We start from the raw sequence: 115,343 nt of genomic DNA, 5'->3' as shown, positions 1-115,343 counted from the left end.
GTTGTTGCGGCGCGACATTTTGGTGCGGATGTAGCGCTCGTAGTGACCCAAATCCAGATCGGTTTCTGCGCCGTCTTCGGTGACGAAAACTTCCCCATGCTGAATCGGGCTCATGGTGCCCGGATCCACGTTGATGTACGGGTCCAGTTTCATGATGGTAACGTTGAGGCCACGGGCTTCAAGAATAGCCGCCAGAGAGGCTGCGGCAATGCCTTTACCCAGAGAGGATACGACCCCGCCGGTCACAAAAATATAATTAGTTGTCATGCTGAACCTGAGAGTTTAGGTTTAAAGACGATGGAAGAACCAAGACGGGAAAGTAGTATACCCGAACCTCTCCTGACCTACAAACGATCGTTTTACTGTCCATCATCTCTGTCACCATCAAGGGTTCATCAGGGTTTACTCTATCGGCCTGCCAGAGCCTGTCTTTTTAAAACAATGAGTTAGCACAGAAAAATTTATTTTTCCGCCCTTTCGAGACAATAAAACGCCTTAGATTTCAGTTTGTTGGCGTTTTGCTGTCGGTAAGTCACGGTTCAGCAAACTATGACTCCGAGCTTAACCGTTTCAGCTTAGGTGAACCTTGTCGCCGATCAAGATTAAGCTACTGCGACAATCCTAGGACACCCGAGCGGCAGATTAGTTTTCCTGGCGCTTAACCTGCTGCCACGCCTCTTCCATCTGCTCCAGCGTTGCTTCGCCCATCTGCAGCCCACGCCGTTGGATAATCTCTTCCACCTGACGGAAACGGCGCTCGAACTTGCGGTTGGCTGCCTGCAACGCATTTTCTGCCTTATGGCCAAGATGGCGCGATAAATTCACCGTGGCGAACAGCAGATCGCCGATTTCCTCTTCCAGTTTCTGTTCGTCGACTACCGCCTGCTGCGCTTCATGCATCACTTCGTCAATCTCTTCGTACACCTTGTCCAGCACCGGGCCCAACGTATGCCAGTCAAAACCGACCGAAGCGCAGCGTTTCTGAATCTTGTGCGCTTTCATCAGCGCTGGCAGCGCCTGAGGAATGTCATCCAGCGCAGAATGCAGCGCTTTCTCTGCACGCTCACCGGCCTTCAACTGCTCCCAGCGGGCCGCAACGGCCTCGCTGTCCGCGGCATCGGCTTCCCCGAAAATGTGCGGATGACGGCGTTCCAGCTTGTCGCTGATGGCGTTACACACCTCGTCGAAGTCAAACAGCCCCTGCTCCTGGCCCATCTGGGCGTAGAACACCACCTGGAACAGCAGGTCCCCCAGTTCGTCACGCAGATCGCCGTAGTCCTGACGTTCGATAGCGTCCAGTACCTCGTAGGTTTCTTCCAACGTGTAAGGGGCGATGGTGGCGAAGGTTTGTTTGCGGTCCCATGGGCAACCGACCTGCGGATCGCGCAGCGTTTTCATGATGTTCAGCAAGCGGTGCAGTGGAGAAGATTGGGTCATAAGAAAGTCTCTGACAAAAGAATCGGCGCCGGTCATTAATGTAGCGGCGCAGCGTGCTGCGCCGGGGTCAATCGGGGCGAATAGGTTCGCCCACTACGATAACTGAAGCCACGGAGCCTGGCCAACAATGATGTGGCCCGAAAGACGCAGCTGATTTAGCTGCCGTGCAGGCGTTTGGCGTCTATCACGTCCGGCAGTTGATTGAGCTTGGCTAACACCCGGCCCAGTACCTGTTGGTTGTAGATTTCAATGTCCATATCGATGGTTGCCAGCTGTTTTTTGGTGTCGCTGCGGCTGGCGACGCCCAGCACGTTGACCTTTTCGTTGGCCAAAATGGTGGTGATGTCACGCAGCAGGCCGCTGCGATCGTTGGCCATCACGCGCACCACCAGCGAGTAACCGCTGGAATAGCTTTCGCCCCACACCGCATCCACGATACGTTCCGGCGCGTGCGATTGCAGATCCACCAGTTGGTCACAGTCCGCACGGTGAATGGAGATGCCGCGCCCCTGGGTGATAAAACCGATAATATCGTCGCCCGGGATCGGCTGGCAGCAACGGGCAATGTGGTGCATCAGGTTGCCTACCCCTTCCACCACCACCCGGCCGTTGTCCTTGCTGCGGGTTGCCGGCGGCGCTTTCTGCTGCACCAACTGCCGCAGCGCTTCGCGATCCTGCTCTTCGGCGCTCGGTTTGTTGAACTTGCCCTGCAGGAAATTCACCATCTGATTCAGGCGAATATCACCGCCGCCAATCGCCGCCAGTATTTCATCCAGCGAATTCATGTTGTAACGCGGGATCAGCAGCTTCTCGGCCTCTTTCAGGCTGATACCGAGGTGTTCCAGCTCGCTGTCCAGCATCTGGCGACCGGCAAGGATATTTTTATCGCGATCCTGCTTGCGGAACCAGTTGTGGATCTTGGAGCGTCCACGGCTGGTGGTGATATAACCGAGGTTCGGGTTCAGCCAGTCGCGGCTTGGGTTCGGCTGCTTCTGGGTGATGATTTCAATCTGGTCTCCCATCCGCAGCTGGTAGGTAAAGGGCACGATGCGGCCGCCAATTTTGGCACCGATGCAACGGTGGCCGACGTCGCTGTGAATATGGTAAGCGAAGTCGAGCGGCGTAGAGCCGGCTGGCAGATCCACCACGTCGCCTTTCGGGGTGAATACATAAACCCGATCGTCGAACACCTGGCTGCGAACCTCGTCGAGCATCTCGCCGGAGTCCGCCATCTCTTCCTGCCAGGCGATCAGTTTGCGCAGCCAGGCGATACGTTCCTCGTAGCCTGAGCGAACCGTCGCAACCGCACCCTCTTTGTATTTCCAGTGCGCGGCGACACCCAGTTCTGCATCTTCATGCATCTGCCGGGTGCGGATCTGAATTTCCAGCGTTTTCCCGCGCGGCCCCAGTACTACGGTGTGGATCGACTGATAACCGTTGGGTTTCGGGTTGGCGACGTAGTCGTCGAACTCATCCGGCAGATGGCGGAAGTGGGTATGCACAATCCCCAGCGCGGCATAGCAGTCCTGCAAGCGTTCGACCACCACGCGTACCGCGCGCACGTCAAACAGCTCATCAAACGCCAACGCCTTCTTCTGCATCTTGCGCCAGATGCTGTAAATGTGTTTTGGACGACCGTAGATGTCCGCCTTGACGCCTTCATCGACCATCGCATTACGCAGCGAGGCGACGAAATCGTCAATAAACTGTTCGCGATCGATGCGGCGTTCGTGCAGCAGCTTGGCGATACGCTTGTACTCGTCCGGATGCAGGTAGCGGAAGCAGAAATCTTCCAGCTCCCATTTGAGCTGCCCGATACCCAGACGGTTAGCCAGCGGCGCATAGATATTCGAACACTCTTTTGCCGCCAGCACGCGCTCGTCTTCCGGCGCATCTTTCACTTCGCGCAGGTGAGCGATACGCTCCGCCAGCTTGATGACCACGCAGCGGAAATCCTCCACCATCGCCAACAGCATGCGGCGCACGTTGTCGACCTGTTCGGAGGCCATCGAATCGTTTTGAGTGGCTTTCAGTTGGCGGATGGCGTCCATATCGCGTACGCCATGCACCAGATAGGTAATGCCCTTGCCGAACTCTTCGGTCAGGGTTTCTTCCTGCACGATGCCGGCGTCCACCAGCGGGAACAGCAGCGCGGCGCGCATGCTGTCGTTATCCATGCTCAGAGTAGAGAGGATCTCGACCATTTCCAGCCCGCGCCACAGCAACAGCGGCGCATTAGGATGGTTCTGGGTCTGCTGCTCACAGTAACGCCAGGTTGCGGCTAATCGCTCACATGACTGCGGGTTAGGTAGCCCCAAGCTGGCAATCCACTCGTCGAGAGCAAATTCACCAGCCGTGTTCAGATGTGCACTTCTTACCGCAACCATACCCTCTCCCTACTTTGCAGCGACCTCTGGCGCAGAACCGTTAATAAACAGCGCCATTGACTCAAGATGCCCCGTATGCGGAAACATATCCAACATCCGCACACGTGCAAGACGATAACCGGCGCTCAGCAGCACTTTGCTGTCGCGTGCCAGCGTGGTCGGGTTACAGGAAACATAAACCACCCGCTCTGGCGCCAGTTTAACAATATGTGACATCACTCCGGCCGCGCCCGCACGGGCAGGGTCCAGCATCACTTTATCAAATCCTTGTGCTGCCCAAGGTTGTTGCTCAACGTCCTCTTCCAGATTTTCATGGAAGAAGCTGGCGTTATTCAGCCTATTCTTATGTGCATTATATTGCCCATTCGCTACCAGTGTGGCAACACCTTCTATGCCTACCACCGCAGCGGCGCGTCGCGCCAACGGCAGGGTAAAATTGCCCATACCGCAGAACAGATCCAATACCCGATCATTGGGTTGAATACTGAGCCATTCAAGGGCCTGGGCCACCATTTGCTGATTTACGTGGTCATTTACCTGAATAAAGTCACGCGGACTGAAGTCTAAGCGTAGCCCGTCGACCTGATAATACGGCGTTTCACCGCACAGTTTTTCGAGGCTATCGCTGTCCGGCGCCAAATAAATGGTTACGTTTTTTGTCCGCGCAAAAGCCTGCAAGGCCTGGCGGTCATCCTCTTTCAAGGCGTCGAGATGGCGCAGAACCAGTACCGGGCCATTATCTGCCAGCACCAGTTCGACATGCCCGAGTCGTCTGGCGACCTGCAATGCGCTCAGGCAAGATCGCAACGGCGTCAGTAATTGTTCCAGTTCAGGATGCAGCACCGGGCATTGCGTCACCGGCACCAGATCGCTGGACGCCGCCTGGCGAAAGCCCATCACCAGACGCTGCTGTTTGGGCTGCCACAACAGCCCGAGACGGGCGCGACGGCGATAGCCGTATTGTGGACCCGCGATCACCGGCTCCTGCTGCGGCGTAACGCCGGTTTCGCGAGCGATCATTCGCACCAGGGCCGCCGCCTTGCTCTGCTGCTGCAGGCTTTCATCCGCGTGTTGCTGCTGGCAACCGCCGCACACGCCAAAGTGTGGGCAGCGCGGTTCGACACGTTGCGGGCTGCGGCTGAGCAGGCGCTTTAACCTGCCTTTGGCAAACTTGTTTTTTTCTTCCGTGAGTTGGACTTCCGCCTGCTCGCCCGGCAATACCCCGGGGACGAAAATCGCTTTGCCGTTGTGGTGCGCCACGCCCTGACCAAAGGGATCGAGGTTGTCTACCGTCAGTGTTAGCACGGGAGAATTTTGCCGGGTCGTCACGCGACGTTTCGGAGAGTAGAATTGCGCCATATTTGTCGATTGAGTGCTGGTTCATTTAAAGTAGAGATTGTCCGGCAATTCTCCCACATTGGAAACCCATGACCAAATACAGCCTGCGGGCGCGCATGATGATCCTGATTCTGGCCCCAACGCTGTTGATTGGTCTGTTGCTCAGCACTTTCTTCGTAGTGCATCGCTACAATGAATTGCAAGAACAACTGGTTGACGCCGGCGCCAGCATTATCGAACCGTTGGCAGTGGCCAGCGAGTACGGCATGACGTTCCGCAGCCGCGAGTCGGTCAGGCAGTTGGTCAGTCTGTTACACCGCCGTCATTCAGATATTGTGCGTTCAATTACGGTATTTGATGCGCAGAATAATCTGTTTGTCACCTCCAATTACCATCACAACTTTACCCAATTGCAGTTGCCGAAGGGGGTTCCGATCCCCACGGATCTGATGCTGACCCGGCGCGGTGACTCGCTGATCCTGCGCACCCCGATCCTGGCGGAGAGCCAGTACCCGGACCAGGCTGCCAGCAGCGATCTCCAGCAGGACAACCGCCTGGGTTATGTGGCAATCGAGCTGGATCTGCAGTCGGTTCGCCTGCAGCAATACAAAGAGGTCTTCGTTTCCACCCTGCTGCTGCTGTTGTGCATGTGTATCGCCATTCTGTTCGCTTACCGTCTGATGCGCGACGTCACCGGCCCGATCCGCAATATGGTCAATACCGTCGATCGCATCCGCCGCGGTCAGCTCGACAGCCGCGTCGAAGGCTTTATGCTGGGCGAACTGCATATGCTGAAGAACGGCATCAACTCAATGGCGATGTCGCTCACGGCCTACCATGAAGAGATGCAGCAGAACATCGATCAGGCGACCTCCGACCTGCGCGAAACCCTGGAGCAAATGGAGATCCAGAACGTCGAGCTGGATCTGGCGAAAAAACGCGCCCAGGAAGCGGCCCGCATCAAATCCGAATTCCTGGCGAACATGTCGCACGAGCTGCGTACTCCGCTCAACGGCGTGATTGGCTTTACCCGTCAGATGCTGAAAACCGAAATGAGCGTCACCCAAACCGACTACCTGCAAACCATCGAGCGCTCGGCCAACAACTTGCTGACCATCATCAACGACGTGCTGGACTTCTCCAAACTGGAGGCCGGCAAGCTGGTGCTGGAGCATATTCCGTTCTCGCTGCGTGAAACCCTCGACGAGGTCATTGTGCTGTTGGCACCGAGCGCCCACGAAAAAGGGCTGGAGCTGACGCTGGACGTGCACAACGACGTTCCAGAGCAGGTGATCGGCGATTCGCTGCGGCTACAGCAGATCATTACCAACCTGCTGGGCAACGCAATCAAGTTTACCGAAACCGGCAACATCGATATCCGTGTCGAACTGCGCGGCCTGCAAGACCGCCAGATTGAGCTGGAAGTACAAATCCACGACACCGGCATCGGCATCTCCGAACGACAACAGTCACAGCTGTTCCAGGCGTTTCGTCAGGCGGACGCCAGTATTTCACGCCGTCACGGCGGCACCGGCCTGGGGCTGGTGATCACCCAGAAGCTGGTGAAAGAAATGGGCGGCGATATCTGCTTCCACAGCCAGTTGAATCGCGGCTCGACCTTCTGGTTCCACATCACGCTCGATCTGCACGAAGGCATGCTGTCGCTGCCGCCAAGCCTGCCGGATCTGCAAGGCAAGACGTTGGGGTATATCGAAGCCAACCCGATGGCAGCACAGGCGACGCTCAATATGCTGAACGTCACCCAACTGGTGATTACCCATTCACCTACGCTGGCCCAACTGCCGAAGAAACATTACGATTTCCTGCTGGTGGGTGTGCCAATCCCCTTCCGCGACAATATGGCCCAGCACGAAAGCAAGCTGCTGGCGGCTTTGAAAGTCGCCGACCGGGTGATTCTGGCGCTGCCTTGCCAGTCGCAAATCAACGCCGAAATGCTTAAACAACAGGGCGCCGCCGGTTGCCTGATCAAGCCAATCACCAGTAATCGCCTGTTCCCGCTGCTGCGCATGGAAACGCCGCCGCGCATCACTGCGCTGCCGGAACGTAAACGCCTGCCGCTAACGGTGATGGCGGTTGACGATAATCCGGCCAACCTGAAACTGATCGGCACCCTGCTGGCCGAACAGGTGGAAAAGACCCTGCTGTGTGAAAGCGGAGAAGAAGCGCTGCTGCTGGCGCGCGATAACGTGCTGGATTTGATCCTGATGGATATCCAGATGCCCAATATTGACGGTATTCGAACCAGCGAGCTGATCCGCCAACTGCCGCACCACAATTCAACGCCGATCGTCGCCGTCACCGCCCATGCGGTCAGCGGCGAACGCGAACATTTGCTGCAGGCAGGCATGGACGACTATCTGGCCAAACCGATTGACGAAGCCATGCTGACCCGCGTGTTGGCCCGCTATCACAGCGGCGAACCCGACCCGGTAACGCCGGCACCCGTTTCCGTTAATGAACCGCCGTTGTCGCTCGACTGGGCCCTGGCGCTGCGTCAGGCGGCCAACAAGCCCGATCTGGCCCGTGACCTATTGCAGATGCTGCTCGACTTCCTGCCACAGGTTAGCGAACGCGTGCAAGCGATGCTCGACGGCACGCCGGACGCCGACATTCTGGATTTGATCCACAAACTGCACGGCAGTTGCAGCTACAGCGGCGTACCGCGTCTGAAACAGCTGTGTTTCTACATTGAACAGCAGCTGCGTCGGGGTGTAAGCAGCGATGATTTGGAGCCGGAATGGCTGGAGCTGCTAGATGAGATTGAGCTGGTCTGCCAAGCCGCGCGCGCTCATTTGGCCTGAAGTAACAGGCAATAAAAAGGCACGCCGTAGCGTGCCTTTTTGGTAAAAACCTGTGGGTCATTACTGCATCAACAGGTACAGGCTGGTGTCGCCACGCAGGATATTCAGCGCCAGCACCGAAGGTTTGCTGTCGAGGATCTTGCGCAGTTCACCCAGGTTCTGGATCGGCTGTTGGTTAACGCCCAGGATCACGTCACCTTTTTTCAGCCCAATACGGGCGGCAGCGCTGCCGGCTTTAACGCTATCTACCTTCACGCCTTTCTGGTTGCCGACCTGGCCATTGCTCAGTTCGGCACCTTCAATACCGGTGTAAATATTACCGGACTCAACCTGAGTCTGGGCGCTTTGTTCCAGCGTAACGTCCACGGTAACAGGCTTGCCGTCGCGCAGAATGCCCAGCGACATTTTGCTGCCTACCGGCAGAGTACCGATTTCCGCGCGGAACGAAGCAAAGCTGGAAATCGCTTTACCGTTCATGGTGACAATCACGTCACCGGCCTTGATACCCGCTTTGGCGGCAGAAGACTTCGGCATCACCTGGCTGACGAATGCCCCGCGCTGCGCGTCCACTTTCATCGCTTTCGCCAGTTCAGAGTTCAGTTCGGTACCCATAATGCCCAATTCACCGCGTTTGACCTGACCGTACTCGACCATTTGCGCGGTCAGGTTTTTCACCATGTTGCTCGGAATAGCAAAACCGATACCGATGTTGCCACCGTCCGGCGCCAGGATCGCGGTGTTAATGCCGATCAGTTCGCCGTTAAGGTTCACCAAGGCGCCACCAGAGTTACCGCGGTTAATCGCCGCATCGGTCTGGATAAAGTTCTCGTAGTTCTCGATATTTAACCCACTGCGACCCAGTGCAGAAACGATACCGGAAGTGGCTGTTTCACCCAGTCCATAGGGGTTGCCGATCGCGACGGTGTAATCACCGACTCGCAGTTGCTCGGAGTCCGCCATCTTGATCGCCGTCAGGTTCTTAAAGTCTTTCAGTTGGATTAACGCAATATCGGAACGCGGATCCTTGCCGATCACCTTGGCGTCAAATTTGCGACCGTCGCTCAGTTGAACCTGGATTTTGTTGGCGTTATCCACCACGTGGTTGTTGGTGACGACGTAGCCCTTGGCCGCGTCAATCACTACCCCGGCGCCCAGCGCCTGGAATTTTTGCTGCGTGCCCTGATCAGGCGCCCCCGGTTCAGCGCCAGCGCCGCCCTGGCACATCGGCGAGCCCTGGAATGGCGAACCATCCTGGCAGAACGGTGAATCCTCACCAAAGAACTGTTGGAACTGCTGCGGCATTTTCGGCGTATTGACCGTGGTGCTGCCTTCAACATTAATGCTCACCACGGAAGGCATCACTTTTTCCAGCATCGGTGCCAGGCTTGGCAATTGCTGGGTGCTGGAAGACGCGGTTTCTGCGGCGACGGCCGTCATCGGGCCCATCGCCATACCAATACTGAATGCCAATGCGCTCAGAACTAATGCGGTTTTTTTCATCTGTGTGTCTCTTCTAAAGTCGATCAGAAAGTATTAGGGTCTTTGTGCATAGTGAGAGCCTATTAATAACCCGAAGTTCCGGCGCAGATTATTGGTAATAGTAAACAAATATTGTCCGTCTTTACAAAACTCCAAATAAGCTCTCGGCGCCAAGCAAACTGCTTAAAATAATATTTATTAGCGGATTGAATTATTCCGCTGCCATTAATCTGCGGTATTCGTCATAGGCATAAAGATCGGTCATGCCGCTGATATAATCCTGCAGCAAACGCGCACGGAAATAATACTCCCGGATCGCCAATTGCTCCGGCGACAGGTGCTGCAAACCTTCAATCGCTTCGATATACGCCAGGCGATGTTTAGTCGAAAGCTTGTGAAACAGGCGTGTTTCTATCGGATAAGCACGATGGCTGTCTTCCTGCACCAGCCGGGTAAAATCCGCCAAAGACATTGCCAGCAACGGGCTGTAGATATCCAGCAGGCCGCTGATCACCCGGTAGCCCTGCAGCTCCAACTGTTCGACTTCAGGATGGTTGAAGACGTGTTTGAAGGCCACATTCTTGAATATTTTCAGCAGTTGGTAAGCCGGGCTGGAATCTTCCAACAGCGCCTGATTAAAGTTTCCCTGGAAAACCGCATCCAGATTATCAATAAAACGCTGCGCCGCATGCGGGACCAAACGCGCCACGGTGAAAACTCGTAAATACATGAAGAATTGATCTTCGGTGCTGCGACGTGCGCCCCCGCGATCGATCTTGCGAAAAGCACTGGCCACGGTTTTATCAAACAGATCGCCCGGCGTAACCTCACCCCACTCCTGAGTTAAATGCTGGTAAAGCTGTTCGACGGTGAAAATGTTTTTTTCCACCGCGTCTTCCAAATCCGCCACGCAGTACGAAATATCATCAGCGGCTTCCATAATATAGGTCAGAGGGAAACGGTCGAACTCGCCCATATTCAACTCACGCCGCAACCGATCGACAAATGCCTCTTCCGCCAGATAAAAGCCCGGTTTTTTCATCAGGTAGTTGTGGCTGGCTGGAATATCGCTGGCCCAGTAGGCCGGGCGAGTATATTTCAGGATACAGCCCACCTGTGCATAGGTCAGATTAAGCTTCAGCAGGGTATACACCAGCCGGATGGCCTGGGCATTCCCTTCGAAGTGGCTGAGATCGTGACGAATGCGGCTGCGCAGGCGGTTAAGATCGCTCTCACCTTCGTGCAGACGCAATACGCTGACCTGGCAGCGATCGTTACTGGCGGGCTCACTGCCGCAGCTGGCAGGATCCAGCCGTTGCGCAAACCAGTCGTTAATTGCCGACTCGCCAAAATGGCCAAAAGGCGGATTACCGATGTCGTGCATCAGGCAGGCCATTTCGACAATGCTTTCAAAAGGATCGAGCAGTTTGGTCAGGCCGAGCTCGTCGATCCGCCCTTCCTGTTTGAAACGATTAAGGATCTCTTTGGCGATATGCCGCCCTACCTGTTGCACTTCCATGGAGTGCGTCAGGCGGCTGCGCACCGCGGCATTGCGTTCGAGCGGGAACACCTGGGTTTTTTGCTGCAGACGGCGAATGGCGGCGGAATTGACAATACGCCCGCGATCGCTCTCGAACTGCCGCACTATGTCGTATTCTTCTTCGGCTTCAATGGGGTTGCTGAAGGGCCGTTGGAAGCTGATTTTCTGCTTAAAGTCGATCCCGGACATCTGTTTCTCCGCCGTTGCGCCCAGCCCCCGTGATAACAATTCCCGACGGCATATGCAACGCATTATCTCTCTATGAGAGCCATGATAGACTATGGCGCAATTCCCACACCCAATCAGCGAGTGTTATTTATGAAAGTAGGCATCATCGGCGCAATGGAGCAGGAAGTCACCCTGCTGCGCGATCAAATCGAAAACCGTCAGACCATTCAACGCGCGGGCTGTGAAATCTATACCGGCCAGATCGGCGGCGTTGACGTGGCGTTGCTGAAGTCCGGCATCGGTAAGGTTTCTGCGGCCATGGGGACCACCCTGCTGCTGGAACACTGCAAGCCGGACGTGGTGATCAACACCGGTTCTGCCGGTGGCCTGGCCAGCACGCTGAAGGTCGGCGATATCGTGGTGTCCGAAGAAGTGCGTTATCACGATGCCGACGTGACCGCTTTCGGTTACGAACCAGGCCAAATGGCCGGCTGCCCGGCGGCGTTTGTCGCGGACGACGCGCTGATTGCCCTGGCGGAAAGCTGCATCAAGCAACTGGATCTGAACGCCGTACGCGGCCTGATCTGCAGCGGCGATGCCTTCATTAACGGCGCAGAGCCTTTGGCCCGCATTCGCGCTACTTTCCCGAGCGTGGCGGCAGTAGAAATGGAAGCGGCGGCCGTGGGCCACGTTTGCCACCTGTTCGGCACCCCGTTTGTCGTGGTACGCGCAATCTCTGACGTTGCCGACAGTGAATCGCACATGAGCTTCGACGAGTTCCTGGTGGTGGCCGCTCAGCAATCCACGCTGATGGTTAACGCCATGCTGCAGACCCTGGCTAAGCGCGGTTAATGTGACGCGACGCTTTTCAGCCCTGTTGTGGCTGCTGGCATTATGGGTGGCGCTGCCTGTCGGCGCTGCCCAGCGCGTGATCAGCCTGGCACCCAATACCACCGAACTTGCCTATGCCGCCGGCATGGGCGACACGCTGCTGGCGGTGAGCGCCTATTCAGATTATCCGCCAGCAGCCAAGAAACTCGAGCAGGTCGCCTCCTGGCAAGGCATCAATCTGGAGCGGGTACTGGCGCTAAAACCGGATCTGATCCTCGCCTGGCGCGGTGGCAATCCGCAGCGAGTGCTGGATCAGCTCGCCGCATTCGGCATTCCGATTTTCTATGCCGACGCCACTACTCTGGATGATATCCCCCGCTCGCTGGATCAACTGGCCCAATACAGTCCGCATCCTGAACAGGCGCATCAGGCCGCAGAGGCTCTTCGTCAGCAAATTGCCGACCTGAAAACCAAATATCCTCACACTCAGCCAAGACGGATCCTGCTGCAATTCGGCACCCAGCCCCTGTTCACCACTTCCGGTGCCACCCTGCAAAGCCAGGTGTTGTCGCTGTGCGGTGCGGAAAACATCTTTGCCGACAGCCGCATGCCGTGGCCGCAAATCAGCCGTGAGCAGGTGTTGGCGCGTCAGCCCCAGGCCATCGTTATTACCGGTGATCAAAAAGAGATCGCCAGCGTGAAGGCCTTCTGGGCGCCGCAACTGCAGGTACCGGTGATTGCGCTCAATGGCGACTGGTTCAACCGCGCTGGCCCCCGCATCATGCTGGCTGCGCAACAGCTGTGCAGCCAACTGGCGGAGATCCATTAATGCTGGTGTTTTGGCTGGATATCCTGGGCACGGCAGTTTTCGCCATTTCCGGCGTATTGCTGGCGGGCAAGCTGCGGATGGATCCCTTTGGCGTGCTGGTGCTTGGCGTGGTCACTGCGGTCGGTGGCGGCACCATTCGCGACATGGCATTGGCTAACGGGCCGGTATTTTGGGTAAAGGATCCAACCGATCTGGTGGTGGCGATGATCACCTGCGTACTGACGCTGCTGCTGGTGCGCCAGCCGCGCCGCCTGCCTAAATGGATCTTGCCGGTGCTGGATGCCGTCGGGCTGGCGGTGTTCGTCGGCATCGGGGTAAACAAAGCCTTTGCCGCCGATGCCAGCCCATTAGTGGCAATCTGTATGGGCGTGATCACCGGCGTTGGCGGCGGCATTATCCGCGATGTGCTGGCGCGTGAAATCCCCATGATCCTGCGAACCGAAATTTACGCTACTGCCTGTATTATCGGCGGCATCGTACATGCCACGGCCTTCGCCACTTTCGGTATGCCGCTGCAGCAGGCGATGATGCTTGGCATGGTCATCACGTTAGCCATCAGGCTGGCGGCCATTCGCTGGCACCTGAAACTGCCCGCATTTATCCTCGAGCGCTAATCCCACTCCGCCCGATCCCGGGCGGAGTCTTATCACGTCCCCACTCCCTAGAGCAGAATATTCGACCAATTAATAAACAAATGTTATTATCTGCATCTGAAAAAATCAGGGAAAACAATGTAATAAACTTTTTAAGTTCAAGTTAACCATTCTCCCGCCCTGTTAAATTTTATTAACTTTTTGCCGATAAGCCATTATGTGATTGCTTACGGATGGCTTTGTCCTAATGATGAAAAATATTATCTTATTGTTCAGCGTACTGCTGTGCAGCTCTCTCGCTTACGCCGGTACCACCAGCGGCAAAATCGGCGTCAGCCTGACCTTAATGCCTATGTGCAGCGTAGATGTCAGCGACACAGTCCCTCAGGTGAAATGCGGCAATGCGACCGACACCCAACCTAAGGTAACCCGTAGCAGGTTACAAAACGAAAGCGGCAGTGAAACCTATCGAGAATTGGTCACCGTAGAATGGTAGCCATAAAAAAACCCGCAAACCGGTGAGATTGGCGGGTTTAGTACTGCAGCACGCAGGATCAGACGCTGAAGGAAGATCCACAGCCGCAGGTGGTTTTGGCGTTCGGGTTAGTCACCACGAAGCGCGAGCCTTCCAGGCCTTCGGTATAGTCGACCGAGCCGCCCACCAGATACTGCAGGCTCATCGGGTCAACCACCAGCGCGACGCCCTGCTTCTCGATAGTCATATCACCATCGTTGACCTTGTCGTCAAAAGTGAAGCCGTATTGGAATCCGCTGCAACCGCCACCGGTAATGTAAACCCGCAACTTCAGATTCGGATTTTCTTCATCAGCAATCAGGACTTTAACCTTGCTTGCTGCTGCCTCGGTAAATTGCAGGGGCAGTGCTGTTTCATCACTCATACTCTTTACTCCCAACATTGTTCTGCATCAGGTCGCTACAATGGCGGCCGGATTAATGTTAATGATTATCCAATACCTGAGTGTTGCGTTCAAGTATTCACCGCATTTGTTGTATTTTCTTTACCTGTTTTATCGGCCGCCTCGCTGGCCTGCGACGCTTCCTGCCGTTGTAAGGTGCGGGCTAATATGGAGGAATACAACGGCTTGCCCCCGAGGAACTGCGCCACCAGCGTAGCACCCAGACAGGTAATTATCATTGGCAGGATGAGCTGGTAATTGTCGGTCATCTCCAGCACCAGCACGATCCCGGTCAACGGCGCACGCACCGTGGCAGCAAACAGGGCGCCCATGCCGGCAATAGCGAAGGTGCCAGCTTCGATGCCGTACTCGGGGAACAAATGCCCGCCGGCCAGGCCAAAAGCGGTGCCAAACAGCGTGCCCAACGCCAGCATTGGCGCAAAAATGCCGCCCGGTGCCCCGGAACCGAAACACAACAGTGTGGTGATCACTCGGGTGATAAAAATAAACATCAGCATGCCGACGCTATAGTTGCCCGCTGCGGCGATCGGGATCAGGCCAAAACCACCGCCAGCGGCTTCGGGCTGGATCAGCCCCAGAATGCCGCAAATACCGCCGAGCAAACCGCCCATCAACAAAATTTTGCGCATTTTTCCGCCGTGCAGGCGAGCGAACATATCTTGCGTGCGGAAGACCAACGCGTTGAACATCACCCCCACCGCACCAAATATCGCCCCCAGCACCAAATACAGCCAAAGGGTATTGATCGGCGCCGAGGAAAGCTTGCCCACCGCAATCACCGAACCTTCCCCGTTGAACAGCTGGAACACCACGCTCGACATGATGACGCCGATAAACACCGCTTTAATCGAAATCAGGTTGTAGCGGAACTGCGGCCGCATCTCTTCAATGATAAACAAAATGCCCGCCAGCGGGGCGTTAAAGGCCGCAGACAGGCCGGCGGCTGCACCGGTTGCCAACAAAGAATGGCGCGCTTCGGCACCGCGCATGCGGAAGATATCCAGCACCATGCGCCCGACGTTGCCGCCCATCTGCACCGTAGGCCCTTCGCGGCCCAGTACCATACCCGCGCCCAAGGTGCCCATACCGCCGATAAATTTTACCGGGATCACCCGCCACCAACGCACCGGACGCAGCTCTTCCAATGCCCCTTCGATCTCCGGTATGCCCGATCCCCCAGCCTCAGGAGCAAAGCGACGTACTAGGTAATATCCCAACATCGCCAGCGCGGCGGAAAGAATAAAGGCCAGCGGCCAAACCAGGATCCAATAATCGGCGACCTGCGCCAGCGCGGAAAAGCGCTGCTGCTGCACCCAATCTACCGCCTTATCAAAGGCCACCCCGAGCAGCCCCGCTAGGGTGCCCACCAGCGCCGCCATAAACAGGATCGCCACCGGCGTTTTATCCCGACGTAAAAGCTGGCGCACTGCGTCACTGCGTTTTAGACGTGGGGCCTGCGCCACCCGCGGCTGTTGCTGTAATTCAGTCATAATGGGTTATTCATTAATGGAATTAAATGTAATACAAATAGGCTAGTTGATTATTCTAACCCACCCGCTAATCGATCGCCCCTCTAAATAGGTATCTGACTGTGATCGTTTCATATCGACGAACACTTCACTAGAATAGCGCGGTCAAATCATTCAAAAGAGAATCCAGGAGCCGTTCTATGAGCTTAAACAGCAAGTCCGAAAGTCTGTATGCCGAGGCAAAACAGGTAATCCCAGGCGGGGTTAACTCTCCGGTGCGTGCATTCAACGGCGTTGGCGGTGTGCCGCTGTTTATCGAACGGGCGGACGGGGCTTACCTGTTCGACGTCGACGGCAAAGGTTATATCGACTACGTCGGTTCCTGGGGCCCGATGGTGCTGGGACACAACCACCCGGCGATCCGCAATGCGGTCATTGAAGCGGCGCAGCGCGGCCTGAGCTTTGGCGCGCCGACCGAGATGGAAGTTAAAATGGCGGAGCTGGTTACCGAACTGGTGCCGACCATGGACATGGTGCGGATGGTGAACTCGGGAACCGAAGCCACCATGAGCGCCATCCGTCTGGCGCGCGGTTACACCAACCGCGACAAAATCATCAAATTTGAAGGCTGCTACCACGGCCACGCCGACTGCCTGCTGGTCAAAGCCGGCTCCGGCGCGCTGACCCTGGGCCAGCCTAACTCCCCGGGCGTACCGGCCGATTTCGCCAAGCATACCCTGACCTGTACCTTTAACGATCTGGATTCGGTGCAGGCTGCATTTGAACAATATCCTTCCGAGATCGCCTGCATCATCGTCGAGCCGGTCGCCGGCAACATGAACTGCGTGCCGCCGCTGCCGGAGTTCCTGCCGGGCCTGCGTGCACTGTGCGACAAGTACGGTGCGCTGTTGATTATCGACGAAGTCATGACCGGCTTCCGCGTGGCGCTGGCCGGGGCTCAGGCTCATTATGGCGTGGTGCCGGACCTGACCTGTTTGGGTAAAATCATCGGCGGCGGCATGCCTGTCGGTGCCTTTGGGGGCCGTCGTGAAGTGATGGAAGCGCTGGCACCAACCGGGCCGGTCTATCAGGCGGGCACCCTGTCAGGCAACCCGATTGCGATGGCGGCCGGCTACGCCTGTCTGACCGAAGTCTCTCAGGTCGGTATCCACCAGACCCTGACCGAACTGACCGATATGCTGGCGTCTGGCCTGCTGCACGCGGCTGAAGAAGAAAACATCGCGCTGGTGGTTAACCACGTTGGCGGGATGTTTGGCCTGTTCTTTACCGATGCACCGGCAGTGACCTGCTACCAGGACGTGATGCAGTGCGACGTAGAACGCTTTAAGCGCTTCTTCCACCTGATGCTGGAGGAAGGGGTGTATCTGGCGCCTTCTGCCTTTGAGGCCGGCTTTATGTCCGTTGCGCACAGCAAGGAAGACATTCAGCGCACCATCGATGCCGCACGTCGCTGCTTCGCCAAACTGTAAGACGCATCAAGCCAATAAAAACGGGCGCCAGGCGCCCGTTTTTATTTCCATCGTGACCCCCGCTGTGGCTTTAGAGCAAGGCTCCGTAAATGGTCAGCAGCGCCACCACCACCACGATAATCATCGTCACCTTACGCGCCAGGCTGACCGCTGCCCTTGGCGTCTGCACCGGATCCATATGGGGATCGCGCGCCAGTGAAAACTGCGCCAACCGCGTCAGCACCTGATACGACGAAGAGTGACGATCGCCCAGCGACGCAAACCACGCCGGTAACGCTCTTTCACCGTGACCAAACAACGCGTAAGCCACGCCGGCCAGACGCACCGGGATCCAGTCCAGCCAGTTCAGCAGATGATCGATGCCTGACTGCGAACGCTCCAGCGGCGTGTTATGGCGTGCCAACCAGGTCTGGTAAGCGCGCAGGAAAGAGTAGCCTGCCAGCGCAATCGGCCCGTAAGGCCCGCAGACCACAAACCAAAACAGCGGCGCCAGATAATAACGGAAGTTAATCCACAGCAGCGCATTTTGCAGTTCACGCAAGCGCAACTCTTCGCTGCAATCCACCGGCAAACCGTGGATCAACGCCAGTTCTTCCGCCATTTGATCGCTGGCATGGGCATCCCCCTGCCGAGCGGCCTTCAGATAGGCCCGATAGTGTTTACGCTTGATCCCTGCGCCGACACACAGCAAATCAATGACGATCCACAGCAACAGCGTCACTACGCCGAAAAACAGTCCCTGGGACAGCCACAAAATCCCTGCCACCACCACCATCCAGGCCAGCGTCATCAGCAGCGTTTGCGCCAGTGAAAACCGATGCAGCCGTTGAAATACCACCTCAAGGCGATGATCCAACTGCCAATGCTCACCCAGCTTGAATAAACGTTCCCACGCCAGAACCAGTAACAGCGTAAACAGCGTCATTAGCGACTCCTCTCCCTTTCGATTGTTCCAAGCATAGCGTCATCTGGCCCGCCAGGTTGTTCCAGAGATGCCAGATATAAATCCCAATCAAACGCCGGGCCGGGATCGGTTTTACGGCCTGGGGCAATGTCACTGTGCCCGGTGATATGCGCCGCCAACGTCGGATAATGCCGGATCAGCAGCGCGGTCACCGCGTTCAGACTTTGGTATTGCTGCGGCGTGAACGCCACATGATCGGTACCTTCCAGTTCAATGCCGATCGAAAAATCGTTACAGCGCTCTCGTCCCTGATACGACGAAACGCCCGCGTGCCAGGCTCGTCGGTCAAAGGGCACATACTGAATGATTTCACCGTCGCGACGGATCAGGCAGTGCGCCGAAACGCGTAGTTGATGAATATCAGAAAAATAGGGGTGATCCGCAGGATCAAGAGTACCGGTAAACAGCCGATCGATATAGGGGCCGCCGAACTCGCCGGGCGGCAGGCTGATATTGTGGATCACCAGCAGCGAAGGCGCCTCCTCATTCGGGCGAAGATCGCAATGCGGCGAGACAACCCGGGTTACCCCGACAATCCAGCCTTGTTCTAACTGCATCAGACACCTCTGGGCGGTGGTACTTGTCACGGCAACAGAGTAGCATGTTCCCCCTACGATCTTACCGTCCATTTCGGAGTTTTCTATGCCGACACGCCGCTACAGTGCCGACACTCGCCGCACCGAGCTTCTTGAACGAATTGAAAGCGATATCCCCTATGCCGTTGCCCAGGCGCTGCGTGAAGACCTGGGAGGCGAAGTCGATGCCGAACGCGATATTACCGCGCAATTGTTGCCGGCCGATACCCAGGCCGAAGCCACGATCATCACCCGCGAACCCGGTATTTTTTGCGGAAAACTCTGGCTGAATGAAGTCTTTATCCAGTTGGGCAACCAGGTGAAAGTGGATTGGCTGGTGGCGGACGGTGATAGCCTGGTGCCCGACCAAGCGCTTTGCAAACTGACCGGCCCGGCACGGGTGCTGCTTACCGGTGAGCGCACTGCGCTGAACTTTGTGCAGACGCTTTCCGGCGTAGCAACCGAAGTCAGCCGCTATGTGGCACTGTTGCAGGGGACGAAAACCCGCCTGCTCGACACCCGCAAGACCCTGCCAGGGCTGCGCACCGCGCTGAAATATGCCGTATTGTGCGGCGGCGGCAGCAACCACCGTCTCGGGCTGTCCGACGCCTTCCTGATCAAGGAAAACCACATCATTGCCTCCGGCTCGATTAAAAAAGCGGTTGAGAAAGCATTCTGGCTGCATGCCGAGGTGCCGGTCGAAGTGGAAGTCGAGTCGCTGGATGAACTGCAGCAGGCGCTGGACGCCGGTGCAGACATTATCATGCTGGACAATTTCAGCGTCGACATGATGCGCGCCGCCGTGACGCAAACTCAGGGCCGTGCACAGCTGGAAGTGTCCGGCAACGTGACCAGCGAAACCCTGCGTACCTTCGCCGAAACCGGCGTGGACTATATTTCTGTGGGCGCGCTGACCAAACATGTGACCGCCCTCGATCTGTCCATGCGCTTCAAATAACCCCTCTCTCCGCACCTCCCTGAACTACCGGGGAGGTGTTTTTTCATCAAAACTGCGAAGCTCGCCCCATCTCTTTTCCCCTCTGCTGCAACCTCGATCGAATGCTGTGGAACTGCGCCTAAAAACAGCCATCACCCGCTCGAAGCGCCCCGCTGGCCTGATTACTCTGGCTTCCACATTGACATGGAGGAAGCAACGGATGGAAACGCAGCGCGGTTTTACCCTGATAGAACTGATGGTGGTGATCGCCATTATCGCCATACTGAGCGCCATAGGTATTCCTGCCTATCAGCGCTATATCCAAAAGGCAGCGATGACCGACATGCTGCAAGCCATGACGCCGTATAAGCTGGCCGTTGAACTGTGCGTGCTCGACAGCGGCACGCCGACCGGCTGTAACGCCGGCAGCAAAGGCATCCCTACCGGCGACGCCTCACGTTACGTCAGCGCGGTTCAGGTCAGCCAGGGCGTGATCTCGCTGACCGGCTCGCAAACGCTGCAGGGATTGACGGTCGCACTGACGCCAACCCAAAATGCCAGCGGCCTGACGCGTTGGACACGCCTGTGCACCAGCGAAAACAGCAATCTGCAGGAAACCTGCCAGGAAGTTTTCCGTTTTGACACTACCGCTGCGGCGCCGACATCATGAGTACGGCAATCAGCGATGAAATCCATACCCTGTGCCAACGCTATCAGGCACTGGCTCTCAGTGAAGATGACCAGTGCCTGAACGTGGCCCTGACGACGGAGGCACCACAAGCGCTATTATCAGCCCTGCGTTTTGCCACCGGCAAACGCATTCATCTGGAACAGTGGCCGGCAGCCAGGCTGGAATTGGAACTGAATAGGCGGCAAATGCAGGGCGATAGGCGCGAGCAGCCCACTTCGGAGGAGCAATTCGACGCGGCATCATTAAACGACGACAGTGACGCACCCGTGGTGCAATTTATCAATCAGACGCTCCGCATCGCCATTCAGCGACGAGCCTCGGACATTCATTTCGAACCTTACCAGCAGACTCTCCGTATCCGGCTACGCATCGACGGCGTGTTGCAGGTGATAACCTCACCGCCATTCACGCTCGCGGCTCGCCTCACGGCTCGACTGAAAATCATGGGGCAGTTGGACATCGCCGAGCGCCGCCTGCCGCAGGATGGTCAGCTCAGCGTGCGGTTGGATAACGCTAGCTACTCCATGCGTATCGCCACCCTGCCCACCCTACACGGCGAAAAAGTGGTGCTGCGAATTTTGCAAACTGAACGCCAGGAGCTGCCGTTGGATCGGTTGGGTATGGATCCGACAGCACTGGTGCAGTTTTCCTCTGCCTTATCCTGCCCTCAGGGCATGATCCTGGTCACCGGCCCCACCGGCAGCGGCAAAACCGTCACGCTATACAGCGGTCTGCGTCAGTTGAATGACGCGCAGAGTAATTTATGCAGCGTCGAGGATCCGATTGAAATTCCCCTGTTCGGTATCAATCAGACGCAGACCAACGCCAAAACGGAACTGGATTTCTCCCGCGTATTACGCGCCTTGCTGCGACAGGATCCGGACGTCATCATGATCGGTGAGATCCGCGATCGGGAAACGGCGGGGATCGCAGTAAAAGCCGCTCAAACCGGCCACCTGGTGCTTTCCACCTTGCACACCAATTCCACCAGCGAAACCCTGACGCGCCTGACTCATATGGGCATTCCGGGCTACCTGATTGCCGCCTGTCTGAAGCTGGTGATCGCACAACGTCTGGTGCGTAAGTTATGCAGCCACTGCCGCTATCAACAAAGCCAGCCCGTACGTTTTCCCGCAGCCATTTGGGCAACACCTCTGCTGCCCTGGAAGGCCGATGGCTGCGAGCACTGCTTCAGCGGCTACTATGGCCGCACCGGGGTATATGAACTGTTGACCATTACCCCAGAGGTGCAAGCCGGCCTGCTGGAGGGGGCCGCCCCCAGCATGTTGGCTGAAATCGCCCGGCAGCAGGGGCAAACCACGTTGCTGCAAGCCGGACTAACGCTGGTCGCCCAGGGCGTCACCTCGCTGGAGGAGGTATACCGCATTGTCGGTGTGATTGCCGACGGCGGAGTCGCTCAGTGAAAACACTCCGCCTTTTCCTCTGGCAGGCAATTGACCCACACGGACAGTTGCGTGAGGGTGAGCTGATGAGCGGTAAGAAGAATGAGGTCAGCCAGTGGTTGATCGAACAAGGGCTGCAACCCTGCCAGATCAACAGCGGAAAACGTATTTCACCGGGTCAATGGCGCGGTGAACCCCTGATCCAGTTCACCCGTCAGTTAGCCACCCTGCTGCAGGCCGGATTGCCGCTGGTCAGCGGTTTACAGTTATTAGCTGCGGAGCATCCGTCCGCAGCCTGGCGCTGCCTGCTGCGGGAAGTGAGTGAACAGGTACGCCAGGGCCAGCCATTTTCTGAAGTTATCGCTGAGCAACATGCCGTGTTTCCTCTGATCTACCGCCAGCTAATCGCCATTGGCGAGCTGACCGGTCACCTGGACGAATGCTGCCTGCAACTGGCCCAACAACAGGAAGCACAGCAAAAACTGCAAAAGAAAGTCATCAAGGCACTGCGTTACCCTTTGTTTATCTGCGCGGTGGCGCTGTTGGTAAGCATTTTGATGCTGGTGATGGTGTTGCCGGAATTTGCCGGCGTCTATCAGTCATTCAATGCGCCGCTGCCGTGGTTTACCCAAGGATTGCTGAACCTTTCCACCCTGCTGATCGACAGCGGTCCCTGGCTAACGGCTATTCTGGTCTGTATGGCATACACCTATCTTCGTCGTCTGCATCCGCAGCCTCAATGGCGCAGGCGCGAACAGGCGGCGCTGTTGCGTCTGCCACTGATTGCACACTTGATTAAAGGCGGCTGCCTGAGCCAAATATTCCGTATTCTGGCCATGACCCAGCAGGCTGGGCTCAGCCTGGTTGACGGGTTAGCTGCGGCGGCGCTGTCGGTGGATAACCTGTTTTATCGCCAGGCGATTGACACCATCAGGCAACAGATTTCGCAAGGGCAGACTTTTCATCGCGCCTTGGAACAACAGGCGCTTTTCCCAACTCTGTGCCAGCAACTGGTGCGCGTGGGCGAAGAATCCGGTTCGTTAGATACCCTATTGGGCAAACTGGCCGCGTGGCATGAACAACAAACCTTTGAGCTGGCCGATACCCTGGCGCAAACGCTGGAGCCCCTATTAATGCTGGTGGTAGGCGGGATCGTCGGCACATTGGTGATCGCCATGTATCTGCCGATATTTCAGTTGGGGAATGTTTTGGGGTAAGTCCGTCAGTGATTGGGCGCAGCATTGAACTGCGCCCACAAATTGCTGGTATCGATACGCGCTGCTTACTTGCTGCCGAAGACGCGGTTTTCCTGCTCTGCAACGCGGATAAAGGTGGTGCGCTTGGTCAGCTCTTTCAGACGTTCCGCGCCGACGTAGGTGCAAGCGGAACGCAGGCCGCCAAGGATGTCGCGGACGGTGAACTCAACTTCGCCGCGCAACGGCAGTTTGACAGTTTTCCCTTCGGCCGCACGGTACTGGGCAACGCCGCCGACGTGGCGTTTCATCGCCGACTCGGAGCTCATGCCGTAGAACAGCATAAATTTCTCACCGTTCTCTTCCACAATGGTGCCTTCGCACTCGTCGTGGCCGGCCAGCATGCCGCCCAGCATGACAAAATCAGCACCGCCGCCAAAGGCTTTCGCTACGTCGCCCGGCACTGAACAACCGCCATCGCTAACGATTTGGCCGCCGAGGCCATGCGCTGCATCAGCGCATTCGATCACCGCAGACAACTGCGGATAACCGACACCGGTTTTCACGCGGGTCGTGCAGACAGAGCCTGGACCAATACCGACTTTAACAATGTCGGCCCCGGACAGGATAAGTTCTTCCACCATTTCACCGGTGACGACGTTACCGGCACAGATAACATGTTTTGGACAGGCTTCGCGCGCTTTCTGCAGGAAAGCGACAAAATGTTCGGAATAACCATTGGCTACGTCGATACAGATAAACTTCAGCTCGGGTGATAGCGCCAGGATCTGTTGCATTTTCACAAAGTCAGCGTCGGACGTGCCGGTTGAAACCATCACGTGGCGCAGCACCGATGCCGGTACGCGCTGCACAAAGGCGGCCCACTGCTCTACGGTGTAGTGTTTGTGTACGGCGGTGAGAACATCGAAGGAAGCCAGGGCCTCTGCCATGCTGAAGGTACCGACTGAGTCCATGTTGGCGGCGATGATCGGCACACCAGACCAGCTACAGCCAGAATGTTTGAAGGTAAACTGACGTTCCAGTTCAACTTCTGAGCGGCTTTTCAGCGTGGAACGCTTTGGGCGAATCAGCACATCTTTAAAGCCTAACTTCAAATCTTCTTCAATACGCATGACTTATGATTTCCTGGTTTATGGCGACGGATCGCAAAACGCAATGGCTTGAAAAGCGACGGGGTATACCCTAAATAATTCGAGTTGCAGGAAGGCGACAAGGGCGAGAGTCCCGATGAGCTTACTCATGTAAGTGATTCGGGTGAACGCTCGCAGTCAACACACCTGCAGCTTGAAGAATGACGGGTATAGATTAATGCCAGTTCCAGTGACGCTATCATACGCGCTAATAATCGCCGGACAAGACTGCGAATTCTCCTTTTTTTGCGCTACAATCCGACAAATTTACCTGCGACACCGCAGTGTGACCTCCCGCTCATTTTCCCTTTCCGGCTGCGCTTTTTATCACCGTACAGCCTAAGCGGCACGGCAAGCGCCGCCGGCTTACTTGCACTTCTGTGCGATCGCTTTATGATTCGTCTATTATTTTTTTATGAACCTCAGGTGCATTCCCTACCATGGCCTACATTGTTGCGTTGACAGGGGGTATCGGCAGCGGTAAGTCCACCGTGGCAGACGCCTTCGCTCGCCACGGCGTGACGGTGGTCGATGCTGACGTTATCGCCCGACAGGTTGTCGAGCCAGGAACCCCGGCACTGGCTGCCATCGCCGAACGTTTTGGTAATGAAATGTTGCAGCCAGACGGTTCACTGAACCGTGCCGCCTTACGTCAGTGTATCTTCAGTAACCCTGATGAAAAGCGTTGGCTAAACCAACTGCTGCACCCGCTGATTCATCAGGAAACTCAACGTCAACTGGCGCAAGTCACCAGCCCCTACGCTCTCTGGGTGGTGCCGCTGCTGGTCGAGAACAACCTGCAGGGGCGCGCCGATCGCGTGCTGGTGGTTGACGTCGACAGCGAGACTCAGTTGGCCAGAACCATCGCCCGCGACGGTATCAGCCGTCAGCAGGCACAGAACATACTGTCCGCACAGGTCACGCGTGAGCAGCGCCTGGCCGCTGCAGACGACATCATTGATAATAGCGGCACCGCTCAGGGGATAGAGCCATTGGTTGCCGCACTGCATTGCCGTTACCTTGAGCTGGCGGCATCAGCGACCCGACAGGATTAAACTGAATGAGTGATGTTTCCCCAAGCGTTCTTTTTGAACATCCGTTGAATGAAAAAATGCGCACCTGGCTGCGCATGGAATTTTTGCTGCAACAGCTGCATGGCCAGCGAGCCTTAAGCGAAACGGCCATCGCCCTGACCTTTTTCCGCACCATCGCCGATCTGCTGGACGTGCTGGAGCGCGGTGAAGTACGTACCGAGTTACTGAAAGAGTTGGAACGTCAGCAGCAAAAATTGCTGGCGTGGGCCGATGTTCCGGGCGTCGATATGTCGCTGGTGGATCAGTTGCGCAACCAGTTGAAGCAACGTGGTGCCGCACTGATGTCTGCGCCGCGACTGGGTCAGGCGCTGCGCGAAGATCGGTTGATTAGTCTGGTGCGGCAACGTCTGAGCATCCCCGGTGGGTGCTGCAGCTTTGACTTGCCGACGCTGCACATGTGGATGCATGCGCCTCAGCAAGAGCGGGATAATGACGTAGCCGAATGGTTGCAAACGCTAGAACCATTAAACCAGGCACTGACTATGGTGCTGGATCTGATCCGTCAGGCCGGGCCATTTCGCAATCAGATCAGCCTGAACGGTTTTTTCCAGGATAACGCCGAGGGGGCGGATCTGCTGCGCTTACGCATCAATCTGGCGCACCAGCTTTACCCACAAATTTCCGGCCATAAGACGCGCTATGCGATTCGCTTTCTGCCGCTGGACAGTGAGCTCGGCGTGGTGCCGGAACGACTAACCTTTGAGTTGGCCTGTTGCTGACCCAATGACATCAAGACCTTTCACGCGTTGGAAGGGAGTAAGGAATAGATATGACTACCGTAGTGAAATGCCCAACCTGTGGCAAAGGTGTGGTTTGGGGAGAGGTGAGCCCATTTCGTCCGTTTTGCAGCAAACGCTGTCAGCTGATTGATCTGGGCGAATGGGCCGATGAAGAGAAGCGCATTCCCAGCAACAGCGATCTTTCCGAAAGCGAAGAGTGGAGTGAAGCAGACGATCGCTGATCGTCCTTCTGATCGGCCCGGCAGCCGCCAGGCCGGTTGTATTACTGCGCGGCGTTAGCCTGCTCCACCAGCAGTTTGATAATGCTGATATTGGCCTGAGGGAACTCTTCTTCCCGCAGGTCAGCCTGCTTTACCCAGCGCATAGGCTGGCCTTCGCGACCGAAGGGTTCACCGGCCCAGGCTTCCACCAGATAGAAATTCAACGTGACGATGCGATCGCTAAACTGATGCTCAAGCACGTCCAACAACTCCGCACGCTGGGCTTCAATGCCGGTCTCTTCCAATAATTCACGGCTAAGCGCCTGTTCCGGCGTCTCCCCCTGTTCAATTTTGCCGCCGGGAAACTCCCAGAAACCGGCCATATGCGAATCGGCCGCGCGGCGGGTAATGAAGATTTCCTGCTGGGCATTACGAATGATGCCGACGGCGATATTCAGATGTTTCATCGCATCCTCCTGATTGAGTCGTTGGAGCGCGGAATGCAGCCCCAAAAAACAGGGGCTCAGCACGCTGAACCCCTGGGTTTTATTCGTTAAACAGTGTCGGCTTAGTTCTGCAGACGACCGTGACACTGTTTGTATTTTTTACCGGAACCGCATGGGCACGGATCGTTACGGCCCACTTTACGTTCTGCGATGGTCGGCGCATTAGGATCTTCAGTCACCAGCGCGTTTTCTTCATAGTGGCTCAGCTGCTGCTGTTTGGCCAGACGCTCAGCTTCTTCACGACGCTGCAGTTCCAAGGCTTCAACCTCTTCCGGCATCCGCACCTGAACCTTGCTCAGCACGCTGATCACTTCATGCTTCAGTGATTCCAGCATGGTAGCAAACATGTTGAAGGACTCGCGCTTGTACTCCTGCTTAGGATCTTTCTGCGCATAACCACGCAGATGGATACCCTGACGCAGGTAGTCCATGGCCGCCAGATGCTCTTTCCACAGGGAATCCAGCGTCTGCAGCATCACGCCTTTCTCGAAGTTGCGCATCATCTCGGTGCCAACCACTTCTTCTTTACGCTGGTACTCTTCCTTGGCTTTTTCCAGAATACGCTCACGCAGCGTTTCTTCGTGCAGCTCAGGCTCTTTATCCAACCATTCGGCGATAGGCATATCCAGATCGAAATCGTTTTTCAGACGTTCGGTCAGCCCCTGAATATCCCACTCTTCTTCCAGCGACTGCGGTTGAATGTAGCCGTCGATAGTGGTCTTGAACACGTCTTCACGGATGCTGGCAATGGTTTCGCTAACGTCAGACACGTCCAGCAGTTCGTTACGCTGGCTGTAGATCGCGCGGCGCTGATCGTTGGCCACGTCATCGTATTCCAGCAGTTGCTTACGAATGTCGAAGTTGCGGCTTTCTACTTTACGCTGGGCGTTGGCAATCGCTTTGGTGACCCATGGGTGCTCAATGGCCTCACCTTCTTTCATCCCCAATTTACGCATCATGTTGGAAACGCGATCGGAGGCGAAAATACGCATCAGGGCATCTTCCATCGACAGGTAGAAGCGGGATGAACCGGCATCACCCTGACGACCGGAACGGCCGCGCAACTGGTTATCGATACGGCGTGATTCATGACGCTCGGTACCAATGATGTGCAGGCCACCGGCTGCCAGTACAGCATCGTGACGGATTTTCCAGGCCTCTTTAATCGCCGCGATTTGCTCTTCGGTTGGATCTTCCAACTGGGCAATCTCTGCCTGCCAGCTGCCGCCCAACACGATATCGGTACCACGACCGGCCATGTTGGTAGCGATGGTAACCGCAGAGGTCTGGCCGGCCTGAGCAACGATGTCCGCTTCCATGGCGTGGAACTTGGCGTTCAACACCTTATGGGCGATACCGGCTTTCTCCAGCTCACGCGAAACCACTTCGGATTTCTCGATTGAAATCGTACCGACCAGAACCGGCTGGCCGTTAGCGGTGCGCTCACGAATATCTTCAATGATGGCGCCAATCTTCTCATGCTCGGTCATGTAGACCAGATCCGGCATGTCTTTACGTAGCATTGGACGGTTGGTCGGCACCACGATGGTATCCAGCTTGTAGATCGAGCTGAATTCAAAAGCTTCGGTGTCGGCGGTACCGGTCATCCCAGCCAGCTTCTCGTACAGGCGGAAGTAGTTCTGGAAGGTGATGGAGGCCAGAGTCTGGTTTTCGTTCTGGATTTCCACGCCTTCTTTGGCTTCCACCGCCTGGTGCAGGCCATCGGACCAGCGACGGCCGTGCATGGTACGGCCGGTGTGTTCGTCGACGATGATGACTTCACCGTCTTTTACGATGTAGTCAACGTCACGGGTAAACAGCACATGGGCACGCAGAGCCGCGGTCACGTGGTGCATCAGCATGATGTTGGTCGGTGAGTACAGTGACTCCCCTTCGTCCATGATGCCGGCTTCCATCAGCATTTCTTCGATCAGGATCAGGCCGCGTTCGGTCAGGTGCACCTGGCGCGCCTTTTCGTCAACCGAGAAGTGGCCTTCGCCCTGGAAGGAATCCGAATCTTCTTTTTCCTGACGGATCAGTTTAGGGATCAGCTTGTTAACCTTGATGTACATCTCGGAGCTATCTTCAGCCGGGCCAGAGATGATCAACGGCGTACGCGCTTCGTCGATCAGGATGGAGTCAACCTCATCCACCAGCGCATAGTGCAGTTTGCGCTGAACGCGCTCTTCCGGGCTGAACGCCATGTTGTCGCGCAGATAGTCAAAACCGTATTCGTTGTTGGTGCCGTAGGTAATGTCCGCGGCATAGGCTTCACGCTTGGCCGGTGCCGGCATGCCCGGCAGGTTGATGCCGATGCTCAAACCGAGGAACTCGAACAGCGGGCGGTTGTTCTCGGCGTCACGCTGTGCCAGATAGTCGTTGACGGTTACCACGTGCACGCCACGACCGCTCAGGGCGTTCAGATAGGCCGGCAAGGTTGCGGTTAGGGTTTTACCTTCACCGGTGCGCATCTCTGCGATACAGCGGTCATTCAGCACCATGCCGCCCAGCAGCTGCACGTCGAAGTGACGCATGCCGAAGACGCGCTTGCTCGCCTCACGCACTACTGCGAAGGCCTCAGGCAGCAGGTTTTCCAGCACTTCCCCCTTTTCCAGGCGCGCGCGGAACTCGTTGGTCTTGGCTTTCAGTTCGTCATCGGACAGTTTTTCCATGTCCGGTTCCATCTGGTTGATCAGCTCAACCGATTTGCGCATGCGGCGCAGCGTACGATCGTTACGGCTACCAAAAACTTTGGTCAATAATTTCACTAACATGATGTTTGATATCTCTGTCATGACGGCCAACACAGGCAGTCAACTTGATGTTATTTTTTAGGTTTTTTTTGTCGCCCGAGGGGCAAGAAATTAGCTTGAGGTTGCAGGTCCGGCGCGAATGCCCTGCACTTGCGCAAGCCACAACCCGGCCTGATGCTGCGCAACAGCGGGCAGCACGGCGTGGTGAGTGGTGCGAATGATGGTCGGCGGCTTCGGCTCGTGCGTCAGCAGCGCATTAAGGGTAGAAAGCAGCGCCAGTTGCGCTACCTGCAATGGGGGTTCGGTCACTTCCGCTTCGCTTTCCTGCACCCGAGCGTAAACGGCCTGCGGCGCAAGCGCAAAAGAGAGGTGACGAATGACGGTACGAAGCGCATGCTGGTGCCAGTAGTCGACGCTAAAGGTCGGACGACGGTGCGCTTCCTGCAGTAACGCCAGGCTATTGAAGGCGCCACTGGCAGAGTTTTGCCGGTTCAGGCTGGACGAGGTGCTCGGCAGAGCGGCTTGATCGGGGTTGCCGGTCAGATTGGTAGGTACGCCAAGCGTGGCCGCAACCATCCCTAAAAGGAGATGGGGCCAGAAATAACGTCTGCCAAATTGTCGCCAACGATTTAGAATACCGATCACGAGTTTATAATCCGCCGGAGCCCATTATGCGCGATAGCCGTCCACAATTATTAGATTCCCTGTTCGACGACGCGTCTGCAGAAGACAAAGGGCCACTGCATAACGTCCAACAACGCGCAGTCGCGTTGCTTAAGCTTAACCGTGCAGTGAAAGGCCTGTTGCCCGTTCAACTGCATCCTTGGTGCCGCGTCGCAAATTTCCGACAGGGTATTTTAGTGCTAGAAACGGCAAATGCCAGCTGGATGATGCGTCTACGTTACGAACAACCGGCTTTATTATCAGCACTACGAGCGCAAATTCTACCATCATTGTCGTCGATCGACATCAGGATTAATCCGGCCTTGATGGCAAAAGGGAACAACCTTGTGCAGGACGCCGCAAAAACGGCAGGAAATACGCAGTCAAGCGTGCCTATGCGTCATCTGAGTCAGGAAAGTGCTGGGGAATTAAGGGTATTGGCGAGCCGGAGCCCAGAAAAACTGCGCAAGATATTAGAACGACTGGCGTCGTTGGCCGGAGAGAGTGCCAACGCTACCAGTCGTGATAAGTAATCAGCGGTATCGACTTATGCCAATACGGTTGACGGAGCTTTGAATGCCAGTGGCATTTCGGCTTCGTCCTGGAAGGTGACGTATTCCCACGCTTCCTGTTTCGCCAGAACTGCTTGAAGCAGCTTGTTGTTCAGCGCATGACCAGACTTGTACGCGGTAAACGCGCCAATGATATTATGGCCGCACATGAACAGGTCGCCGATGGCGTCCAGCATTTTGTGACGCACGAATTCGTCTTCGAAGCGCAGGCCGTCTTCGTTCAGCACGCGGTAATCATCTACCACGATAGCGCAGTCAAAGCTGCCGCCCAAGGCCAGGCCACGGGACTGTAAATATTCGATATCACGCATGAAGCCGAAAGTACGCGCACGGCTGATTTGACGCACGAACGAGTCGGCAGAGAAATCAAGGCGGTAGCGTTGCGTACTGGCGTCGATCGCCGGGTGGTTGAAGTCGATGGTGAAGTCCAGGCGGAACCCGTTATGCGGGGACAGCTCGGCCCACTTGTCGCCATCTTCAACACGCACGGTGTCTTTCAGACGCAGGAATTTCTTCGCAGAGTTCAGTTCTTCAATGCCGGCATCCAGCAACAGGAAGACGAACGGACTGGCACTGCCGTCCATGATAGGGATTTCAGCAGCGTCAACTTCGATAACGATGTTGTCGATGCCCAACCCAGCCAGCGCGGCATTAAGATGCTCAACGGTAGAAATACGCACGTCATGCTCATTGACCAGGCAGGTACAGAGCATGGTATCACGCACGGATTTTGCATCAGCCGGAAAATCAACCGGTGGATTCAAGTCAGTGCGACGATAGATGACCCCGGTATTAGCCGCCGCGGGTCGCATTGTCAGCGTGACTTTCTTGCCGGTATGTAAACCGACACCAGTCGCCTGAACAATACGTTTTAATGTCCTTTGTTTGATCATCGTTTTATCTCGCAATGTTATCAATCCTACCAGCCAAGCATACAGCATGGCTGGCGGGACAGTTTAGCACAAAGAGCGGAGATTCCAAATTCTCAGGATATTCTTAGTCTGCCTGCTTGCGCAGGAAGGCTGGAATATCAAGATAGTCGGGCTCTTTATTAGGCTGCGCAGTCGGATCGTTAACCACCTTGGCGGCAGGTTTCACTTCCTGCGGCAGCGGCGACATGCCGTGCTGCTGGTAGCGATGATCCATCACTGGCTGGCTGGCCTGTTTATTGGTGACCAGAGTGATTTCCGGACGTTTGTCCATGCCGATACCGGTCGCAACCACGGTTACGCGCAGTTCGTCGTTCATTTCCGGATCCAGCGACGTACCAATTACCACGGTCGCGTTGTCGGAAGCGAAAGCACGAATGGTGTTACCCACGGTTTCGAACTCATCCAAGCGCAGGTCGAAGCCGGCGGTGATGTTGACCAGCACGCCGCGAGCGCCGGACAGGTCGATATCTTCCAGCAGTGGGCTGGAGATCGCCATTTCCGCAGCTTCTTCAGCACGGTCTTCACCACAGGCAACGCCGGAACCCATCATCGCGTAGCCCATTTCGGACATTACGGTGCGCACGTCGGCGAAGTCGACGTTCATCAGGCCCGGACGGGTGATCAGTTCGGCAATACCCTGTACCGCGCCTTTCAGCACGTCGTTAGCCGCACCAAACGCGTCCAACAGAGAAATGCCGCGACCCAGAACTTTCAACAGCTTGTCGTTCGGGATAGTGATCAGTGAGTCCACATGTTTGGACAATTCTGCGATACCCTGCTCAGCGAACGCCATGCGTTTCTTGCCTTCAAAATTGAAAGGCTTGGTCACCACGGCCACTGTCAGAATACCCAGGTCTTTAGCAACTTCAGCGACGACTGGCGCTGCACCGGTACCGGTACCGCCGCCCATGCCGGCTGCAATGAAGACCATGTCTGCACCATCCAGTGCGGCGCGCAGGGCTTCACGGTCTTCTTCCGCTGAATTGCGACCCACTTCAGGGTTCGCGCCTGCACCCAGACCTTTGGTAATACCGCTACCGATCTGGATGGTTTGGCCAACTGCCGTTTTACGAAGCGCCTGAGCGTCTGTATTCACGGCAAAGAATTCAACACCTTCGATGCGCTCGCGCACCATGTGTTCAACGGCGTTGCCACCGCCACCGCCGACGCCGATGACTTTAATCACCGCGTCATTGGTTAGTTCCATTGGTTCAAACATAGTTTCTCTCCGTTTTGTGCCTGTCGCTGCGAGATCATAAAAAGATTACTCAGCATGATCTCTTTGTTGAAACATTAAAACTCTTTTCTCAGCCAGCTATTGATACGTTTAAACCAATTGCCCACCGAGGCGCGTTTTTCTACTTCTGCCTCACCGCTCAGGTGAGACTCTTTTCCATAGTGCAGCAGACCTACCGCCGTAGAATAGTAAGGCTCCTGCGCATAATCCGTCAGACCCGTGATGTTCAAGGGTTGGCCGATGCGTACCTGGGTGTGGAACACCCGTTGCGCACAGGCTGCCAGGCCATCAATCTGGGCGGCACCACCGGTCAGCACAATACCCGCTGCCAGATGATGCTTCACCCCTTGCTGACGCAGTTGCTCCTGCAATTGCAAAATTTCATCGTTAACCAGATTCAACAGTTCGGTGTAGCGTGGCTCAATCACTTCAGCCAGTGTCTGTCTTTGCAGACTCCGAGGAGGACGTCCTCCAACGCTTGGCACCTCTACACTTTCATCCTTGCTAACAATCGACCCAAGCGCACAGCCGTGTCGAACTTTGATCGCTTCCGCGTCTGTCGGCGGCGTGCCGAAGGCGTAAGCGATATCGCTGGTGACCACGTTCCCGGCGTAAGGGATCACTTTGGTGTGGCGCAGCGCACCGCCGGTGTACACCGCCATATCCATGGTGCCGCCGCCGATATCCACCACACAAACGCCGAGCTCGCGCTCATCTTCGGTCAGTACCGCATAGCTGGCGGCCAGACCGGCGAAAATAAGTTGGTCAACTTTCAGACCACAACGTTCTACTGCCTTAACGATGTTCTTAGCCATATCGTTATGGCAGGTGATCAGGTGCACCTTGGCTTGCATACGCACGCCGGACAACCCGACCGGGTTTTTGATGCCTTCCTGATAATCGATGGCGTATTCCTGAGGGATGACGTGCAGGATGCGGTGTTCATCACGGACGCGTACCGATTTAGCGGTATGCACCACGTTCTCCACATCTTCCTGTGTCACTTCCTCTTCGGAAATAGGAACCATCCCTATTTCGTTCTGGCAGCTGATGTGTTTACCCGATAATGCGAGGTAAACCGAAGAAATCTGACAATCCGCCATCAGTTCGGCCTGATCGATAGCGCGCTGTACGCACTTCACTACCGACTCCAGGTCGTTAACGCCACCCTTATCCATACCGCGAGACGGGCAACTGCCCACCCCGATAATGTTGACCATGCCATCGGGCAGAACTTCCCCTACCAATGCGGAGACTTTTGCAGTACCGATCTCCAGTCCAACTACCAGTTTTCTGTCCGTCGACTTGATCATTGTTGTTTTGCCTGTGCCTGATTCTGTTGCTGATTACTGTTCTGCCGATCGCCTGCAGCCTGCGGGTCGATAAACACGGGGGCCCAACCTACCGATGCACCGGCCTCGTAGCGTAAGTCGACATAACTGACTCGCTTGCTTTCTGCCTGCCCCTGCTGCTGCAATACCGGGTAAAGCTCGATAAAGCGCTGCAGGCGTCCGGTGCGATCGTCGCGTCCCAGCTCCAGCCGAACATCATTATCCAAAGCCAGCTGCCAGGAATGGCGGGCGCTCATGGCCGCCATTTTCAGCGTATATTTGCTGGCCGCTAACATGCTGCTCATGGTCCGGTAACCTTCAAGAACATCCTGTTCGCTCCCTTCCGGACCATACAGCAACGGCAACTTCTGTTTGCCAATTCGTTCTGCAGGCACGCTGAAGGATTTGCCTTCGGCATCTACCATGTGCAAATCATTCCAGCGCGCCACCGGGACATATTCCACCAGGTGGATCTTCAGCTCATCCGGCCACTGCTTGCGCACGCTGGCCTGCTTGATCCACGGCAGACGTTCAATCTGCTGCTGGATGATATCCACATCCTGCGTCATGAACGTCCCCGGCGATCCCAGCGCCAGGATAGCCTGACGAATATCGTCGTTGGTGGTGTAGTGACGTTCACCGGTCACCACCAGTCGTGACAGCGGCAGGCGGCTGGCATCTTTCATCCAGCCAATCACCGCCCACCCACTCCACAGGACCGTTCCCAACACCATCAGCAGGAAAATCATTCCCGCCAACTGGGTTCCATTGCTGCGTCGCGGGTTGTTGTCCACCTCGCGTTCACGCGCATTCAGGGCAGCTTGCGACATATCAGTCGGCCAATTCCAAAATTCTCGCTACCAGCTGCGAGAAGCTTAAACCAGACTGGCGCGCTGCCATCGGCACCAGGCTATGACTGGTCATGCCCGGCGAGGTATTCACCTCAAGCAGATAGAAGCTGCCATCGCTATCCTGCATCACATCAACGCGGCCCCAGCCGCTGCAGTCCAGCCCACGATAGGCGCGTAACGCCAGAGACGCCATTTCGGCTTCCTGTTCCGCACCCAGGCCGCTCGGACAGAAATACTGGGTATCGTCCGAGATGTACTTGGCTTGGTAGTCGTAAAACACGCCGGCCGGTTGAATCCGGATGGAAGGCAATACCCGATCGCCCAGCATCGCTACCGTGTATTCCGGACCGCTCAGCCACTTCTCGACCAGCACGTCGTCGTCATGACGGAAACCTTCTTCCAGAGCCGCCTCAAGAGCGCCACGCTCGGTAACTTTGCTCATACCAACGCTGGAGCCTTCACGGCTCGGCTTGACGATCAGCGGCAGGCCCAAGGCCTCTATGCGCGCGATCAGCGCCTCTTTTTCCGCACCGGCATATTGCTGACGATTCAGCGCAACATAAGGCGCCACCGGCAAGCCCATCGACTGCCACACCATTTTGGTGCGCCACTTGTCCATGGTCAGTGCTGAAGCCATCACGCCACTGCCGGTATAAGGCAGTTCGAGGAACTCCAACATGCCTTGCAAGGTACCGTCTTCACCGCCTCGGCCATGTAGCGCGATAAACACTTTGGTAAACCCATGTTCTTTCAACTGGGTGACCGGGAAATCACGGATATCGATGCCGTGAGCGTCGATACCGGCTTCACGCAGCCCGGCCAGCACGGCGGCACCGGATTGCAATGACACTTCACGTTCAGCGGAGGTGCCACCCAGCAGTACGGCAACTTTATCGGCCATGATGTTCCTCCTCTTTTTTCTGTGGCTGCAGCTTCAGCTCAGCCAGTTTGCGTGCGACTTTCCCCACGTTGCCGGCGCCCTGCACCAGCACTAAATCGTCCGCTTGCAGCAACCCTGCCAGGGTTTCCGGCACGGTATCCGCATCAGACACCAGAATCGGATCCAGCTTGCCGCGGCTGCGGATGGTACGGCACAGCGAGCGGCTGTCCGCCCCCGGAATTGCCGTTTCACCGGCAGAGTAAACGTCCAGCATCAGCAGCACGTCCACCTGCGACAGCACATTGGCAAAGTCGTCATACAGATCGCGAGTACGCGTGTAACGGTGCGGCTGGAAAATCATCACCAGACGCTTGTCCGGCCAGCCTGCACGTGCGGCCTTCAGCGTCGCGTCGACCTCGGTCGGGTGGTGGCCATAGTCGTCCACCAGCATCGCACTGCCGCTTTTGCCATTTACCGGCTCCAGCGGGAATTCGCCGAGGAAATCAAAGCGGCGACCGGTTCCCTGGAAGCTGGCCAACGCACGCAGGATATCTGCGTCGTCAATGCCCTCTTCCGTTGCCACCGCCACTGCCGCCGCCGCGTTCAACGCGTTGTGACGACCCGGCGCATTCAGCGTCACCGTCATCAGCGGCTTGTCCTGGCGGCTCAGGGTGAAGTGGCCCTGGGCTCCAACCTGACGGTAGCTCTCGATGCGAACGTCGGCATCGTCGCTGAAACCGTAAGTGGTGATATGGCGACCCACGCGTGGCAGCAATTCACGCACCACCGGATCGTCAATACACATCACCGCACGGCCGTAGAACGGCAGGTTGTGCAAAAAGTTAATAAACGTCTGCTTCAGGTTTTCGAAGTCGCCCTGGTAGGTCTCCATATGGTCGGCTTCGATATTGGTGACAATCGCCACCATCGGTTGCAGATGCAAGAAAGAAGCATCGCTCTCATCCGCTTCCGCAATCAGGTAACGGCTGGAGCCCAAACGCGCATGAGTTCCTGCCGCTTTCACCAGCCCGCCGTTAACGAAGGTCGGGTCCAGACCGGCTTCGGCATAAATGCTCGACACCATTGCCGTGGTCGTGGTCTTGCCATGCGTACCGGCAACGGCGATGCCGTGACGAAAACGCATCAGTTCGGCCAACATCTCTGCGCGGCGGATTACCGGAATACGCGCTTCACGAGCGGCGACAATTTCCGGGTTGTCGGCAGAAATCGCGGTAGAAACCACGACTACGCTGGCATCCAGTACGTTCTCCGGACGGTGATGGAAGTAAATCGTCGCCCCGAGCGCGCTCAACTGCTGGGTTACCGGATTCGGTGCCAGGTCGGAACCGCTGATTTGATAACCTTCATTGGCCAACACTTCGGCGATACCACCCATGCCGGCGCCACCGATGCCGACAAAGTGAATGTGCCGGACGCGTCGCATCTCGGGCACGATAGTACGTAGTTTCGCCAGTTGTTGTGTATTCATCACTCTCTCTAATCCAGGTCCGGCATGCCGGGCCCCTATGACATTCTTTAATTCAGGCCCGGTGAACCGGACCCCTGCATATTATTTGGCGACGCGCACCAGCTCCGCAGCTACGCGTTCGGTAGCATCCGGAATGGCCACGGCACGGGCCTTTTCGGCCATAGCCAGCAGCGTAGGACGATCCCAGCCAGCCAGCAGCTCCGCCACCACATCGGCGTTAAACTGCGGTTGCTCGATAATCTTCGCCGCACCGGCTTCTTCCAGCGGGCGGGCATTCCAATACTGTTGGCGGTCTTTGTGCATGAAAGGCACGAAGATCGCAGGAAGGCCCGCAGCGGCGATCTCGCTGACCGTCAGCGCGCCGGAGCGGCACACCACGACATCAGCCCAAGCGTACGCCGCCGCCATGTCATCAATAAACTCGGTCACTTTGTGTTGCGTCTGCCCTACCCTCTCGTAGTCGCGCAACACATTTTCCAGCGCACCTTTGCCTACCTGATGCCAGAGCGTAATTCTATCGCCCAATCTCGCCGCGACTTCAGGAACTGTCTGATTCAGCACCCGGGCACCCTGACTGCCGCCAATCACCAGTACGCGAATGGGCCCTTCACGCCCCGTCAATCGCTCTGCCGGCAGCGGCAGCGCCAATACGTCAGTGCGTACCGGGTTGCCCACCACGTCCGCATTGGGGAACGCGCCAGGGAAGGCCTGCAGGACCTTCTTGGCAATGCGCGCCAACCAACGGTTGGTCAGCCCGGCAATGCCGTTTTGTTCATGCAGCACCACCGGGATGCCGCACAGCCATGCGGCCAAACCGCCAGGACCAGAAACGTAGCCACCCATCCCCAGCACCACGTCCGGTTGGTAGCTGCGCATAATCGCCTTCGCCTGACGTACGGCTTGCCAGATACGCAGCGGCGCGCTCAGCTGGGCCTTCAGCCCTTTGCCGCGCAAGCCGGAAATACGGATGAAATCAATCTCGATCCCGTGCTTTGGCACCAGATCGGCTTCCATTCGGTCTGCGGTTCCAAGCCAGCGCACCTGCCAGCCCTGCGCCATCAGATGATGTGCGACTGCCAGTCCCGGGAACACGTGTCCGCCGGTACCGCCTGCCATCACCATTAAACGCTTAGGTTTCCCGCTCATCCCTTACCTCTTCACAAACGCCTGGGCTTTAGCCAGACGCGTTTCATAATCAATACGCAGCAACAGCACGATCGCCGTCGACATAATCAACAGGCTCGAACCGCCATAGCTTATCAGCGGTAACGTTAAGCCTTTAGTGGGAAGCATTCCGGCAGCGGCACCGACGTTGACCAGCGCCTGGAAGCTAAACCACACGCCAATTGAGCAGGCCAAGAAGCCAGAAAAGCGCTGATCAATCTCCAGCGCACGGCGGCCAATCGACATAGCACGAAAAGCGACGCAGAATACCATTAACAATGCAAAAACCACACCGATATAGCCCAGCTCTTCGCCTAAAATCGAGAAGATAAAGTCGGTGTGCGCTTCCGGCAAATACTCGAGTTTCTGCACCGAATTACCCAGCCCTTGTCCCCAGAACTCACCACGGCCAAAGGCCATCAGTGACTGGGTCAGCTGGTAGCCACTGCCGAACGGATCGGCCCACGGATTCCAGAACGAAGTCACGCGGCGCATACGGTAAGGTTCGGCGATGATCAACAGCACTACCGCGAAGGCTCCGGATCCGATAATCGCCAGGAATTGCCACATTTTCGCGCCGGCCAGGAACAGCATTGCCAGCGTGGTGATAAACAGCACCACCACGGTACCGAGGTCCGGCTGAGCCAGCAGCAGCACGGCCAACACCACCATGACGCCCATCGGCTTGCAGAAGCCCCAGAAGTTGCTGCGCACCTCTTCTACTTTGCGCACCAGATAACTCGCCAGGTAACAGAACAGCGACAGCTTGGACAGCTCTGCCGGCTGAATACGCAGCGGCCCCAGCGAGATCCAGCGCGATGCCCCGTTTACCGAGCTGCCGACCACCAATACGATCAACAGCATCACAATCGACAACAGCAGCATGATGTTGCTGTAGCGCTGCCAGACTTCCATCGGAATGCGCAAGGTCACCATCGACAGACCGAACGCCAGCCCGAGGTACAACGCATCACGCTTGGCGAACAAGAACGGATCGTCCGCCAGGCGCTGACCGATCGGCATCGAAGCCGAAGTCACCATCACAAAACCGATAATGGCCAACCCAAAGGTCAGCCACAGCAGGGTACGGTCGTACAGCACCATATTGGCCGAATCGTTATCTCGCGATCCCGCCACCCAGTTTTTAAAGAGCTCTGTCAGCCCGAAGTTCGGCAAGCGCAGTCTCATCCGCCAAGCTCCTGTGCCAAACGAGTAAACTCGTCGCCGCGTACTTCAAAATTGCGGAACTGATCCAGGCTGGCACAGGCGGGTGACAGCAACACCATATCGCCAGGTTGCACCCGGCCGGCTATCGTCTGCATAGCCTGTTCCATAGTCTCGGTCAGCGTAGCGACCTCCGGCCGTAGCTGAGCCAACTGTTCGCCATCACGGCCGAAGCAGTAAAGGCGAACGTTATCGCCTTGCAGATAGCGCGCCAGCGGGGAGAAATCGGCCGATTTGCCGTCGCCGCCCAACAGCAGGTGCAAGGTGCCGTCCACCTGCAGACCATTCAACGCCGCTTCGGTACTGCCAACGTTGGTGGCTTTAGAATCGTTAATCCAGCGAACGCCGTTATGTTCCCAGGCCAATTGGAAGCGGTGCGCCAAACCGGTATAGGTGGTCAACGCTTTCAGGCTGGAAGCGCGCGGGATGTTCACCGCATCGGCCAATGCCAGCGCCGCCAACGCATTGGTGTAGTTATGGCGGCCAGTCAGCTTCATTTCGCGGGTGTTCAGGATTTTCTCGCCGCGCACGCGCAACCAGGTCTCGCCCAGTTGGCGGTTCAGGTGATAGTCGCCCACATCGGCGCCAAAGCTGATGCAACGCTGATCCGCCCCGCGAATCGGCATCGTCAATGCGTCGTCGGCATTGACCACGCACAGGCTGGCATTTTCATAGACCTTCAGCTTGGCGGCACGGTATTGCTGCAGCCCAAACGGATAGCGATCCATATGATCTTCGGTGACGTTCAAAATGGTCGCCGCAGCCGCGTGCAGGCTGTAAGTGGTTTCCAGTTGGAAGCTCGACAGCTCCAGCACGTACAATTGGCATTCCTGACGCAGCAGGCTCAACGCAGGCAGGCCGATATTGCCACCGACGCCCACTGCCCAACCTGCGGCTTTTGCCATTTCACCCACCAGGGTGGTGACGGTGCTTTTACCGTTGGAACCGGTAATCGCCACGATCGGTGCCTGGGCTTCACGGCAGAACAATTCGATATCGCCGACAACCTCTACGCCCGCCTCTGCAGCGGCGCTCAACGCCGGAGTCGCCAATGCCATGCCCGGGCTGGCGACGATCAAATCCGCCGCCAACAGCCAATCCTGATTCAAATCACCCAGGTGACGCTCAACGCTTTCAGGCAGCTTGTCCAGCCCTGGAGGTGAAATGCGGGTATCCATAACGCGTGGCGTTACGCCGCGCGCCATAAAGAAATCAACACAGGACAGGCCGGTGAGGCCCAGCCCGATGATGACCACTTTCTTACCCTGATAATCCGCCATAGTTACCGCACCTTCAGCGTCGCCAGGCCAATCAGCACCAGCATCAGCGAAATAATCCAGAAGCGCACGATCACGCGTGGTTCCGGCCAGCCTTTCAATTCATAGTGGTGGTGAATCGGCGCCATGCGGAAGATACGTTGCCCACGCAGCTTGAACGACCCCACCTGCAAAATCACCGACAGCGTTTCAACCACGAACACGCCGCCCATAATCAACAGTAAAAACTCTTGGCGCAGCAGCACCGCAATGGTGCCCAACGCGCCGCCCAGCGCCAACGAACCCACGTCGCCCATGAAGACCTGGGCCGGATAGGTGTTGAACCACAAAAAGCCCAGACCGGCGCCGACAATGGCGGTACAGACGATCACCAGTTCACCCGCGTGGCGCAAATATGGAATGTGCAGGTAGTTGGCGAAGTTCATGTTACCGGTCGCCCAGGCTACCAGTGCAAAACCGGCGGCCACGAACACCGTCGGCATAATCGCCAGGCCGTCCAGCCCGTCGGTCAGGTTGACCGCGTTGCTGGTCCCCACGATGACAAAGTAAGCCAGCAGCACGTACAACAGGCCAAGCTGAGGCATGATGTCCTTAAAGAACGGCACAACCAGCTCGGTGGCTGGCGTATCTTTACCTACGGCATACATGGCGAAAGCAACCACCAGCGCAATCACCGACTGCCAGAAGTATTTCCAGCGGGCGATCAGCCCTTTGGTGTCTTTGCGCACCACCTTGCGGTAGTCGTCAACGAAACCGACGATGCCGTAACCCACCAGCACGAACAGTACGCACCAAACATAAGGGTTGGACGGATAGGCCCACATCAGCACCGAAACGGTGATGGAGGTCAGGATCATGATGCCGCCCATGGTCGGCGTGCCGCGCTTGCTGAAATGCGACTCTGGACCGTCGTTACGCACCACCTGGCCGAAGGACATCTCCTGCAGGCGTTTGATCACCCGCGGCCCCATCCACAAGGAAAGGAACAGCGCGGTAAGCAGGCTGACAATGGCTCGGAACGTCAGGTAGGAAAAGACGTTGAAGCCGGAATAATATTTGACCAAATGCTCGGCCAGCCAAACTAACATGGTGCTTTCTCCTGTAACGCGCGTACTACCTGCTCCATTGCGGCACTACGTGAACCCTTGATTAACACGGTAATTACCGCATGTTCCGACAGTAATTCCGCCACGCGCGCGATCACTGCTGCCTTATTCTGAAAATGCTCGCCGTTACCGGCGGCGGCAATCAGCGTTTGGCTCAATGGCCCCACGCCCAGCACCTTATCGACTCCCGCCAGCCGAGCCGCTTCGCCCACCTGACGGTGACACTCTTCGGCTTCCGCCCCCAGCTCTGCCATATCGCCCACCACCATCACGCGGTAGCCCGGCATTTCCGCCAGTACCTGCGCAGCGGCCGTCATTGAGCCAACGTTGGCGTTGTAGCTGTCATCCAACAGCAGCTTGCCGGCAGACAGGGCAATCGGGAACAAACGTCCCGGTACCGCCTTCAGTTGTTTGAGCCCCTGACGCACGGCCTCGAGCGATGCACCGGCCGACATTGCCAGTGCCGTTGCCGCCAACGCGTTGGCGACGTTATGACGCCCCGGAAGGGGCAGCGCGATAGGCGCAGTGCCGAACGGGCTGTGCAACGTAAACTGTGTGCCTTCACCGTTAACCTGTACATCGCTGGCGAAGAAATCGACGCCTTCTGCCGCCTGCGGAGAGAATCGCCAAACGGTCTTCCCCTCCAGCATGCTCTGCCAATGCGGCCAATCGTTGTTGTCGGCGTTGATGATCGCCACGCCGTCAGCCGGCAAGCCGGTAAAAATTTCGCCCTTCGCCTGGGCAACACCGGCCAAGGAACCAAAGCCTTCCAGGTGAGCGGCCGCCAGGTTATTTACCAGGGCGGTCTGCGGACAAGTTAATGCGGTGGTATAGGCGATTTCGCCAATGTGGTTAGCGCCCAGCTCAATCACCGCAAAGTCGTGCTGCGGCTGCAAACGCAGCAGCGTCAAAGGCACGCCGATGTCATTATTGAAATTGCCGGCGGTATAAAGCACTTCGCCGCACTCACGCAGGATAGCGGCGGCCATCTCTTTCACCGAAGTCTTGCCCGATGAGCCGGTTAACGCCACGACTCGGGCCGGTACCTGCTTGCGTACCCATGCAGCAAGTTGGCCTAACGCCAGACGGGTGTCTTTCACCACCAGTTGCGGAACATCCACCAATAAGCGCTTACTTACCAGCAGCGCCCCGGCGCCTGCGGCTACTGCATCAACAGCAAAATCGTGAGCGTCGAAACGCTCACCTTTCAATGCCACAAACAGGCAACCGGCGGTTACCTGACGGGTATCTGTCGTCACCTCAACGATTTGGCAATCGGCGCCGATCAGCTCAGCGCTCAATACATCGGCCAGTGCCTGAAGGGAGACAGGGATCATGCTACTACCCCCAGCAAACGCGCGACGGTGGTGCGATCGGAGTAATCCAGACGGCGATTCCCCACCAGTTGGTAATCCTCGTGACCCTTACCGGCCACCAGCACCACGTCTTGTTCTTTTGCCTGCATGATGGCGCTGGTTACGGCTTCCGCACGACCGTGGATCACCAGAGCGCGTCCGGCATCCAGCAAGCCAGTCAGGATATCGGCGATGATCGCCTGCGGTTCTTCGGTACGAGGGTTATCGTCGGTAACAACGACGCGATCGGCGAACTGTTCGGCGATACCGCCCATCAGTGGACGCTTGCCCTTGTCGCGATCGCCGCCGCAGCCAAACACGCACCATAACTGTCCCTGGCAGTGCAGGCGCGCGGCTTCCAACGCTTTTTCCAGCGCATCTGGGGTGTGGGCGTAATCGACCACCACCGTCGGTTTACCCGGCGCGTTGAAAACTTCCATGCGGCCACACACGGGTTGCAGCTGATTACCGCTGGCCACCAGTTCATCCAGTGGATACCCCAACGACAGCAGGGTCGCCAACGCCAACAGCAAGTTACTGACGTTAAACGCCCCCATCAGGCGGCTTTCAATCTCACCATCGCCCCAGCTTGAGCTGAAGCGAATAGTGGCGCCGTTATCGTGATAGTTAACCGCGGTGGTTTTCAGCCAGCGACCGTGACAGCCAGGCTGCAGGTTGTCCTGCATGGTGACAGCAACCGCATCCGGCAATTGGCTCAGCCAGCGCTGACCGACTTCGTCATCGGCATTGATAATCGCCTGGCCTACTTCGTGACTGGCGAACAGCGACCACTTGGCCGCTTCGTAATTGGCCATATCACCGTGGTAGTCCAGATGATCGCGACTAAGGTTGGTAAACACCGCAGCGGCAAACGGCAGCGCCGCCACGCGGTTTTGCACCAGGCCGTGGGAGGAAACTTCCATCGCCGCGAAGGTGGCGCCGCGATCGACCAGCTCGTTTAATACGTGTTGAACATCTACCGCAGAGCCGGTGGTATTCTCTGTTGGGCAAACCTGGCCCAGCAAACCATTGCCGACGGTGCCCATTACGGCGCTGGTTTCACCCAGCAGTTGGCCCCACTGCGCCAGCAGCTGAGTCGTGGTGGTTTTGCCGTTGGTACCCGTAACGCCGACCAGACGCAGACGTTCCGCCGGTTCATGGTAAAAACGCCCGGCCAGTGCGGAAAGGCGTTGGTTGAGCTGGCTCAGGTAAATCACCGGCACGCCGTGCATTTGGGTGATAGCGCCGTCTTCGGCCTGGCCTTCAGCTTCGGCAATCACAGCGGCAACGCCCTGCGCGATGGCCTGCGGAATATAGCGGCGTCCATCCGTTTGATGGCCGACAACGGCGACAAACAGATCCCCGGCAGCCGCAATACGGCTGTCTAATGTCATTTCCCGCAGCGCGCGCCCGGGAGCCGTTGGCACCCACGGAGCGAGTAAATCGCGCAAATTACGATCTGCCACCTGAACCCTCTTTTCTGTTAGTTACAAAATCGCTTTTCTCAACGGTAGGCAACGCGTCCGGTTCAACGTTCATGGTGCGCAATACGCCGCCCATGATGGCGCCAAACACCGGTGCGGAGATCGCACCACCGTAGTATTTCCCACCCTGCGGGTCGTTGATTACCACCACCAGAGCAAAACGAGGATTACTGGCCGGCGCCACGCCGGCGGTATAAGCGATGTATCTGTTGACGTATTTGCCGTCCGGGCCCACTTTTTTGGCGGTACCGGTTTTGATGGCAATGCGGTAGCCCTTGATGGCCGCCTTCACCCCACCGCCGCCCGGTAGGGCAACGCTTTCCATCATGTGCACAACGGTGCGCACCACAGGTTCGGGGAAGACGCGCTCACCGGCAACCGGTGGGTCAACTTTGGTAATCGACAGCGGGCGATAAACGCCCAGACTGCCGATCGTTGCGTAGACTCGCGCTAACTGTAACGGGGTTACCATTAGCCCATAGCCGAAAGAGAAGGTGGCCCTCTCTATGTCAGACCACCGTTGTTTTTTTGGGTATATGCCACTGCTTTCTCCGACCAGCCCCAAATTGGTCGCTTTTCCCAATCCAAAACGAGAGTAAGTATCTACTAACGCTGAGGACGGCATCGATAACGCCAGCCGTGAAACGCCGACGTTACTCGACTTCTGCAAGATCCCGGTCAGGGAGAGTTCCGCGTAACGCGCAACGTCCCTGATTTCCTTGCCGTTGATACGGTAAGGGACGGTATTCAGCACGCTGTTTTCTTTTACAATGCCGTGCTGCAATGCCGTCATGACCACCATAGGTTTTACGGTGGAACCAGGCTCAAAAATATCGGTGATAGCACGGTTACGCATGGTTTCTTTCGGCGTACCGGCCATATTGTTCGGGTTGTAAGACGGGCTGTTGGCCATCGCCAACACTTCGCCGGTATTCACGTCCACCAGCACTGCAGTACCGGATTCAGCCTTGTTGAAGGCCACGGCGTTGTTGAGTTCGCGGTAAACCAATGCCTGCAGGCGCTCATCGACGCTCAGCACCAGGTTATGCGCCGCCTGACTGTCCACCGAAGAAATATCCTCGATGACCCGGCCAAAGCGGTCTTTACGCACGGTTCTCTCGCCCGGTTGCCCGGTCAGCCAGCGGTCAAAGCTCTTCTCGACGCCTTCAATCCCCTGACCGTCAATGTTGGTCACGCCAATGATGTGCGAAGTCACCTGGCCGGAAGGATAGTAGCGACGGGATTCCTGACGCAGGTAAATCCCCGGCAGTTTCAACTTGCGAATGTAGTCGCCGATCGCCGGATTCACCTGGCGCGCCAGATAGACAAAGCGCCCTTTAGGGTTGGCGTTGATGCGGGTAGAAAGCTGATCCAGCGGAACATTCAGCGCATCGGACAGGGCCTTCCAGCGGCTATCCAGCGTGATACCACCGCGCTCATTCAGCTCTTTCGGATCCGCCCAGATTGCATTCACCGGCACACTTACCGCCAGCGGCCGACCTGAACGATCGCTGATCATGCCACGCGCAGTCGGTACTTCCTGCACGCGCAGTGAACGCATGTCGCCTTCTTTTACCAAGCGGTCCGGGTTAATCACCTGCAGATAAGCCACCCGCAGCATCAACCCTACCAACGCCAGCAAAATACAGCCGCACAGCAACGCAAAACGCCAGCTTACAAAGCTGGCCTGATCTTCCTGGCGTTTCAACTTACCGGGGCGTGCTGCTTTCATGCGTTCCCTTTCTACTCCGTGTAATGATTTCAGTTAAACCATTCATTGTTTAACGATGATATTTTCCTGAGATGGATCAACATGTTGCATCTGCAGTTTTTCCGTTGCGATGCGTTCTACCCGACTGTGATCCCCAAGGGCGTTCTCTTCAAGAATCAGGTTGCGCCACTCAATGTCCAGGGCGTCTCTCTCAAGAACCAACTGCTCGCGCTCGGCAGTCAGCAAGCGGGTGCGGTGCGCGGTGGTCACGACGAAAACCGCAGACACCAACGAAGCAATCAGCAAAATCAGTGGGATCTTGGCGTTACGCAGCAAATCGCCGCCAATCACGCCGACCAGACCGTGGCGTTCGTTGCCAATCACACCGGCATCCTCTCGGCAATACGCAGCACTGAGCTACGTGCCCGTGGGTTTTCCGCCACCTCAGCATCCCCAGGCATCATCTTGCCCAGCGCTTTCAGCGTGCGTCCGCCCATACTGCGCAGTTGCTCTTCCGTCAGCGGGATACCAGCCGGCACCTGAGCGCCGCGGCTATGGTGACGCATGAAGCGTTTAACAATGCGGTCTTCCAGCGAGTGGAAACTGATGATCGACAGACGGCCCTGCGGGGCCAGCACTTCCAGCGCGCCGTCCAGCGCACGTTCGATCTCTTCCAATTCGCTGTTTATGTAGATACGGATCGCCTGGAAGCTGCGGGTTGCCGGGTGCTTGTGCTTATCCCGGAACGGGCTTGCGTTGGCGATCAAGTCCGCCAGCTCTTTGGTACGGGTCATCGGCTCGACGAGATTTCTTTCTACGATGGCGCGAGCGATACGCTTGGCAAAACGCTCTTCGCCGAAGGTTTTCAGCACCCAGGCGATATCGTCTGCTTCCGCTTTCATCAGCCACTCGGAGGCTGACTGACCGCTTGAGGAGTCCATGCGCATATCCAGTGGACCGTCCCGCATGAAGGAGAAACCGCGTTCCGCGTCATCCAACTGCGGTGAAGAAACCCCCAGATCGAGCAAGATGCCATCAATCTTCCCTACTAATTCGCGTTCCCGCACATAGTGCGACAACTCTGAAAATGGGCCGTGTACGATGCTAAAACGAGGGTCATCAATAGACTTGGCGGCTGCAATCGCCTGTGGGTCGCGGTCAATTGCCAACAAACGTCCTTCCGGCCCAAGCTGGGACAGAATCAGACGCGAATGGCCACCGCGGCCAAAAGTACCGTCGATATAGATGCCGTTACTGCGAATGTTGAGGCCGTTAACCGCCTCATCCAACAGTACGGTAGTGTGTTTATAGTTTTCCAACATGCTTATAGCGACAAGTCCTGTAGCCGCTCAGACAACGGTTCCTGAGTCGACTGTTCTGCGTCAATATCATCCTTGACTTGTTGATACCAGGTCTGTTCATCCCACAGTTCAAACTTGTTGAACTGCCCGACCAGCATCACTTCTTTGGTAAGCCCGGCGTGCTGACGTAGCGTAGTGGCTAACAGCAAACGGCCGGCGCTGTCCATCTGACACTCACTGGCATGACCCAACAGCAGGCGCTGAACGCGACGCTCGGCGGGATTCATACTCGACAGACGGGATAACTTTTGTTCAATAACTTCCCATTCGGGCAGTGGGTAGAGCAGCAGGCAGGGCTGGTGGAGGTCAATGGTGCAAACCATTTGGCCTTGCGATTGCTCGTTCAGCAAATCCCGATATCGGGTGGGTACGGCAAGCCGCCCTTTGCTGTCGAGGTTAACCATCGTTGCTCCACGGAACATACCTGAGTTACCCCTTCACGACCGTTTTCACCACTTTACCCCACAAATTCCCACATAATGGAGTTTACGGAGGGTATGAAAACCTTGTCAAGCCAGAGCGCCAGCGCTTTGGCAATATTTCTTCGGTCATTTTGGGAGCTGACTCGCGAAAGGAACGCTATTTATTAGATGATTAAAAATTAACATCATGATAAACGGGGAGAATTTTCTAAGCGGAAAGAACCTGATTAAAAACCTGACAAATTGGCGATTAATTAAGTCAATACTTCCTTCTGCAATCGATGTCTCATTTTTCAGCTCGGCAATCACATCGCAGTAACCGAGCGCGAGCCGCGCCAGACAAGGCTCGGCGTTAACTCGCCCTACAAACGAAATACGGCGTAAGCCATTGAGTTAATAACGTACAACGGTTATTCATCCTCAAGTCGGCCGCTATTTTACTTCAATTAAAGTGCCGCTGATAAGCCAGATGGAAAAATAAATTACTCGGATATTACGAGGCGAGTTAATTTCGATTCAAATCAATTTAGTAAGATTACTCCCAAAATACCTGTTTACAATTATGGTTTCATTTCCTTACATGTTTAATGACCACAATTTTTACTGTGAAAAACAGCTTTATCGTCAGCAATTATGCAACCCATTGTTTTAATTGAATAGTTATGAATAGTCCATTTTTAATCCCTTCGCGCCACATTCTGCCATCTGTCCTCAGCACAAAAACCACCCAACGCCGCCAAATAAAAATATTAAGCTACTTATCCGACACCTGCTGGCAATGTAAACTACAAATGAAAGAAAAAACCAGAATTAACAACTATAAAAAATAAATTTAACAGAACATTAACCATAATACCGGAGATTGCACCATGCTCTCGCCTGCCACTCACTGGCGCAGTGCCGCCGCCGATACCTTTGCTCTGGTGGTGTATTGCTTTATCGCCGGTATGGCGATAGAAATTCTGGTCTCCGGCATGAGCTTTCAACAATCGCTCTCGTCCCGCTTGCTGTCGATTCCGGTGAATATCCTGATCGCCTGGCCCTATGGACGCTATCGGGATCTGTTCATCCGCATTGCCAGGCGTTCTGATCGATACCCCTTTTTATTGCGTAACCTTGCCGATCTGCTGGCCTATGTCAGTTTCCAATCGCCGGTTTATGCCGCGATCCTGTGGAGCGTCGGTGCCGACGGGCAGCAGATCATAACGGCCGTGGCCAGCAATGCTGTGGTATCGATGGCGATGGGTGTGGTGTACGGATATTTTCTCGAATACTGCAGAAGGCTGTTCAGGGTAACAGGCTACGTATAACGGGGAGTTTGAAACAGGAGCGCAGCTAAGCGCCCCTGCTATAGGATTATTTTCGGCTCAGACTGCCGCGGCGGAACAGATTGCGGCGAATGCGCGTCAGACCCGGTTTAGGTTTACGCGGCTCATCCAGACTGGCCAGCACCAGCTCCAATACGCGTTCGGCCACGTCACGGTGACGCTGCGCAACCGCCAGCACCGGGCACTCAAGGAAGTCCAGCAGCTCATGATCGCCGAAGGTGGCGATCGCCAGATCGGTCGGTAAGCGGCCACGCTGCTTCAAGGTCACGTCCATCACCCCTTGCAACAATGAGAATGAGGTAGTGAACAATGCCTGTGGCATCGGATGGGTTTTCAGCCATTCGGCAAACAGCACGCCAGCAGCCTCGCGCTCATAGCTATTGGCATACAGATAATCGACATGCCGCTCGTCATCCTGCCAGGCCTGACGGAAGCCCTGCTCACGCAGGAAGCTGACGGAAAGCTCTGGCAACGCGCCCAGATACAGTACCGATTCCGCCGGGAAGGTACGCAGTTCCTGCGCCAGCGCGAAGGAGTCCTCCTGGTCGGCACCCACCACGCTGATGAAATGCTCGCGATCCAGCGCACGGTCCAGGGCAATAATCGGCAGCGGATCGTTGGCCCAACGCTGATAGAACGGATGCTCCGGCGGCAAAGCGGTAGAAACGATCAGCGCATCGACCTGACGTTGCAGCAGATGTTCGATGCAGCGCATTTCGTTATCCGGCTGATCTTCCGAACAGGCAATCAACAGCTGGTAGCCGCGTTGGCGCGCCTGACGCTCCAGATAGTTGGCAATCCGGGTGTAGCTGGTGTTTTCCAGATCCGGGATCACCAGACCGATAGAGCGCGTTCGCCCGGCGCGCAGCCCTGCCGCGACGGCATTTGGGTGATAGTTGTGCTCCCTGACCACGGCCATCACTTTCTCGACGGTTTTATCGCTGACACGATACTGCTTCGCCTTGCCGTTGATGACATAACTGGCCGTAGTGCGCGAAACGCCCGCGAGACGCGCGATTTCATCCAGTTTCACGTTAACCCCTTAATGACGCTGAAAATAGAAGTGAAAACCATGCCCGGATTAACCATCGCATCCTGTGCGGTTATTCAATCCAGCCTCTGCGATCTAACAGCAGAAAACTCTGCCTAGCAACCGCTTTTGCCGAAAGGTGCCAGCAAACGGGCAAAAAACGCCGAAAAACAAAGGGCGCAGCCTGGCCGCGCCCTCAGATTACGCCAATCTCATCCCTCAGCGCATGATTTTATCGCCGCGCGATACGCCGACCACACCGGAACGCGCCACTTCAACAATTTCGGCCACTTCACGCACCGCACTCAGGAACGCATCCAGCTTATCGCTGGTGCCGGCCAGTTGAACGGTGTACAGCGTAGCGGTAACGTCAACGATCTGGCCGCGGAAAATATCGGCACAACGCTTCACTTCCTCACGCCCGTAACCGCTGGCCTGCAGCTTCACCAGCATGATTTCTCGCTCGACGTGTGCGCCCTGCACCAATTCGCTGACGCGGAGCACGTCCACCAGCTTATGCAATTGCTTTTCGATCTGCTCCAGCACCTTCTCATCGCCGACGGTTTGGATCGTCATACGCGACAGCGTAGGGTCGTCGGTCGGCGCGACCGTCAGGCTTTCGATGTTGTAACCACGCTGAGAGAACAAACCCACCACACGCGATAACGCACCGGATTCGTTTTCCAGCAAGACAGATAAAATTCGGCGCATGATCAGGTCCTCTCCGTTTTGCTTAACCACATTTCGTCCATGCTTCCACCGCGGATCTGCATTGGGTAAACATGTTCGGTCTCATCGACGGTCACATCGACAAATACCAGGCGCTCTTTTTCGGCCAGCGCCTGCGCCAGTTTGCTTTCCAGTTCATCCGGCGTACGAATGGCGATGCCCACATGACCGTAAGCCTCCGCCAGCTTGACGAAGTCCGGTAGGGAATCCATATAAGACTGGGAGTGACGACCAGAGTAGATCATGTCCTGCCACTGCTTCACCATCCCCAGATAGCGGTTATTAAGGTTCACTACGATCACCGGCAGGTTGTACTGCAATGCGGTGGAAAGCTCCTGGATATTCATCTGGATACTGCCGTCGCCGGTCACGCACACCACGGTTTCATCAGGCAATGCCAGCTTGACGCCCAGCGCGGCAGGCAAACCAAAGCCCATGGTGCCCAGCCCGCCGGAGTTGATCCAACGGCGTGGTTTGTCGAACGGGTAGTAGAGTGCGGCGAACATCTGGTGCTGGCCAACATCGGAGGTGACGTAAGCGTCGCCCTTGGTCAACCGATGCAGGGTTTCAATCACGGCCTGCGGCTTGATGGTGCTGCTGTTTTTGTCGTAGCCCAGGCAGTCGCGCGCACGCCACTGTTCAATAGACTGCCACCAATCGCGCAGCGCATCGTGATCCTGCGTTTTGTCTTCCTGCGCCAACAATTCCAGCATCTGGGTCAACACCTGCTTGGCATCACCGACGATCGGGATATCGGCATCAACCGTCTTGGAGATTGAGGTAGGGTCGATATCGATATGCAGTACGGTGGCATCCGGGCAATATTTCGCCAGGTTGTTGGTGGTACGGTCGTCAAAGCGCACGCCGACGGCAAAGATCACGTCAGAGTGATGCATGGTTTTGTTGGCTTCGTAAGTCCCGTGCATACCGAGCATACCGACGCTCTGGCGGTGCGTGCCGGGAAACGCGCCCAATCCCATCAGGGTACAGGTAACCGGTAAATTCAGTTTTTCCGCCAGCTCCAGCAGTTCACCGTCACAGGCCGAATTAATCGCGCCACCGCCGACGTACATAACGGGCTTCTTGGCCGAAAGGATAGTTTGCAATGCGCGTTTAATCTGCCCGCGGTGGCCCTGCACCGTCGGGTTATAGGAGCGCATGCTCACTTCCTGCGGGTAGGCATAAGGCATTCTTACTGCCGGGCCAACGATGTCTTTCGGCAGATCAATCACCACCGGACCTGGGCGGCCAGTAGAAGCCAAGTAGAAGGCTTTCTTCAAAATACCGGGAATATCTTCAGTACGCTTCACCAGGAAACTGTGTTTGACCACCGGGCGAGAAATCCCGACCATGTCGCACTCCTGGAAGGCATCGTAACCAATCAGCGAGCTGGGAACCTGCCCGGAAAGCACCACCATCGGGATGGAGTCCATATAGGCTGTCGCAATGCCGGTGATCGCGTTGGTCGCTCCCGGCCCTGAGGTCACCAGAACCACCCCGACTTCACCGGTGGCGCGCGCATAGCCATCGGCCATATGCACTGCGCCCTGCTCATGGCGCACCAATATGTGATCGATGCCTCCGACCGTATGCAGGGCATCGTAAATATCGAGTACCGCCCCGCCCGGATATCCGAATACGTGCTTAACGCCCTGATCGATCAACGATCGGACGACCATCTCGGCTCCTGACAACATCTCCATGGGTTTGCCTCCAGGCTTACTTTTTCTTGTCTGGCGCCGGAACGTAGCGCCTGCTGTGGGGCATTGCCCCAAAGTTTTTGTGGATTGGTTCTAACTGATTAACATAACGTCAGAATATTGGGCAGGCAAACAGCAAAAAGGCTTGGTAATGGAATGGTTATTGCCAAGCGGCTGGAGATCAGGTGTTTACAGAAACAATGCACTAGCCGCCAGCGGCTCGGGCTAGGCATTGTTTCAATCAGGCGAGGAATTACAGAACTATATCAGGCAAGAATTATGCTGTTTTTTTCGCCGAACAATCCGTCCGGCGACAATCTCTGACCTAATCCTGGTACATGGAGTCAATTTCACGCTGATAGCGCTGTGAAATGACCTTACGACGTAGCTTCAACGTTGGCGTCAGCTCACCCAACTCCATCGAGAAGGCGGCAGGCAACAAGGTAAATCTTTTTACCTGTTCAAAGCGCGCCAGCTCTTTTTGCATCTCACGCAGGCGGCTTTCAAACATTTCCAGAATATGGCTGTGACGCAACAGCTCGATCCGATCCTGATACTTCAGATTGATGGATTTCGCATACTCCTCCAGAGATTCAAAGCTGGGCACGATCAGGGCGGAAACGAATTTACGCGCATCGGCGATGATCGCCACCTGCTCGATAAAGCGATCCTGCGCCAGCGTGCCTTCCAACATCTGCGGAGCTATGTACTTGCCGCCAGAAGTTTTCATCAAATCCTTCAGCCGTTCGGTGATAAACAGGTTGCCGCCTTCATCCATGGCGCCGGCATCGCCGGTCTTCAACCAGCCATCCTCGGTAAAGGAGGCGGCGGTTTCCAGCGGTTTATTGAAATAGCCGCGCATCACCACCGGCCCACGCACCTGAATTTCATTCTCCTCGCCGATACGCACTTCAACCCCCGGCAAGGGCTTGCCAATCGAGCCAAAGCGGAAATTGCCCTCTTCCCAACAGGAGACGGTGGCGCAGGTTTCGGTCATGCCATAACCGTATTTGATGTTAACGCCCATCGCCTGGAAAAACAGAATGACATTGTCGTCCAGTTTGGCGCCCGCGGCCGGCAAGAAGCGTACACGCCCGCCGAGGATACCGCGCAGCTTGCTCAGCACCAGTTTATCGGCCCAGCGATGAGAAAGATCGAACAGCTTGCCCAATGGCTTGCCGGCGCGCTCCTGCAGGAACTTGCGCTCACCGCAGACAATCGCCCAATGGAACAATGCCCGACGCAGCCAAGGCGCACGTGCGACCTTTTCATGCACTGCGCTGAAGATTTTTTCGTAAAAGCGCGGCACCGCGCACATCAGCGTCGGACGCACCGCCGCCATGGCTTCGCGCACCCAATCGGTATTCGGCAAGAACACGTTTTGCGCGCCAGAGTGCATGATGAAGAAGCTCCAGGCCCGTTCAAACACGTGTGACATCGGCAGGAAACTGAGAGACACATCCTCTTCATTCACCGTCAGCCGCTCATCATGCAGATAAAGCTGTGCAGCCAGGTTGCGATAATCCAGCATCACACCCTTGGGTTCGCCGGTGGTGCCGGAGGTATAGATCAGCGTGAAGAGATCCCGCAGATCGCAATCGGTTATGCGTTGCTGCAATTGGGATGAGAACGCCGCTACGTCGACTTCACGTTCAAAGGTGCTCAGGTGTTGGGCAATCTCACAACCATGCAGGTCGACGCTGTCATCAAATACAATAATGTGGCTCAGTTGCGGACACACACCGCGCAGCGCGATGGCGGCATCCAATTGAGCCTGCTCGCCGACAAACAGAATACGGATATCGGCGTCATTGATGATAAAAGCCGCTTGGGCCGGCGTGTTTGTGGCATACAGCGGCACGCTCACACCCCGTAATTGCAGAATGGCCAAATCCGCCAGCGACCAGGCCATGCAGTTATTGGCAAAAATCGCGATACGTTCCTGCACGTCGGTACCCAATGCCAACAGCGCACTGGCGATGAGATTGATATGCGTATCGACCTGCTTCCAGGTCATTTGGGTCTCCCCCTGGGGAGACCATTGGCGAAAAGCAGTGCGATCGGCACGGTGAGAAATTTGGTGCTGTATACGGTGAGTCAAATGGTATTGCAGCAGATTATTGATCATAGCGCTCTAAGCCTGAAATGAATCAAACAGTTAGCTTGTTGCAGGATGGTCGCCCCACATCTCAGCTTACACGTGTTTACTTTTTTTCGCGCAGTCTACCTAGTCTATGGCGGCGGGAAAAGAGATTTCAGCGTAGAAGTGTGAGCTAAAACTCAGGTTAATTTCACCGCGTCTCACCGTTGGACAGAAGGGGAATGAAAAGGTTTTATCCCGATCGCAAAATGCAGAGCTCGGAGGCGGGTTTATAAACAGAGATAAAAACTAAATATAATTAAAATTGCAGGATATAATTTTATATTGATTTTTTTAATGTGCCTATCTGACAAATTTCGAAAAGAGTTAATGCAGAGTGGAAAAATAAAGACAACTCTTAGTTAATCCCAAGGTAATTCCTAGTAAATCGACAGTACAAATCACCCCCAATAAGAAATCATCATCTCGGGGGTAATTGGTAAGCTGATTTACTCTGGTGTATCAGGCTGGCCAAGCACGATTTTCATCCACTGATGCCCCTTATCACGTTCTGCAGATTCATGCCAAGCAAGGTAACAGGTAGCCTTATTTTCATTCCAGGGCAGCGAAATAAGCTGCAATTGCAATGCGTCAGCCTGCTGCCGGGCCAACCAGGCTGGAACAATAGCAATTGTGTTAGTATTGGAAACGATATTCAACACGCTATATAAATCTGTACATTGCTGAGTGACGAGGCGCTGCATCGACTCTTCTATATAGTAAGGTTTACTGAAAGAGTAAAAACTCTCTAATGAAACTACTGCATGCGGCTCTGCCATAATCTGTTTCGGCGTAATTTCGCCTTTAATTCTAGGATGTTTCTTGGCAGCAACCAACACCAGCTCATCTTCAAAAAGCGCCACGCGTTTAAACTCGGAGCATTCAAAGTTGATATAACCGATGACGAACTCGACCTCTTGATAACGCAATTGATTATCGATGTTATTGCTTATATAAGATTTTATTTTTAGATGAGTCTGTGGCGCAATTTCCTTTAAATGGTTGACTATTGACGCCCCCAAACGTAAATCAAGCGGACTACAAATTGCGATAGAGAAAACGCGCTCACTGGTAAAGGGCTCGAACTCCGCACCCGGTAACTCATTTTGCACCAGTTGCAATGCCTGCCTGACCGGACCGAACAGCTGTTTCGCCCGTATTGTAGGTTGAATGCCGCGCCCACAGCGTACAAACAGCTCATCGTTAAACATCAGTTTCAAACGTGCGACGGCATTGCTCACCGCCGGTTGCGACATCCCCAAAAGACCCGCCGCTCGGGTAATATTCTGCATCTGCATAACCGCATCAAATACCGTGAGCAAATTCAGATCGACGCTGCGTAAATGAATATCACCAGCGTCTTTATCAACAACAATTTCCGAATTAAATTCCGACATATCCCACTCCACTAAGTCCTGTGTAGATAATTCATCAAACCTAACTAAAACAACGAAATCGCAGTCTTAATTACGCAAGAAAGAATTAGTCATATCTCAGCCGCCAGTTTAAGCCGGGCTCGAGCATCGTCCTATGTACCAACATGGTTTAAAGCCAAAATTCAGTTTTCATTACGTTATCTTCATCGACAGCATAAAATCTTCTGACATCCTTTTAATGACTTTCATAACAAGCCGTCGTTCTCCATTACTGGTGTCCCACCAGACAGTATTCGAAAGCATACGTCATCCAATAACCAACCTGTTACCTTTGGGTATCTGTTAACTTTACTAACGATTTTAAAAAACACACTCCTCTTATAAGGTATGAATGCTAAAAATACAGAATCCGCCATTTTTAATTTTGGCAAACACGGCCTCGTGATTTTTGCATTTTTAATTTTAACGCAATGACAGTCAGAAGCAATTGCAGGGATATATATTCATTTCATTTATGCTAACCGGGCCGCAAACCCGCCCTCAATTTTTCTCTGACAATGTCATTTTTCTCCGAACTATCGTCTGTTTCTCAGAGTGCGCTAATCGGGCTCTAAAGGAGTACCCTCATTTTCAATCAGGTGTTGACATAGTTAAGCCAATAACGTATCAAATTAGGCAACGACATTATTTTAGAGAGTTGAACCGCTATGAACCACACTTACCGTCTACTAGGCCTACTACTTAACGCATCTTGTTTGCGCGGTATGCCGGTGGACGGAGTTCAGAGCTGATTCAGCCCACCCTCATAACAAACCCGCGCTACTGCGCGGGTTTTTTTTTACCCGCTTAGCGTGAAATAAACACGATAAGGAACCACCCGATGAGCCAACAAGTCATTATTTTCGATACAACTTTGCGTGATGGCGAGCAAGCGCTGCAGGCCAGCCTGAGCGTGAAAGAGAAGATTCAGATAGCGATGGCGCTGGAGAGAATGGGTGTCGACGTCATGGAAGTAGGCTTCCCTGTCTCCTCACCGGGTGATTTCGAATCCGTGCAAACCATCGCTCGCCAGATTAAAAACAGCCGTGTCTGTGGCTTGGCACGTTGCGTAGATAAAGACATCGACGTCGCGGCCGAAGCATTGCGCGTCGCCGAAGCGTTCCGCATTCACGTGTTCCTGGCCACCTCGACCCTGCATATTGAATCAAAACTGAAGCGCTCGTTCGACGAAGTGCTGGAGATGGCAATACGCTCGGTGAAGCGCGCCCGTAACTACACTGACGACGTAGAATTCTCCTGCGAAGACGCCGGCCGTACGCCAATCGATAACCTGTGTCGCGTGGTGGAAGCCGCTATCAATGCCGGCGCGACCACCATCAATATCCCAGACACCGTGGGCTACACCACCCCGAACCAGTTTGGCGGTATTATCACCACCCTGTATGACCGCGTACCGAATATCGATAAAGCCATTATCTCCGTCCACTGCCACGACGATCTGGGCATGGCGGTCGGCAACTCCATCGCCGCAGTACAGGCTGGCGCCCGCCAGGTTGAAGGGACCTTGAACGGTATCGGTGAACGCGCAGGCAACACCTCCTTGGAAGAAGTGATCATGGCGATCAAAGTGCGCCAGGACATCATGAACGTGCACACCAACATCAATCATCAGGAAATCTTCCGTACCAGCCAGATTGTCAGCCAGTTGTGCAACATGCCGATCCCGGCCAACAAAGCGATCGTCGGTTCCAATGCTTTTGCCCACTCTTCCGGTATTCACCAAGACGGCGTGCTGAAAAATCGCGAAAACTACGAAATCATGTCCCCGCAGACCATAGGTCTGAAGGATGTACAGTTGAACCTGACTTCCCGTTCCGGTCGCGCTGCGGTGAAACACCGTATGGAAGAGATGGGCTATAAGGAACAGGACTACAACCTGGACAATCTGTACGCTGCCTTCCTGAAGCTGGCCGACAAAAAAGGCCAGGTGTTCGATTACGACCTGGAAGCGCTGGCCTTCATTAATAAGCAGCAGGAAGAGCCAGAGCACTTCAGCCTGGATTACTTCAGCGTGCAGTCAGGCAGCAGCATTATGGCCACCGCCTCGGTGAAACTGGTCTGCGGCGAAGAAGAGAAAGCCGAAGCGGCCACCGGCAATGGCCCGGTTGATGCGGTTTATCAGGCAATCAACCGTATTACCGGTTACCCGATCGAACTGGTGAAATATCAATTAACCGCCAAGGGTCAGGGGCGCGATGCGCTGGGCCAGGTTGATATCGTGGTGTCGTACAACGGCCGCCGCTTCCATGGCGTAGGTCTGGCGACCGACATCGTGGAATCCTCCGCCAAGGCGATGGTTCACGTACTGAATAATATTTGGCGCTCCCAGCAGGTAGAAAAAGAAAAGCAGCGTCTGCAGCAAAACAAACATCAAAATAATCAGGAAACGGTGTGAACATGACGAAGACCTACCACATTGCCGTCTTGCCCGGAGACGGAATCGGCCCGGAAGTAATGGCCCAAGCGCGTAAAGTGTTGAACGCAGTGCGTCAGCGCTTTGATATCCGCATCACCGAAGCCGAGTACGACGTCGGTGGTATTGCCATCGATCGTCATGGCAGTCCGCTGCCACAGGCAACCCTCGCCGGTTGCGAGCAAGCCGACGCCATCCTGTTCGGTTCAGTAGGTGGCCCGAAATGGGAACACTTGCCGCCGGCAGAACAACCTGAACGCGGTGCCTTGCTGCCCTTGCGCAAGCACTTCAAACTGTTCAGCAACCTGCGCCCTGCTCGCCTGTATCAAGGGTTGGAAGAGTTCTGCCCGCTGCGGGCCGACATCGCCGCCCGCGGTTTCGATATTCTGTGCGTGCGTGAACTGACCGGTGGTATCTACTTCGGCCAGCCGAAAGGCCGTGAAGGCCAGGGTATGCAGGAGCGCGCTTTCGACACCGAGGTCTATCATCGCTTCGAGATCGAACGCATTGCGCGCATCGCCTTCGAATCTGCCCGCAAGCGCCGCAATAAAGTGACCTCGATTGATAAAGCCAACGTATTGCAGAGCTCGATTCTGTGGCGCGAAGTGGTCAATCAGGTCGCCAAGGATTACCCAGATGTGTCGCTGTCGCATATGTATATCGACAACGCCACCATGCAGTTGATCAAAGACCCGTCGCAGTTCGACGTGCTGCTGTGTTCCAACCTGTTCGGCGATATCCTGTCCGACGAGTGCGCAATGATCACCGGGTCGATGGGCATGCTGCCGTCCGCCAGCCTGAACGAGCAAGGCTTCGGTTTATACGAGCCCGCAGGCGGTTCTGCACCGGACATCGCGGGTAAAGGCATCGCCAACCCAATCGCCCAGATCCTGTCCGCCACCCTGCTGCTGCGTTACAGCCTGGGTGCCACTGAAGCAGCGGATGCCGTAGAACGCGCAATCAACCAGGCGCTGGAACAGGGTTACCGCACCGCCGATCTGGCAGGTACCGGTAAAGCCATCAGCACCGATGAAATGGGTGACATCATCGCCCGCTTTGTAGCTCAGGGGGCATAACATGGCCAAGACCTTATATCAGAAGCTGTACGATGCCCACGTGGTGTACGAAGCGCCGAACGAAACGCCGCTGTTGTATATCGACCGCCATCTGGTGCACGAAGTCACTTCGCCACAGGCATTTGACGGTCTGCGCGCCATGGGCCGCAAGGTGCGCCAACCTGGCAAAACCTTCGCCACTATGGACCACAACGTCTCGACCCAAACCAAAGACATCAACGCCAGCGGCGAGATGGCGCGTATTCAAATGCAGGAGCTGATCAAGAACTGTGCTGAATTCGGCGTCTCGCTGTATGACCTGAACCACCCTTTCCAGGGCATCGTACACGTCATCGGCCCTGAGCAGGGCATGACGCTGCCGGGCATGACCATCGTCTGCGGCGACTCTCATACCGCGACGCATGGGGCCTTCGGCTCACTGGCCTTCGGTATCGGTACCTCGGAAGTGGAACATGTGCTGGCTACCCAAACCCTGAAACAGGGTCGCGCCAAAACCATGAAGATTGAAGTCACCGGTGATGCCGCCGAAGGCATTACTGCCAAGGACATCGTGCTGGCGATCATCGGCAAAACCGGCAGCGCCGGCGGTACCGGTCACGTCGTGGAATTCTGTGGCAAAGCGATTGAAGCGCTGAGCATGGAAGGCCGTATGACCCTGTGCAACATGGCGATCGAAATGGGCGCCAAAGCCGGGTTAGTGGCTCCGGACGACACCACCTTTGAATACCTGAAAGGCCGTCAGTTTGCCCCAACCGGTAACAACTGGGAGCAGGCCGTCGCCTACTGGCGCACCATGAAGTCAGATGATGACGCCAAATTTGATACCGTAGTGACCCTGCGCGCCGAAGACATCGCGCCACAGGTTACCTGGGGTACCAACCCAGGGCAGGTTATTGCCGTTAATCAGGCAATCCCGGCGCCGGAATCGTTCAGCGATCCGGTGGAACGTGCCTCGGCAGAAAAAGCGTTGGCCTATATGGACCTCAAACCGGGCATCAAGCTGACCGAAGTGCCGATCGACAAAGTGTTTATCGGCTCTTGTACCAACTCACGTATCGAAGATTTGCGTGCGGCTGCGGCAATCGCCAAAGGCCGCAAGGTTGCCAATGGCGTACAGGCGATCGTGGTGCCGGGCTCCGGCCCGGTGAAAGCTCAAGCGGAAGCGGAAGGCCTGGATCAAATTTTTATTGAAGCCGGTTTCGAATGGCGTCTGCCGGGCTGCTCAATGTGCCTGGCGATGAACAACGATCGTCTGAACCCCGGCGAGCGCTGTGCCTCCACCAGCAACCGTAACTTCGAAGGGCGTCAGGGCCGCGGTGGACGTACTCACCTGGTCAGCCCTGCGATGGCAGCGGCGGCGGCCGTTGCCGGTCATTTCGCCGATATCCGTGATATTCACTAAGGGGCTAACGTGTCTAAATTTACTCAACATATTGGTTTGGTCGTGCCTCTGGACGCGGCTAACGTCGACACCGACGCCATCATTCCAAAACAGTTTTTACAGAAAGTGACGCGTACCGGCTTCGGCCAGCACCTGTTTAACGACTGGCGCTTCCTCGACGACGCCGGCCAGCAGCCAAACCCTGAGTTCGTGCTGAACAAGCCGCGCTACAAGGGTGCCAGCATCCTGCTGGCGCGCGAAAACTTTGGCTGTGGCTCCTCACGCGAGCACGCTCCGTGGGCACTGACCGATTATGGTTTTAAAGTGGTGATTGCGCCCAGCTTCGCCGATATCTTCTACGGCAACTCGTTCAACAACCAGCTGCTGCCGGTTACTTTGAGCGAACAACAGGTTGATGAATTGTTCAAACTGGTCGCAGACAACGAAGGAGTCGAATTCGTGGTCGATTTGGAGAATCAGACGGTCAATGCCGGCGGCAAAAGCTACCCGTTTGAGATCGACAGCTTCCGCCGCCACTGCATGATTAACGGATTGGACAGCATCGGCCTGACGCTGCAACACGAAGCGGATATTTCTCGCTACGAGGCGCAGCAGCCCGCGTTTCTGAACTGATCAGCGGCTAATACCCTAAATAATTGGAGCTGCGGCAAGGCGGCAAGTAAGTAAATCCCCTGGAGCTTAGTGAACTAAGTGACAGGGGTGCGCTTACGCAGCCAACATAGCAGCAGCTTCAAGTATGACGGGTATCACCAATAACCCAGCCACTTCCACCAGGCCCCGCCAATTAACATCCAAATCAGCAGGTTAATCACGCTCATCACAAAACCGGCTTTCCACCATTCGCCCAGCGTCACATAGCCGGAACCGAAAATGATCGGCGCCGTCCCGGTACCATAGTGGGTCAGTGACATCATCAGAGAAGACGAAAACGCCAGAATCAGGCCCAACAGCGCCGGTGGCGCCCCGAGCGCAACGCCGGCGGCAAAGAAGGCGGCAAACATGGCGGTGACGTGTGCGGTGGTGCTGGCAAAGAAGTAGTGCGAATACAGGTAGATGATGGTTAACAGCACGGTGCCGCCCACCCAGCTCATCCCCATATGATCAATACCGCTGCCCACGGTCTGCGACAGCCAACTAATCAACCCCAACTTGCCGAGGAAACTGGCCATCATCACCAGCGCAGAGAACCACACCACCGTATCCCAGGCCCCTTTGTGCTTCAAAACGTCTTCCCAACTCAGCACGCCGGTCGCCAACAGCACCGCCAGGCCAATCAGCGCGGCCGTGGTGGGGTTAACCGCCAGCGCCGGGCCAAAGATCATCGCCGGAATGCCGGCCCATAGCACGAGCAACAGAGCAAACACTGCCAGGGTGATTTTCTCCGGCAAGGTGATTGGCCCCAAAGCCTGTAGCTTATCGCGGGCGAAGCGCGGCGCGTCCGGGGTGCTTTTCACCTCCGGTGGATACAACAGATAAATGACCAGCGGCATAACGATCAACGAACACACGCCCGGCACCAGAGCGGCAATTGCCCACATTGACCAGGAGAGCTCAAAGTTGCCGTGCGTACCCTTGGCGATCAGGCTGACGATCAGCGGGTTAGGCGCAGTCGCGGTGATAAACATCGCCGACGTGATAGGGTTGATGTTGTAATTCACCAGCGACAGATAGCGGCCAATTTTGCCTGAGGTATTCAGATCGGGCCGCGAGCCGAAGCTGTCGGCGATTGACTTCATGATCGGATGGATAATCCCGCCGCCTCGGGCGGTATTGCTTGGGGTAACTGGCGCCAGGGTGGTTTCCGCCAGCGTCAATGCATAGGCGATCCCCAACGTCTTCTTACCGAACAACGAAATAAAGTAGTAGCCAATGCGCGCGCCCAGCCCGGTTTTGTTCAGGCTAAGGGAGATCATGATCGAAAAACCGATCAACCAAATCAACTGGTTGGAGAACCCACTAAGTGCATCATTGAGCGCCGCGCCCGGTTTGCCGGGGTTAGTGACACCGGTTACGGCCACCAGTGCAATGGCCACGATGGAAACCGCACCAATCGGCATTGCCTTGCCGATGATGGCGATGATAGTGCCGATAAACAGCGCCAGCAGATGCCAGGCATTAGGCGCAACCCCTTCGGGAACCGGGATCACAAACCAGATAAGCAGAGCGACGACGACGGCACACAGGGAAGGGACAGGTTTGAGCGGTGTTAGTTTATCCATAACATACCCACTTTTCTAAACGGATCGGCATCTCAGCAGCAAGATGGGCGGGAGCACAGCGATCGGGCTCCGGTTTCGTTTAGCTTGGGCCGTTGGCGTAATGTTCTCAATGACATGCGTCAATGTTGACGACGTTTAAACTCACATTTCTCGCACGCGAACGCTCATCCATAACGCCGCCACCGCCAGCAGTGCCGCCAGCCAATACACCGCGTAATGACCCAGGTTTTCCACCAACGCACCCTGCAGCACCCCGGCCAGGATCACCCCGGTAGAAATACTGTTGGTAAACAGCGTTGTCGCCGCACCGGGCCGCCCTGGCATCAGGTCCTGGAAATAGAGCATGCCAATACCGGCGATAATGCCGATAAAGATGGCATTGAACAGCTGTAATACCATCAGCGCCAGCTTGAATTTAAACACCACCAGCCCGGCATAAAACAGGATGCCTGCCACCACGGCGAACAGCATCATATTGCGTTTGCCGAAGCGCTTGACGTAATAACCGGCCAGCAGCATCGCCGGGATCTCCAGCCCGGCCGCCGTGCCCATCAGCAGTCCCGCCAGGTTCTCCGGCAGGCCCAGATCGGCGGTGATATACAGCGGCATGTCGATGATGTACATGGTATTGCAGGTCCACATCAGCACCGAGGCGATAAACAACCGCCTGACATCCGGGTTCCGCCAGGCGCTGACTGGGGCAATCGGTGCCGAAGGCGCTGCGATTAGCGTATCGGCAGGTTCTACCGGCGCGACACGCGGCACCGAAGGCAGCGTAAACCACACCAGTAATGCACAAATTGCAAAGGTCGCCGCGGCAATAACGAACATCACCGTAAAGCCGTAATTCAACGCCAGCGTAAACGAAAGCGGCGGGCCAATCACCCAGGCCAACGACAGCTGCGCACGCATGACCGAGCTGAACATCACCACTTCACGTGCCGAGCTGTCAGCATATTCCCGCGCCAGTGCGAAAATCTGTGGCATGGCGGTGTTGGCAATTGCCGACAACAGCACCCCGGCCGTAATCAGCGTCAAATAGTCGCGGTTGAAGGCAAAAAGCAGGCAATTGCCGACCGCCATCAGGCAGCACACCAGGATCAGCTTGCGTCGATCGCCGCGCGTGTCCGAACGTTTGGCCAGCAGAAAACTGACCGCGATGCCGACAATGGCGTTAACGGTATAGAACAGACCGACCCACAGCGGTCGGACCTTAACCTCGGTGGTTAAAAACAGGCTCAGGGTCGGCGCCAATAGCGCTCCGGCAATACCGGAAAGGAAAGCAATCAGCAGGAAAGCGGCAAAGACGGGATTAAAGCGGCGTGGCAGCCAATGCAGTCGTTTCATATCTTCGTCTCAGGCCCTTAATGCGGAAGACAGAACCTTAGGCCAAGGGGAAAAAATTGCAAGAATATCCCCGCAGCCCACAATAAAAAAACCAGTGGGTATAACCCCACTGGCTGGTGAACAACACCATTACTCAGAAACACTTTCGCTACCGAAGCCTCAGAGGTGCTCGCGGTATTGCTTGTCCGTCATTGACGCGATATCCCATTGGGTCAGGTGGGCCAACATCTCCAGCCGCGCCTGTTCAGGTACCAGTCCCAACCAGTCAGCGTGCTGCCGGCGTACTGCGCTGAAGTAGCGCTGATAGAACTGTTTTGACAAGAAAACTTTCATCCGTCGCCCTCCCCCTTTCATTGAGGAAAATTATCGGCGTAATATAGGGAAAGATAAATTGATGGGTTACCGCCGGAGCCTTCCTCTTTTATGTCCACTTCCAGATTGCAACAGCAGTTCATTCGCCTGTGGCAGCGCTGCCATGGCGAACCGACCGAAACCACGTTACAAGAGCTGGCCGAAGTGCTCAGTTGCTCGCGCCGCCACGTGCGTTCGTTACTGGGCGCCATGCAGCAGCAGGGCTGGCTGACCTGGCAGGCAGAATCGGGGCGCGGCAAGCGTTCGCAACTGACCTTTCACTATACCGGTCTGGCGCTGCAGCAGCAGCGTGCCGAGGAGTTGCTGGAGCAGGATCGTATCGATCAGCTGGTGCAACTGGTCGGCGATAAAAATGTGGTGCGGCAGATGCTGCTGTCCCAACTGGGCCGCAGCTTTCGTCAGGGTAAACACATCCTGCGCGTGCTCTATTATCGGCAACTGTACAATCTGTTGCCGGGCTCGGCGCTGCGCCGCTCGGAAACCCATTTGGCGAGACAAATTTTCAGCGGCCTGACGCGGATAAATGAGGAAAACGGGGAACTGGAATCCGATCTTTCTCATCACTGGCAAGCTTTAACGCCGTTGCATTGGCGCTTTTATTTACGCCCGGCCATTCATTTCCACCATGGGCGCGAGCTGGAAATGGAAGATGTCATCAGTTCGCTCAGCCGGTTGATGCCACAACCGCTGTTCTCCCATATCGAACGCGTGACGTCGCCGACGCCCTACGTGATTGACGTGCATCTGCACAGCCCCGATTACTGGCTGCCGTGGCTGCTGGGCAGCGTACACGCCATGATATTGCCGCGCGAGTGGCAGAGCCTGCCGGAGTTCTCGCGCCATCCGGTCGGTACCGGCCCCTATAGCGTGGTGCGCAATCACCGCAGCCAGATGAAAATTCACGCCTTTGATGATTACTTTGGCTATCGCGCACTGATCGACGAGGTCAATATCTGGGTGCTGCCAGAGGTAACCGAAGAACTGGTACACTCCGGCGTACAGCTCCAGGCGGACGATACCGGGAAAAACGAGCTGGAAAGTCGACTGGAAGAAGGCTGCTATTTTCTGCTATTCGATCAGCGCTCCCCGCTGGCGGCCGATCCGGTCATCCGCAGCTGGTTATGCGAACTGATCAACCCTATTTCGCTCCTGAGCAACGCCGGCCCTGTTTATCAACGCTATTGGTCACCGGCCTACGGCATTCTGCCGCGCTGGCACCACAATCGCGCGCTGGCATTGCAGCCCAAACCGGCCGGATTGACCGAACTGACCCTGACCTACTACAGCGAACATTCGGAGTTCCACGCCATTCAGCAGGCGATCGAGCCGCTGCTGGCGCAGCACGGCATTAAGCTGAATATTCAGATTGTCGATTACGCTACCTGGCATAAAGGCGACGCGAGCACCGATTTGTGGCTCGGCAGCGCCAACTTTTACCTGCCGCTGGAGTTCTCACTGTTCGCCACCCTGTATGAACTGCCGCTGATGCAGCACTGCATGAGTGAGGACTTGTCCGAAGATGCGGCGCTGTGGCGCGCCAATGCCCTGCCGCTGGCGGACTTTTGCCAACGTCTGGTCAGCGGCCATCAATTGCATCCTCTGTTCCACCACTGGCTGCAACTGCATGGCCAGCGCAGCATGCGCGGCGTGCGAATGAACACTCTGGGTTGGTTTGATTTCAAATCCGCCTGGTTTGCGCCGCCGGAAGCATAAGCACCTTTCACCGGCGCCCGTTAGTCTTTACAATGGCGCCGTCTCAACGGGGTGCAAAACGACAGCAGCGTAATGAAAACGCAAGCGGCCGGTTTTGCTGAGAACAAACCCGTCGAACCTGATCCGGTCAATACCGGCGGAGGGATTTGAGCCCAGCGATCCGGCATCAGCCGCTTGCCCCCTCAGATACCCTTGCCCCCCTAAATTTTCAGGAGTGCAAAGTGGTCAAAAAAAGCCTGCCCTTGTTACTGTTGCTGTGCGCCGCACCGGTGTTCGCCAAGCCCACGCTGACGGTCTACACCTACGATTCCTTCGCCGCTGACTGGGGCCCTGGCCCGGCGGTCAAAAAAGCCTTTGAGGCCCAATGTGATTGCGAGCTGAAATTTGTCGCGCTGGAAGACGGTGTCTCACTGCTTAACCGCCTGCGCATGGAAGGCAAAAACAGCGCCGCCGACGTGGTGCTGGGGCTGGACAACAACCTGCTGCAGGCGGCGCAACAAACCGGGCTATTCGCGCCAAGCGACGTCGACAGCAGCAAATTGAACGTACCGGGCGGCTGGCAAGACAAAACCTTCGTCCCCTATGACTACGGCTACTTTGCTTTCGTTTACAACAAAGAAAAGCTGAAAAACCCGCCCAAAAGCCTGCATGAGCTGGTCGACAGCAGCCAGAACTGGAAAGTGATCTATGAGGATCCGCGTACCAGTACCCCAGGTTTGGGTCTGCTGCTATGGATGCAGAAAGTGTATGGCGATCAGGCACCGGCAGCCTGGCAGAAGCTGGCGAAGAAAACCGTCACCGTGACCAAGGGCTGGAGCGAAGCCTATGGCCTGTTCCTGAAAGGCGAAGGCGATTTGGTGCTTAGCTACACCACCTCCCCGGCCTACCATCTGATTGAAGAAAAAAAAGACAGCTATGCCGCTGCCAACTTCAGTGAAGGCCATTATCTGCAGGTGGAAGTGGCGGGCAAACTCAAGGCCAGCAAGCAACCTGAGTTGGCGGAACGCTTTATGCAATTTATGGTATCCCCGGCGTTCCAAAACGCCATTCCTACCGGCAACTGGATGTACCCGGTGATCAAGACCTCACTGCCGGCCGGATTTGACCAAATGACCGTCCCGCAGACCGCACTGCAGTACAGCGCAGAAGATGTAGCCAAACAACGCAGCAACTGGATCCGGGCATGGCAAACCGCCGTCAGCCACTGATCCCGCGTTGGCTATGGCCGGGGCTGCTGGCCGCCGGCCTGATCCTGACCATCGCCGTGCTGGCGATGGGGTCGCTGTGGCGGCACGCGCCGGACAGCGATTGGCGTGGTATATGGCAAGACAGCTACCTGTGGCACGTAGTGCGCTTCACGTTTTGGCAGGCCCTGCTGTCCGCGCTGATCTCGGTGCTACCCGCGATCCTGCTGGCTCGGGCGCTCTATCGCCGCCGTTTCCCCGGTCGTCAGTTACTGCTGCGGCTCTGCGCCATGACGCTGGTGCTGCCGGTGCTGGTGGCGGTATTCGGCCTGCTCAGCGTATATGGCCGCCAGGGCTGGTTGGCAATGCTGTGTGGCTGGCTGGGCATTAACTACCGTTTCACGCCTTATGGTCTGCAGGGCATCCTGCTGGCGCACATGTTCTTCAACCTGCCGTTGGCGACACGTCTGCTGCTGCAGGCGCTGGAAAACATTCCGGTTGAACAGCGCCAATTGGCAGCCCAGCTCGGCATGAGCGGTTGGCAGCAGTTTCGCTTTGTCGAGTGGCCGGCGCTGCGCCGTCAAATCCTGCCGAGCGGCGCGCTGATCTTTATGCTGTGCTTCGCCAGCTTCGCCACCGTACTGTCGCTGGGAGGTGGGCCGCAGGCAACCACCATCGAACTGGCCATCTATCAGGCGCTCAGTTACGACTACGATCTCAGCCGCGCCGCGCTGCTGGCGCTGATCCAACTGGCATGCTGCCTGGGGCTGGTGATCTTCAGCCAGCGCCTGAGCCAGGCGCTGCCGGTCGGCAATACCCATGCCACTATCTGGCGTAATCCGGAAGACAGCCTGTGGCGACGCATCAGTGACTTTTTGCTGATTGCCGCCGCGTTGCTGCTGCTGTTGCCCCCACTGCTGGCGGTGATCGCCGACGGCGCCAATCAAACGATGGTTAGCGTCCTGCAGCAACAGGTGTTGTGGCAGGCATTGTTCACTTCGTTATGCATCGCTCTGGGGGCGGGCGTACTTTGTGTCGTGCTGACCATGATGCTGCTGTGGAGCAGCCGTGAGCTGAAGCTGCAACAGAGACTGCGTTGGGGGCACGCGCTGGAGTTGAGCGGTATGGTGATCCTGGCGATGCCGGGCATTGTGCTGGCCACCGGTTTCTTCCTGCTGTTGAGCGACACCGTCGGGCTGCCGCAATCGCCGTATGCGCTGGTGATCCTCACCAATGCGTTGATGGCCGTGCCCTATGCGCTAAAAGTGTTGGAAAACCCCATGCGCGACCTGGCCGAACGTTATAATCCGCTATGCCTGTCGCTGGATATTCAGGGCTGGCAGCGGCTACGCTGGATTGAGCTGAAAGCGCTGCGCCGCCCGTTGGCCCAGGCGCTGGCCTTCGCCTGCGTACTGTCGATCGGCGATTTCGGCGTGGTGGCACTGTTTGGCAACGAACATTTCCGCACCCTGCCTTTTTACCTGTACCAGCAGATCGGCGCCTACCGCAGCAATGACGGCGCGGTCACCGCGCTGCTGTTGCTGTTATTGTGCTTCCTGCTGTTTACCCTGATCGAACGCTTACCGGGCCGCTCTGACCGATAGATTTCAAGCTGCAGCAAGGCGGCGACTGAGCGCATTCCCAGGAGCTTAGTTCGCTAAGTGACTGGGATAAGTGAAGAAAGCCAACACAGCGGCAACGTGAAAGATGAAGGACATATGCTAAAGCTTGAAAAACTGACCTACCTGTATGAACACCTGCCAATGCGCTTCGACCTGCGTATTCAACCGGGCGAACGCGTCGCGGTGCTGGGCCCCAGCGGGGCGGGGAAGAGCACTCTGCTCAGCCTGATCGCCGGTTTTCTGCCATCCGCCAGCGGCAGGTTGCTGCTTAACGGCAGCGACCACACCGGCACGCCGCCAGCCAAGCGCCCGGTCTCGATGCTGTTTCAGGAAAATAACCTGTTCGCCCACCTGACGGTAGCGCAGAACATCGGTTTAGGCCTGGATCCCGGCCTGCGGCTGAATGAAGAGCAGAAGCGGCAGTTGGCGCAAATTGCCCGGCAAGTAGGGCTGGAAGAACATCTTCCCCGCCTGCCGTCGCAACTTTCCGGTGGCCAACGCCAGCGTGCCGCCCTGGCGCGTTGCCTGATCCGCCAGCGGCCCATCCTGTTACTCGACGAACCTTTTTCAGCGCTCGATCCGGCTTTACGCAACGAGATGCTGCAACTGCTGCAGGAAGTTTGCGACCAGCGAAACCTGACGCTGTTGATGGTATCGCACAACCTGGATGACGCCGCACGCATCGCGCCACGGACCCTGCTGGTGGTGGACGGCCGTATTTTTTACGATGGCCCGACGCAGGCGCTGCTGGACGGCAGCGCGCCGGAAGCCAAGGTGCTTGGCATTTCACACAAACCGTGATCTTCCGCCCGTTTTTTATGCTGTGCAAATAAACCAGTTGTGCGAATTTTTCGCCTGTGGTTTTATAAAAACCTGACTTTTTTTACTGATGATAAGGTTCCCTGTGATCGCATCCTCGCTGACTTCGACCCTACTAATTACCGCGCTACCAGCCGCGGTGGTCGTCGTGCGTGTGGTGGTGGTCGTCGGCAATGCGCCGTAGGGTCCGAATCAACGCATCGATTCCCAAACCCCGCCGGCGCAAACCGGGCGGGGTTTTTAGTTTTAGCCCCCTGCCCAGAAAAGCAAACCGGCCTTGAGAAAGGATAGGAACATGGCAATTTCGGGCACGCCACATCAAGGTAACCGCTTCACCGGCGCAGAGTTGATCGTTCATCTGCTGGAGCGTCAGGGCATCACCACCGTCGCCGGCATTCCCGGCGGTGCGGCACTGCCGCTGTATGACGCGCTGAGCCAAAGCACCCGTATTCATCACGTACTGGCTCGCCACGAACAGGGGGCGGGTTTTATGGCGCAGGGTATGGCACGCGCTAACGGCAAGGCGGCGGTTTGTATCGCCTCGAGCGGCCCGGGCGCGACCAATCTGGTCACCGCCATCGCCGACGCCAAACTCGATTCTATCCCGCTGGTGTGTATCACCGGCCAGGTGCCCTCTTCGATGATTGGCACCGACGCCTTCCAGGAAGTGGACACCTATGGCATCTCGATTCCAATCACCAAGCACAACCATTTGGTCCGCGATATCCGCGAACTGCCACAGGTGATCTGTGACGCATTCCGCATCGCTGAATCCGGCCGCCCTGGCCCGGTGTGGATCGACGTACCGAAAGATGTTCAAACGGCGGTTATCAGCCTGGACGAACTGCCGCCGATCGCCGTTCCCGATGCGGCGCCAACCTTTGAAGCCACCGCCGTGGCGCAGGCCGCCGCGATGATCAATCAGGCCAAACGCCCGGTGTTGTATCTGGGCGGCGGCATCATCTGCGCCAACGCCTATCAGCAGGCGATTGAGCTCGCTGAACGCGCCAACCTGCCCACCACCATGACGCTGATGGCATTGGGCGCCATGCCGGTGCAGCATCCGTTGTCGCTGGGCATGCTGGGTATGCATGCGGCGCGCAGTACCAACTTTATTCTGCAAGAGGCTGATTTACTGATCGTGCTGGGCGCGCGCTTTGACGATCGGGCGATTGGCAAGACCGAGCAATTCTGTCCAAACGCCAGCATCATTCACGTGGACATCGATCGCGCCGAACTGGGCAAGGTAAAGCAGGCCAATATTGCCATTCACGCCGACGTAGGCCAGGTATTGCAACAACTGCTGCCTCAAATTGAAGCACAGCCACGCAGCGAATGGCTGAGTACCGTCAATGATCTCAAGCGCGAGTTCCCGTTCAGCATGCCTAACGCCGAAGATCCGCTGAGCCACTACGGGCTGGTGCTGGCTGCCGCGCGCTGCGTGGACGAAAACGCCATCATTACCACCGACGTGGGCCAGCATCAGATGTGGGTAGCACAAGCCTATCCGCTGAGCCGACCGCGCCAGTGGTTGACCTCCGGCGGGCTGGGCACCATGGGCTTCGGCCTGCCAGCGGCGATCGGCGCTGCCCTGGCCGAGCCGCAGCGCAAGGTGCTGTGTTTCTCCGGTGACGGCAGCCTGATGATGAACATTCAGGAAATGGCGACCGCCGTCGAACATGACCTGGACGTGAAAATTATCCTGATGAACAACCAGGCGTTGGGGCTGGTGCACCAGCAGCAAACGCTGTTCTACCAGCAGCGCATTTTCGCCGCCGCCTATCCCAAGCGCACCGACTTTATCAAGATTGCCGCCGGTTTCGGGATGGACACCTGCGATTTGAATGCCGCAGAAGATCCGCAGGCGGCACTGGCCGAAGCGATCCAACGTCCAGGGCCTTGCCTGATCCATGCGCTGATTGATATTAATGAAAAAGTTTTCCCGATGGTGCCGCCGGGCGCTGCCAACATCGACATGATTGGAGAATAAGCCATGTCAGAACAACGCAATAACCCACAGGTGATCCTGGAACTGGCGGTACGTAACCACCCTGGCGTGATGTCGCACGTCTGCGGCCTGTTTGCCCGCCGCGCCTTCAACGTGGAGGGCATTCTTTGCCTGCCACTGAAAGACGGTAAACAAAGCCGCATCTGGCTATTGGTGGCGGACGATCAGCGGCTGGTGCAGATGATCAGCCAGGTAGAAAAACTCGAAGATGTGCTGCAGGTAAAACGCCACAGCGAAGACGTGCGGGTGTTTGAACAGCTGGAAGCCTTCTTCCAGTAAGGTGCAAAGGGGCGTCACGCCCCCTTGTCATTGACCGGCCAGCACCTTCCAAAGCAGGTGACGATAAACCGGCATCAGCGGTTGCTGGTGCAGATAATAAAAGGTGCCGATCGCCAATCCCCAGCTCAGGACGCAGGCCATCCGCAGACGTACCGGTGACAGCCACTTGCCAAGCCGGTCGGCGCTGCGTTTGCCTTCGCGCCACCATCGCCAGCTCAGCCAGGCGGCCAGCCAAATCAATACCACTACCGCAAACAGCAACCACTTAAATAACGCACTGTTGGCGCTGGCAGGGATATCGATGGCTACGCCGGCCAAAATACCGGGGAAGAAATAGACTGGTGGCCAGGCAATACAGCCGATGATGTTAGGCAACGCGAATTTATACGGCGGCAAATCGAGCATGCCGGCCACCATCGGCACCAGCGGGCGCGTTGGGCCAACAAAGCGCCCAATCAGGATGGTCGCCATACGGTGTTGGTGCAACGCGTGCTCGGTCTTGTCCAGCATCGCTTTGTTCTTCTTCAAGAATGACCAGCGGTGCAGCGGCCCCTTGAAGGCGCGGCCGATAAAGTAAGAAATCCAGTCACCCAACAGGCAACCCACGATGCCCGCAGCCCAGGCATAATAGAAATCTACCTGACCGCTGCCGATCAACGCACCGATACTGGCCATCATGACCGTGCCGGGCAGCAACAGCCCCACCAGCGCCAGCGATTCCAGAAACGCGACAAACATGACCACCATTAGAGTGAAAGCCAATGACTGGGTGATCAAGTGCTGTAAATAGGCTTCCATTAAACCTCTGTTCGTTATCCAAAGCGCGTGGGCGTGGGATTGTCCGGTGCGGCCGGGAGCGAGTCAATATGTGAATTGTATGCTTTTTTGGCAGAACTGTGCGGCCATGGACAATTACTGTATAAAAACCCATACTATAATTTATCTACCAGAACCAAAGCTTTCGCAAACAGCCAACGACACCACGCCTTGAGCATCAGGGGAATACCCAATGGATTTCAAGTTGCGGCTAGGCGGCAAGAGCGAGAGTCCCCAGGAGCTTACTCAAGTAAGTGACTGGGGTGAACGCACGCAGCCAACAACGCCGCAGCTTGAAATACGAAGGGTATATGATGTCACTCCAACAGGGCTTTCTGCTCACCCGCCACTGGCGTGATACGCCTGCCGGCACCGAGGTGGAGTTTTGGCTGGCGACCGACAATGGGCCGCAGCAACTTCGTCTGGCGCCGCAGACCTCCGTAGCCTTTATCCCGGCCGAACAGCGCCAGCGCGCTGAACTGCTGCTGCGTGAGGAGCGGCAACTGGAGCTGAAACCCCTGCCGTTGACTGACTTTCACCATCGCCCGGTGGTGGGGCTTTACTGCCGGCAGCATCGCCAATTGATCAAGCTGGAAAAGTTGCTGAAAGACGGCGGCGTCAATGTCTACGAGGCCGATATCCGTCCACCGGAACGCTACCTGATGGAGCGTTTCATCACCGCACCGGTGTGGTTCAGCGGCCAGGCCAACGGCAACGGCCCGCTGCAGGGCGGCCAAATGAAACCGGCGCCGGAATACCGCCCAACCTTGAAGCTGGTCTCTCTGGACATTGAAACCACCGCCCACGGCGAGCTGTACTCGATTGCCCTGGAAGGCTGCGGCCAGCGCCAGGTTTACATGCTTGGGCCCGCCAACGGCGGCAATGAACCACTGGATTTTGAGTTGGAGTACTGCGTCAGCCGTCCGCAAATGCTGGAACGGCTGAACCAATGGCTTGAGCGGCACGATCCCGACGCCATTATTGGCTGGAACCTGGTGCAGTTCGATTTGCGCGTGCTGCAAAAACACGCCGAACGCTATCAGATCCCGCTGCGACTGGGCCGTGGCGGCAACCTGCTGGAGTGGCGCGAACACGGTTTCAAACAGAATCACTTTTTCGCTTCCGCCGCAGGTCGCCTGATTATCGACGGCATTGAAGCGCTGAAATCCGCCACCTGGAACTTCCCTTCGTTCAGCCTGGAACACGTGTCGCAAACGCTGCTGGGAGAAGGCAAGTCTATCGATAACCCTTACCAGCGCATGGCAGAAATCGACCGGCGCTTTGCCGAAGACAAGCCCGCGCTAGCGCGTTACAACCTGAAAGACTGCGAACTGGTTACGCGAATTTTTGCCAAAACCGAGTTGCTGACCTTCCTGCTGGAACGCGCCACGGTTACCGGGCTGGCAGCCGACCGCAGCGGCGGTTCGGTAGCCGCCTTCAGCAATCTGTATATGCCGCGCATGCACCGGCTGGGCTTTGTGGCCCCCAACCTGGGTGAACAGCCCGAGGAACACAGCCCCGGCGGCTTTGTGATGGATTCGCAACCCGGCCTGTATGACTCGGTGCTGGTGCTGGATTACAAGAGCCTGTATCCCTCAATCATCCGCACCTTCCTGATCGACCCGGTCGGCTTGGTGGAAGGCATGCGAAACCCAGGTGATGCGGACTCGGTGCCCGGTTTTCGCCACGCGCGTTTTTCACGCAGCAAGCACTGTTTGCCGGCGATCGTCGAGCAGATCTGGCAAGGCCGTGAAGCGGCGAAACGTCAGCAGAACAAAGCCTTGTCGCAGGCCTTAAAGATCATCATGAACGCGCTGTATGGTGTATTAGGATCGAGCGGCTGTCGTTTTTTCGATCCCCGATTAGCCTCGTCGATCACCCTGCGCGGCCATGAAATCATGCGGCAAACGCGTGAGCTGATCGAGGCGCAGGGGTATCAGGTGATCTACGGCGATACCGACTCGACCTTCGTTTGGCTCAAACAACCGCATGACGAGCAGCAAGCGGCGCAAATAGGCCGAAAGCTGGTGCAACAGGTAAACCAATGGTGGCAACAGCATTTGCAGCAAGAGTACGGGCTGGAGAATGCGCTGGAACTGGAGTTTGAAACCCATTATTCACGTTTCCTGATGCCCACCATTCGCGGCGCCGAACAGGGCAGCAAGAAACGTTACGCCGGGCTGATCGCCCAGCCGGACGGCAGCGAAGAGATGGTCTACAAGGGATTGGAAACGGTGCGCACCGACTGGACACCGCTGGCACAGCAGTTTCAGCGTCTGCTGTATCAACGCATTTTTAAACGCCAGCCCTACCAGGATTTTGTGCGTGAATACGTTAGTCAAACGCTTAACGGCGATTTCGACGATCGGCTGGTCTACCGCAAGCGTCTGCGCAGAAAGCTGGACGACTATCAGCGCAACGTTCCGCCGCATGTGCGCGCAGCACGTATCGCCGACGACTATAATCGTCAGCAGGGACGACCGTTGCAATACCAAAACGGCGGCTGGATCAGCTATGTCATGACCGTGGCCGGGCCGGAGCCGCTGGAGACCCAGCAGTCGGCGATTGATTATCCCCATTATCTGGAGCGCCAGCTGCAGCCGGTAGCAGACGCTATACTGCCATTTTTGCATGACGATTTTACCACGCTGGTGACCGGGCAGATGGGACTGTTTTAACATTCCGCCCGCCAGCAGGGTTTGGTGAAGGGTTAAGAAAAATCATCGGGTTTTGCAGGTGACGAACGCGCCGCCTTCCATTACCATAGCGCCCTTCCCAAATTCTGGACCCACACACCCCCCATGTCGTCTGACGATGTATGCATGGGATGAATAGCTATTGCCCGCCATATTAAAATAAATCGGGATTAGCAGACGTTTGATACGGGTGCCGCGGCCCTTTCCGCCCGGTAACAAGACTTACTTAAAAGAATCGAGCCGACAATATATGCCTTTTACACTTGGTCAACGCTGGATCAGCGATACGGAAAGCGAATTAGGACTGGGAACCGTCGTGGCGCTGGATGCGCGCATGATTACCCTGCTTTTCCCCGCAACCGGTGAAAACCGCCTCTACGCCAGAAATGACTCGCCAATCACCCGCGTGATGTTCAACCCGGGCGACACCATCAGTAACCACGAAGGGTGGGAGCTGCAGGTCGAAGAGGTCAAAGAGGATAACGGTCTGCTGACCTATATCGGCACCCGCCTGGATACCCAGGAAAGCGGTGTGGCGATGCGCGAAGTGCTGCTGGACAGCAAATTGACCTTCAGCAAGCCGCAGGACCGCCTGTTTGCCGGCCAGATCGACCGTATGGACCGTTTCGCCCTGCGTTTCCGCGCGCGTAAATACCAGAGCGAGCAGTATCGCCTGCCGTTCGCTGGCCTGCGTGGCATGCGTGCCAGCCTGATCCCGCACCAGTTGCATATCGCCTATGAAGTCGGCCAGCGTCATGCGCCGCGCGTTTTGTTGGCGGATGAAGTTGGATTGGGTAAAACCATCGAAGCCGGGATGATTATCCACCAGCAGTTGCTGGCAGGCCGCGCCGAGCGCGTATTGATCGTGGTGCCGGAAACCCTGCAGCACCAGTGGCTGGTCGAAATGATGCGCCGCTTCAACCTGTATTTCTCTCTGTTTGACGACAGCCGTTACTCAGAGGCCAAACTCGACAGCAGCAACCCGTTTGAAACCGAACAGCTGGTGATCTGCTCGCTGGACTTCGTACGCCGCAACAAGCAGCGCCTGGAAGAACTGGCCGATGCCCAGTGGGATCTGTTGGTGGTGGATGAAGCGCACCATCTGGCCTGGAGCGAAGATGCGCCGAGCCGTGAATACCAGGTGATCGAACAACTGGCAGAACACATTCCCGGCGTGCTGCTGCTGACCGCAACGCCAGAGCAACTTGGCCAACAAAGCCACTTCGCCCGTCTGCGCCTGCTGGATCCGAACCGTTTCCACGACTACCACGATTTTGTTGCCGAACAGCAAAAATATCGCCCGGTGGCCGATGCCGTTACCCTGTTGCTCAGCGGTGAACGCCTGGCCGACGACAAGCTGAACCTGCTCGGCGAGCTGATCGACGAACAAGACATTGAACCGCTGCTGAAAGCCGCCAACAGCGACGGTGAAAACAGCGAGCAGGCGCGTCAGGAACTGGTCACCATGCTGATGGACCGCCACGGCACCAGCCGCGTGCTGTTCCGTAACACGCGCAACGGTGTCAAAGGCTTCCCGCACCGCAACCTGCACCAGATAAAACTACCGTTGCCGACCCAGTACCAGACCGCCATTAAAGTGTCCGGCATCATGGGCGCGAAGAAAACCGTTGAGGCGCGCGCACGCGACATGCTCTATCCAGAGCAAATCTATCAGGAATTCGAAGGCGAGAACGCCACCTGGTGGAACTTCGATCCTCGCGTTGAATGGTTACTGAACTATCTGGTGACCAATCGCCACGAGAAAGTGCTGGTGATCTGCGCCAAGGCTGCCACCGCGCTGCAATTGGAGCAAGTGCTACGGGAACGTGAAGCTATCCGTGCCGCCGTGTTCCACGAAGGCCTGTCGATTATCGAACGCGACCGCGCCGCCGCTTACTTCGCCTCCGAAGAAGACGGTGCCCAGGTGCTGTTGTGTTCCGAGATCGGCTCCGAAGGCCGTAACTTCCAGTTCGCCAGCCACCTGGTGATGTTCGACCTGCCGTTCAACCCGGACCTGCTGGAACAGCGTATTGGCCGTCTGGACCGTATCGGCCAGATGCATGACATTCAAATCATGGTGCCGTACCTGGAGAACACCGCGCAGGCAGTTCTGGGCCGCTGGTTCCACGAAGGGCTCGATGCCTTCGAGCATACCTGCCCGACCGGCCGTACCATTTACGACAGCGGCTACGAGCAGCTGATCGCTTTCCTGGCTTCGCCGACCGAGCAGGAAGGGCTGGACGAGTTCATTCACGCCTGCCGCCAGCAGCACGACCACCTGAAAATGCAGCTCGAGCAGGGCCGTGACCGCCTGCTGGAAATGCACTCCAACGGCGGCGAGAAAGCGCAGACTCTGGCGGAAGCCATTGCCAATCAGGACAACGACGTCAATCTGGTGGGCTTCGCGCTGAACCTGTTCGACATCGTCGGCATCAATCAGGACGATCGCAGCGACAACCTGATTGTTCTGACGCCGTCCGACCACATGCTGGTGCCCGACTTCCCGGGTCTACCGCAGGACGGCTGTACCGTCACCTTCGATCGCGAACAGGCTCTGTCGCGTGAGGATGCCCAGTTCGTCAGTTGGGAACACCCGATTATCCGCAACGGCCTGGATTTGATCCTGTCCGGCGATACCGGCAGCTGTGCAGTTTCCCTGTTGAAAAACAAGGCACTGCCGGTCGGTACCCTGCTGGTCGAGCTGGTGTATGTGGTCGAAGCGCAGGCGCCGAAACATCTGCAGCTGACTCGCTTCCTGCCGCCAACGCCAATCCGCATGTTGATGGATCGCAAAGGTACCAATCTGGCAGCGCAGGTTGAATTCGAAAGTTTCAACCGCCAGTTGAACGCGGTCAACCGCCATACCTCCAGCAAGCTGGTCAATGCGGTGCAACAAGATGTGCATGCCATGTTGCAACAGGCGGAAAGCCTGGTTGAAGAACAGGCTCGCGCTCTGATCGAGCAGGCCAAACAGGAAGCGGATGACAAGCTGAGCACCGAGCTGGCTCGTCTGGAAGCTCTGAAGGCGGTCAACCCGAACATTCGTGATGACGAGGTAGAAGCGCTGGAGTTCAACCGCAAGCAGGTGCTGCTCAACCTGAATGAAGCAGGATGGCGTCTGGATGCAATCCGTCTGGTGGTCGTTACTCACCAGTAACCCGCACCAGGGGAACTGCAGTTCCCCTGGCCGTTACTCTCAGCGGAGCCAACAAAATGGAACCCTACAATCCCCCGCAGGGCCCGATGCATATCCTGTATCAGGATGAGCACATTATCGTGGTCAACAAGCCAAGTGGCCTGCTGTCGGTCCCGGGCCGTGCGCCGGAAAATAAAGACAGCCTGATGACGCGCATTCAGGCGGATTTTCCGGCTGCCGAATCGGTGCATCGTCTGGATATGGCCACCAGCGGGGTGATTGTGGTGGCGCTGAACAAGGCGGCCGAGCGTGAACTCAAGCGCCAGTTCCGTGAGCGCGAGCCGAAGAAGTCCTACATCGCCCGCGTGTGGGGGCATCTGGCGCAGGATGAAGGTCTGGTGGATTTACCACTGATTTGCGACTGGCCGAATCGGCCGCTGCAGAAAGTGTGTTTCGAGACCGGCAAAGCGGCGCAAACCGAATATCTGGTGTTGTCACGCGACGCCGACGGCAGCACGCGGGTCAAACTCATGCCGATCACTGGCCGCTCGCACCAGCTGCGCGTGCATATGCTGGCGCTGGGGCATCCTATCCTCGGCGACGGTTTCTATGCCACGCCAGAAGCCAAAGCCATGGCGCCGCGTTTACAGCTGCATGCACAAGAGCTGCGCATTACCCATCCGGCTTTCCAGACGCCGATGCACTTTCGCGTCGAACCCGACTTCTGACCGATATGATATAAAGAGGGGCTCAGAGAATACCGAGCCCTCACCTCTTTTTACTTAAAGCCTTTCTCGCGTTTGATCAGGTCGTAGGCCGCCTGAATTTCCTGCGCTTTCTGCTTGGCCATTTCCATCATTTGCGGCGGCAAACCTTTCGCTACCAGCTTATCTGGATGGTGCTCGCTCATCAGCTTGCGGTAGGCGCGCTTGATGGTGGTCGCGTCGTCGCTGCTGCTGACACCTAATACCTTGCAGGCATCCTCCAGCGTTGGACCGCGTTGCGCCTGTTGGTAACCGCCTTGCGAATAACCGCCCTGCTGACCGCCGCCAAACTGGCGTCCGCCCTCCATCATGCTGAGGAACTGGTCGAACTGCGCACGTGAAATGCCCAGCTCTTCGGCGATCACGTACAGTACCTGCCGTTCGTTAGGATGCAGTGACCCGTCGGCAAACGCCGCCTGGATCTGAATTTCCAGAAACATCCTAATCAGGTCAAAACGGCCAAAGCAGATGCTGCGGAACTGCTGCAGCGTTTCTCTCAGCGGGAACTGGCTCTGTTTGCCTTCACGAAACGCCTGCTGCGCCGCGGTACGGGCTTCCCCGTGCAGTTGCAGACGATCCATAAACAGGCTGGCGATCTGAATATCCGCCTCGGTAACGCGCCCTTTTGATTTGGTCAGGTGACCCATCACCTGAAAAGTGGTGCGGAAAAACAGCGTTTGCCGCGTTTGCTGGTCGGTAAAAAAGCCCCGGCTGCGCTTGTTGCTACGCGCAGAGTCGATCATATGACCGACAATCAGCCCCAAAACTACACCCCAGAATCCCGCGCCAGCCCAAATGGCCACGATGACCCCGAGCAGTTTTCCCCAATACTGCATATACTCCTCAATTATCATGCCGAAAGCCGACTGCTCCCTTCCGTCTTAGGTAAGGGTTAAGGCGATTTTTCTCAGGATTTGGATTATCATACCTGTCATTTATCTTTGCGCCTATCGACGACGCAAGTAAACGGCCGGATTTAACACTAGCGCAACGCAGATGAGTGATATAGTCTCTGACCGTTTGCCGGACATGACGCCTCTGATGACGGAACACCAAAACCGCGTATGAAAAAAAGTTTCCCAACACTGCTGGCCACACTGATTTGGACGGCACTCTACAGTCAGCACGCGCTGGCTGACCTGGCCGAGCAATGTATGCTTGGCGTTCCTGTTTACGACAAACCGCTGGTCAGCGGCGATCCTAACAGCCTGCCTGTCACCATTCACGCCGATGATTCACGCGCGGACTATCCGAAAAGCGCGCTGTTCACCGGTAACGTGAATATTGAACAAGGCAACAGCACCCTGACCGCCAAACAGGTGGAACTGAACCAGACGCAAGACGCGGGGCAAACCGAACCGGTTCGCACCGTGACCGCTACGGGTGACGTGCACTACAGCGACAACCAGATCAAGCTGAAAGGCCCGAAAGCCTGGTCGAACCTGAATAATAAAGATACCGACGTCTATCAAGGCGACTACCAAATGGTGGGCCGTCAGGGACGTGGCGACGCCGACAAAATGAAGATGCGCGGCGCCAACCGTTACACCATTTTGGAAAACGGGACCTTTACCTCCTGTTTGCCGGGTGATAACAGCTGGAGCGTGGTCGGTTCCGAAGTGATCCACGACCGCGAAGAGCAAGTCGCTGAAATCTGGAATGCGCGCTTCAAAATTGGCGGCGTGCCGGTCTTTTACAGCCCGTACCTGCAATTGCCGGTCGGTGATAAGCGTCGTTCAGGCTTCCTGATCCCGAACGCAAAATATGGCAGCAACAATGGCTTTGAGTTCATGCTGCCGTATTACTGGAACATTGCGCCGAACTTCGACGCCACTATCACCCCACATTACATGTCCAAACGTGGTCTGCAGTTACAGAACGAATTCCGCTACCTGGTGCAGCCGGGTCTGGGCCTGATGGAATTGGACTGGTTGCCGGACGACAAGGAATACAGCAAGGACAATCCTGACGACAGTAAGCGTTGGTTGTTCTACTGGAACCACAACGGCGTGATGGATCAGGTGTGGCGTTTCAATGTCGACTACACCAAGGTCAGCGACTCCAAATACTTTACCGATCTGGATTCCAAATACGGTTCGACCACCGACGGTTATGCAACGCAGAAATTCAGCGTCGGCTACGCCATTGATAACTGGGACGCGACCTTAAGCTCCAAACAGTTCCAGATTTACGACGATACCGATCGCAGCAGCTCAGACTCCTACAAAGTTCAGCCGCAGCTCGACCTGAACTACTATAAAGAGGATCTCGGCCCGTTCGATTTCCGCATTTATGGTCAGGCCGCCAAGTTTATCAGCGTCAACCCCTATAGCCCGGACGCCACCCGTCTGCATATGGAACCGACGCTCAGCCTGCCACTGACTAACGGTTGGGGCAGTATTAATACCGAAGCCAAGCTGCTGGCGACCCATTACCAGCAGGATATTCCTGACGGTTTCGCCAACAACTACAAGAACCGCACCGGCAGTGACGCCCCCGATCTCGATGATTCTGTCAATCGCGTGTTGCCGCAGTTCAAGGTCGACGGCAAGATGGTGTTCGATCGCCCAATGAACTGGTCAGAAGGCTATACGCAGACCCTTGAACCGCGCGTGCAGTACCTGTACGTGCCGTATCGCGACCAAAGCAACATCTACACCTACGACACCACGCTGCTGCAAACCGACTACTCCGGTTTGTTCCGCGACCGTACTTACAGCGGTCTGGATCGCATTGCCTCACAGAACCGCGTATCAACCGGTTTGACCTCGCGTATTTATGATGATGCGCTGGTTGAACGTTTTAACGTTTCTGTGGGTCAAATCTACTACTTCAGCCGTTCCCGTACCGGTGACAAAACGACGAATTACGACAACAATGACGACACCGGCAGCCTGGCCTGGGCCGGCGACACCTATTGGAAGATCGACGATCGCTGGGGCCTGCGCGGCGGTCTGCAGTATGATACGCGTCTCAATAGCGTCTCATTGGGCAACGGCGTGCTGGAATATCGTCAGGATTCCGAACGCGTGCTGCAGTTGAACTACCGTTACGCTACGCCGGAGTATATTGAGACGGCACTGAACACCAGACAAGTGCCAGCTTATCAGGACGGTATTTCGCAGGTGGGCGTCACCGGCAGTTGGCCAATCGCCGATCGCTGGGCCGTCGTGGGGGCTTATTACTACGACACCCGTGCCCAACAGTCCGCCGATCAGTTGCTCGGTCTGAAGTACAACACCTGCTGCTGGGCAGTGACCTTGGGCTACGAGCGCAAGATCACCGACTGGAACAACAGCAACAATACCAGCGTTTATGACAACAAAGTTTCATTCAACATCGAACTGCGTGGCCTGAGCAGCGATCACAGTCTGGGCTCCGCGGAAATGTTGCGTTCCGGCATACTGCCTTACCAGCGTGCATTTTGATACTTTGTAACACTTTGAAAACGAGAACTTTCACCCGCATTTGCGGATTACAGAATGGGAAAAGTATGAAGAACTGGAGAACGCTTATTCTCGGATTGGTGGTTTGTGCCAATACCGCGTTCGCAGCACCCCAAGAAGTGGATAAAGTCGCCGCCGTCGTGGATAACGGCGTGGTACTTGAGAGCGACGTAAACACCCTGTTGCAATCGGTGAAGCTCAATGCGCAGCAGGCCGGTCAGCAATTGCCGGATGACAAGACCCTGCGTCACCAGATCCTTGAACGTCTGATTATGGATAACATCCAACTGCAGATGGCCAAGAAAATGGGGATTAACGTCTCCGATGCCGATCTGGACAAAGCCATCGGCAACATCGCCGCACAGAACAAAATGAGCATCGATCAGATGCGCAGTCGTCTGGCGTATGAAGGTCTGAACTACAACACTTACCGTTCACAGATCCGCAAAGAAATGCTGATCAGCGAAGTGCGTAACAACGAAGTTCGCCGCCGCGTCACCATCCTGCCTCAGGAAGTGGACTCACTGGCGACTCAGGTTGGCGCTCAGAACGGCAGCGATACCGAAATGAACATCAGCCACATCCTGATCCCGCTGCCGGAGAACCCGACACAGGCGCAGGTTGACGATGCTGAAGCCCTGGCTAAACAGCTGATGGGTGAAATCAACGGCGGCGCCGACTTCGGCAAGCTGGCCATCTCCTACTCTGCCGATTCCCAGGCGCTGAAAGGCGGTAACATGGGCTGGGGCAAGCTACAGGAGATCCCTACCCTGTTCGCCGAAAGACTGGTTAACGCCAAAAAAGGCGACGTGGTTGGGCCAATCCGTTCCGGCGTCGGCTTCCACATCCTGAAAGTGAATGATATCCGTGGCGCCAACCAGTCGGTATCTGTCACCGAGGTTCATGCTCGTCATATTCTGCTGAAACCTTCCGTGGTGCTGACCGACGATCAGGCGCGTGCCAAGCTGCAGGCGGTAGCCGAAGCCATCAAGAGCGGTCGCGCCAAGTTTGCTGACGAAGCCAAACAGCTTTCTCAGGATCCGGGTTCTGCACTGCAGGGCGGCGATCTGGGCTGGGCTTCTCCAGACATCTACGATCCGGCCTTCCGCGACGCGTTGATGAAGCTGAGCAAAGGCGAGGTCAGCCAACCGGTACACTCTTCCTTCGGCTGGCACCTGATCCAGCTGCTGGATACGCGTCAGGTGGACAAAACCGATGCGGCGCAAAAAGATCGCGCTTACCGCATGCTGTTCAACCGCAAGTTTGCTGAAGAAGCGCAGACCTGGATGCAGGAACAACGTGCTCAGGCTTACGTGAAGATCCTTGACGGTAATGTACAACAATAATCGTATCGTAATCACCCCCGGCGAGCCTGCCGGGGTTGGGCCGGATTTAGTGGCAGCGCTGGCGCAACAGGATTGGCCTGTTGAACTGGTGGTGTGCGCGGATCCGGCCTTGTTGCTTGAACGCGCCCGACAGTTGAACCTGCCGCTACAGCTGCGCACCTATCAGCCACAGCACCCCGCTCAGCCACAGCGTGCGGGTACGTTGACGGTATTGCCGGTTGCGACTGCTCATCCAGTAGTGGCTGGTGAGCTGAATGTCGGTAACAGCGCTTACGTGGTGGAAACGCTGGCGCGCGCCTGTGACGGTTGCCTGAACGGCGAGTTTGCTGCGCTGATCACCGGCCCGGTCAACAAGGGCGTGATCAACGACGCCGGTGTGCCCTTTATCGGCCATACCGAATTTTTTGCCGATCGCAGCGGTTGCGACCGCGTGGTAATGATGCTGGCGACCGAAGAGCTGCGCGTGGCGCTGGCAACCACCCACCTGCCTTTGCTGGCAGTGCCTGGTGCCATCACTCGCCAAAGCCTGTTCGAAGTCATCCGCATTCTCGACAACGATCTGAAAACCAAATTTGGCATCGCCCAGCCGCAGATATATGTCTGCGGACTGAACCCGCATGCGGGAGAAGGCGGCCATATGGGACGCGAAGAGATAGATACCATCATCCCGGCGCTAGACGCGCTGCGGACTGAAGGTATTCATCTGATCGGCCCGCTGCCGGCGGACACCCTGTTCCAGCCCAAGTATCTGCAACATGCGGATGCGGTGCTGGCGATGTATCACGATCAGGGCCTGCCGGTACTAAAATACCAAGGGTTCGGCCGGGCGGTAAACATTACCCTCGGTTTGCCTTTTATCCGTACCTCGGTCGACCACGGTACCGCTCTGGAACTGGCCGGCACCGGCACCGCCGATGCGGGCAGTTTCAAAACGGCCTTGAATCTCGCCATTAAAATGATAATTAATTGTAATGAATAATAAAGTCCACCAAGGGCACTTTGCCCGCAAACGCTTTGGACAGAACTTTTTAACCGATCAGTTTGTCATCGATAGCATTGTTTCCGCCATTCACCCAATGCCGGGCGAAGCGGTCGTTGAAATCGGTCCCGGCCTGGGCGCACTGACCGAGCCGGTCGGCGCGCGCATGGACCGCATGACGGTGATTGAGCTGGACCGCGATCTGGCGGCCCGTCTGGCAAACCACCCGCAGTTGAAAGACAAGCTGACCATTCACCAGCAAGATGCCATGACGGTGAACTTCGCCGAAATGGCCGAGCAGGCTGGCCAACCGCTGCGCGTATTTGGTAACCTGCCGTACAACATCTCGACGCCGCTGATGTTCCACCTTTTCAGCTATACTCAGGCCATTCGTGACATGCACTTTATGTTGCAAAAAGAGGTGGTCAACCGCCTGGTTGCCGGCCCTAACAGCAAAGCCTACGGGCGTTTAACCGTGATGGCGCAGTACTACTGCAACGTTATTCCGGTGCTGGAAGTGCCACCAACTTCGTTCACTCCGGCGCCGAAAGTGGATTCCGCAGTGGTACGTCTGGTACCGCACAAGGTGAATCCAAATCCGGTGGGTGACGTGCGCATGCTGAGCCGCATCACAACTCAGGCGTTCAACCAGCGCCGGAAAACTGTCCGCAATAGCCTGGGGGATTTGTTCACTCCGGAGCAACTGACGGAATTGGGTATCGATCCGGTACTTAGAGCAGAAAATATTTCTGTGGCGCAATACTGTAAGCTGGCTAACTGGCTTTCAGCCAATCCCGCGCCGCAGCAATAAGGAGTAGTGATCATGATTGATTCGCCTCGCGTATGTATTCAGGTACAAAGTGTCTATGTGGAATCACAGTCGATACCTGAGGAAGAACGTTACGTCTTCGCTTATACCATCACCATTCGCAATTTGGGGCGTTTCAACGTGCAGCTGCTCGGCCGTTACTGGTTGATCACCAACAGCAATGGCCGTCAAACCGAAGTTCAGGGCGAAGGCGTGGTCGGCGAGCAGCCGCTCATTCCGCCCGGGGGCGAATTCCAATACACCAGCGGCGCCATTCTTGAAACGCCGCTGGGTACCATGGAAGGCCATTACGAAATGGTTGATCATCAGGGTCAGCCGTTCCAGACCGCTATTCCCGTGTTCCGCTTAGCCATTCCAACGCTGATTCACTGATTATGTCGACATATCTTATCGGCGACGTTCATGGCTGTTTTGATGAACTCAAGTCGCTATTGGCCCAGGTTGCCTTCGATCCCCAACATGACCAGCTGTGGCTGACCGGCGATCTGGTCGCGCGTGGCCCCGGTTCACTAGACGTGCTGCGCTACGTGCGCTCACTCGGACCAGCAGTACGCATGGTGCTGGGCAATCACGATCTGCATCTGCTGGCCGTTTATGCCGGCATCAGCCGCAATAAACCCAAAGATCGCATTACGTCGTTGCTGGAAGCGCCAGACGCCGATGAGCTGATCAACTGGCTGCGCCGCCAACCGGTGCTGCAGGTCGATGAGCAACTCAAGCTGGTGATGGCGCATGCCGGCATCACGCCGCAGTGGGACATTGAAACTGCGCAAACCTGTGCCCGTGAAGTGGAAGCCGTACTGAGCAGCGACAGTTATCCGCTGTTCCTCGACGCCATGTACGGTGACATGCCGAACAACTGGAGCCCAGAGCTAAGCGGGCTGGCGCGCTTGCGTTTCAGCACCAATGCCCTGACGCGCATGCGCTACTGCTTCCCGAACGGCCAACTCGATATGATCTGCAAAGATGCGCCAGGCACTGCGCCTGCTCCGCTGAAACCCTGGTTTGATTTGCCACGATTGGTCGACGCCGATTACACCATTGTTTTCGGTCACTGGGCATCACTGGAAGGCAAAGGCACGCCGGAAGGCATTATTGGCCTGGATACCGGCTGTTGCTGGGGGGGCGATTTGACCATGTTGCGTTGGGAAGACCGGCAGTACTTTACCCAACCGGCCCATCGCAGCGATCTGTCCGACAGCGTACACCAGCAGGCCGCGTCATAATCCCGTCGGGGCGGCCAATGCCGCCCCGCTGTTTTCTTCTTAAGCCCCAATCACTCCACCGTCTTCACGCGTAATCATCAATACCGATGAGCGTGGACGCGGGCTATTGTTCGGGAAATGAGAATCACCTTCTTCACCCGGGTGCTGTACGTTGACGAACATCGTCTTGTAATCGGGGGTAAAAGGTAATGCCGGTCAGTTCGCATGACTTTGGCCCCACCATAAAGCGGCGGATTTCGCCACTTTGCGGATCGCCCACCAGCATTTGGTTGTTGCCCTGTCCGGCATAGTCGCCCTTGTTGCTGTATTTGCCGTCAGTGAGGATCCACAGGCGACCGGTCTTATCAAAGCCCAGTCCGTCCGGACTGTTGAAAGTATTCTCGGCCGTGATATTGGGTGTGCCGCGATTCACGCCTTCCGGATGGGCAATCGGGTTACCGCACAGCGCGTAAATATCCCAGTTGAATGACGCAGCAGTGGCATCACCGCCTTCATCCCAACGGATAATTTGGCCGTAGACATTGTTCGGTCGCGGGTTAGCGGCATTCAACGGCATACCTTCTTCACCACGTTTGCTGTTGTTGGTCAGCGTGCAATAGGCGCGCCCATCATGTGGATTGACGGCGATCCATTCCGGCCGGTCCATTTTGGTAGCCCCCACCTGCGCCGCAGCCTTGCGGGCGAAGATCAACACTTCCGCCTCATCGCGGAAACCATTTTCCGGCGTCAGGCCATTTTTACCGAACTCCAGCGCTATCCAGCGCCCGGTACCTTTCAGCGGTGTGCCGTTGGCGTCCCCGTCAAACTGCGCCACATATAAAGTGCCTTCGTCCAGCAGGCTGCGGTTGTTGGCCGGGTTAGCCACGTCAACCACGCCTTTGGATACGTATTTATAGATGTGCTCACCACGCTCATCGTCACCCATGTAGACCACCAGGCGACCATCCTTGGCGACGGTCACCGCCGCATTTTCATGTTTGAAGCGGCCCAGCGCGGTGTGTTTGATTGGCGTTGAGCCAGGGTTCATCGGGTCGATTTCGACGATCCAGCCATGACGATTGAATTCATTAGGGTTCTTCGCCACGTCAAAGCGTTCATCGTAATCCGGCCAGTTACGCTCAGGTTCGCTGACTTTCAACGTATAGCGCTTTTGGTCCGCCGTGGTCTTGTAGTCAGCCTGATGAGTGCCGAAATAGGTATCGAAATTCTCTTCGCAGGTCAGGTAAGTGCCCCAAGGGGTTTTCCCGTTGGCGCAGTTACCGAAGGTACCCAATACCTTGCGGCCGCCAGGATCCGCCGCCGTTTGCAGCAGCGCGTGCCCGGCAGCCGGGCCGCTGAATTGCATCTCGGTGTTGGCGGTGATCCGGCGGTTATAACGCGATGGGCGCTCGACCTCCCAACGTTGGCTATCACCCACACGGCGTACCGCCACGATAGAAACGCCATGGGCAGCCTGTGACTTGCGCACGTCTTCAAGACTGGTGGCTTTGGTGCCGCCATGAGCAAACAGGTATTGCTCGTTGACGTATTCGTTGTTGATGGCCATCACGCCGTGATTGTCATCAATCGGGAAGAAGCTCATACCGTCATTATTATCGCCGAATTGCTTTTCCTGATCGGCAGCGCTGTTGTTGCCCTGTGGGTCGAAAGCGGCAGCTCCCTCAACCAACGGATCACCCCAGGAGATCAGCACCTCGGCGCGATACCCTGGCGCAATCGCCACCTCATCAGCGGTGGAAGCGGCAATCCCTTTAAAACCCAGCAGCTTGTTCGGTGGCAAATCTTCCGCCAGAGCCTGAGCGGAAACCGTCCAAATACCGCCGCCGAGGAAACCGGCCAGGCCAACAGCACCGGCGCTGCCCAGCAACAGTTTACGGCGAGTGGGATCGGTCAGGCGATCGGCATCTAATTGCTCAATTTTGGTCGTCATAGGTTTATTTCCTTTTTAATATGGCGCCGCGATCGAGATTCACCAGAGTTGCCGGGGCGCTCAGAGTTGGGCTTCATACTAATCAGGAAGTGTGACGAAAATGTTACAACGAAAAGTCAGGGAGAGGTGGGTGGTAAAAAGACAAAGGGCGCAATCACTTGCGCCCTCAGAAGGATACGGTTAATCGCCGACCATTAACGGCGTTCCAGGATCTCGAAACAATAGCTGTGAGAATTCAACTCATCGGCATCGTGGAACTCGCTGAACGAGGTTTCCCATTCGTCCGGCTCATAGTCTGGGAAATGGGTGTCACCGCCGACTTCGGCATCGATATGCGTCAGGTACATACGGTTAGCGCGTGCCAGGAACTGGGTATAAATACGCCCGCCGCCCATCACCATCACTTCTTCCACATCACCGGCTGCGGCCAGCGCTTCGTCCAGCGAAGTCGCCCAGGTCACCCCGGCGTCAGTGCCAGGACGGCTGCTCAACACGATGTTATGGCGGCCCGGTAACGGACGACCAATAGATTCGAAAGTTTTACGGCCCATAATAACCGGTTTATTCAGCGTGTTACGTTTAAACCACGCGAGGTCCGCCGGCAGGTGCCAAGGCATGGCGTTTTCCATGCCAATAACGCGATCCGCCGCCAAGGCAGCGATCAGGCTGATAATCATTGTTAAACCCTGTGTAGGCAGCAAAATTGCTCACACTATACGTAAAGCCCCAACGGTCGTCGATAGGCTAATCAAGCAATATGAATATATAAGATAGCTCTTATCAGTATATCTAATGCCCAACAATTTTTGGCCCATGATCCTTAAACGCCGGGACGTTTGCGGTATAACCACAGCCCAGGCAATGACAGCCCAATAGATAATGCCCCCACGATAAAGCAGGCTTTGAGGAAGTTGGTCATCATGGTGGCCATCAGCGCCTCGCTGTAACCCAGATGCGAAATCTCCACCACGCTGATCATCGCGGTATAGGCCGAGATACCGGGGAACATCGGGATCACTGCCGCCACGGTAAACACCTTCGGATGCGCCAGCAGCCAGCGCGACCAATAAATGCCGATGATGCCAATCAGGATCGCCGCCAGCAGCGATGACCATTCAATATTCATCCCCACATGCATCATCAGCATGCGGGAGCCGTGGCCAATCGCCCCCAACAGCGCACAGTAGCGCAATGCGCGCAGCGGCACGTTGAACACCATGGCGAAACCCAACGCCGGCACCGCCGCCAGCAGCATATCCTGCAATAAGGCCCAGAGCAGACTCATGACCACCCCCGCAGATCCCACAGCGACATCGCCATCACCACGCCGATACAGGTAGCCAGCGTCAGCAGACTGGCCATCGCCCAGCGCGCCAAACCGGTATTGACGTGGCCCTTGAACATGTCGGCCACCGCGTTAATCAGCGGGAAACCGGGCACCAGCAGCAATACGCTGGCGGCCATCGCCACGGTGGAGGTTTCGTTAAACAGCGGCAGCCGCAGCAACAGCCCGGAAACCGAGGTCGCGACAAAGGCCGTCAGGCAAAAGTTAATCAAGGGATTCATGTGGCGCGCGGTCAGCACCTGACGCACCGACATAGCCAGGCCGCTGGCAATAAAGGTGACGGCAAAGGCCTTTTGATCGCCGCCGTTCAGCACGCTGAAACAACCGCATGACAGCGCCACCATCAATACCACCAGCCAGCGTGGATAACGCAAAGGGCGGATCTTGTCGAAGCGCCGGGCAACGTCATGCACATCCGCCAGCCGATGCTCTGCCAAAATAACGATGTGCTGCACCTCCGTCACCATCTGCATATTGATACCGCGATCGACGTTCTTGCGCGTGGTGGTCAGACACTCACCGTGGCTGATGGTGGTCAATACCACCGCATTGGCCGAGATCGAACTTTCAACGCTGTCCATCCCCAGCGCTATCCCCAATCGGGTTGATAACTGCTCCACCACCGTGCTCTCGGCACCATGCTGCAGCAACAGTAAAGCGCACTGAATGCACAGGCGGGTAATTTCACGCTGCTGTCGCTGCGCTTCCGGCTGGTCTATATGGGTTGTCTGATACATGAGGCCCCGTCGTGATCCCTGAGTGAATATTCATCATATTGCCAAACATTACCTCATTTGGTTGATGCGTATCAGGGGACGTGGCGTTATTATCGCCTCCATTACGCCTTTTGTGCTGAGAGTCAAATCATGCTTGAAACTTCGCTGTTCGTTGCCGGCATCGCCACCTTGGGCATGCTGTCACCCGGCCCGGACTTTTTCCTGGTGATCAAGAACGCCGCCCGCTACCCGCGTCTGGCCGCAATGATGACGGCTTTCGGCGTGATCTGCGGCGTCGCCACTCACATGTCTTACTGCGTCGCCGGGCTGGCGGTCGTGATCACCACCACGCCATGGCTGTTCAACGTGCTGAAATACGCCGGTGCGGTCTACCTGATTTGGGTCGGCATTCAGGCACTGCTGTCGCGCAGCGGCAGCAAGATGAACGTCAGTAACCTGCCGCCACAGCAAACAAGCCTGAAAAGCGCCTTCGTACAGGGCTATCTGTGCAATTTGCTCAACCCAAAAGCTACGCTGTTCTTCCTGGCGGTATTCACCCAGGTGCTGCAAATCGACTCAGGGTTGGGCGAAAAACTGTGGTATGCGGGAATTATCCTTGGCCTGTCTGCTCTCTGGTGGCCGGTTCTGGTGTTCCTGATCCAAAGCGGACCGGTGCGTCGTGGCCTGGAGAAAACGCAAAAGGTGGTGGATAAACTGCTGGGCGGGATGCTGATTGCTCTGGGTATCAAGGTGGCGCTGAGTTAATTCGGCCATCGTGGGCGCAGCCCGGCGGCTGCGCCCATTAGGCTTATCCCTTGGCTTCCACCACTTCATCTTCCGGCGCTTTGCCATCAATACTGCCACGCCAACCACTCTGCGGTACCCGCGCCAACCGATCCTGATCCTGTTCGATGGCCGCGCTGAGCATTTCTTTCGCCCGCTGCAGGCTGGCAACGCGGAATTCGGTATCCTGATAATTATCCAGCGTGTCTTCCAGCATTTTCAGGTTATAGCGGCGGAAAGTATCCGCTTTTTCCCGCGCCTCGTAGGCGTCCAGCCCCAGCAACTCCAGCGTCTCACGACCAATGCGCAACGAACTTTCAAAGGTTTCACGCTCCGGCTTTTCCACGCCTAACTGACGCAACTGATACCAGTGATCGACATCACGCGCGCGCGCTACCACTTTCAAGTGCGGGAAGTGCCGTTTGGCCAACTCGGTCAGTTGCAGGTTAGCCTCCACGTCGTCGATGGCGTTGATCAACACCTTGGCGTGCTCGGCACCGGCGGCCTCCAGCAGATCGGCGCGGGTGGCGTCACCATAAAACACCTTGGTATCGAACTTGCGCAGCGTTTCAATATGGTCAGGATCGTGATCCAAAACCACGGTATGTACGCCATTGGCCAGCAGTAAACGGCCGGCTATCTGACCGAAACGACCAAACCCGGCGATGATTACGCTGGCATTCTCTTCATCAATCACATCCGCCGGGCGTTCGTCTTTCGGCGTATTTTTCTCGAGCCGTGTTGCCACCACCAGCAGCAGCGGCGTCGCCGCCATCGACAGGGCAACCGCCAGCGTCAACGATTTGGCCCAGTCTGGCGGCAATACTCCGGCCAGTTGAGCGGCGCCGAAGATCACGAAGGCAAACTCACTGCCCTGACCCAGCAGGATCGCGAACATGCCGCGTTGACGCTTCGGCACCCCAAGCCAGGGGCCAATCAGCCACAGCAGCGCCGCCTTGATCAGCATAAAGCCCAGCAGCAGTGAGGCGATCAGCAGCGGGTGATGAAACAAGGTACCGAAGTCGATCGACATGCCAACGCCGATAAAGAACAGCCCGAGCAGCAGCCCCTTGAACGGCTGAATATCGCTTTCCAGCGCATGGCGGTATTCAGAGCTCGCCAGCAGCACCCCGGCGAGGAAGGCGCCCATCGCCATCGACAGCCCGGCCATTTCCAGCAGAATGCCAAAGCCGAACACCAGGAACAGCGCCACGGCGCTGAAAACCTCACGCATGCCCGATCGCGCGACAAAATGCAGCAGCGGCCGGGTCACATAGCGCCCCAGCAGTACCACTATTGCCAGCGCACCCACCACTTTGGCCGCTGACAGGGAAAACGCCGCTAACGTAGTAGTAGCACCGCTGCTGGCCAGCAGTGGGATCATCGCTACCAGGGGGATCGCTGCGATATCCTGGAACAGCAGTGCCGCAAACGCACTGCGACCAATCGGCGACGGCGTCAGGTTACGTTCGCTCATGGCCTGCATGGCGATGGCGGTGGATGACAACGCCAGCGTCAGGCCAATCAGCAGCGCCACCTTCCAGTTCAATCCGAGGAAATAGCAAAAGGCGCTCAGAGCCAATCCGCATGCCGCCATCTGAATAATGCCGCCACCAAACACCGAGGCGCGCAGCGTCCACAGCCGTTTCGGATCCAACTCCAGGCCGATGATAAACAGCATCAGCACCACGCCGATTTCGGCAAAGGTGAGGATCGATTCGGCATCGGAGACCAGCTTCAGCCCCCAGGGGCCAATAATGCAGCCGGCAATCAGGTAGCCCAACACCGAGCCCAGCCCGAGCCGCACCGCAATCGGCACAAACAACGCGGCCGATCCCAAATAGATCAGCCCCTCAATCATCATCTGGTGATTATCCATGCTCAACTCCCTGCTCGGCGGGTTCACCGTGTTCCATCAGATAGGCTACCAGCCGTTGACGGTAGGCTTCCCCTGCCGCAATCAGCGCCGGTTCATTGCAGGTAAAGGTGTTATGCACGGCAAAATACGGTTGCCAATGCATACCGCAGTACAGCGCCGTCGCTTGCAGCGGCTGCCCGAGAGCCGCGAAGTTCGGGTAATCGCCCAGCTCGAAATGGTGTTCATCGCCACCGCTGGTCACTGCCCACAGCACATCTTTGCCCACCAGGGCATTGCCTTCATGACCATAGGCCCAGCCGTGCTCCAGCACCTTATCGATCCACAATTTCAGCAGCGGCGGTTGGCTGTACCATTGCATCGGATGTTGCAGCACTACCAGATCGGCGCGCTCCAGTGCCCGCTGTTCGGCATTGATATCGATGTTGAAGTCGGGATACAGCTCATACAGCGAGCGTACCTCCACCTCGGGAATATCCTTCACGGCCTGCAGCAGGCGGTGATTGGCATGCGAATGCCGGGGATAGGGATGGGCGTAAATAATCAGAATCATTGTTGTCGTCGTTCCTTCGTTCCATGCCAATACATCAAGCATATACCAATCACACAGGGTGACAGTTTGCTGAATGATTGATAGCGGAAATTTCTAATTCACGACAACAAATTCACTGAACAAGTTAAAAAAATAAGGGCGCTGCAATGAACTGCAGCGCCCTGGCTCTTACGGCATCATCGAATTACTTGGTGATACGCGCGTGCAACTCCTGCACCGAAGTCACCTGCTCGGTCGGATCCGCTTTTAGCGCCATCGCGGTGGCAAAGCCGCCGTTCAGGGTCGTATCGTAATGCACCTTGTACTGCAATGCGCTACGACGGATCAGCTTGGAGTCCTCAATCGCCTGGCGACCGGCGGTGGTGTTGACGATGTAGGTGTATTCGCCATTCTTGATACGGTCCTGAATGTGCGGACGGCCTTCATGCACCTTGTTGACCAGGCGTGGGTTAATCCCCGCTTCGCCCAGCACCACGGCGGTACCGTGAGTGGCATCCAGCTCGAAGCCCTGTTTCAGCAGGCTTGCCGCCAGATCTACTACCCGGGCTTTATCGCCTTCACGCACCGACAGCAGCGCACGGCCCTGTTTTTTCATGCCTGACTGGCTGCCGAGCATCGCCTTGGAGAAGGCCTCGGCGAAGGTACGGCCCACGCCCATCACTTCCCCGGTAGAGCGCATTTCCGGCCCTAAAATCGGGTCGACGCCTGGGAACTTGTTGAACGGCAGCACCACTTCTTTTACCGAGTAGTAAGGCGGGATGACTTCTTCCGTCACGCCCTGCTCAGCCAGGGTTTTGCCTGCCATCACGCGCGCAGCCACTTTGGCCAACGGCACGCCGGTAGCCTTGGAGACAAACGGCACGGTACGCGCGGCGCGTGGATTGACTTCAATCAGGTAAACTTCATTGTTCTTCACGGCGAACTGCACGTTCATCAAACCGCGCACCTGCAGCTCAAACGCCAGTTTCTCAACCTGCTGGCGCATCACGTCCTGAATTTCCTTGCTCAGGGTGTAGGCCGGCAGTGAACAAGCCGAGTCACCGGAGTGCACGCCCGCCTGTTCGATGTGTTCCATGATGCCGCCGATCAGCACACGTTCGCCGTCGCAGATGGCGTCGACGTCGACTTCTACCGCGTCATCCAGGAAGCGGTCCAGTAGCACCGGGGCGTCGTTGGAGACGCTGACTGCGTTTTGGAAGTAACGGCGCAGGTCGATTTCGTCGTAAACGATTTCCATCGCCCGGCCCCCCAGCACATAAGAAGGACGTACCACCAGCGGGTAACCGATCCCGGCCGCTTTCTCTACCGCCTGCTCAATGGTTGCCACGGTGGCGTTGGCCGGCTGTTTCAGGCCCAGACGGTGTACCGCCTGCTGGAAACGCTCACGGTCTTCGGCGCGGTCAATCGCGTCCGGGCTGGTGCCGATAATAGGTACGCCTGCGGCTTCCAGCTCACGCGCCAATTTCAGCGGCGTCTGGCCACCGTATTGCACGATCACGCCTTTCGGCTTTTCGATGCGCACGATTTCCAGCACGTCTTCCAACGTTACCGGCTCGAAGTACAGACGGTCAGAGGTGTCGTAGTCAGTAGACACGGTTTCTGGGTTACAGTTGACCATGATGGTCTCGTAACCGTCTTCGCGCAGCGCCAGCGAGGCGTGTACGCAACAGTAGTCGAATTCGATACCCTGGCCGATACGGTTTGGCCCGCCGCCCAGCACCATCACTTTCGGACGGTCGTTGGTCGGGTTGGACTCGCACTCTTCTTCATAGGTGGAGTACATGTAAGCGGTGTCGGTGGCGAATTCCGCCGCGCAGGTATCCACGCGCTTGTAAACCGGGTGCAGGCCATAGCCATGACGCAGCTTGCGGATTTCGCTTTCGGCGACGCCGGCCAAGGTGGCCAGACGCGCATCGGCGAAGCCTTTGCGCTTCAGGGTGCGCAGGAACTCTTTCGTCAGGCCGTTGATGCCGGTGCCGGCAACCTGTTCTTCCAGACGCACCAGCTCTTCAATCTGCACCAGGAACCAGCGGTCTACGTTGGTCAGGTTGAAGACGCCGTCAACGGACAGGCCGGCGCGGAAGGCGTCAGCGATGTACCAGATGCGGTCAGAACCGGCGTCTTTCAGCTCACGACGGATTTTGGTCAGTGCTTCCGGGTCATCCAGGCTCACTTTAGGGTCAAAACCGGTGGCGCCCACTTCCAGCCCGCGCAATGCTTTCTGCAGCGACTCTTGCTGGGTACGGCCAATCGCCATCACTTCACCGACGGATTTCATCTGGGTAGTCAGACGGTCATTAGCACCGGCAAATTTCTCGAAGTTGAAACGAGGGATCTTGGTCACGACGTAGTCGATGGACGGTTCAAACGACGCCGGCGTACGGCCACCGGTGATGTCGTTCATCAGCTCATCGAGGGTGTAACCCACCGCCAGTTTGGCGGCGATTTTGGCAATCGGGAAGCCAGTGGCTTTAGATGCCAGCGCCGAAGAGCGGGATACGCGCGGGTTCATTTCGATGACGATCAAACGGCCGGTTTTCGGGTTAACCGAGAACTGCACGTTGGAACCGCCGGTTTCCACGCCGATTTCACGCAGTACCGCCATCGAGGCGTTACGCATGATTTGGTATTCTTTGTCGGTCAGGGTTTGCGCCGGTGCTACGGTGATGGAGTCGCCGGTATGGATACCCATGGCATCGAAGTTTTCGATCGAACAGACGATGATGCAGTTATCGTTCTTATCGCGCACCACCTCCATCTCGTACTCTTTCCAGCCGATCAGCGACTCGTCAATCAACAGCTCTTTGGTTGGAGACAGGTCCAGACCACGCTCGCAGATCTCTTCGAACTCTTCGCGATTGTAGGCGATGCCGCCACCGGTGCCACCCATGGTAAAGGAAGGACGGATAATGCACGGGAAGCCGACGTCAGCGGCCACCGCCAGCGCTTCTTCCATATTGTGCGCAATACCGGAGCGCGCGGTGTCCAGGCCGATTTTTTTCATCGCCACGTCGAAGCGACGACGGTCTTCTGCTTTGTCGATCGCGTCAGCGGTAGCGCCAATCATGGTCACGCCGAACTCGGCCAGCACGCCCTGACGTTCCAGCTCCAGCGCGCAGTTCAGTGCGGTCTGGCCGCCCATGGTCGGCAGCACGGCATCCGGACGCTCTTTTTCGATGATTTTACGCACCACTTCCCAGTGGATTGGCTCGATGTAGGTCGCATCCGCCATTTCCGGATCGGTCATGATGGTGGCCGGGTTGGAGTTGACCAGAATAACGCGGTAACCCTCTTCGCGCAGCGCTTTACACGCCTGGGCACCCGAGTAGTCGAACTCACACGCCTGGCCGATAACAATCGGGCCAGCGCCGAGGATCAGGATGCTTTTTATGTCTGTACGTTTTGGCATTTTTTACTGCTCCTGATTATTTGGCGTTAGAACGGTAAGTCTCAATCAGTTCGATAAAGTGATCGAACAGCGGCGCGGCGTCGTGTGGGCCCGGGCTGGCTTCAGGGTGGCCCTGGAAGCTGAACGCTGCTTTATCGGTGCGGTGAATGCCCTGCACCGTGTGGTCAAACAAGGATTTGTGCGTGACGCGCAGTTCGGCCGGCAGGTTGTTTTCGTCTACCGCAAAACCATGGTTCTGCGCGGTGATCATGACGCAGTCGTTATCCAGATCTTTTACCGGGTGGTTGCCGCCGTGGTGGCCAAGCTTCATCTTCACGGTTTTTGCACCGCTGGCCAGAGCCAGCAACTGATGGCCGAGGCAGATGCCAAACACCGGGATATCGGTTGTCAGGAACTGCTTGATGGCGGCGATGGCGTAATCGCATGGCTCCGGGTCACCCGGGCCGTTGGACAGGAAAATACCGTCCGGATCCATCTTCAAGACTTCATCCGCCGGGGTCTGTGCCGGCACCACCGTCAGGCGGCAGCCGCGATCCACCAGCATACGCAGAATGTTGCGCTTGGCGCCGTAGTCATAGGCCACCACGTGGAACGGCAGCTCAGAGGCCGGTTTGGCTTCCGGCAGGTCGCCTTCAAGCGTCCAACTGCCCTGCTGCCAGCTGTAGGCTTCCTGGGTGGTAACTTCTTTCGCCAGATCCATGCCTTTCAGGCCCGGGAAGGCTTTGGCCTTCGCTAACGCCAAGGCGGCATCCGGCGTGTCGGCGGCGATGATGCAGCCGTTCTGTGCCCCTTTCTCGCGCAGCAGGCGGGTCAGCTTGCGGGTATCGATATCGGCAATCGCCACGATGTTGTGACGCTTCAGGTAGTCAGACAGGCCTTCTTCGTTGCGGTAATTGCTGGCAATCAGTGGGAGGTCGCGAATGACGAGGCCTTGGGCGTGTACAGCGGAGGATTCTTCGTCGGAAGCATTGGTGCCGACATTGCCGATATGAGGATAAGTAAGAGTAACGATCTGGCGGGAGTAGGAAGGATCAGTGAGGATTTCTTGATAACCGGTCATCGACGTATTGAAGACCACTTCCCCCACTGCCGTACCCTCTGCCCCGATGGCCCGACCGTGGAATTGGGTTCCGTCTTCGAGAACCAATAGCGCTGACTTAATCAAAACACCCTCCAAGGAATAATCAATCACAATATTTGCATATTAATTCAGATATCACGATCTAAATCAATGCAAAAACCGCCCTCAAGGTCAATTTTTGGCAAATTGGGCGCATTTTAATGATGAGTGCTCCGCTTGTCTACCCAAAGCGCCATTTTTTCTCTTATTTTTGCACTTCTCGGCGTTTAATGGGGTCAGTAGCCATAAAAACACGTCTAAACTCGGGTGAGTAAACGGTTGCGAGCTCTAAAGACAGAAAATCACAATTCCCAGAGCACTTTTCCAGGCAAGAGATACGTTGGAAGGGGAAAAAGCATCATAAATTAAAAGTTAATCACAAAAAATAGCAATCAAGCAATAAAAAAAACCTCAAGCACACATTTATCATGTTAAAAAAAAGGACAATAAAATTATTGTCCGTTAATCATAGCACTATGATTAATACAGCCACATCACGATGGCATACAAATCAATTATAACTGGTCTAAACCGAGCACATCACGCATATCAAACAGGCCTTTATCATGACCTTCAAGCCATACTGCAGCCTTAACCGCACCACTGGCAAAAGTCATGCGGCTGGAGGCCTTATGGGTGATTTCTACCCGCTCACCGATGTCGGCGAACATGGCGGTGTGCTCACCGACGATATCGCCAGCGCGAATAGTGGCAAAGCCAATGCTCTTCGGATCGCGTTCACCGGTATAACCTTCACGCGCATACACCGCGCACTCTTTCAGATCGCGCCCCAGCGCGCCGGCAATCGCCTCGCCCATCGCCAAAGCCGTCCCCGAAGGAGCGTCTACCTTATGACGATGATGCGCTTCAACAATCTCAATATCGGTATAGTCGCCCATCACCTGCGCAGCTTTTTCCAGCAGCTTTAACACCAGGTTCACGCCCACGCTGAAGTTGGCGGCGAAGACGATGCCAATCTGCCCAGCTGCGGCGCGGATGGCTTCTTTACCCACATCATCGAAACCGGTGGTGCCAATCACCACGGCTTTTTTGTGCTCAACGCAGAAAGCCAGGTACGCCAGGGTGCTTTCCGGACGGGTGAAGTCGATCAGGATATCGAAATCGTCGGCCACTTTTTCCAGGCTGTCGCTGACGGTTATGCCCAGCGCACCAATGCCCGCCAGTTCACCGGCGTCGGTCCCAATCAGGCTTGAACCTGGGCGCGATACTGCCGCCCCCAAAACCACGCCCTGCGCCTGATGTACCGCCTGGATCAATTGGCGGCCCATACGGCCGCCGGAACCCGCAATCGCAATGCGGATGGGTGAATCAGTCATACTTGCTCTCTTGTTGATTGATTTCATTACCCTAAATAATTGGAGCTGTATCAAGGCGGCAAGCGAGCTTATCCCAATGAGCTTACTTCAGTAAGTGATTCGGGTAAGTGAGCGCAGTCAACACAGATACAGCTTCAAGTATGACGGGTATATCGGTTCAGGGTAACTGCCTCGCCCTATCATCGCCAGAGGATTCATTTCATAATTAGAAAATTATGATATCCCCCACTTTTCATCAGTAATGCTGTCAATGGGTTAACAATCAGGCCGATCAACGCCCATTGACGATTGTACATAAACATGCAATTTGAACCGGTGAAATTTGCATGAAAAAACGCTCGTTTTCTTCATTCAAACCGGCACAGGTACCACCAGCACGCCGCTTAGCTTAGTATAGGGCGCAACTGCCGCTTTAATTACCTGAGAACCACGGATGAAAACCGCGCAAACCACCATATCGGAAACCCTGACGCAAGATTTGGCCCGCCGCATCATCAGTGGCGATCTGCCGCCTGGGCTGTCGCTGCCGGGGGAGAATGAATTGGCCTTGCAGTATTCGGTTTCACGCACTTCGGTACGTAACGCGTTGCAGGTGCTGGCGGCGAAGGGGTTGGTCTCCATTCAGGCCAAGAAGCGCAGCACCGTCAATGCCCGCGAGCAATGGAGCTTTTTGGATCCTGACGTACTTAGCTGGTTGGCGGAAGGCAGTCTCGACCAACAACTGGTCGAACAATTGATGGTCACCCGTCTGATCTTTGAACCGAATATCGCGGCATTAGCGGCCGTTAACGCCACCGGTCATGACCTGGCCGCGCTGGAAGATGCTTGCAAACTCATGTCACAAGGGCAACAGCAGGCCAGTCGCCAACTCTTCGAGCAGGGCGATATGGCATTTCACCTTGCCTTGCTGGGCGCCAGCCACAATCCTTTTTTGCATTCATTGGGCAGCGCACTTTCCGCGGCTATGGCGCTCTCTTTCCAGCAAACGCTGGAAGAAGATATCCGGCTGACCAAAAGTGCGGTTGAAGAGCACCAACAATTGCTGGAGGCCATTCGCTTCAAACAGGTAGAAACTGCACGCCAGCGTATGCGTGTCATTCTGCTCAATGCGGCCAAAAAGAATCACTGGCAGCAGCAACCGGAAATGTTCGCCCACATCCTCTAAAAATCCCTCTTTGCTGTAATTTCGATCGCCCTCACAGATCCTGAGCAATTTTCGCTCTAGCATTCTTGTATGACAAGACTGCATGGTTTGTATTACTTGAATGAATAACAACTGGATTGGTATCGATTGGGGCACCACTAACTTCCGCGCTTTTTTAATGTGTGGGGAGCAATGCCTAAGTAACCTCAGCCATCCCTGCGGGTTGTTGGCCGTGGAAAAAAACCGGTTTGACGACACCCTGCATACCTTATTACAGCCCTGGTTGGTCGAACATGGCGCTTTGCCGGTGGTCATGGCCGGCATGGTGGGATCACAACAGGGGTGGCATGAGGTTGCCTACATAACCCAGCCGTGCGGCCTGAAAAATTTGGCGGCTGGGGCCATGAAATTCACCACTGACTGGGGTAGCCCAGCGTGGATCATTCCCGGCGTTCAGGGGCTGGGGCTGGCTCAGCAGCCCGAAGTGATGCGAGGAGAAGAAGTGCAGCTGCTCGGTTTGGCCAGACGACATCCAGCGGCGCAATGCCTGGCAATTTTACCCGGAACCCACAGCAAGCATGTTCAGTTGAATCAGGGAGAAATCGGCCACTTCTCAACCTTTATGACCGGCGAACTGTTCTCGTTGCTCAGCCGGCACTCCATTTTGGGCAACGCCCTGCCGGAACAACAGGAGGACGCGCAGGCGTTCATCCTCGGGGCCGATACGGCACGCAGCGGTGCCCCCCTCAGCCACCTGATTTTCTCGGCACGTACCCGCCGCCTCAGCGGTGAAATCGCAGCGGAAAATATACACAGCTACCTTTCCGGCTTGTTGATCGGTAATGAGCTTCAGGCGCTGCCCGCGCACCAGCCCATCTGGGTTGTCGCCAGCCCCCCGCTGGTTGCGCGCTACCAAATGGCGGCGCAACCCTTGGGCCTGTCATTGCGCGCCACGGATGGCGATAGCTGCTTTATCAACGGATTAAGTCAACTGTATCCCCTACTACAAGGAACCGCCCAATGAGCCCAGAGATCTTCCTCCAACAGTGGCAGCAACAGCCGCTCCCCCTGGTCGCTATTTTGCGTGGCATCACGCCTGAGGAGGCTGAGCCCGTCGCCGAAATTCTGCTGGACTGCGGCTTCCGCTTTCTGGAGGTACCGCTTAATAGCCCCACCCCGTACGACTCTATTCGCGTGATCAGGAAAACCGTCGGCGACAGGGGTTTTGTCGGCGCCGGCACCGTCCTGAACGTCCAGCAGGTTGAAGAGGTGGCCAAAGCCGGGGGACAACTGATTATTTCTCCCAATACCGACGCCGCGGTGATCGGCCATTCCCGTTATTTGAATCTGATCAGCATGCCCGCCGTGGCCACCCCTTCCGAAGCCTTCTGCGCCCTTGCCGCCGGAGCCAGCGGATTGAAGCTGTTCCCGGCAGAAAGTATTACCCCAGCGGTAACCAAGGCGCTGCGTGTCGTGCTTCCCCAAAGACTGGTTTGCTTGCCGGTAGGAGGGATCCAACCGGATCCCCTGCAGATGCGCGCCTATATCCAGGCGGGCAGCAACGGGTTTGGGCTGGGAGGCGGACTCTATCAACCCGGCATCAGCCTGGCGGCATTACGTCAACGCGCGCTGGCCTATCAGGCCGCCTGGCGTCAATCGGTGGGGTAACACCTCACGCCTCAGTACCGTACTGCCGCAGCCCAAGGCTGCCGATCGCTCCTTGAATACGCCGGTGTAACCCGGCTAATAAAAATAAATCAGAGGAAACCATCATGAAGCTGACCACGGAAAATCCAACGGCGGAACAGGCCGCTGAAACGCGGGTGTACGGTAAAATTACTCGCCGTCTGATCCCTTTCCTGATTTTGTGCTATTTCTTCGCCTATCTGGACCGCGTTAACGTCGGGTTCGCCAAGCTGCATATGCAAGACGCCCTGAGCTTCAGCGATACCGTCTATGGTCTCGGTGCCGGCATTTTCTTCATCGGCTATTTTATTTTTGAGCTGCCAAGCAACCTGCTGATGCAACGCTTCGGGCCGCGCTTTTGGATTGCCCGCATCATGGCCACCTGGGCGATCCTGTCCGCGGCCATGATGTTTGTCACCACGCCAACCACCTTCTATGTATTGCGTTTTCTGCTTGGCGTGGCCGAGGCTGGCTTTTTCCCCGGCATCGTGTTCTATTTAACGCTGTGGTTCCCTTCATGGCGTTCCGCCCGCACGCTGGGGCTGTTCATTCTGGTTACACCGCTGTCGGTGATTATCGGCAGCCCGCTTTCAGGTTTGATCCTCAAACTGTTCGAAAATGTCGGCGGTTTACACAACTGGCAGTGGCTGTTCCTGGTCGAGGCCATTCCCTCTTTCTTGCTGGCCTTTGTGGTGCTGCGTTACCTGGATAACAACGTGGCTGAAGCCAAATGGCTCACCGCCGAAGAAAAACAGATCGTGCAAACCGATCTGGCCAAGGATCGCGCCAACCGGGATCGCGCAGCAAATGGCAAAGCGGCCCATAGCCTGAAAGAGATGCTGGCTAACCGCTATGTCTGGCTGTTGGCGTTGATTTTTTTCAGTTTCAACGTCGGTTATTACGGCGTCAGTTTCTGGTTACCTTCCATTATCAAAACCTCAGGCATCAGCGACGATTTCCAAATCGGCCTGCTGGCTGCGTTGCCTTACGTGTTTGGCGCCGTCTTTATGATCTGGAACAGTCGCCATTCCGATCTTAAGCAGGAGCGTCGCTGGCATATCGCCATCCCGGCGGTGATTGGCTGCATCGGCCTGACGTTGAGCGCTTACTGCAGCGGCTCCACCTTCTGGATGATGACGTGGATATGCGTAGCAATGTCCGGCACCCTGGCGCTGATCCCTACCTACATCAGCCTGCCCGGCACCCTGCTTTCCGGCACCGCCGCCGCTGCCGGTATTGCTCTGGTGAATTCTGTCGGCAACCTCGCGGGTTTCTTCGGCCCCACGGTGCTCGGCTGGCTGAAAGATCAAACCGGCCAGACCGACAGCGGCCTGTACATTCTGGCGGGCTTCCTGCTGCTCTGCGCCCCGTTGATTTTCATGCTGCCGGCCAAACTGGTCTCCCCTAAAAAAAACCATGACTTGCAACACCAACATATTGCTCAGTCTGACGCTGACAATCCTTTAAATATCACTGAGAGATCTTGATTATGAGCGGATGTGGAACCTGTGGCAGCGGCGGTTGCGGCTCGCATTTCAACCCCATTCTGGAGGGCGATGATGGCGCGCTGAAGCGTGCGCTATACAAATCCATGGGGCACAGTGACGAACAACTGCGCCGTCCGGTGATCGCCGTGGTCAACAGCTATACCAACGCGACAGCCGGCCACGCCAATCTGAATGAGCTGACGGCCAAGGTATTGCAGGGCATTGAAGAAGCCGGTGGGGTCGGCATGGTGTTCGGCACTATCGCTCCCTGTGACGGTATCGCCGAAGGGCATCTCGGCATGCGCTACATTCTGGCCGCTCGTGAAGTGATCACCGCCTCCATCGAAGTGATGATGCGTGCCCATCGTTTCGACGGCATGGTGTTGCTTGGCTCCTGCGACAAAATTGTCCCCGCCATGCTGATGGCGGCGGCACGGCTGGATATTCCGGCCATCATGGTTAACGGCGGGCCGATGTACCCGGCTGAATATAAAGGTAAACACTGGGACGGCAACATCGTCACCGAGGCCATCGGTTGGAAGATGCGTGGCGAAATCGATGAGGCGGAATTTGCCCATATCGAAAATATCGCCGAACCCGGCCCGGGCTCCTGCACTATGTACGGCACCGCCAACACCATGTGCTGCATCGGTGAAGTACTGGGTATGAGCCTGCCGGGCAGCAGCACGCTGCCGGCGGTTTCGGCCGAACGCCGCGAGTGCGCTATCGAAACCGGGCGCACCGCGGTGGAACTGGTATTGAATGGCGTCAATGCCCGCCAAATTATCACCGCCGAGTCGATCCGCAATGCGGTGATCTACCTGCTGGCCACCGGCGGCTCCACCAATGCCATTCTGCATCTGCAAGCCATTCACTATGAGGCGGAACTGGGCCATCTGCCGCTGTCCGTCTTCGATGAGTTGAGCCACCAGGTACCGCTGGTTGCCTCGCTCTACCCGGCCAGCGAACATGACATGATTGATTTTTGGGAAGCGGGGGGCGTCCCGGCAGTAGAGCTTGAGATTGCCAAACTGCTCGATCTCAACGCGTTAACCGTCACCGGCAAAACCAAAGCGGAACTGCTGGCGGAAACCCGGCCAAGCCGCCGCCCGGAAGTCATCCATACCCTGGCCATTCCGGTGCGGAATGAAGCTGGCGTTGCCGTGCTGCACGGTAATTTGTCACCGTTGGGCTGCGTGGTGAAACCTGCGGCAGTGCCGGAAAATTTGATGCGCTTCCGGGGGCCCGCCGTGGTGTTCAACAGCGAGCAGGAGTCCGTCGAGGCGATTATGTCCGGCCAGATTAAGCCGGGTAGCGCCCTGGTCTTGCGCTATGAAGGGCCTAAAGGTGGCCCCGGCATGCCGGAAATGTATAAGCCGATGAAATCGCTGGAAGGCATGGGCCTGGCTGACAGTTGCGCTCTGATCACCGACGGCCGTTTCTCCGGCTCCAACCGCGGGCTGTTTGTCGGCCATATCTCGCCTGAAGCGGTGGACGGCGGCGAGCTGGCATTGGTGCAAGACGGTGACGAAATATCCATCGATATTCCCGCGCGTACTCTTACGCTGCACGTTGACGAGACGATGTTGGCGCAGCGGCGCCAAAACTGGCAACCCGTGGACAAAGAAGTGCCGCGCGGCTTCCTGCGTTTATATCGTCGCTGGGCTTTACCTGCTGCGCAGGGTGCCGTACTGGCCGATCGGGAGGAGGAATAATGGGCCGTTACCAAGCTATCGACATTGAAGGGGTCAACCCTATCGTCGCCATGCCGTTCAAGGCCAATGGCGAAATCGACCCGCTGAGTTTTACCCAGTTGCTGGAGCATCTGGCAGCAACCGGCGTTCAGGGAATGACGCTGTTTGGCATCGCCAGCGAATTCCCGAAGCTCGAGGAGCCTGAGCGTGAACGCCTGGCGGAGATATTTATCAGCGAACTGGCAGGAGCCCCGCTGTATCGCGCTATCTCGGTCACCGATCACAGCAGCGAAGTCGCCGTCAAACGCGCTCGTCATTATCAAGCTCTGGGCGCCGACGCTTTGATGCTGCTGCCCCCCTTTTTCCTTCAACCCAGCCCACAGGCGATCCAGCAGCACATTTTCGCCGTTCTGGAGGCCGTAGACATCCCGGTAATGGTGCAATACGCGCCGAGTGAAACCGGTTTGCCGATCACCCCGCAACAATTGGCCGACGTGGCAGCCCGCTATCCCCATGCGGTGTTCAAAATTGAATGTAATCCGCCGGTGGAATACACCAAAGAATTTCTGCAACTGGCCCCTGAAGCCAACGTGCTGAACGGCTATGCCGGACTTTATATGTTGCAGATGTTGGCGGCGGGCGGCAAAGGCGTGATGCCGGGTTGCTCGTTCAGCGAGATTTACCTGCGTATTTATCGCCATTGGCAGGCCGGTGAAGTGGAACAAGCGAATAGGCTGCATCAGGCATTGTTGCCTTACATCCAACGCTGGATGAGTCACTGCGAATACATCATTCAGATCGAAAAGACCATCCTGCAACGACGCAATATCATCGCTACCGATTACTGTCGCCACCCCGGTTGGCAACTGACTGCAGAAGATCGGCTGATGATCGACCGATTTTTAAGTCAATTTTCCCTGTGACCACAGTGGCAGTCCATCGCGATTGTGATGGACTGCCGAATACAAAAAATGGGGGCCGAAGCCCCCGTGACAGAAAATATTCAAGCGGTTAACGCCGCCACCTCTTCGGCAATCGCCGCCAGCGCATCATGGCAGGCGTAATCGGCCTGAACCCATGCCGCGTGCTGTCGGTAGGTCGGTTGCGTCAGGATCTGCTGCACGGCATGACGCAGCTGCGATTCGTCCGGATTGCTGGTGTGCAGATTAATGCCGCAGCCAGCTGCCACCACCCGAGCAGCCGCCTCGAGCTTGTCCTCGCCGGTACCGGCAATAATCAACGGCACGCCCTGATCCAACGCGTAGTTGATCGAACCGTAACCGCCGTTGGTGATCAGCACTGCGGCCTGCGGCAACCAGCGTTCGAAAGAGATAAACTCTCGCACTCTGGCATTGTCCGGCAGCTGCTCCAACAGCCCGTCGACCGAACGCCCCCCGGTGGTCGCCAGCACCCGTACCGGTAACTGTGCCAACGCCTTCAGCGTCGGAACAATCAACTGATGCAGATCGACATTCGCCAACGTGCCCTGGCTGACAATCACCAGCGGCCGTTGGTCCGTCTCATCCCAGAGGGCTTCGCTCGGCTGTTGTATCGGGGCGCTGCGCAACGGGCCAATAAATCGCACGCCGGCCGGCAAATCGTCACGCCGATATTCCAGCGCAGGGGTCGCCAGTTGCAAGAAACGATCGCAACCGCCGATCAAGGCATCGCTAAAGGGTTGGTGCAGCGGCCTGCCACCGGATTGCGTCATCGCGGCGTCAAAACTCTGCTGCACCTCATCAATCAAGGCACGCGTGGCGTCATCCACCAGCTGTTCGCGACGTAGCTCCCGCGGCAACAGCGCCGGAGGAATGCGCGGCCCGTAGAAGATGGAATCTTCAGACGAGAATGACAGCGGCGTTACGCCGATACCGATAACCGGAGGGCGTTCTTCCGCCTGCAGCAGCGGCAATACCCCGTAGAAACAGTTTTCCACCATCAACAGATCGGTAGCCTCGGCGGCGATCACCGTACGCAACTGTTGATTCAGCAACGGGATTGGAGCGGCGAAAAAGTCTTTCAACGCCAGCGCCATCTGCACATTGCCCGGCGGCAGTGCAGCGCGTTCAGGAAAGTGTTCCTCGAGATAGCGATAGTCGAAATCGACCTTGGGATCGAAGGCAACAAACTTCGCCCCTATCGCCTCCGCACGTTCACGGAACAACGCGCCGGTCATCACCCGAACCTGGTGCCCTTGCGCAATCAGGTGCCGGGCAATGCCCAGCATCGGGTAAACGTGACCGGGCGTTGCCACGGCGGTCATCAGAATACGTGCCATAACTCTTAAGCCTCTGCGTTGGCCGGTTTCAGCGCCAGATTGGCGCACACCGGGTTGCTCTGTATATGAACCCGTTGTAAATGGCGGGCCGAGCGGGCGGTAAAGCCTTCACGCCCGTGCAGCAGCGAGAAGTTATCTGCGATCACCACATCACCCTGCTGCCACTGGTGGGCGTAATAGTGGCGCGGATCGTAGAGATGCTGCTGCAGAGTCTGATGGAACGCTTCCTGCTGATCTTCCGGCACCCCGTGATATTCCAGCGCATGCTGGTTGAGGAATTTCTTCCCTTCTGTCGGCGGTTCGTTGTAGCGCATGATCAGCCCACTACCGCTCGGGTGCGTCACCACCAGCGGTGAACACACCTCACCACCGTAGTGCACCACCTGCTTGATACGGTATGAGATAGACACCGTCAGCCACTGAGCCAGCTGCGACTCATCGGCATTGGCCAGCAGGCGCGTAGTATCGACAAAGGTAGTGCAACCGCCTTCATCCTGCGAGGGCGCGGCTACACAGTGAAACAGCTGAAATTCCGGGATGGTCGGTTTATACATGCCGTCCCAGTGCAGCGGCACATAGCTGCTGTCGAAAATATGGTCCTTGGCGTCTGGATGTTCTTTCACATCCAGCACCGCGCCGAAGGGCCACATCATGATCTCACCCCAATTGCCGGCATAACGGGTCAATACCCGCGGATCGGTAAAACCGGAATCGAAGCCGCGCAGCACCAACAGGTGATGCTGCTGTGCCAACGTCCGCAGCGCCGCTACCGGCAGCTCGCTGATGGATTGCCCCGGGTGTTCAGGGGTCAATACAGCGCCAAAGGGGCTATTGAGTTCAATACGGCAGTTCAATTGTTGATTGTCCATCGGTGACTCTCCTTGAAGCAAATTTGCTGCTCACACGGCAACCGTGCCGTTAAAAGACGCTCGCCAAGATAGCGGGCGTAAGGTGGCGCATTACACCACTTGAGGTTGTTCAATCAGGTAATGGCTTGGCGTACCGCGGATCGCCACCAATTCGCCCTCTAACTCCTGAGCGTCTTTGCGTTTCATCAGTACGAACTGTCCGTTGACGTTAGCCGCTACCCCGTGCCACGGTGTCAACCAGTCGTCCTTGGTTGGCATCATATGAATGCCTATTTTCAGACTGTCGGCAGGCTGCGGGTGGATCGACAAGCGGATCGCCGCCGGAAAATGCTGAGCCAGCAGGTTACCCCAGGCCCAGCTGCGTTGAATCACGCCGCAGGCCCGCAGCTTGGCGTCTTTCTGCAACGCGGCATTCGAGCCGCTGTAGCCGGGCAGTTGACTGTCTTCATACAGGAAGCGGGTAATGGCGCGGTACAGTTGCAGCCCCTGCTCGCTTTCCATCAGCTGTTGTTTGATTGCCGACTCCGATTCGGCATAACCGTCGACCAGCAACTGGCGCAGCAAATCGTAGTCGTCGGTGTGTTCCGCCAGCCCTTCCACGTCCCCCAGGTTGAACACGCTCAGGTGCGTGGCCCCAACCTCATGCAGCAGAGTTTCAATTTCGCGCTGATAGTGGTTGATGGCATCGTCACTGACGCGGATTAAATCGCCGAAGACATGACCATCCGAACAGATGACAATATGCGCACCCGGCGGATAATAAAGCTGAATACGCTGGCAGAGGGAATTAAGGAATATCAACGATAAGCGTTCCGCCATATCGGGTACCGCACCGATCACCTTATTAGTATTGGGTGATTTTGTCGGAAAGGCTGGCAGTACAAACTCAATCCGCCGTTGTTGTTCAATGAATGCCCGGATGCGCGGCAATTGCACTTGAGTGACCAGTCGCTCCTCGTCGGAATTTGATGTCTCTATCCCTGGGAATCGGCGCCGATATTGCAATAGCTCATGAAGGATCTTTAACGATATTTTTTCAATACGGGCACTGTCCACAATTAACTCCTGTTCAGATTATGGCGCAGGTGATTTATTCACAAACGCAATAAGACTTTTCGAAAAAAGAGGCATCACCAGGGAATAATACTCACTGCTGATATTTATCTGCTTCAGGCAATATAGAAGAGATGGTGCTATATTATTAGCCCGTATAATTAACAATCTTGGTTAAGTTGAACTTAACAAACTATGAGTAATATTCTAAAACGCATGGCCATTTTTTCTAAAGTTGTCGATTGCGGCGCGTTCAGCATGGCAGCCAAGGAATTAGGCATTACCACCTCTGCCGTCAGCCAGCATATCCGCCTGTTGGAAAACGAGCTCGGCATTCAATTACTTCTGCGTTCTACTCGCTCACTGAGCCTGACCGAAGCCGGGCTCTGTTTTTATGAAGATTGCGTTTTAATGCTGCATGCCGCCGAGCGGGGGCAACAACGTATCGCCGCCCTGCGCGGTGAGCTGAGTGGGGAGCTACGCGTTGCCACATCCACTGAGTTCGCCACCCACTATCTGGTGCCTGCACTGCAAAGCTTCCTTGATGAACACCCGCGCATCACGCTGAGGCTGGAGATCCACGACGAGAAAATCGACCTGATAGGACAGCGTATTGATCTGGCGATCCGTGGCGGTGTATTGGCTGATTCCAGTTACGTTTCAACCCGCCTTGCGCGCTTTCGTGAGGTATTATGTGCATCACCAGCCTACCTTGCGGGACATGGTATTCCCGAGAGCCCACAAGCGTTAACCCGGCATCAATGGGTGACTTTTACCCCCTTGGGCAACCCGCAATTTGTTCGCCTGCTCCACCACAACGGCGATGAACATCGGCTACGAATGACCGGGCGTCTATTTACCAATAACGGTATGGCCATGAAAGAACTGGCGCTGGCGGGCAAAGGGATCATCCGTAATTTCTTTGTCAATGTTGAGCGTGAATTACACAATGGCGATTTGGTGGAAATCCTGCCTGAATGGCGATTACCAGAGATTAATTGCTATGCAATTATGCCGCGACGGGACAGCCAACCTTTAAAAGTTCGCCGTTTGCTTGAGCATATGAAAATCCATCTGCAGCAAAAGGAGAAAAATTCTTTAAACCAGTTGCGAACTTAATTAAATAAACAGTGTCTGCAACGACAATTAATTTAGTTATTTAACCTCTCAGCCCTTTGCTGACCAACACCAGACTTTATTTAGATTGCAGACTAATGATATTAGTCTTAATAACTTTATTACTGCCTATATAAGCACTTCATTTTTCATTAATTCAAATTGTCAGAACAAATTTGACTTTAAATAACAGAAAATTTGAATTACATCCTATTCCTTCCTCTCGATCTAATATTGCCCCCGTCCCCCGATCCCCAAATGCAAAACGGGGAGCCTAAGCTCCCCGTTCATTTATTTACCACTGTGGCCTAGTCAACCTGCCGGATATCGACCCGCAGCTCTTTTGGCACTTCAAACACGATATTCTCTTCACGGCCGCTGACTTCATGGACGTTAAGGCCGCCCAAGGCTTTCAGACGGGCGATCACGTCCTGTACCAGCACGTCAGGGGCGGACGCACCGGCGGTAACGCCGATGTTACTCGCGTTCTTCAGCCAGGCTTCCTGAATATCCGCGGCGGAATCGATCAGGTAGGCCGGCTTGCCAACGCGCTGAGCCAATTCAGCCAGACGGTTGGAGTTGGATGAGTTCTTCGAGCCCACCACTAACACCACGTCCGCATCCCCGGCCAGGTTCCGTACCGCTTCCTGGCGGTTGGTCGTGGCATAGCAGATGTCGTCCTTACGTGGCCCGATGATGCTCGGGAAGCGCTTGCGCAAGGCGTCGATCACGTCAGAAGTGTCATCCACCGACAGCGTGGTTTGCGTCATAAAGCACAGGTTGCTTTCATCCTTCACCTGCAGCTTCCACACGTCGTCCGGCGACTCAACCAGATACATGCCCCCCTTCGGGTTGCTGTACTGGCCCATGGTGCCTTCCACCTCCGGGTGGCCGGCATGGCCAATCAGGATCGCCTCAGTGCCACGACGGCTGGCGCGCGCCACCTCCATATGCACTTTGGTTACCAGCGGACAAGTTGCGTCAAACAGCATGGTCAGATCGCGCGCCTTGGCTTCCGCCCGTACCGCTTGGGAAACCCCGTGCGCCGAAAAGATCAGAATCGACCCATCCGGCACTTCACCGATCTCCTCAATAAACACCGCCCCGCGCTCGCGCAGGCTGTCCACCACATAGCGGTTATGCACCACTTCGTGGCGTACATAGATAGGCGCACCGTAAATTTCCAGTGCGCGCTCTACTATACTGATCGCACGATCAACCCCGGCGCAGAAGCCACGTGGGTTAGCCAGCAATATTTGCATGCGTCTCCTCCTGCACGGGATCAATCTCCAGCACTTCAATATCGAAGCTCACCGGATGGCCCGCCAGCGGATGGTTGAAATCAACGGTAATCGAATCTTCCGCCACTTCACGCACCACGCCCGGCATTTCACTGCCGTCGACGGCGGTAAACAGCATGATAGTGCCCACATCCGGTACCCCAGTCTCCGCGAAATCGCGACGTGAGAAGTACTGGACCAGGTCCGGGTTCTCTGCACCGAATGCGGCTTCCGGCTGCAAGGTAAAGGCGCACTTGTCGCCCGCACGCAGGCCAATCAACTCCGCTTCCAGCGGTGCTGAGAGGCTGCCGTCACCCAGACGGAACAGCGCTGGTTTGCCGCTGCTGCGGGTAGATTCTGCGGTCGAACCGTCTTCCAGTTTCAGCGTGAAGTGAACCAGCACTGCGCTGCTACCGTTAACCTGAGCCGTCATATTACTCACCTTTACTCTTTGCGCTTTTGCTCGCCGGCGACAAGAAGCCTTCCAGCACGATCATCGCCGCCCCCACGCAGATAAAGCTATCCGCCAGATTGAAGGTCGGGTAGTGCCAGTCGCCTACGTAGAAGTCGATGAAATCGACCACGAAACCGTGCCACAGGCGATCGAACAGGTTGCCGAGCGCCCCGCCGATGATAAAAGCATAGGCAATATTATTCAGCTTTTGCTGCGCCTGACTGCGGTACATCATCACCAACAGCACCGCAACGATAGCGACGGCGATGCCGGCAAAGAACCAGCGCTGCCAGCCGCCGTGATCGGCGAGGAAGCTGAAGGCGGCGCCGTAGTTGCGCGCATAAAACAGATTGAACGACGGGATCAGCGGCTGGGACTGGCCCAGCACAAAGTTACCGAGGATCCACTGTTTGCTGGCGAAATCCAGTACCAACACCACCACCACCAGCCACAGCCAGCGCAGACCGGTCGAACAGATTGGTTTACTCATTTAGGCAAACTTACGCTTTTCGCCGTCACCGGCTACGTTGATCACACAGCGGCCGCAAAGATCTGCATGCTCCGCCACCAG

General features: G+C 56.3%; 99 protein-coding genes, 1 pseudogene and 1 riboswitch (2 of these 101 cut by a window edge). Of the genes and pseudogenes, 44 read left to right on the top strand and 56 right to left on the bottom strand.

Going from position 1 to position 115,343, the window contains the following annotated elements:
• The 4 genes from pyrG to rlmD form a co-directional block, all read right to left on the bottom strand.
• Positions 1–267 carry the beginning of a glutamine hydrolyzing CTP synthase gene (gene pyrG / locus NR114_RS19480; RefSeq protein ID WP_020825241.1) on the bottom strand. Its footprint begins 1,371 nt before the window's first position, so the window shows 267 of its 1,638 coding nt (coding positions 1–267); its start codon is at positions 265–267; its stop codon lies off the left edge, out of view.
• A 375-nt stretch (positions 268–642) separates the two neighbouring features.
• Complete coding sequence (mazG, locus tag NR114_RS19475; protein ID WP_115061103.1) at positions 643–1,437, bottom strand: nucleoside triphosphate pyrophosphohydrolase; 795 nt, start codon at positions 1,435–1,437, stop codon at positions 643–645.
• Positions 1,438–1,592: 155 nt separating this feature from the next.
• Complete coding sequence (gene relA / locus NR114_RS19470) at positions 1,593–3,824, bottom strand: GTP diphosphokinase (RefSeq protein WP_020825239.1); 2,232 nt, start codon at positions 3,822–3,824, stop codon at positions 1,593–1,595.
• Positions 3,825–3,833: 9 nt separating this feature from the next.
• Positions 3,834–5,183: a 23S rRNA (uracil(1939)-C(5))-methyltransferase RlmD gene (gene rlmD, locus NR114_RS19465; RefSeq protein ID WP_122077214.1), complete on the bottom strand. Its 1,350-nt coding sequence runs from the start codon at positions 5,181–5,183 to the stop codon at positions 3,834–3,836.
• A 68-nt stretch (positions 5,184–5,251) separates the two neighbouring features.
• On the opposite strand from rlmD, the gene barA reads away from it, so the two are divergent.
• Positions 5,252–7,984: a two-component sensor histidine kinase BarA gene (barA, locus tag NR114_RS19460; protein WP_174573745.1), complete on the top strand. Its 2,733-nt coding sequence runs from the start codon at positions 5,252–5,254 to the stop codon at positions 7,982–7,984.
• 60 nt (positions 7,985–8,044) lie between these two features.
• Here the strand turns inward: barA and degP are convergent, their stop codons facing one another.
• A complete protein-coding gene (degP, locus tag NR114_RS19455) occupies positions 8,045–9,484 on the bottom strand; it encodes a serine endoprotease DegP (RefSeq protein ID WP_020825236.1) in 1,440 nt (479 codons plus the stop codon).
• Positions 9,485–9,674: 190 nt separating this feature from the next.
• Positions 9,675–11,192 carry a dGTPase gene (dgt, locus tag NR114_RS19450; RefSeq protein ID WP_129941530.1) on the bottom strand — a complete coding sequence of 506 codons (1,518 nt, stop codon included), beginning with the start codon at positions 11,190–11,192 and terminating at the stop codon, positions 9,675–9,677.
• 129 nt (positions 11,193–11,321) lie between these two features.
• Here dgt and mtnN point away from each other — a divergent pair, with 129 nt between their 5' ends.
• The 4 genes from mtnN (at position 11,322) to NR114_RS19430 (ending at position 13,920) form a co-directional block, all read left to right on the top strand.
• Entirely contained in the window at positions 11,322–12,023 is a 702-nt protein-coding gene (mtnN, locus tag NR114_RS19445; protein WP_020825234.1) for a 5'-methylthioadenosine/S-adenosylhomocysteine nucleosidase, read from the top strand.
• Position 12,024: 1 nt separating this feature from the next.
• The gene (gene btuF, locus NR114_RS19440) at positions 12,025–12,831 is read left to right on the top strand and encodes a vitamin B12 ABC transporter substrate-binding protein BtuF (RefSeq protein ID WP_234529150.1); all 807 of its coding nucleotides are present in this window, start codon (positions 12,025–12,027) and stop codon (positions 12,829–12,831) included.
• Positions 12,831–13,445 (top strand): TRIC cation channel family protein, encoded by a 615-nt coding sequence (locus tag NR114_RS19435; RefSeq protein WP_020825232.1) that lies wholly within the window; start codon positions 12,831–12,833, stop codon positions 13,443–13,445. The genes btuF and NR114_RS19435 overlap by 1 nt, the downstream gene beginning before the upstream one ends.
• Before the next feature lie 226 nt (positions 13,446–13,671).
• Positions 13,672–13,920 carry a hypothetical protein gene (locus NR114_RS19430; protein WP_130016187.1) on the top strand — a complete coding sequence of 83 codons (249 nt, stop codon included), beginning with the start codon at positions 13,672–13,674 and terminating at the stop codon, positions 13,918–13,920.
• Between the two features lie 58 nt (positions 13,921–13,978).
• Here NR114_RS19430 and erpA read toward each other — a convergent pair whose 3' ends face one another.
• Complete coding sequence (gene erpA / locus NR114_RS19425; protein ID WP_004950184.1) at positions 13,979–14,323, bottom strand: iron-sulfur cluster insertion protein ErpA; 345 nt, start codon at positions 14,321–14,323, stop codon at positions 13,979–13,981.
• Positions 14,324–14,412: 89 nt separating this feature from the next.
• The gene (gene clcA / locus NR114_RS19420) at positions 14,413–15,852 is read right to left on the bottom strand and encodes a H(+)/Cl(-) exchange transporter ClcA (RefSeq protein ID WP_048762936.1); all 1,440 of its coding nucleotides are present in this window, start codon (positions 15,850–15,852) and stop codon (positions 14,413–14,415) included.
• Between the two features lie 179 nt (positions 15,853–16,031).
• On the opposite strand from clcA, the gene hemL reads away from it, so the two are divergent.
• Positions 16,032–17,321, top strand: a complete 1,290-nt coding sequence (hemL, locus tag NR114_RS19415; RefSeq protein WP_020825229.1) for a glutamate-1-semialdehyde 2,1-aminomutase — start codon at positions 16,032–16,034, stop codon at positions 17,319–17,321.
• Between the two features lie 70 nt (positions 17,322–17,391).
• Here hemL and ampE read toward each other — a convergent pair whose 3' ends face one another.
• Entirely contained in the window at positions 17,392–18,246 is an 855-nt protein-coding gene (gene ampE / locus NR114_RS19410; RefSeq protein ID WP_020825228.1) for a beta-lactamase regulator AmpE, read from the bottom strand.
• Positions 18,246–18,842 (bottom strand): 1,6-anhydro-N-acetylmuramyl-L-alanine amidase AmpD, encoded by a 597-nt coding sequence (gene ampD, locus NR114_RS19405; protein ID WP_129983318.1) that lies wholly within the window; start codon positions 18,840–18,842, stop codon positions 18,246–18,248. Before ampD ends, ampE begins: the two co-directional genes overlap by 1 nt.
• Positions 18,843–18,927: 85 nt before the next feature.
• Here ampD and nadC point away from each other — a divergent pair, with 85 nt between their 5' ends.
• The 4 genes from nadC to hofC all read left to right on the top strand — a co-directional run bounded on the left by nadC (position 18,928) and on the right by hofC (position 23,108).
• Positions 18,928–19,818 (top strand): carboxylating nicotinate-nucleotide diphosphorylase, encoded by an 891-nt coding sequence (gene nadC, locus NR114_RS19400; protein ID WP_129983317.1) that lies wholly within the window; start codon positions 18,928–18,930, stop codon positions 19,816–19,818.
• 199 nt (positions 19,819–20,017) lie between these two features.
• On the top strand, positions 20,018–20,467 hold the full coding sequence (gene ppdD / locus NR114_RS19395; protein WP_020825225.1) for a prepilin peptidase-dependent pilin: 450 nt from the start codon (positions 20,018–20,020) through the stop codon (positions 20,465–20,467).
• On the top strand, positions 20,464–21,912 hold the full coding sequence (gene gspE, locus NR114_RS19390; protein ID WP_234529149.1) for a type II secretion system protein GspE: 1,449 nt from the start codon (positions 20,464–20,466) through the stop codon (positions 21,910–21,912). The genes ppdD and gspE overlap by 4 nt, the downstream gene beginning before the upstream one ends.
• Positions 21,909–23,108 carry a protein transport protein HofC gene (gene hofC / locus NR114_RS19385; RefSeq protein WP_048762931.1) on the top strand — a complete coding sequence of 400 codons (1,200 nt, stop codon included), beginning with the start codon at positions 21,909–21,911 and terminating at the stop codon, positions 23,106–23,108. The genes gspE and hofC overlap by 4 nt, the downstream gene beginning before the upstream one ends.
• A 65-nt stretch (positions 23,109–23,173) precedes the next feature.
• Here the strand turns inward: hofC and NR114_RS19380 are convergent, their stop codons facing one another.
• Complete coding sequence (locus NR114_RS19380) at positions 23,174–24,217, bottom strand: GMP reductase (RefSeq protein ID WP_020825222.1); 1,044 nt, start codon at positions 24,215–24,217, stop codon at positions 23,174–23,176.
• A gap of 458 nt (positions 24,218–24,675) precedes the next feature.
• Between NR114_RS19380 and coaE the strand changes: the two genes are divergently transcribed.
• Genes coaE through yacG form a run of 3 tightly spaced genes read left to right on the top strand, consistent with a single transcriptional unit; the run spans position 24,676 to position 26,290 of the window.
• A complete protein-coding gene (gene coaE, locus NR114_RS19375; protein WP_234529148.1) occupies positions 24,676–25,290 on the top strand; it encodes a dephospho-CoA kinase in 615 nt (204 codons plus the stop codon).
• A gap of 5 nt (positions 25,291–25,295) precedes the next feature.
• Positions 25,296–26,048: a cell division protein ZapD gene (zapD, locus tag NR114_RS19370; RefSeq protein WP_020825220.1), complete on the top strand. Its 753-nt coding sequence runs from the start codon at positions 25,296–25,298 to the stop codon at positions 26,046–26,048.
• Between the two features lie 50 nt (positions 26,049–26,098).
• Positions 26,099–26,290 carry a DNA gyrase inhibitor YacG gene (gene yacG, locus NR114_RS19365; protein WP_020825219.1) on the top strand — a complete coding sequence of 64 codons (192 nt, stop codon included), beginning with the start codon at positions 26,099–26,101 and terminating at the stop codon, positions 26,288–26,290.
• Between the two features lie 41 nt (positions 26,291–26,331).
• Here the strand turns inward: yacG and mutT are convergent, their stop codons facing one another.
• The 3 genes from mutT to secM all read right to left on the bottom strand — a co-directional run bounded on the left by mutT (position 26,332) and on the right by secM (position 30,173).
• The gene (mutT, locus tag NR114_RS19360) at positions 26,332–26,736 is read right to left on the bottom strand and encodes an 8-oxo-dGTP diphosphatase MutT (RefSeq protein ID WP_020825218.1); all 405 of its coding nucleotides are present in this window, start codon (positions 26,734–26,736) and stop codon (positions 26,332–26,334) included.
• A gap of 101 nt (positions 26,737–26,837) precedes the next feature.
• A complete protein-coding gene (gene secA / locus NR114_RS19355) occupies positions 26,838–29,549 on the bottom strand; it encodes a preprotein translocase subunit SecA (RefSeq protein ID WP_020825217.1) in 2,712 nt (903 codons plus the stop codon).
• A 90-nt stretch (positions 29,550–29,639) separates the two neighbouring features.
• Entirely contained in the window at positions 29,640–30,173 is a 534-nt protein-coding gene (gene secM, locus NR114_RS19350) for a secA translation cis-regulator SecM (RefSeq protein WP_130016183.1), read from the bottom strand.
• 26 nt (positions 30,174–30,199) lie between these two features.
• Between secM and NR114_RS19345 the strand changes: the two genes are divergently transcribed.
• Positions 30,200–30,724: a DUF721 domain-containing protein gene (locus NR114_RS19345; RefSeq protein WP_020825215.1), complete on the top strand. Its 525-nt coding sequence runs from the start codon at positions 30,200–30,202 to the stop codon at positions 30,722–30,724.
• 14 nt (positions 30,725–30,738) lie between these two features.
• Here NR114_RS19345 and lpxC read toward each other — a convergent pair whose 3' ends face one another.
• The 16 genes from lpxC to mraZ all read right to left on the bottom strand — a co-directional run bounded on the left by lpxC (position 30,739) and on the right by mraZ (position 48,587).
• Complete coding sequence (gene lpxC, locus NR114_RS19340) at positions 30,739–31,656, bottom strand: UDP-3-O-acyl-N-acetylglucosamine deacetylase (RefSeq protein ID WP_037426060.1); 918 nt, start codon at positions 31,654–31,656, stop codon at positions 30,739–30,741.
• Between the two features lie 103 nt (positions 31,657–31,759).
• Positions 31,760–32,914: a cell division protein FtsZ gene (gene ftsZ / locus NR114_RS19335; protein WP_004950150.1), complete on the bottom strand. Its 1,155-nt coding sequence runs from the start codon at positions 32,912–32,914 to the stop codon at positions 31,760–31,762.
• Positions 32,915–32,988: 74 nt separating this feature from the next.
• The gene (ftsA, locus tag NR114_RS19330) at positions 32,989–34,245 is read right to left on the bottom strand and encodes a cell division protein FtsA (RefSeq protein WP_004950148.1); all 1,257 of its coding nucleotides are present in this window, start codon (positions 34,243–34,245) and stop codon (positions 32,989–32,991) included.
• Entirely contained in the window at positions 34,242–35,093 is an 852-nt protein-coding gene (ftsQ, locus tag NR114_RS19325) for a cell division protein FtsQ (protein ID WP_020825213.1), read from the bottom strand. The genes ftsA and ftsQ overlap by 4 nt, the downstream gene beginning before the upstream one ends.
• A gap of 1 nt (position 35,094) precedes the next feature.
• Positions 35,095–36,015 carry a D-alanine--D-alanine ligase gene (locus NR114_RS19320; protein WP_122077185.1) on the bottom strand — a complete coding sequence of 307 codons (921 nt, stop codon included), beginning with the start codon at positions 36,013–36,015 and terminating at the stop codon, positions 35,095–35,097.
• The gene (gene murC, locus NR114_RS19315; protein WP_020825211.1) at positions 36,005–37,483 is read right to left on the bottom strand and encodes a UDP-N-acetylmuramate--L-alanine ligase; all 1,479 of its coding nucleotides are present in this window, start codon (positions 37,481–37,483) and stop codon (positions 36,005–36,007) included. The genes NR114_RS19320 and murC overlap by 11 nt, the downstream gene beginning before the upstream one ends.
• A gap of 81 nt (positions 37,484–37,564) precedes the next feature.
• On the bottom strand, positions 37,565–38,629 hold the full coding sequence (gene murG, locus NR114_RS19310) for an undecaprenyldiphospho-muramoylpentapeptide beta-N-acetylglucosaminyltransferase (RefSeq protein WP_046374518.1): 1,065 nt from the start codon (positions 38,627–38,629) through the stop codon (positions 37,565–37,567).
• A 3-nt stretch (positions 38,630–38,632) separates the two neighbouring features.
• Complete coding sequence (gene ftsW / locus NR114_RS19305) at positions 38,633–39,829, bottom strand: cell division protein FtsW (RefSeq protein WP_104410976.1); 1,197 nt, start codon at positions 39,827–39,829, stop codon at positions 38,633–38,635.
• A 2-nt stretch (positions 39,830–39,831) separates the two neighbouring features.
• Positions 39,832–41,151, bottom strand: coding sequence for a UDP-N-acetylmuramoyl-L-alanine--D-glutamate ligase (gene murD, locus NR114_RS19300; RefSeq protein WP_234529147.1), 1,320 nt, complete (start codon positions 41,149–41,151; stop codon positions 39,832–39,834).
• A gap of 2 nt (positions 41,152–41,153) precedes the next feature.
• Complete coding sequence (gene mraY, locus NR114_RS19295) at positions 41,154–42,236, bottom strand: phospho-N-acetylmuramoyl-pentapeptide-transferase (RefSeq protein WP_012005208.1); 1,083 nt, start codon at positions 42,234–42,236, stop codon at positions 41,154–41,156.
• Complete coding sequence (murF, locus tag NR114_RS19290) at positions 42,230–43,591, bottom strand: UDP-N-acetylmuramoyl-tripeptide--D-alanyl-D-alanine ligase (protein ID WP_234529146.1); 1,362 nt, start codon at positions 43,589–43,591, stop codon at positions 42,230–42,232. Before murF ends, mraY begins: the two co-directional genes overlap by 7 nt.
• Complete coding sequence (gene murE, locus NR114_RS19285) at positions 43,588–45,075, bottom strand: UDP-N-acetylmuramoyl-L-alanyl-D-glutamate--2,6-diaminopimelate ligase (protein ID WP_174573735.1); 1,488 nt, start codon at positions 45,073–45,075, stop codon at positions 43,588–43,590. Before murE ends, murF begins: the two co-directional genes overlap by 4 nt.
• Positions 45,062–46,825, bottom strand: coding sequence for a peptidoglycan glycosyltransferase FtsI (locus tag NR114_RS19280; protein WP_020825205.1), 1,764 nt, complete (start codon positions 46,823–46,825; stop codon positions 45,062–45,064). Before NR114_RS19280 ends, murE begins: the two co-directional genes overlap by 14 nt.
• 42 nt (positions 46,826–46,867) lie before the next feature.
• Positions 46,868–47,188: a cell division protein FtsL gene (ftsL, locus tag NR114_RS19275; protein ID WP_012005204.1), complete on the bottom strand. Its 321-nt coding sequence runs from the start codon at positions 47,186–47,188 to the stop codon at positions 46,868–46,870.
• The gene (gene rsmH, locus NR114_RS19270; RefSeq protein ID WP_020825204.1) at positions 47,185–48,126 is read right to left on the bottom strand and encodes a 16S rRNA (cytosine(1402)-N(4))-methyltransferase RsmH; all 942 of its coding nucleotides are present in this window, start codon (positions 48,124–48,126) and stop codon (positions 47,185–47,187) included. The genes ftsL and rsmH overlap by 4 nt, the downstream gene beginning before the upstream one ends.
• Before the next feature lie 2 nt (positions 48,127–48,128).
• Positions 48,129–48,587 carry a division/cell wall cluster transcriptional repressor MraZ gene (gene mraZ, locus NR114_RS19265; protein ID WP_041414198.1) on the bottom strand — a complete coding sequence of 153 codons (459 nt, stop codon included), beginning with the start codon at positions 48,585–48,587 and terminating at the stop codon, positions 48,129–48,131.
• An 869-nt stretch (positions 48,588–49,456) separates the two neighbouring features.
• Here mraZ and NR114_RS19260 point away from each other — a divergent pair.
• Positions 49,457–49,897: an L-alanine exporter AlaE gene (locus NR114_RS19260; protein WP_044554167.1), complete on the top strand. Its 441-nt coding sequence runs from the start codon at positions 49,457–49,459 to the stop codon at positions 49,895–49,897.
• A gap of 46 nt (positions 49,898–49,943) precedes the next feature.
• On the opposite strand, the gene cra is transcribed toward NR114_RS19260, so the two are convergent.
• The 5 genes from cra to leuO all read right to left on the bottom strand — a co-directional run bounded on the left by cra (position 49,944) and on the right by leuO (position 56,911).
• Positions 49,944–50,948, bottom strand: coding sequence for a catabolite repressor/activator (gene cra / locus NR114_RS19255; RefSeq protein WP_020825201.1), 1,005 nt, complete (start codon positions 50,946–50,948; stop codon positions 49,944–49,946).
• Between the two features lie 216 nt (positions 50,949–51,164).
• On the bottom strand, positions 51,165–51,656 hold the full coding sequence (ilvN, locus tag NR114_RS19250; protein ID WP_004932806.1) for an acetolactate synthase small subunit: 492 nt from the start codon (positions 51,654–51,656) through the stop codon (positions 51,165–51,167).
• 2 nt (positions 51,657–51,658) lie between these two features.
• Positions 51,659–53,377, bottom strand: a complete 1,719-nt coding sequence (gene ilvI, locus NR114_RS19245; protein ID WP_234529145.1) for an acetolactate synthase 3 large subunit — start codon at positions 53,375–53,377, stop codon at positions 51,659–51,661.
• Between the two features lie 322 nt (positions 53,378–53,699).
• The gene (locus NR114_RS19240) at positions 53,700–55,502 is read right to left on the bottom strand and encodes a long-chain fatty acid--CoA ligase (RefSeq protein ID WP_256814465.1); all 1,803 of its coding nucleotides are present in this window, start codon (positions 55,500–55,502) and stop codon (positions 53,700–53,702) included.
• A gap of 461 nt (positions 55,503–55,963) precedes the next feature.
• A complete protein-coding gene (leuO, locus tag NR114_RS19235; protein WP_129941537.1) occupies positions 55,964–56,911 on the bottom strand; it encodes a transcriptional regulator LeuO in 948 nt (315 codons plus the stop codon).
• A gap of 686 nt (positions 56,912–57,597) precedes the next feature.
• Between leuO and leuL the strand changes: the two genes are divergently transcribed.
• The 5 genes from leuL (at position 57,598) to leuD (ending at position 62,453) form a co-directional block, all read left to right on the top strand.
• Positions 57,598–57,681: a leu operon leader peptide gene (gene leuL / locus NR114_RS24315; protein WP_104410921.1), complete on the top strand. Its 84-nt coding sequence runs from the start codon at positions 57,598–57,600 to the stop codon at positions 57,679–57,681.
• Positions 57,682–57,770: 89 nt separating this feature from the next.
• Positions 57,771–59,345: a 2-isopropylmalate synthase gene (gene leuA / locus NR114_RS19230; protein ID WP_020825197.1), complete on the top strand. Its 1,575-nt coding sequence runs from the start codon at positions 57,771–57,773 to the stop codon at positions 59,343–59,345.
• A 2-nt stretch (positions 59,346–59,347) separates the two neighbouring features.
• A complete protein-coding gene (leuB, locus tag NR114_RS19225) occupies positions 59,348–60,439 on the top strand; it encodes a 3-isopropylmalate dehydrogenase (RefSeq protein ID WP_041414192.1) in 1,092 nt (363 codons plus the stop codon).
• 1 nt (position 60,440) lies between these two features.
• Positions 60,441–61,841 carry a 3-isopropylmalate dehydratase large subunit gene (gene leuC, locus NR114_RS19220; protein WP_046374527.1) on the top strand — a complete coding sequence of 467 codons (1,401 nt, stop codon included), beginning with the start codon at positions 60,441–60,443 and terminating at the stop codon, positions 61,839–61,841.
• Between the two features lie 9 nt (positions 61,842–61,850).
• On the top strand, positions 61,851–62,453 hold the full coding sequence (leuD, locus tag NR114_RS19215; RefSeq protein ID WP_020825194.1) for a 3-isopropylmalate dehydratase small subunit: 603 nt from the start codon (positions 61,851–61,853) through the stop codon (positions 62,451–62,453).
• A 134-nt stretch (positions 62,454–62,587) separates the two neighbouring features.
• Here leuD and NR114_RS19210 read toward each other — a convergent pair whose 3' ends face one another.
• The 3 genes from NR114_RS19210 to sgrT all read right to left on the bottom strand — a co-directional run bounded on the left by NR114_RS19210 (position 62,588) and on the right by sgrT (position 65,740).
• The gene (locus NR114_RS19210; protein ID WP_020825193.1) at positions 62,588–64,060 is read right to left on the bottom strand and encodes a DASS family sodium-coupled anion symporter; all 1,473 of its coding nucleotides are present in this window, start codon (positions 64,058–64,060) and stop codon (positions 62,588–62,590) included.
• Positions 64,061–64,201: 141 nt separating this feature from the next.
• Positions 64,202–65,407, bottom strand: coding sequence for a sugar efflux transporter (locus NR114_RS19205; RefSeq protein ID WP_256814464.1), 1,206 nt, complete (start codon positions 65,405–65,407; stop codon positions 64,202–64,204).
• A 159-nt stretch (positions 65,408–65,566) separates the two neighbouring features.
• Positions 65,567–65,740, bottom strand: a complete 174-nt coding sequence (gene sgrT / locus NR114_RS19200) for a glucose uptake inhibitor SgrT (protein WP_020825191.1) — start codon at positions 65,738–65,740, stop codon at positions 65,567–65,569.
• A gap of 90 nt (positions 65,741–65,830) precedes the next feature.
• On the opposite strand from sgrT, the gene sgrR reads away from it, so the two are divergent.
• The 7 genes from sgrR (at position 65,831) to ilvN (NR114_RS19165) (ending at position 73,404) form a co-directional block, all read left to right on the top strand.
• On the top strand, positions 65,831–67,492 hold the full coding sequence (sgrR, locus tag NR114_RS19195) for an HTH-type transcriptional regulator SgrR (protein WP_046374530.1): 1,662 nt from the start codon (positions 65,831–65,833) through the stop codon (positions 67,490–67,492).
• 37 nt (positions 67,493–67,529) lie between these two features.
• Positions 67,530–67,655: riboswitch (TPP riboswitch) on the top strand.
• Between the two features lie 58 nt (positions 67,656–67,713).
• A complete protein-coding gene (gene thiB, locus NR114_RS19190; RefSeq protein WP_046374531.1) occupies positions 67,714–68,700 on the top strand; it encodes a thiamine ABC transporter substrate binding subunit in 987 nt (328 codons plus the stop codon).
• Positions 68,676–70,280 carry a thiamine/thiamine pyrophosphate ABC transporter permease ThiP gene (gene thiP / locus NR114_RS19185; RefSeq protein WP_234530668.1) on the top strand — a complete coding sequence of 535 codons (1,605 nt, stop codon included), beginning with the start codon at positions 68,676–68,678 and terminating at the stop codon, positions 70,278–70,280. The genes thiB and thiP overlap by 25 nt, the downstream gene beginning before the upstream one ends.
• Before the next feature lie 114 nt (positions 70,281–70,394).
• Positions 70,395–71,099, top strand: a complete 705-nt coding sequence (gene thiQ / locus NR114_RS19180) for a thiamine ABC transporter ATP-binding protein ThiQ (RefSeq protein WP_041415214.1) — start codon at positions 70,395–70,397, stop codon at positions 71,097–71,099.
• Positions 71,100–71,187: 88 nt separating this feature from the next.
• Complete coding sequence (gene ivbL / locus NR114_RS19175) at positions 71,188–71,301, top strand: ilvB operon leader peptide IvbL (RefSeq protein ID WP_218167600.1); 114 nt, start codon at positions 71,188–71,190, stop codon at positions 71,299–71,301.
• Positions 71,302–71,412: 111 nt separating this feature from the next.
• Positions 71,413–73,107 (top strand): acetolactate synthase large subunit, encoded by a 1,695-nt coding sequence (ilvB, locus tag NR114_RS19170; protein WP_020825186.1) that lies wholly within the window; start codon positions 71,413–71,415, stop codon positions 73,105–73,107.
• 3 nt (positions 73,108–73,110) lie between these two features.
• Entirely contained in the window at positions 73,111–73,404 is a 294-nt protein-coding gene (gene ilvN / locus NR114_RS19165; protein WP_020825185.1) for an acetolactate synthase small subunit, read from the top strand.
• 27 nt (positions 73,405–73,431) lie between these two features.
• On the opposite strand, the gene NR114_RS19160 is transcribed toward ilvN (NR114_RS19165), so the two are convergent.
• Positions 73,432–74,202 (bottom strand): DedA family protein, encoded by a 771-nt coding sequence (locus NR114_RS19160; RefSeq protein ID WP_129983305.1) that lies wholly within the window; start codon positions 74,200–74,202, stop codon positions 73,432–73,434.
• A 332-nt stretch (positions 74,203–74,534) separates the two neighbouring features.
• Here NR114_RS19160 and NR114_RS19155 point away from each other — a divergent pair, with 332 nt between their 5' ends.
• The 3 genes from NR114_RS19155 to rluA all read left to right on the top strand — a co-directional run bounded on the left by NR114_RS19155 (position 74,535) and on the right by rluA (position 80,780).
• Positions 74,535–76,898 (top strand): DNA polymerase II, encoded by a 2,364-nt coding sequence (locus NR114_RS19155; RefSeq protein ID WP_041415212.1) that lies wholly within the window; start codon positions 74,535–74,537, stop codon positions 76,896–76,898.
• A 268-nt stretch (positions 76,899–77,166) separates the two neighbouring features.
• Positions 77,167–80,073 (top strand): RNA polymerase-associated protein RapA, encoded by a 2,907-nt coding sequence (gene rapA / locus NR114_RS19150; protein WP_128865017.1) that lies wholly within the window; start codon positions 77,167–77,169, stop codon positions 80,071–80,073.
• 56 nt (positions 80,074–80,129) lie between these two features.
• Positions 80,130–80,780, top strand: coding sequence for a bifunctional tRNA pseudouridine(32) synthase/23S rRNA pseudouridine(746) synthase RluA (rluA, locus tag NR114_RS19145; RefSeq protein WP_046374535.1), 651 nt, complete (start codon positions 80,130–80,132; stop codon positions 80,778–80,780).
• A 50-nt stretch (positions 80,781–80,830) separates the two neighbouring features.
• On the opposite strand, the gene djlA is transcribed toward rluA, so the two are convergent.
• Positions 80,831–81,652, bottom strand: coding sequence for a co-chaperone DjlA (djlA, locus tag NR114_RS19140; RefSeq protein WP_020825180.1), 822 nt, complete (start codon positions 81,650–81,652; stop codon positions 80,831–80,833).
• A 228-nt stretch (positions 81,653–81,880) separates the two neighbouring features.
• Here djlA and lptD point away from each other — a divergent pair, with 228 nt between their 5' ends.
• From lptD to apaH, 6 genes are all read left to right on the top strand, one after another.
• A complete protein-coding gene (gene lptD / locus NR114_RS19135; protein ID WP_129983303.1) occupies positions 81,881–84,244 on the top strand; it encodes an LPS assembly protein LptD in 2,364 nt (787 codons plus the stop codon).
• Positions 84,245–84,309: 65 nt separating this feature from the next.
• The gene (surA, locus tag NR114_RS19130) at positions 84,310–85,608 is read left to right on the top strand and encodes a peptidylprolyl isomerase SurA (RefSeq protein WP_129983302.1); all 1,299 of its coding nucleotides are present in this window, start codon (positions 84,310–84,312) and stop codon (positions 85,606–85,608) included.
• Positions 85,595–86,587: a 4-hydroxythreonine-4-phosphate dehydrogenase PdxA gene (gene pdxA, locus NR114_RS19125; protein ID WP_129983301.1), complete on the top strand. Its 993-nt coding sequence runs from the start codon at positions 85,595–85,597 to the stop codon at positions 86,585–86,587. Before surA ends, pdxA begins: the two co-directional genes overlap by 14 nt.
• Positions 86,580–87,398, top strand: a complete 819-nt coding sequence (gene rsmA, locus NR114_RS19120) for a 16S rRNA (adenine(1518)-N(6)/adenine(1519)-N(6))-dimethyltransferase RsmA (protein ID WP_020825176.1) — start codon at positions 86,580–86,582, stop codon at positions 87,396–87,398. The genes pdxA and rsmA overlap by 8 nt, the downstream gene beginning before the upstream one ends.
• A gap of 12 nt (positions 87,399–87,410) precedes the next feature.
• A complete protein-coding gene (gene apaG / locus NR114_RS19115; protein ID WP_012005174.1) occupies positions 87,411–87,788 on the top strand; it encodes a Co2+/Mg2+ efflux protein ApaG in 378 nt (125 codons plus the stop codon).
• A 2-nt stretch (positions 87,789–87,790) separates the two neighbouring features.
• The gene (gene apaH / locus NR114_RS19110; protein WP_116691303.1) at positions 87,791–88,642 is read left to right on the top strand and encodes a bis(5'-nucleosyl)-tetraphosphatase (symmetrical) ApaH; all 852 of its coding nucleotides are present in this window, start codon (positions 87,791–87,793) and stop codon (positions 88,640–88,642) included.
• A 39-nt stretch (positions 88,643–88,681) separates the two neighbouring features.
• On the opposite strand, the pseudogene NR114_RS19105 reads toward apaH, so the two are convergent.
• From NR114_RS19105 to NR114_RS19090, 4 genes and pseudogenes are all read right to left on the bottom strand, one after another.
• Positions 88,682–90,572: pseudogene (locus NR114_RS19105) on the bottom strand (PhoX family phosphatase).
• Positions 90,573–90,766: 194 nt separating this feature from the next.
• Entirely contained in the window at positions 90,767–91,249 is a 483-nt protein-coding gene (gene folA / locus NR114_RS19100) for a type 3 dihydrofolate reductase (protein ID WP_020825173.1), read from the bottom strand.
• A 143-nt stretch (positions 91,250–91,392) separates the two neighbouring features.
• Entirely contained in the window at positions 91,393–91,857 is a 465-nt protein-coding gene (locus NR114_RS19095) for a threonine/serine exporter (protein WP_020825172.1), read from the bottom strand.
• On the bottom strand, positions 91,854–92,654 hold the full coding sequence (locus NR114_RS19090) for a threonine/serine exporter ThrE family protein (protein WP_020825171.1): 801 nt from the start codon (positions 92,652–92,654) through the stop codon (positions 91,854–91,856). Before NR114_RS19090 ends, NR114_RS19095 begins: the two co-directional genes overlap by 4 nt.
• A 129-nt stretch (positions 92,655–92,783) precedes the next feature.
• On the opposite strand from NR114_RS19090, the gene NR114_RS19085 reads away from it, so the two are divergent.
• Positions 92,784–93,398 carry a LysE family translocator gene (locus tag NR114_RS19085; protein WP_020825170.1) on the top strand — a complete coding sequence of 205 codons (615 nt, stop codon included), beginning with the start codon at positions 92,784–92,786 and terminating at the stop codon, positions 93,396–93,398.
• A gap of 43 nt (positions 93,399–93,441) precedes the next feature.
• Here NR114_RS19085 and kefC read toward each other — a convergent pair whose 3' ends face one another.
• The 5 genes from kefC to dapB all read right to left on the bottom strand — a co-directional run bounded on the left by kefC (position 93,442) and on the right by dapB (position 101,711).
• The gene (kefC, locus tag NR114_RS19080; RefSeq protein ID WP_020825169.1) at positions 93,442–95,295 is read right to left on the bottom strand and encodes a glutathione-regulated potassium-efflux system protein KefC; all 1,854 of its coding nucleotides are present in this window, start codon (positions 95,293–95,295) and stop codon (positions 93,442–93,444) included.
• A complete protein-coding gene (gene kefF / locus NR114_RS19075; RefSeq protein ID WP_020825168.1) occupies positions 95,288–95,845 on the bottom strand; it encodes a glutathione-regulated potassium-efflux system oxidoreductase KefF in 558 nt (185 codons plus the stop codon). The genes kefC and kefF overlap by 8 nt, the downstream gene beginning before the upstream one ends.
• 184 nt (positions 95,846–96,029) lie before the next feature.
• On the bottom strand, positions 96,030–99,254 hold the full coding sequence (carB, locus tag NR114_RS19070; protein WP_020825167.1) for a carbamoyl-phosphate synthase large subunit: 3,225 nt from the start codon (positions 99,252–99,254) through the stop codon (positions 96,030–96,032).
• Positions 99,255–99,270: 16 nt separating this feature from the next.
• On the bottom strand, positions 99,271–100,419 hold the full coding sequence (gene carA, locus NR114_RS19065; RefSeq protein ID WP_071844605.1) for a glutamine-hydrolyzing carbamoyl-phosphate synthase small subunit: 1,149 nt from the start codon (positions 100,417–100,419) through the stop codon (positions 99,271–99,273).
• A gap of 470 nt (positions 100,420–100,889) precedes the next feature.
• Positions 100,890–101,711: a 4-hydroxy-tetrahydrodipicolinate reductase gene (dapB, locus tag NR114_RS19060; protein ID WP_020825165.1), complete on the bottom strand. Its 822-nt coding sequence runs from the start codon at positions 101,709–101,711 to the stop codon at positions 100,890–100,892.
• 433 nt (positions 101,712–102,144) lie between these two features.
• Here dapB and NR114_RS19055 point away from each other — a divergent pair, with 433 nt between their 5' ends.
• The 6 genes from NR114_RS19055 (at position 102,145) to NR114_RS19030 (ending at position 108,645) form a co-directional block, all read left to right on the top strand.
• Positions 102,145–102,876 carry a FadR/GntR family transcriptional regulator gene (locus NR114_RS19055; protein WP_020825164.1) on the top strand — a complete coding sequence of 244 codons (732 nt, stop codon included), beginning with the start codon at positions 102,145–102,147 and terminating at the stop codon, positions 102,874–102,876.
• 100 nt (positions 102,877–102,976) lie between these two features.
• A complete protein-coding gene (locus tag NR114_RS19050; protein ID WP_234528912.1) occupies positions 102,977–103,879 on the top strand; it encodes a 2-dehydro-3-deoxygalactonokinase in 903 nt (300 codons plus the stop codon).
• Positions 103,876–104,523 carry a 2-dehydro-3-deoxy-6-phosphogalactonate aldolase gene (locus NR114_RS19045; RefSeq protein WP_020825162.1) on the top strand — a complete coding sequence of 216 codons (648 nt, stop codon included), beginning with the start codon at positions 103,876–103,878 and terminating at the stop codon, positions 104,521–104,523. Before NR114_RS19050 ends, NR114_RS19045 begins: the two co-directional genes overlap by 4 nt.
• A gap of 104 nt (positions 104,524–104,627) precedes the next feature.
• Positions 104,628–106,028, top strand: a complete 1,401-nt coding sequence (locus NR114_RS19040) for an MFS transporter (RefSeq protein WP_046374544.1) — start codon at positions 104,628–104,630, stop codon at positions 106,026–106,028.
• Positions 106,029–106,030: 2 nt separating this feature from the next.
• Positions 106,031–107,743, top strand: coding sequence for a dihydroxy-acid dehydratase (gene ilvD, locus NR114_RS19035; RefSeq protein ID WP_234528913.1), 1,713 nt, complete (start codon positions 106,031–106,033; stop codon positions 107,741–107,743).
• Positions 107,743–108,645 (top strand): dihydrodipicolinate synthase family protein, encoded by a 903-nt coding sequence (locus NR114_RS19030; protein WP_234528914.1) that lies wholly within the window; start codon positions 107,743–107,745, stop codon positions 108,643–108,645. Before ilvD ends, NR114_RS19030 begins: the two co-directional genes overlap by 1 nt.
• An 80-nt stretch (positions 108,646–108,725) precedes the next feature.
• On the opposite strand, the gene NR114_RS19025 is transcribed toward NR114_RS19030, so the two are convergent.
• From NR114_RS19025 to pvcA, 3 genes are all read right to left on the bottom strand, one after another.
• On the bottom strand, positions 108,726–109,985 hold the full coding sequence (locus NR114_RS19025; protein WP_234528922.1) for a glycosyltransferase: 1,260 nt from the start codon (positions 109,983–109,985) through the stop codon (positions 108,726–108,728).
• A 20-nt stretch (positions 109,986–110,005) separates the two neighbouring features.
• Positions 110,006–110,869, bottom strand: a complete 864-nt coding sequence (locus NR114_RS19020) for a TauD/TfdA family dioxygenase (RefSeq protein WP_128865025.1) — start codon at positions 110,867–110,869, stop codon at positions 110,006–110,008.
• Positions 110,870–110,959: 90 nt separating this feature from the next.
• Positions 110,960–111,925 (bottom strand): L-tyrosine isonitrile synthase, encoded by a 966-nt coding sequence (gene pvcA / locus NR114_RS19015; RefSeq protein ID WP_041414184.1) that lies wholly within the window; start codon positions 111,923–111,925, stop codon positions 110,960–110,962.
• A gap of 192 nt (positions 111,926–112,117) precedes the next feature.
• Between pvcA and NR114_RS19010 the strand changes: the two genes are divergently transcribed.
• Entirely contained in the window at positions 112,118–113,041 is a 924-nt protein-coding gene (locus tag NR114_RS19010; protein ID WP_041414183.1) for a LysR family transcriptional regulator, read from the top strand.
• Between the two features lie 305 nt (positions 113,042–113,346).
• On the opposite strand, the gene ispH is transcribed toward NR114_RS19010, so the two are convergent.
• The 4 genes in view from ispH to ileS are tightly spaced (at most 1 nt apart) and all read right to left on the bottom strand, a layout consistent with a single transcriptional unit that may run on beyond the window.
• The gene (gene ispH, locus NR114_RS19005; protein ID WP_020825154.1) at positions 113,347–114,300 is read right to left on the bottom strand and encodes a 4-hydroxy-3-methylbut-2-enyl diphosphate reductase; all 954 of its coding nucleotides are present in this window, start codon (positions 114,298–114,300) and stop codon (positions 113,347–113,349) included.
• Positions 114,281–114,751: an FKBP-type peptidyl-prolyl cis-trans isomerase gene (gene fkpB, locus NR114_RS19000; RefSeq protein ID WP_046374547.1), complete on the bottom strand. Its 471-nt coding sequence runs from the start codon at positions 114,749–114,751 to the stop codon at positions 114,281–114,283. Before fkpB ends, ispH begins: the two co-directional genes overlap by 20 nt.
• A 1-nt stretch (position 114,752) precedes the next feature.
• A complete protein-coding gene (lspA, locus tag NR114_RS18995; protein ID WP_020825152.1) occupies positions 114,753–115,262 on the bottom strand; it encodes a signal peptidase II in 510 nt (169 codons plus the stop codon).
• On the bottom strand, positions 115,263–115,343 hold the 3' end of the coding sequence (ileS, locus tag NR114_RS18990) for an isoleucine--tRNA ligase (RefSeq protein WP_020825151.1). Its footprint extends 2,736 nt past the window's final position; only the last 81 of its 2,817 coding nucleotides appear in the window; its start codon lies beyond the right edge, outside the window; the stop codon is at positions 115,263–115,265.

This window comes from Serratia sp. Ser99 (assembly GCF_024519545.1).
Classification (GTDB): domain Bacteria; phylum Pseudomonadota; class Gammaproteobacteria; order Enterobacterales; family Enterobacteriaceae; genus Serratia; species Serratia liquefaciens.
The sequence above is the reverse complement of the archived record's forward strand: the minus strand, read 5'-3'. Positions and strand labels throughout refer to the sequence as shown.

Coding starts and splice junctions, on each gene's coding strand:
- NR114_RS19155 (WP_041415212.1), top strand. CDS start 74,535: ATGTCACTCCAACAGGGCTTTCTGCTCACCCGCCACTGGCGTGATACG.
- lspA (WP_020825152.1), bottom strand. CDS start 115,262: ATGAGTAAACCAATCTGTTCGACCGGTCTGCGCTGGCTGTGGCTGGTG.
- murC (WP_020825211.1), bottom strand. CDS start 37,483: ATGAATACACAACAACTGGCGAAACTACGTACTATCGTGCCCGAGATG.
- ilvN (WP_004932806.1), bottom strand. CDS start 51,656: ATGCGCCGAATTTTATCTGTCTTGCTGGAAAACGAATCCGGTGCGTTA.
- ivbL (WP_218167600.1), top strand. CDS start 71,188: ATGATAAGGTTCCCTGTGATCGCATCCTCGCTGACTTCGACCCTACTA.
- ampE (WP_020825228.1), bottom strand. CDS start 18,246: ATGACGCTGTTTACGCTGTTACTGGTTCTGGCGTGGGAACGTTTATTC.
- zapD (WP_020825220.1), top strand. CDS start 25,296: ATGAGTGATGTTTCCCCAAGCGTTCTTTTTGAACATCCGTTGAATGAA.
- ilvB (WP_020825186.1), top strand. CDS start 71,413: ATGGCAATTTCGGGCACGCCACATCAAGGTAACCGCTTCACCGGCGCA.
- rlmD (WP_122077214.1), bottom strand. CDS start 5,183: ATGGCGCAATTCTACTCTCCGAAACGTCGCGTGACGACCCGGCAAAAT.
- rsmH (WP_020825204.1), bottom strand. CDS start 48,126: ATGTTGGAAAACTATAAACACACTACCGTACTGTTGGATGAGGCGGTT.
- rsmA (WP_020825176.1), top strand. CDS start 86,580: ATGAATAATAAAGTCCACCAAGGGCACTTTGCCCGCAAACGCTTTGGA.
- NR114_RS19055 (WP_020825164.1), top strand. CDS start 102,145: ATGAAAACCGCGCAAACCACCATATCGGAAACCCTGACGCAAGATTTG.
- ampD (WP_129983318.1), bottom strand. CDS start 18,842: ATGCAGTTAGAACAAGGCTGGATTGTCGGGGTAACCCGGGTTGTCTCG.
- gspE (WP_234529149.1), top strand. CDS start 20,464: ATGAGTACGGCAATCAGCGATGAAATCCATACCCTGTGCCAACGCTAT.
- clcA (WP_048762936.1), bottom strand. CDS start 15,852: ATGACTGAATTACAGCAACAGCCGCGGGTGGCGCAGGCCCCACGTCTA.
- NR114_RS19050 (WP_234528912.1), top strand. CDS start 102,977: ATGAATAACAACTGGATTGGTATCGATTGGGGCACCACTAACTTCCGC.
- ftsZ (WP_004950150.1), bottom strand. CDS start 32,914: ATGTTTGAACCAATGGAACTAACCAATGACGCGGTGATTAAAGTCATC.
- dapB (WP_020825165.1), bottom strand. CDS start 101,711: ATGACTGATTCACCCATCCGCATTGCGATTGCGGGTTCCGGCGGCCGT.
- NR114_RS19030 (WP_234528914.1), top strand. CDS start 107,743: ATGGGCCGTTACCAAGCTATCGACATTGAAGGGGTCAACCCTATCGTC.
- erpA (WP_004950184.1), bottom strand. CDS start 14,323: ATGAGTGATGAAACAGCACTGCCCCTGCAATTTACCGAGGCAGCAGCA.
- djlA (WP_020825180.1), bottom strand. CDS start 81,652: ATGCAGTATTGGGGAAAACTGCTCGGGGTCATCGTGGCCATTTGGGCT.
- NR114_RS19205 (WP_256814464.1), bottom strand. CDS start 65,407: ATGAAACGACTGCATTGGCTGCCACGCCGCTTTAATCCCGTCTTTGCC.
- mutT (WP_020825218.1), bottom strand. CDS start 26,736: ATGAAACATCTGAATATCGCCGTCGGCATCATTCGTAATGCCCAGCAG.
- thiQ (WP_041415214.1), top strand. CDS start 70,395: ATGCTAAAGCTTGAAAAACTGACCTACCTGTATGAACACCTGCCAATG.
- mazG (WP_115061103.1), bottom strand. CDS start 1,437: ATGACCCAATCTTCTCCACTGCACCGCTTGCTGAACATCATGAAAACG.
- ftsA (WP_004950148.1), bottom strand. CDS start 34,245: ATGATCAAGTCGACGGACAGAAAACTGGTAGTTGGACTGGAGATCGGT.
- thiP (WP_234530668.1), top strand. CDS start 68,676: ATGGCAAACCGCCGTCAGCCACTGATCCCGCGTTGGCTATGGCCGGGG.
- leuL (WP_104410921.1), top strand. CDS start 57,598: ATGAACCACACTTACCGTCTACTAGGCCTACTACTTAACGCATCTTGT.
- pdxA (WP_129983301.1), top strand. CDS start 85,595: ATGTACAACAATAATCGTATCGTAATCACCCCCGGCGAGCCTGCCGGG.
- sgrR (WP_046374530.1), top strand. CDS start 65,831: ATGTCCACTTCCAGATTGCAACAGCAGTTCATTCGCCTGTGGCAGCGC.
- secA (WP_020825217.1), bottom strand. CDS start 29,549: ATGTTAGTGAAATTATTGACCAAAGTTTTTGGTAGCCGTAACGATCGT.
- relA (WP_020825239.1), bottom strand. CDS start 3,824: ATGGTTGCGGTAAGAAGTGCACATCTGAACACGGCTGGTGAATTTGCT.
- lptD (WP_129983303.1), top strand. CDS start 81,881: ATGAAAAAAAGTTTCCCAACACTGCTGGCCACACTGATTTGGACGGCA.
- nadC (WP_129983317.1), top strand. CDS start 18,928: ATGCCGACACGCCGCTACAGTGCCGACACTCGCCGCACCGAGCTTCTT.
- NR114_RS19210 (WP_020825193.1), bottom strand. CDS start 64,060: ATGGATAAACTAACACCGCTCAAACCTGTCCCTTCCCTGTGTGCCGTC.
- leuB (WP_041414192.1), top strand. CDS start 59,348: ATGACGAAGACCTACCACATTGCCGTCTTGCCCGGAGACGGAATCGGC.
- carB (WP_020825167.1), bottom strand. CDS start 99,254: ATGCCAAAACGTACAGACATAAAAAGCATCCTGATCCTCGGCGCTGGC.
- ilvN (WP_020825185.1), top strand. CDS start 73,111: ATGTCAGAACAACGCAATAACCCACAGGTGATCCTGGAACTGGCGGTA.
- kefC (WP_020825169.1), bottom strand. CDS start 95,295: ATGGATAATCACCAGATGATGATTGAGGGGCTGATCTATTTGGGATCG.
- rluA (WP_046374535.1), top strand. CDS start 80,130: ATGGAACCCTACAATCCCCCGCAGGGCCCGATGCATATCCTGTATCAG.
- NR114_RS19380 (WP_020825222.1), bottom strand. CDS start 24,217: ATGCGTATTGAAGAAGATTTGAAGTTAGGCTTTAAAGATGTGCTGATT.
- NR114_RS19435 (WP_020825232.1), top strand. CDS start 12,831: ATGCTGGTGTTTTGGCTGGATATCCTGGGCACGGCAGTTTTCGCCATT.
- NR114_RS19345 (WP_020825215.1), top strand. CDS start 30,200: ATGCGCGATAGCCGTCCACAATTATTAGATTCCCTGTTCGACGACGCG.
- NR114_RS19085 (WP_020825170.1), top strand. CDS start 92,784: ATGCTTGAAACTTCGCTGTTCGTTGCCGGCATCGCCACCTTGGGCATG.
- ispH (WP_020825154.1), bottom strand. CDS start 114,300: ATGCAAATATTGCTGGCTAACCCACGTGGCTTCTGCGCCGGGGTTGAT.
- NR114_RS19040 (WP_046374544.1), top strand. CDS start 104,628: ATGAAGCTGACCACGGAAAATCCAACGGCGGAACAGGCCGCTGAAACG.
- fkpB (WP_046374547.1), bottom strand. CDS start 114,751: ATGACGGCTCAGGTTAACGGTAGCAGCGCAGTGCTGGTTCACTTCACG.
- ilvI (WP_234529145.1), bottom strand. CDS start 53,377: ATGGAGATGTTGTCAGGAGCCGAGATGGTCGTCCGATCGTTGATCGAT.
- apaG (WP_012005174.1), top strand. CDS start 87,411: ATGATTGATTCGCCTCGCGTATGTATTCAGGTACAAAGTGTCTATGTG.
- mraY (WP_012005208.1), bottom strand. CDS start 42,236: ATGTTAGTTTGGCTGGCCGAGCATTTGGTCAAATATTATTCCGGCTTC.
- NR114_RS19430 (WP_130016187.1), top strand. CDS start 13,672: ATGATGAAAAATATTATCTTATTGTTCAGCGTACTGCTGTGCAGCTCT.
- dgt (WP_129941530.1), bottom strand. CDS start 11,192: ATGTCCGGGATCGACTTTAAGCAGAAAATCAGCTTCCAACGGCCCTTC.
- murD (WP_234529147.1), bottom strand. CDS start 41,151: ATGGCGGATTATCAGGGTAAGAAAGTGGTCATCATCGGGCTGGGCCTC.
- NR114_RS19020 (WP_128865025.1), bottom strand. CDS start 110,869: ATGGACAATCAACAATTGAACTGCCGTATTGAACTCAATAGCCCCTTT.
- degP (WP_020825236.1), bottom strand. CDS start 9,484: ATGAAAAAAACCGCATTAGTTCTGAGCGCATTGGCATTCAGTATTGGT.
- murF (WP_234529146.1), bottom strand. CDS start 43,591: ATGATCCCTGTCTCCCTTCAGGCACTGGCCGATGTATTGAGCGCTGAG.
- leuO (WP_129941537.1), bottom strand. CDS start 56,911: ATGTCGGAATTTAATTCGGAAATTGTTGTTGATAAAGACGCTGGTGAT.
- hemL (WP_020825229.1), top strand. CDS start 16,032: ATGAGCTTAAACAGCAAGTCCGAAAGTCTGTATGCCGAGGCAAAACAG.
- NR114_RS19160 (WP_129983305.1), bottom strand. CDS start 74,202: ATGGAAGCCTATTTACAGCACTTGATCACCCAGTCATTGGCTTTCACT.
- yacG (WP_020825219.1), top strand. CDS start 26,099: ATGACTACCGTAGTGAAATGCCCAACCTGTGGCAAAGGTGTGGTTTGG.
- sgrT (WP_020825191.1), bottom strand. CDS start 65,740: ATGAAAGTTTTCTTGTCAAAACAGTTCTATCAGCGCTACTTCAGCGCA.
- murG (WP_046374518.1), bottom strand. CDS start 38,629: ATGAGCGGGAAACCTAAGCGTTTAATGGTGATGGCAGGCGGTACCGGC.
- kefF (WP_020825168.1), bottom strand. CDS start 95,845: ATGATTCTGATTATTTACGCCCATCCCTATCCCCGGCATTCGCATGCC.
- barA (WP_174573745.1), top strand. CDS start 5,252: ATGACCAAATACAGCCTGCGGGCGCGCATGATGATCCTGATTCTGGCC.
- rapA (WP_128865017.1), top strand. CDS start 77,167: ATGCCTTTTACACTTGGTCAACGCTGGATCAGCGATACGGAAAGCGAA.
- NR114_RS19010 (WP_041414183.1), top strand. CDS start 112,118: ATGAGTAATATTCTAAAACGCATGGCCATTTTTTCTAAAGTTGTCGAT.
- lpxC (WP_037426060.1), bottom strand. CDS start 31,656: ATGATCAAACAAAGGACATTAAAACGTATTGTTCAGGCGACTGGTGTC.
- NR114_RS19090 (WP_020825171.1), bottom strand. CDS start 92,654: ATGTATCAGACAACCCATATAGACCAGCCGGAAGCGCAGCGACAGCAG.
- ppdD (WP_020825225.1), top strand. CDS start 20,018: ATGGAAACGCAGCGCGGTTTTACCCTGATAGAACTGATGGTGGTGATC.
- leuA (WP_020825197.1), top strand. CDS start 57,771: ATGAGCCAACAAGTCATTATTTTCGATACAACTTTGCGTGATGGCGAG.
- NR114_RS19320 (WP_122077185.1), bottom strand. CDS start 36,015: ATGGCCGATAAAGTTGCCGTACTGCTGGGTGGCACCTCCGCTGAACGT.
- surA (WP_129983302.1), top strand. CDS start 84,310: ATGAAGAACTGGAGAACGCTTATTCTCGGATTGGTGGTTTGTGCCAAT.
- coaE (WP_234529148.1), top strand. CDS start 24,676: ATGGCCTACATTGTTGCGTTGACAGGGGGTATCGGCAGCGGTAAGTCC.
- ftsQ (WP_020825213.1), bottom strand. CDS start 35,093: ATGTCGCAAGCTGCCCTGAATGCGCGTGAACGCGAGGTGGACAACAAC.
- NR114_RS19260 (WP_044554167.1), top strand. CDS start 49,457: ATGCTCTCGCCTGCCACTCACTGGCGCAGTGCCGCCGCCGATACCTTT.
- ilvD (WP_234528913.1), top strand. CDS start 106,031: ATGAGCGGATGTGGAACCTGTGGCAGCGGCGGTTGCGGCTCGCATTTC.
- apaH (WP_116691303.1), top strand. CDS start 87,791: ATGTCGACATATCTTATCGGCGACGTTCATGGCTGTTTTGATGAACTC.
- NR114_RS19025 (WP_234528922.1), bottom strand. CDS start 109,985: ATGACCGCCGTGGCAACGCCCGGTCACGTTTACCCGATGCTGGGCATT.
- mraZ (WP_041414198.1), bottom strand. CDS start 48,587: ATGTTCCGTGGAGCAACGATGGTTAACCTCGACAGCAAAGGGCGGCTT.
- NR114_RS19240 (WP_256814465.1), bottom strand. CDS start 55,502: ATGATCAATAATCTGCTGCAATACCATTTGACTCACCGTATACAGCAC.
- NR114_RS19280 (WP_020825205.1), bottom strand. CDS start 46,825: ATGAAAGCAGCACGCCCCGGTAAGTTGAAACGCCAGGAAGATCAGGCC.
- leuC (WP_046374527.1), top strand. CDS start 60,441: ATGGCCAAGACCTTATATCAGAAGCTGTACGATGCCCACGTGGTGTAC.
- folA (WP_020825173.1), bottom strand. CDS start 91,249: ATGATTATCAGCCTGATCGCTGCCTTGGCGGCGGATCGCGTTATTGGC.
- NR114_RS19045 (WP_020825162.1), top strand. CDS start 103,876: ATGAGCCCAGAGATCTTCCTCCAACAGTGGCAGCAACAGCCGCTCCCC.
- mtnN (WP_020825234.1), top strand. CDS start 11,322: ATGAAAGTAGGCATCATCGGCGCAATGGAGCAGGAAGTCACCCTGCTG.
- NR114_RS19095 (WP_020825172.1), bottom strand. CDS start 91,857: ATGAGTCTGCTCTGGGCCTTATTGCAGGATATGCTGCTGGCGGCGGTG.